The 113,659-nt window shown below is 62.6% G+C and carries 107 protein-coding genes, 1 tRNA gene, 1 other RNA gene and 2 pseudogenes (1 of these 111 cut by a window edge); 65 read left to right on the forward strand and 46 right to left on the reverse strand.

Translation table 11 applies throughout. The features are described 5' to 3' along the window. Positions 1–159 precede the first annotated feature (159 nt). Positions 160–576 (reverse strand): isoprenylcysteine carboxylmethyltransferase family protein, encoded by a 417-nt coding sequence (locus tag GVL04_RS13630; protein WP_235036282.1) that lies wholly within the window; start codon positions 574–576, stop codon positions 160–162. Positions 577–1,100: 524 nt separating this feature from the next. On the opposite strand from GVL04_RS13630, the gene GVL04_RS13635 reads away from it, so the two are divergent. From GVL04_RS13635 to GVL04_RS13655, 5 genes are all read left to right on the forward strand, one after another. Continuing rightward, positions 1,101–2,498, forward strand: a complete 1,398-nt coding sequence (locus tag GVL04_RS13635; RefSeq protein ID WP_159705424.1) for an MFS transporter — start codon at positions 1,101–1,103, stop codon at positions 2,496–2,498. Positions 2,499–2,614: 116 nt separating this feature from the next. Continuing rightward, positions 2,615–3,277 (forward strand): response regulator transcription factor, encoded by a 663-nt coding sequence (locus GVL04_RS13640; protein WP_159705427.1) that lies wholly within the window; start codon positions 2,615–2,617, stop codon positions 3,275–3,277. Next, positions 3,274–4,689 carry a HAMP domain-containing sensor histidine kinase gene (locus GVL04_RS13645; protein WP_159705430.1) on the forward strand — a complete coding sequence of 472 codons (1,416 nt, stop codon included), beginning with the start codon at positions 3,274–3,276 and terminating at the stop codon, positions 4,687–4,689. Before GVL04_RS13640 ends, GVL04_RS13645 begins: the two co-directional genes overlap by 4 nt. Next, positions 4,682–5,671: a TAXI family TRAP transporter solute-binding subunit gene (locus tag GVL04_RS13650; protein ID WP_159705433.1), complete on the forward strand. Its 990-nt coding sequence runs from the start codon at positions 4,682–4,684 to the stop codon at positions 5,669–5,671. Before GVL04_RS13645 ends, GVL04_RS13650 begins: the two co-directional genes overlap by 8 nt. 42 nt (positions 5,672–5,713) lie before the next feature. Beyond that, on the forward strand, positions 5,714–6,559 hold the full coding sequence (locus GVL04_RS13655) for a hydroxymethylpyrimidine/phosphomethylpyrimidine kinase (protein WP_159705436.1): 846 nt from the start codon (positions 5,714–5,716) through the stop codon (positions 6,557–6,559). A gap of 69 nt (positions 6,560–6,628) precedes the next feature. Here GVL04_RS13655 and GVL04_RS13660 read toward each other — a convergent pair whose 3' ends face one another. After that, positions 6,629–7,558 (reverse strand): cytochrome b/b6 domain-containing protein, encoded by a 930-nt coding sequence (locus GVL04_RS13660; RefSeq protein WP_159705439.1) that lies wholly within the window; start codon positions 7,556–7,558, stop codon positions 6,629–6,631. Positions 7,559–7,859: 301 nt separating this feature from the next. Here GVL04_RS13660 and GVL04_RS13665 point away from each other — a divergent pair, with 301 nt between their 5' ends. Then, on the forward strand, positions 7,860–8,474 hold the full coding sequence (locus GVL04_RS13665) for a TetR/AcrR family transcriptional regulator (RefSeq protein ID WP_159705442.1): 615 nt from the start codon (positions 7,860–7,862) through the stop codon (positions 8,472–8,474). On the opposite strand, the gene GVL04_RS13670 is transcribed toward GVL04_RS13665, so the two are convergent. Next, positions 8,471–9,772 (reverse strand): serpin family protein, encoded by a 1,302-nt coding sequence (locus GVL04_RS13670; RefSeq protein WP_159705445.1) that lies wholly within the window; start codon positions 9,770–9,772, stop codon positions 8,471–8,473. The genes GVL04_RS13665 and GVL04_RS13670 overlap by 4 nt on opposite strands. 172 nt (positions 9,773–9,944) lie before the next feature. Then, on the reverse strand, positions 9,945–11,459 hold the full coding sequence (locus GVL04_RS13675; protein WP_159705448.1) for an XRE family transcriptional regulator: 1,515 nt from the start codon (positions 11,457–11,459) through the stop codon (positions 9,945–9,947). A 144-nt stretch (positions 11,460–11,603) separates the two neighbouring features. On the opposite strand from GVL04_RS13675, the gene aceA reads away from it, so the two are divergent. Both aceA and aceB read left to right on the forward strand, forming a co-directional pair. Beyond that, complete coding sequence (aceA, locus tag GVL04_RS13680; protein ID WP_159705451.1) at positions 11,604–12,920, forward strand: isocitrate lyase; 1,317 nt, start codon at positions 11,604–11,606, stop codon at positions 12,918–12,920. Between the two features lie 92 nt (positions 12,921–13,012). Next, positions 13,013–14,665, forward strand: a complete 1,653-nt coding sequence (aceB, locus tag GVL04_RS13685; RefSeq protein ID WP_159705454.1) for a malate synthase A — start codon at positions 13,013–13,015, stop codon at positions 14,663–14,665. A gap of 228 nt (positions 14,666–14,893) precedes the next feature. Here the strand turns inward: aceB and GVL04_RS13690 are convergent, their stop codons facing one another. Both GVL04_RS13690 and GVL04_RS13695 read right to left on the reverse strand, forming a co-directional pair. Continuing rightward, on the reverse strand, positions 14,894–16,087 hold the full coding sequence (locus tag GVL04_RS13690; protein ID WP_159705457.1) for a CynX/NimT family MFS transporter: 1,194 nt from the start codon (positions 16,085–16,087) through the stop codon (positions 14,894–14,896). Positions 16,088–16,172: 85 nt separating this feature from the next. Further along, positions 16,173–17,390, reverse strand: a complete 1,218-nt coding sequence (locus tag GVL04_RS13695) for an ROK family transcriptional regulator (RefSeq protein WP_159705460.1) — start codon at positions 17,388–17,390, stop codon at positions 16,173–16,175. A gap of 144 nt (positions 17,391–17,534) precedes the next feature. On the opposite strand from GVL04_RS13695, the gene GVL04_RS13700 reads away from it, so the two are divergent. From GVL04_RS13700 to GVL04_RS13755, 12 genes are all read left to right on the forward strand, one after another. After that, a complete protein-coding gene (locus GVL04_RS13700; RefSeq protein WP_159705463.1) occupies positions 17,535–18,623 on the forward strand; it encodes a Gfo/Idh/MocA family protein in 1,089 nt (362 codons plus the stop codon). Further along, positions 18,620–19,435, forward strand: coding sequence for a hypothetical protein (locus tag GVL04_RS13705; RefSeq protein ID WP_159705466.1), 816 nt, complete (start codon positions 18,620–18,622; stop codon positions 19,433–19,435). Before GVL04_RS13700 ends, GVL04_RS13705 begins: the two co-directional genes overlap by 4 nt. Before the next feature lie 118 nt (positions 19,436–19,553). Further along, the gene (locus GVL04_RS13710) at positions 19,554–20,882 is read left to right on the forward strand and encodes an ABC transporter substrate-binding protein (protein WP_159705469.1); all 1,329 of its coding nucleotides are present in this window, start codon (positions 19,554–19,556) and stop codon (positions 20,880–20,882) included. 13 nt (positions 20,883–20,895) lie between these two features. Next, positions 20,896–21,855 carry a carbohydrate ABC transporter permease gene (locus GVL04_RS13715; RefSeq protein ID WP_159705472.1) on the forward strand — a complete coding sequence of 320 codons (960 nt, stop codon included), beginning with the start codon at positions 20,896–20,898 and terminating at the stop codon, positions 21,853–21,855. Continuing rightward, positions 21,855–22,748: a carbohydrate ABC transporter permease gene (locus GVL04_RS13720; protein WP_159705475.1), complete on the forward strand. Its 894-nt coding sequence runs from the start codon at positions 21,855–21,857 to the stop codon at positions 22,746–22,748. The genes GVL04_RS13715 and GVL04_RS13720 overlap by 1 nt, the downstream gene beginning before the upstream one ends. Before the next feature lie 58 nt (positions 22,749–22,806). Next, on the forward strand, positions 22,807–23,553 hold the full coding sequence (locus GVL04_RS13725) for a sugar phosphate isomerase/epimerase (RefSeq protein WP_159705478.1): 747 nt from the start codon (positions 22,807–22,809) through the stop codon (positions 23,551–23,553). Next, a complete protein-coding gene (locus tag GVL04_RS13730) occupies positions 23,550–24,671 on the forward strand; it encodes a Gfo/Idh/MocA family protein (RefSeq protein WP_159705481.1) in 1,122 nt (373 codons plus the stop codon). Before GVL04_RS13725 ends, GVL04_RS13730 begins: the two co-directional genes overlap by 4 nt. A gap of 21 nt (positions 24,672–24,692) precedes the next feature. After that, positions 24,693–25,883 carry a Gfo/Idh/MocA family protein gene (locus tag GVL04_RS13735; protein ID WP_159705484.1) on the forward strand — a complete coding sequence of 397 codons (1,191 nt, stop codon included), beginning with the start codon at positions 24,693–24,695 and terminating at the stop codon, positions 25,881–25,883. 1 nt (position 25,884) lies between these two features. Then, the gene (locus tag GVL04_RS13740) at positions 25,885–26,886 is read left to right on the forward strand and encodes a sugar phosphate isomerase/epimerase (protein WP_159705487.1); all 1,002 of its coding nucleotides are present in this window, start codon (positions 25,885–25,887) and stop codon (positions 26,884–26,886) included. Between the two features lie 12 nt (positions 26,887–26,898). Continuing rightward, entirely contained in the window at positions 26,899–27,822 is a 924-nt protein-coding gene (locus GVL04_RS13745) for a biopolymer transporter Tol (RefSeq protein WP_159705490.1), read from the forward strand. 4 nt (positions 27,823–27,826) lie between these two features. Continuing rightward, positions 27,827–28,846 (forward strand): Gfo/Idh/MocA family protein, encoded by a 1,020-nt coding sequence (locus GVL04_RS13750; protein WP_159705493.1) that lies wholly within the window; start codon positions 27,827–27,829, stop codon positions 28,844–28,846. Continuing rightward, a complete protein-coding gene (locus GVL04_RS13755) occupies positions 28,843–29,319 on the forward strand; it encodes a heme-degrading domain-containing protein (RefSeq protein ID WP_159705496.1) in 477 nt (158 codons plus the stop codon). Before GVL04_RS13750 ends, GVL04_RS13755 begins: the two co-directional genes overlap by 4 nt. 55 nt (positions 29,320–29,374) lie before the next feature. Here GVL04_RS13755 and GVL04_RS13760 read toward each other — a convergent pair whose 3' ends face one another. The 4 genes from GVL04_RS13760 to GVL04_RS13775 all read right to left on the reverse strand — a co-directional run bounded on the left by GVL04_RS13760 (position 29,375) and on the right by GVL04_RS13775 (position 33,487). After that, positions 29,375–30,751 (reverse strand): type II toxin-antitoxin system HipA family toxin, encoded by a 1,377-nt coding sequence (locus tag GVL04_RS13760; protein WP_159705499.1) that lies wholly within the window; start codon positions 30,749–30,751, stop codon positions 29,375–29,377. Then, a complete protein-coding gene (locus GVL04_RS13765) occupies positions 30,751–31,035 on the reverse strand; it encodes a helix-turn-helix domain-containing protein (protein ID WP_159705502.1) in 285 nt (94 codons plus the stop codon). The genes GVL04_RS13760 and GVL04_RS13765 overlap by 1 nt, the downstream gene beginning before the upstream one ends. Before the next feature lie 173 nt (positions 31,036–31,208). Continuing rightward, positions 31,209–31,877, reverse strand: coding sequence for a response regulator (locus GVL04_RS13770; protein WP_159705505.1), 669 nt, complete (start codon positions 31,875–31,877; stop codon positions 31,209–31,211). Positions 31,878–31,879: 2 nt separating this feature from the next. Further along, positions 31,880–33,487: a sensor histidine kinase gene (locus GVL04_RS13775; protein WP_159705732.1), complete on the reverse strand. Its 1,608-nt coding sequence runs from the start codon at positions 33,485–33,487 to the stop codon at positions 31,880–31,882. A 264-nt stretch (positions 33,488–33,751) separates the two neighbouring features. On the opposite strand from GVL04_RS13775, the gene GVL04_RS13780 reads away from it, so the two are divergent. The 5 genes from GVL04_RS13780 to GVL04_RS13800 all read left to right on the forward strand — a co-directional run bounded on the left by GVL04_RS13780 (position 33,752) and on the right by GVL04_RS13800 (position 37,917). After that, entirely contained in the window at positions 33,752–34,759 is a 1,008-nt protein-coding gene (locus GVL04_RS13780) for a tripartite tricarboxylate transporter substrate binding protein (RefSeq protein WP_159705508.1), read from the forward strand. Next, positions 34,756–35,259 carry a tripartite tricarboxylate transporter TctB family protein gene (locus tag GVL04_RS13785; RefSeq protein WP_159705511.1) on the forward strand — a complete coding sequence of 168 codons (504 nt, stop codon included), beginning with the start codon at positions 34,756–34,758 and terminating at the stop codon, positions 35,257–35,259. The genes GVL04_RS13780 and GVL04_RS13785 overlap by 4 nt, the downstream gene beginning before the upstream one ends. Beyond that, entirely contained in the window at positions 35,259–36,797 is a 1,539-nt protein-coding gene (locus tag GVL04_RS13790; protein ID WP_159705514.1) for a tripartite tricarboxylate transporter permease, read from the forward strand. Before GVL04_RS13785 ends, GVL04_RS13790 begins: the two co-directional genes overlap by 1 nt. Before the next feature lie 40 nt (positions 36,798–36,837). Beyond that, positions 36,838–37,230, forward strand: coding sequence for a universal stress protein (locus GVL04_RS13795; protein ID WP_159705517.1), 393 nt, complete (start codon positions 36,838–36,840; stop codon positions 37,228–37,230). 156 nt (positions 37,231–37,386) lie between these two features. Then, positions 37,387–37,917 carry a GNAT family N-acetyltransferase gene (locus GVL04_RS13800; RefSeq protein WP_159705520.1) on the forward strand — a complete coding sequence of 177 codons (531 nt, stop codon included), beginning with the start codon at positions 37,387–37,389 and terminating at the stop codon, positions 37,915–37,917. Between the two features lie 21 nt (positions 37,918–37,938). On the opposite strand, the gene GVL04_RS13805 is transcribed toward GVL04_RS13800, so the two are convergent. Genes GVL04_RS13805 through GVL04_RS13830 form a run of 6 tightly spaced genes read right to left on the reverse strand, consistent with a single transcriptional unit; the run spans position 37,939 to position 44,430 of the window. Beyond that, positions 37,939–38,673, reverse strand: coding sequence for an SDR family NAD(P)-dependent oxidoreductase (locus GVL04_RS13805; protein ID WP_159705523.1), 735 nt, complete (start codon positions 38,671–38,673; stop codon positions 37,939–37,941). Beyond that, on the reverse strand, positions 38,670–39,530 hold the full coding sequence (locus GVL04_RS13810; RefSeq protein WP_159705526.1) for a sugar phosphate isomerase/epimerase: 861 nt from the start codon (positions 39,528–39,530) through the stop codon (positions 38,670–38,672). The genes GVL04_RS13805 and GVL04_RS13810 overlap by 4 nt, the downstream gene beginning before the upstream one ends. Then, positions 39,527–40,645: a Gfo/Idh/MocA family protein gene (locus tag GVL04_RS13815; RefSeq protein ID WP_159705529.1), complete on the reverse strand. Its 1,119-nt coding sequence runs from the start codon at positions 40,643–40,645 to the stop codon at positions 39,527–39,529. Before GVL04_RS13815 ends, GVL04_RS13810 begins: the two co-directional genes overlap by 4 nt. Continuing rightward, positions 40,642–42,009, reverse strand: a complete 1,368-nt coding sequence (locus tag GVL04_RS13820; RefSeq protein WP_235036283.1) for an MFS transporter — start codon at positions 42,007–42,009, stop codon at positions 40,642–40,644. The genes GVL04_RS13815 and GVL04_RS13820 overlap by 4 nt, the downstream gene beginning before the upstream one ends. A gap of 52 nt (positions 42,010–42,061) precedes the next feature. Then, a complete protein-coding gene (locus GVL04_RS13825; RefSeq protein WP_159705535.1) occupies positions 42,062–43,063 on the reverse strand; it encodes a zinc-binding dehydrogenase in 1,002 nt (333 codons plus the stop codon). After that, positions 43,060–44,430, reverse strand: coding sequence for an FAD-binding protein (locus tag GVL04_RS13830; protein WP_159705538.1), 1,371 nt, complete (start codon positions 44,428–44,430; stop codon positions 43,060–43,062). Before GVL04_RS13830 ends, GVL04_RS13825 begins: the two co-directional genes overlap by 4 nt. A gap of 194 nt (positions 44,431–44,624) precedes the next feature. On the opposite strand from GVL04_RS13830, the gene GVL04_RS13835 reads away from it, so the two are divergent. Beyond that, positions 44,625–45,665, forward strand: a complete 1,041-nt coding sequence (locus tag GVL04_RS13835) for a LacI family DNA-binding transcriptional regulator (protein WP_159705541.1) — start codon at positions 44,625–44,627, stop codon at positions 45,663–45,665. Positions 45,666–45,671: 6 nt separating this feature from the next. On the opposite strand, the gene GVL04_RS13840 is transcribed toward GVL04_RS13835, so the two are convergent. Next, entirely contained in the window at positions 45,672–47,807 is a 2,136-nt protein-coding gene (locus GVL04_RS13840) for a glycogen debranching N-terminal domain-containing protein (protein ID WP_159705543.1), read from the reverse strand. A 40-nt stretch (positions 47,808–47,847) separates the two neighbouring features. Beyond that, complete coding sequence (locus tag GVL04_RS13845) at positions 47,848–48,930, reverse strand: glycosyltransferase family 4 protein (protein ID WP_159705545.1); 1,083 nt, start codon at positions 48,928–48,930, stop codon at positions 47,848–47,850. A gap of 148 nt (positions 48,931–49,078) precedes the next feature. Here GVL04_RS13845 and GVL04_RS13850 point away from each other — a divergent pair, with 148 nt between their 5' ends. Continuing rightward, positions 49,079–49,777, forward strand: coding sequence for a DsbA family protein (locus GVL04_RS13850; protein ID WP_159705547.1), 699 nt, complete (start codon positions 49,079–49,081; stop codon positions 49,775–49,777). 97 nt (positions 49,778–49,874) lie between these two features. Here the strand turns inward: GVL04_RS13850 and GVL04_RS13855 are convergent, their stop codons facing one another. The 5 genes from GVL04_RS13855 to GVL04_RS13875 all read right to left on the reverse strand — a co-directional run bounded on the left by GVL04_RS13855 (position 49,875) and on the right by GVL04_RS13875 (position 55,885). Next, a complete protein-coding gene (locus GVL04_RS13855) occupies positions 49,875–51,413 on the reverse strand; it encodes an alpha-N-arabinofuranosidase (RefSeq protein WP_159705549.1) in 1,539 nt (512 codons plus the stop codon). 66 nt (positions 51,414–51,479) lie between these two features. Further along, positions 51,480–52,382 (reverse strand): carbohydrate ABC transporter permease, encoded by a 903-nt coding sequence (locus tag GVL04_RS13860; RefSeq protein ID WP_159705551.1) that lies wholly within the window; start codon positions 52,380–52,382, stop codon positions 51,480–51,482. Positions 52,383–52,384: 2 nt separating this feature from the next. Beyond that, positions 52,385–53,305, reverse strand: a complete 921-nt coding sequence (locus GVL04_RS13865) for a carbohydrate ABC transporter permease (protein ID WP_159705553.1) — start codon at positions 53,303–53,305, stop codon at positions 52,385–52,387. 35 nt (positions 53,306–53,340) lie between these two features. Continuing rightward, complete coding sequence (locus tag GVL04_RS13870; RefSeq protein ID WP_159705555.1) at positions 53,341–54,675, reverse strand: extracellular solute-binding protein; 1,335 nt, start codon at positions 54,673–54,675, stop codon at positions 53,341–53,343. A 208-nt stretch (positions 54,676–54,883) separates the two neighbouring features. Then, positions 54,884–55,885 (reverse strand): LacI family DNA-binding transcriptional regulator, encoded by a 1,002-nt coding sequence (locus GVL04_RS13875; protein ID WP_159705557.1) that lies wholly within the window; start codon positions 55,883–55,885, stop codon positions 54,884–54,886. A 107-nt stretch (positions 55,886–55,992) separates the two neighbouring features. Here GVL04_RS13875 and GVL04_RS13880 point away from each other — a divergent pair, with 107 nt between their 5' ends. Then, a complete protein-coding gene (locus GVL04_RS13880; RefSeq protein ID WP_159705559.1) occupies positions 55,993–56,712 on the forward strand; it encodes a TetR/AcrR family transcriptional regulator in 720 nt (239 codons plus the stop codon). A gap of 2 nt (positions 56,713–56,714) precedes the next feature. On the opposite strand, the gene GVL04_RS13885 is transcribed toward GVL04_RS13880, so the two are convergent. Both GVL04_RS13885 and GVL04_RS13890 read right to left on the reverse strand, forming a co-directional pair. Continuing rightward, entirely contained in the window at positions 56,715–57,404 is a 690-nt protein-coding gene (locus GVL04_RS13885) for a LytR C-terminal domain-containing protein (protein ID WP_235036284.1), read from the reverse strand. Between the two features lie 34 nt (positions 57,405–57,438). Continuing rightward, positions 57,439–57,738 carry a type II toxin-antitoxin system VapB family antitoxin gene (locus GVL04_RS13890; RefSeq protein ID WP_159705561.1) on the reverse strand — a complete coding sequence of 100 codons (300 nt, stop codon included), beginning with the start codon at positions 57,736–57,738 and terminating at the stop codon, positions 57,439–57,441. Positions 57,739–57,883: 145 nt separating this feature from the next. Here GVL04_RS13890 and GVL04_RS13895 point away from each other — a divergent pair, with 145 nt between their 5' ends. Together GVL04_RS13895 and GVL04_RS13900 are read left to right on the forward strand one after the other, a co-directional pair. Further along, positions 57,884–58,804, forward strand: coding sequence for a hypothetical protein (locus GVL04_RS13895; RefSeq protein WP_159705563.1), 921 nt, complete (start codon positions 57,884–57,886; stop codon positions 58,802–58,804). Between the two features lie 58 nt (positions 58,805–58,862). After that, a complete protein-coding gene (locus GVL04_RS13900; RefSeq protein WP_235036295.1) occupies positions 58,863–60,428 on the forward strand; it encodes a stealth family protein in 1,566 nt (521 codons plus the stop codon). On the opposite strand, the gene GVL04_RS13905 is transcribed toward GVL04_RS13900, so the two are convergent. From GVL04_RS13905 to GVL04_RS13920, 4 genes and pseudogenes are all read right to left on the reverse strand, one after another. Next, positions 60,406–61,389 (reverse strand): phosphodiesterase, encoded by a 984-nt coding sequence (locus GVL04_RS13905; RefSeq protein ID WP_159705567.1) that lies wholly within the window; start codon positions 61,387–61,389, stop codon positions 60,406–60,408. The two genes, GVL04_RS13900 and GVL04_RS13905, sit on opposite strands and share 23 nt — an antisense overlap. A gap of 141 nt (positions 61,390–61,530) precedes the next feature. Further along, positions 61,531–62,013, reverse strand: coding sequence for a glutathione peroxidase (locus GVL04_RS13910; RefSeq protein ID WP_159705569.1), 483 nt, complete (start codon positions 62,011–62,013; stop codon positions 61,531–61,533). Positions 62,014–62,132: 119 nt separating this feature from the next. Next, entirely contained in the window at positions 62,133–63,689 is a 1,557-nt protein-coding gene (locus GVL04_RS13915; protein ID WP_159705571.1) for a M23 family metallopeptidase, read from the reverse strand. Positions 63,690–64,091: 402 nt separating this feature from the next. Further along, positions 64,092–64,666, reverse strand: a pseudogene (locus tag GVL04_RS13920) (recombinase family protein). Positions 64,667–64,941: 275 nt separating this feature from the next. On the opposite strand from GVL04_RS13920, the pseudogene GVL04_RS13925 reads away from it, so the two are divergent. Together GVL04_RS13925 and GVL04_RS13930 are read left to right on the forward strand one after the other, a co-directional pair. Continuing rightward, a pseudogene (locus tag GVL04_RS13925) lies at positions 64,942–65,504 on the forward strand (suppressor of fused domain protein). 19 nt (positions 65,505–65,523) lie between these two features. Continuing rightward, the gene (locus GVL04_RS13930) at positions 65,524–65,931 is read left to right on the forward strand and encodes a hypothetical protein (RefSeq protein ID WP_159705576.1); all 408 of its coding nucleotides are present in this window, start codon (positions 65,524–65,526) and stop codon (positions 65,929–65,931) included. Positions 65,932–66,117: 186 nt separating this feature from the next. Here GVL04_RS13930 and GVL04_RS13935 read toward each other — a convergent pair whose 3' ends face one another. Continuing rightward, positions 66,118–66,477 (reverse strand): hypothetical protein, encoded by a 360-nt coding sequence (locus GVL04_RS13935; RefSeq protein ID WP_159705579.1) that lies wholly within the window; start codon positions 66,475–66,477, stop codon positions 66,118–66,120. Positions 66,478–66,628: 151 nt separating this feature from the next. On the opposite strand from GVL04_RS13935, the gene GVL04_RS13940 reads away from it, so the two are divergent. From GVL04_RS13940 to GVL04_RS13950, 3 genes are all read left to right on the forward strand, one after another. Then, positions 66,629–67,102 (forward strand): DUF6228 family protein, encoded by a 474-nt coding sequence (locus GVL04_RS13940; RefSeq protein WP_159705582.1) that lies wholly within the window; start codon positions 66,629–66,631, stop codon positions 67,100–67,102. Positions 67,103–67,154: 52 nt separating this feature from the next. Next, positions 67,155–67,613: a T6SS immunity protein Tdi1 domain-containing protein gene (locus GVL04_RS13945; RefSeq protein ID WP_155854564.1), complete on the forward strand. Its 459-nt coding sequence runs from the start codon at positions 67,155–67,157 to the stop codon at positions 67,611–67,613. 155 nt (positions 67,614–67,768) lie between these two features. Beyond that, positions 67,769–68,125, forward strand: a complete 357-nt coding sequence (locus GVL04_RS13950) for a hypothetical protein (protein WP_159705585.1) — start codon at positions 67,769–67,771, stop codon at positions 68,123–68,125. 61 nt (positions 68,126–68,186) lie between these two features. On the opposite strand, the gene GVL04_RS13955 is transcribed toward GVL04_RS13950, so the two are convergent. After that, the gene (locus GVL04_RS13955) at positions 68,187–68,642 is read right to left on the reverse strand and encodes a hypothetical protein (RefSeq protein WP_159705588.1); all 456 of its coding nucleotides are present in this window, start codon (positions 68,640–68,642) and stop codon (positions 68,187–68,189) included. A gap of 259 nt (positions 68,643–68,901) precedes the next feature. On the opposite strand from GVL04_RS13955, the gene GVL04_RS13960 reads away from it, so the two are divergent. Beyond that, entirely contained in the window at positions 68,902–69,354 is a 453-nt protein-coding gene (locus GVL04_RS13960) for a hypothetical protein (protein ID WP_159705591.1), read from the forward strand. A 113-nt stretch (positions 69,355–69,467) separates the two neighbouring features. Beyond that, positions 69,468–69,737, forward strand: a complete 270-nt coding sequence (locus GVL04_RS13965; protein ID WP_159705594.1) for a DNA gyrase subunit A — start codon at positions 69,468–69,470, stop codon at positions 69,735–69,737. A 134-nt stretch (positions 69,738–69,871) separates the two neighbouring features. Here the strand turns inward: GVL04_RS13965 and GVL04_RS24955 are convergent, their stop codons facing one another. Beyond that, on the reverse strand, positions 69,872–70,483 hold the full coding sequence (locus GVL04_RS24955; protein WP_369122338.1) for a suppressor of fused domain protein: 612 nt from the start codon (positions 70,481–70,483) through the stop codon (positions 69,872–69,874). A gap of 270 nt (positions 70,484–70,753) precedes the next feature. On the opposite strand from GVL04_RS24955, the gene GVL04_RS13975 reads away from it, so the two are divergent. After that, positions 70,754–71,293, forward strand: a complete 540-nt coding sequence (locus tag GVL04_RS13975; RefSeq protein WP_159705600.1) for a GtrA family protein — start codon at positions 70,754–70,756, stop codon at positions 71,291–71,293. A gap of 656 nt (positions 71,294–71,949) precedes the next feature. Here GVL04_RS13975 and GVL04_RS13980 read toward each other — a convergent pair. Continuing rightward, on the reverse strand, positions 71,950–72,297 hold the full coding sequence (locus GVL04_RS13980) for a hypothetical protein (RefSeq protein ID WP_159705603.1): 348 nt from the start codon (positions 72,295–72,297) through the stop codon (positions 71,950–71,952). A gap of 237 nt (positions 72,298–72,534) precedes the next feature. Here GVL04_RS13980 and GVL04_RS13985 point away from each other — a divergent pair, with 237 nt between their 5' ends. The 3 genes from GVL04_RS13985 (at position 72,535) to GVL04_RS13995 (ending at position 74,333) form a co-directional block, all read left to right on the forward strand. Continuing rightward, complete coding sequence (locus tag GVL04_RS13985; RefSeq protein WP_159705605.1) at positions 72,535–72,957, forward strand: hypothetical protein; 423 nt, start codon at positions 72,535–72,537, stop codon at positions 72,955–72,957. Positions 72,958–72,983: 26 nt separating this feature from the next. Further along, complete coding sequence (locus GVL04_RS13990) at positions 72,984–73,700, forward strand: ASCH domain-containing protein (protein ID WP_159705607.1); 717 nt, start codon at positions 72,984–72,986, stop codon at positions 73,698–73,700. A 204-nt stretch (positions 73,701–73,904) separates the two neighbouring features. Beyond that, positions 73,905–74,333, forward strand: a complete 429-nt coding sequence (locus GVL04_RS13995) for an ankyrin repeat domain-containing protein (protein WP_235036285.1) — start codon at positions 73,905–73,907, stop codon at positions 74,331–74,333. Positions 74,334–74,462: 129 nt separating this feature from the next. Here the strand turns inward: GVL04_RS13995 and GVL04_RS14000 are convergent, their stop codons facing one another. Next, positions 74,463–74,864: a hypothetical protein gene (locus GVL04_RS14000; RefSeq protein ID WP_235036286.1), complete on the reverse strand. Its 402-nt coding sequence runs from the start codon at positions 74,862–74,864 to the stop codon at positions 74,463–74,465. 39 nt (positions 74,865–74,903) lie between these two features. On the opposite strand from GVL04_RS14000, the gene GVL04_RS24685 reads away from it, so the two are divergent. The 3 genes from GVL04_RS24685 (at position 74,904) to GVL04_RS14015 (ending at position 76,777) form a co-directional block, all read left to right on the forward strand. Then, entirely contained in the window at positions 74,904–75,401 is a 498-nt protein-coding gene (locus GVL04_RS24685; protein ID WP_235036287.1) for a hypothetical protein, read from the forward strand. Positions 75,402–75,585: 184 nt separating this feature from the next. Beyond that, positions 75,586–76,125 carry a hypothetical protein gene (locus GVL04_RS14010; protein ID WP_159705611.1) on the forward strand — a complete coding sequence of 180 codons (540 nt, stop codon included), beginning with the start codon at positions 75,586–75,588 and terminating at the stop codon, positions 76,123–76,125. Positions 76,126–76,288: 163 nt separating this feature from the next. Beyond that, positions 76,289–76,777, forward strand: coding sequence for a hypothetical protein (locus GVL04_RS14015; protein WP_159705613.1), 489 nt, complete (start codon positions 76,289–76,291; stop codon positions 76,775–76,777). 151 nt (positions 76,778–76,928) lie between these two features. On the opposite strand, the gene GVL04_RS14020 is transcribed toward GVL04_RS14015, so the two are convergent. Both GVL04_RS14020 and GVL04_RS14025 read right to left on the reverse strand, forming a co-directional pair. Beyond that, positions 76,929–77,156, reverse strand: a complete 228-nt coding sequence (locus GVL04_RS14020) for a hypothetical protein (protein WP_159705615.1) — start codon at positions 77,154–77,156, stop codon at positions 76,929–76,931. 751 nt (positions 77,157–77,907) lie between these two features. Further along, a complete protein-coding gene (locus GVL04_RS14025; RefSeq protein WP_159705617.1) occupies positions 77,908–78,141 on the reverse strand; it encodes a hypothetical protein in 234 nt (77 codons plus the stop codon). Between the two features lie 232 nt (positions 78,142–78,373). Here GVL04_RS14025 and GVL04_RS14030 point away from each other — a divergent pair, with 232 nt between their 5' ends. Together GVL04_RS14030 and GVL04_RS14040 are read left to right on the forward strand one after the other, a co-directional pair. Next, positions 78,374–78,877 carry a hypothetical protein gene (locus GVL04_RS14030; RefSeq protein ID WP_159705619.1) on the forward strand — a complete coding sequence of 168 codons (504 nt, stop codon included), beginning with the start codon at positions 78,374–78,376 and terminating at the stop codon, positions 78,875–78,877. Positions 78,878–79,439: 562 nt separating this feature from the next. After that, a complete protein-coding gene (locus GVL04_RS14040; protein ID WP_159705623.1) occupies positions 79,440–79,949 on the forward strand; it encodes a hypothetical protein in 510 nt (169 codons plus the stop codon). Between the two features lie 779 nt (positions 79,950–80,728). Here GVL04_RS14040 and GVL04_RS14045 read toward each other — a convergent pair. Next, positions 80,729–81,382, reverse strand: coding sequence for a hypothetical protein (locus tag GVL04_RS14045; protein ID WP_159705625.1), 654 nt, complete (start codon positions 81,380–81,382; stop codon positions 80,729–80,731). A gap of 134 nt (positions 81,383–81,516) precedes the next feature. Here GVL04_RS14045 and GVL04_RS14050 point away from each other — a divergent pair, with 134 nt between their 5' ends. Both GVL04_RS14050 and GVL04_RS14055 read left to right on the forward strand, forming a co-directional pair. Beyond that, the gene (locus GVL04_RS14050; protein ID WP_159705627.1) at positions 81,517–81,915 is read left to right on the forward strand and encodes a hypothetical protein; all 399 of its coding nucleotides are present in this window, start codon (positions 81,517–81,519) and stop codon (positions 81,913–81,915) included. A 474-nt stretch (positions 81,916–82,389) separates the two neighbouring features. Beyond that, positions 82,390–85,650 (forward strand): carboxypeptidase regulatory-like domain-containing protein, encoded by a 3,261-nt coding sequence (locus GVL04_RS14055; RefSeq protein WP_159705629.1) that lies wholly within the window; start codon positions 82,390–82,392, stop codon positions 85,648–85,650. An 82-nt stretch (positions 85,651–85,732) separates the two neighbouring features. On the opposite strand, the gene GVL04_RS14060 is transcribed toward GVL04_RS14055, so the two are convergent. Then, on the reverse strand, positions 85,733–86,110 hold the full coding sequence (locus GVL04_RS14060; protein ID WP_159705631.1) for a MarR family winged helix-turn-helix transcriptional regulator: 378 nt from the start codon (positions 86,108–86,110) through the stop codon (positions 85,733–85,735). Between the two features lie 114 nt (positions 86,111–86,224). Here GVL04_RS14060 and GVL04_RS14065 point away from each other — a divergent pair, with 114 nt between their 5' ends. Continuing rightward, positions 86,225–87,667 carry an MFS transporter gene (locus GVL04_RS14065; protein WP_159705633.1) on the forward strand — a complete coding sequence of 481 codons (1,443 nt, stop codon included), beginning with the start codon at positions 86,225–86,227 and terminating at the stop codon, positions 87,665–87,667. A gap of 90 nt (positions 87,668–87,757) precedes the next feature. Continuing rightward, positions 87,758–88,681: an oxygenase MpaB family protein gene (locus GVL04_RS14070; protein WP_159705635.1), complete on the forward strand. Its 924-nt coding sequence runs from the start codon at positions 87,758–87,760 to the stop codon at positions 88,679–88,681. Between the two features lie 114 nt (positions 88,682–88,795). Here the strand turns inward: GVL04_RS14070 and GVL04_RS14075 are convergent, their stop codons facing one another. Next, positions 88,796–92,257 carry a bifunctional proline dehydrogenase/L-glutamate gamma-semialdehyde dehydrogenase gene (locus GVL04_RS14075; RefSeq protein WP_159705637.1) on the reverse strand — a complete coding sequence of 1,154 codons (3,462 nt, stop codon included), beginning with the start codon at positions 92,255–92,257 and terminating at the stop codon, positions 88,796–88,798. A 123-nt stretch (positions 92,258–92,380) separates the two neighbouring features. On the opposite strand from GVL04_RS14075, the gene GVL04_RS14080 reads away from it, so the two are divergent. Further along, positions 92,381–93,310: a LysR family transcriptional regulator gene (locus GVL04_RS14080; protein WP_159705740.1), complete on the forward strand. Its 930-nt coding sequence runs from the start codon at positions 92,381–92,383 to the stop codon at positions 93,308–93,310. 64 nt (positions 93,311–93,374) lie between these two features. On the opposite strand, the gene GVL04_RS14085 is transcribed toward GVL04_RS14080, so the two are convergent. Further along, positions 93,375–93,459 (reverse strand) — tRNA-Ser (locus GVL04_RS14085). 304 nt (positions 93,460–93,763) lie between these two features. On the opposite strand from GVL04_RS14085, the gene GVL04_RS14090 reads away from it, so the two are divergent. The 5 genes from GVL04_RS14090 to GVL04_RS14110 all read left to right on the forward strand — a co-directional run bounded on the left by GVL04_RS14090 (position 93,764) and on the right by GVL04_RS14110 (position 98,965). Then, positions 93,764–94,087 (forward strand): hypothetical protein, encoded by a 324-nt coding sequence (locus GVL04_RS14090; protein WP_159705639.1) that lies wholly within the window; start codon positions 93,764–93,766, stop codon positions 94,085–94,087. 89 nt (positions 94,088–94,176) lie between these two features. Next, positions 94,177–94,273: signal recognition particle sRNA small type (gene ffs, locus GVL04_RS14095), an RNA gene on the forward strand. Positions 94,274–94,307: 34 nt separating this feature from the next. Beyond that, the gene (locus tag GVL04_RS14100; RefSeq protein WP_159705641.1) at positions 94,308–97,691 is read left to right on the forward strand and encodes a DNA polymerase III subunit gamma and tau; all 3,384 of its coding nucleotides are present in this window, start codon (positions 94,308–94,310) and stop codon (positions 97,689–97,691) included. Between the two features lie 33 nt (positions 97,692–97,724). Next, positions 97,725–98,324: a recombination mediator RecR gene (gene recR / locus GVL04_RS14105; protein ID WP_159705643.1), complete on the forward strand. Its 600-nt coding sequence runs from the start codon at positions 97,725–97,727 to the stop codon at positions 98,322–98,324. A 35-nt stretch (positions 98,325–98,359) separates the two neighbouring features. Then, positions 98,360–98,965, forward strand: coding sequence for a dihydrofolate reductase family protein (locus tag GVL04_RS14110; RefSeq protein WP_159705645.1), 606 nt, complete (start codon positions 98,360–98,362; stop codon positions 98,963–98,965). On the opposite strand, the gene GVL04_RS14115 is transcribed toward GVL04_RS14110, so the two are convergent. Then, entirely contained in the window at positions 98,946–100,040 is a 1,095-nt protein-coding gene (locus GVL04_RS14115; protein WP_235036288.1) for a hypothetical protein, read from the reverse strand. The genes GVL04_RS14110 and GVL04_RS14115 overlap by 20 nt on opposite strands. 115 nt (positions 100,041–100,155) lie before the next feature. Between GVL04_RS14115 and GVL04_RS14120 the strand changes: the two genes are divergently transcribed. Together GVL04_RS14120 and GVL04_RS14125 are read left to right on the forward strand one after the other, a co-directional pair. Continuing rightward, positions 100,156–100,683 carry a DUF427 domain-containing protein gene (locus GVL04_RS14120; RefSeq protein WP_200846850.1) on the forward strand — a complete coding sequence of 176 codons (528 nt, stop codon included), beginning with the start codon at positions 100,156–100,158 and terminating at the stop codon, positions 100,681–100,683. Positions 100,684–100,822: 139 nt separating this feature from the next. Then, positions 100,823–102,169 carry an aspartate kinase gene (locus tag GVL04_RS14125; protein WP_159705651.1) on the forward strand — a complete coding sequence of 449 codons (1,347 nt, stop codon included), beginning with the start codon at positions 100,823–100,825 and terminating at the stop codon, positions 102,167–102,169. Positions 102,170–102,268: 99 nt separating this feature from the next. On the opposite strand, the gene GVL04_RS14130 is transcribed toward GVL04_RS14125, so the two are convergent. Beyond that, positions 102,269–102,874, reverse strand: a complete 606-nt coding sequence (locus tag GVL04_RS14130) for a TetR/AcrR family transcriptional regulator (RefSeq protein ID WP_159705653.1) — start codon at positions 102,872–102,874, stop codon at positions 102,269–102,271. Between the two features lie 135 nt (positions 102,875–103,009). On the opposite strand from GVL04_RS14130, the gene GVL04_RS14135 reads away from it, so the two are divergent. From GVL04_RS14135 to GVL04_RS14145, 3 genes are all read left to right on the forward strand, one after another. Further along, entirely contained in the window at positions 103,010–104,284 is a 1,275-nt protein-coding gene (locus tag GVL04_RS14135; RefSeq protein ID WP_235036289.1) for an MFS transporter, read from the forward strand. Beyond that, a complete protein-coding gene (locus tag GVL04_RS14140; RefSeq protein ID WP_159705655.1) occupies positions 104,285–106,780 on the forward strand; it encodes a beta-glucosidase in 2,496 nt (831 codons plus the stop codon). A gap of 155 nt (positions 106,781–106,935) precedes the next feature. Further along, positions 106,936–107,235: a DUF4193 domain-containing protein gene (locus GVL04_RS14145; protein ID WP_011773410.1), complete on the forward strand. Its 300-nt coding sequence runs from the start codon at positions 106,936–106,938 to the stop codon at positions 107,233–107,235. A 109-nt stretch (positions 107,236–107,344) separates the two neighbouring features. Here GVL04_RS14145 and GVL04_RS14150 read toward each other — a convergent pair whose 3' ends face one another. The 3 genes from GVL04_RS14150 to GVL04_RS14160 all read right to left on the reverse strand — a co-directional run bounded on the left by GVL04_RS14150 (position 107,345) and on the right by GVL04_RS14160 (position 108,393). Continuing rightward, positions 107,345–107,704 carry a lipopolysaccharide assembly LapA domain-containing protein gene (locus GVL04_RS14150; protein WP_159705657.1) on the reverse strand — a complete coding sequence of 120 codons (360 nt, stop codon included), beginning with the start codon at positions 107,702–107,704 and terminating at the stop codon, positions 107,345–107,347. A 71-nt stretch (positions 107,705–107,775) separates the two neighbouring features. Further along, positions 107,776–108,012: a hypothetical protein gene (locus tag GVL04_RS14155; protein ID WP_159705659.1), complete on the reverse strand. Its 237-nt coding sequence runs from the start codon at positions 108,010–108,012 to the stop codon at positions 107,776–107,778. 156 nt (positions 108,013–108,168) lie between these two features. After that, positions 108,169–108,393: a hypothetical protein gene (locus GVL04_RS14160; RefSeq protein ID WP_026541816.1), complete on the reverse strand. Its 225-nt coding sequence runs from the start codon at positions 108,391–108,393 to the stop codon at positions 108,169–108,171. Between the two features lie 111 nt (positions 108,394–108,504). Between GVL04_RS14160 and GVL04_RS14165 the strand changes: the two genes are divergently transcribed. From GVL04_RS14165 to GVL04_RS14180, 4 genes are all read left to right on the forward strand, one after another. Further along, complete coding sequence (locus GVL04_RS14165; protein WP_159705661.1) at positions 108,505–108,972, forward strand: MarR family winged helix-turn-helix transcriptional regulator; 468 nt, start codon at positions 108,505–108,507, stop codon at positions 108,970–108,972. A 118-nt stretch (positions 108,973–109,090) separates the two neighbouring features. Then, positions 109,091–109,612 (forward strand): SSI family serine proteinase inhibitor, encoded by a 522-nt coding sequence (locus GVL04_RS14170; RefSeq protein WP_159705663.1) that lies wholly within the window; start codon positions 109,091–109,093, stop codon positions 109,610–109,612. Further along, on the forward strand, positions 109,599–110,537 hold the full coding sequence (locus GVL04_RS14175; protein ID WP_159705665.1) for a 3-methyladenine DNA glycosylase: 939 nt from the start codon (positions 109,599–109,601) through the stop codon (positions 110,535–110,537). Before GVL04_RS14170 ends, GVL04_RS14175 begins: the two co-directional genes overlap by 14 nt. Before the next feature lie 29 nt (positions 110,538–110,566). Beyond that, positions 110,567–110,968 carry a serine protease inhibitor gene (locus GVL04_RS14180; RefSeq protein ID WP_159705667.1) on the forward strand — a complete coding sequence of 134 codons (402 nt, stop codon included), beginning with the start codon at positions 110,567–110,569 and terminating at the stop codon, positions 110,966–110,968. 87 nt (positions 110,969–111,055) lie between these two features. Here the strand turns inward: GVL04_RS14180 and GVL04_RS14185 are convergent, their stop codons facing one another. Continuing rightward, positions 111,056–113,659 carry the 3' portion of a S8 family serine peptidase gene (locus GVL04_RS14185; protein ID WP_235036297.1) on the reverse strand. It continues 477 nt past the right edge of the window, so 2,604 of the gene's 3,081 nt are visible here — the last part of the coding sequence; its start codon lies off the right edge, out of view; its stop codon occupies positions 111,056–111,058.

Here is a 113,659-nt window from a genome sequence, read left to right on the forward strand (position 1 = left end):
CCAACCGCAGAGCAGGCGGCATCCCACCAGCCAAAGCCCACACCCAATACCAAACCCGCGCCCACCAACCCCTGGCCGCCTAACCCAAAACAAACAACGAACCTGTCTCAAGAACTTGACGACCGCACACCTAACCGCACCTTTCGACGGAGCGCTCACTCACATCACGCAATCACGACGGCGGTCCCCTGGGTCGCGTTGTCGGAATCCGATGTAGCGGGGAACCCTTGTCATGTAGTCGGTGTACGGCTGTTGAAACTGCTCCGAGAGTATGACCTCCTCGTGAAGCACAGCCCAATGTTCCGCGAGTATCCCGACCGGCAAGGTGGCAAAGACCCATGTCGTTCCAGCCAATCCGCCGGCACCTAAGTGGATGAGCCACCAGCCGACATACATGGGATGACGGGTGTAGGCATACGGGCCGCTGGTAACCAGGACGTCCGGCCGCTCCAGAGCGAATGGGCCAGCCGAGCGGCCGCGCCTTTCAGCAAGGGCCCACGCATTGAGACCGACGCCGGCAAGCACCACCCCGGTCCCCACCAGTCCGTTCAGTAGCCGCGGACCGGGAAGCCGCACGGGATGCAGCCTTTGAAGCAGGCAGCCCACCGCCAACCCGGTCACTTGTCCGGGAGGCAGCGGAAGATTGCCGAACGCTTCCTTCCAGCTACGCAGTGCCCTCCTGGTCGGTCCCGAAATTGTCGCCATGCCAGCACGGTAACCCCGGAAACCCCAGGGACGTGAGAGAGGGACCGCCAAAACCCGGCAGAAGGTGAGAGAGGGTCCGCCAAAACACAACGGGAGGTGAGAGAGGGTCCGCCAAAACACGTCGGGAGGTGAGAGAGGGTCCGGGGCGAGCGGCCGCCGTCGAGCCCTGACCCGACCTCAGCCGAAACCTAAGGAAGTGTTAGGAAATCCCCCGCGAGCTAGGGCTGTGCCGTGCATCACCCATAGTTTGGAACATGTCCTCTTCACCCCGGAGGGCCTTTCTTAGTCGACGAAGAGCCATGCGCAAGGACGCCATGAGCACCAGCTTCATGGACAGAACGAACTCATGCAAGACACGGCCGCGGCAAAACGCTGCCGTCCAGGAAGGTTCATTGATGAGCACCCAACAAGCTGAAACTCTGAGCGAAGCCGCCCAGACACGCAAGGCCGTGAGCAACATCCTCAAGGGCTCCGCGGGCAACCTCGTGGAGTGGTTCGACCTCTACGTCTATACGGTTTTCGCGGCGTATTTCCAGTCGCACTTCTTCAACTCCTCGGACGATCTTCAGGCCGGCCTTGAAGCGATGGCTGTCTTCTCGACGTCGTTCCTCATGCGCCCGATCGGCAGCTGGTTCTTTGGCCGCTACGCCGACCGCAAGGGCCGAAAGGCCGCGCTGACGCTCAGCGTGACCTTGATGTCGGCCGGTTCGTTCGCCATCGCGATCCTGCCCACGCAGGACGTGATCGGCCTCTGGGCCCTGATCCTGCTGGTGTTCATCCGCGTTGTGCAAGGCTTCTCGGTCGGCGGCGAATACGGCACCAGCGCCACCTACATGTCCGAGGCGGCCACGGCCAAGCGCCGCGGCTTCTTCTCGAGCTTCCAGTACGTAACGCTTGTGGGCGGACAGATGCTTGCACTCCTGGTGCTCGTGATCCTGCAGAACACCATGAGCAAGGAAGACCTGACGGCGTGGGGCTGGCGTATTCCGTTCGCTATTGGTGGCGTGGCTGCGCTGGTTGTTCTCTGGCTCCGCCGTTCCATGGAAGAAACCCTGTCGTCCGATCAGCTCCGCGCAGCCCACGTCAAGGTTGAAGGCGAAGCCCAGCCAGGGACCATGAAGCTGCTGCTGACCAAGCACTGGAAGCCGCTGCTGATCTGCATCGGCATCACCCTCGGCGGCACTGTGGCGTTCTACACGTACACCAACTTCATCCTGAAGTTCATGAACGATACGTCCGGCATCGCCAAGACCGATACCTCCGTCATCAACTTCTGGGCGCTGTTCATCTTCATGCTGCTGCAGCCGGTGTACGGCCTGATCTCCGACAAGATCGGCCGCAAGCCACTGCTGATCTGGTTCGGCGTCACCGGCGTGCTGTTCACGTGGCCGCTGCTCTCTACTCTTTCGGGGACCAAGGACCCGTTCATGGCGTTCATGTTGATGCTGGGCGGTTTGCTGATGGTGGGTGGCTACACCTCCATCAACGCGCTGGTGAAGGCCGAGCTGTTCCCGGCATCCATCCGCGCCCTGGGCGTCGGCCTCGGTTACGCGATTGCCAACTCGCTGTTCGGCGGCACCGTCCCGCTGATTGGCGCAGCGCTGCAGAAGTCCGGCCAGGTGGACATGTTCTTCACCTACGTCACTGCCGCAATCTTCATCTCGCTGCTGGTGTACATCTTCGCGCTGAAGAACAAGAAGGCCACGCACTTGGACGCGGAGCAGGGCAACGCTTTCGCTGCCAAGGGCGCTGCAAAAGACGACGACGACAAGAAGGACCTCGTCGACGCCTGACCTGGTTGCCTAGTGAGGCCCGTTCTGCGCACTTTGGATACTCCGAAGGGCGCAGAGCGGGCCTCACAACGTTAAGCTCTAATAGCGAACCAGCCCCAACCCAAAGGACCCTGACAGTGCACGTGCTCATCGTCGAGGATGACGACGCCATGGCGTCGGCCCTGAGCGCAGCCGTCGCCTCCGCCGGGCACACGCACACCAGGGTGTCCCGCGGCGAGGATGCGTTACTGGCGCACCGGCAGCATGAGGTGATCCTGCTGGATCTTGGCCTTCCGGACCTGGATGGTTTGGATGTCCTGCGGAAACTTCGCCAGGTCACCCAGATCCCCATCCTGATCCTGACGGCCCGCGATGACGAGAGAAGCGTGGTGCTGGGCCTCCGATCCGGGGCCGACGACTATCTGGTCAAGCCCGTGAAACTCGTGGAATTGCTCGCCCGAATCGAAGCAGTCACCCGGCGCACCAACCGCTCCGGCCAGGAAGCCCCGCACAGCATCGTCCTCGGAGAACTGGAAGTGGACCTCGACCGCCGGGTGGCCGCCGTCGGGGAACGGCAACTCGCCCTCACAGCAACCGAGTTCGACCTCCTCAGCCTCCTCGTCAGGAACGCAGGCTCGGTGGTGACCAGGGAGCAGATCCTCGACGCACTCTGGGGCGACGCATTCCTGGCGCACTCCCGATCCTTGGATGTGCACCTCACGGGTCTCAGGTCCAAGCTCCAACTTCCCGGGTTCATCATCAACGTTCGGGGCGTCGGCTACAGAGTTGAGCAACCGTGAAGGTCCGCGTTCTGGGCATCCTGAGCCTGCTGGTGGTGGTCATTGTGGTGACGGTGTCCAGCGTGATCCTCACTTCGGCCAGCCGGGAGCTCACTCAGGAACTCCAGATCAACCGCGTGGCAGGCCTCAACCGCTTCGCGCAACTGGCCAGCGACGCCTCTGAAGACAGCAACACAACCCAACTGCAGCGCGAGATGGACCGCTATTCCGAGCTTTATGGCGAGGGAATCCTGATCCGGCTCCAGCAGGAAACCCTGCGCTCCGGCGGCCTCAGCGAGGATCAACCGGAGGTCAGGGACGCACTCAACCGGGCGAGCCTCAACCTCAGCGACACCACTCTCAACCCCATCCGCGCCTTCGGGACCGGCAACGACTTCATCTCCAGGTCCTTCGGCACAGCCAGCCAGGTACTCGGCGAGGTGGTTGTTGAAGTCAACCTCGACGCAGGCCGGCAGAAGCTGCGCGAACGGTGGCTCGTCGTCGGGCTTGCCGCGGTGGCGCTGGGAGTTCTGCTCCTGGTGGCGGCGTCGCGCATCACGGCCTGGGTTTTGCGCCCGGTCCACCGGCTGAGCAAGGCAGTCCACGAGCTCGAAGCCACGGGTAAAACCAGCCAACTTCCCGACGCCGGCCCGCCTGAACTGCGTGAGCTGAGCCGGTCCTTCACCACCATGGCCGGTACCGTTTCCGAGAGCATGGAGTCCCAGCGCCGGCTCATCGCAGACACTTCACACCAACTACGCAACCCCGTTGGCGCGTTGCGCTTGCGTATCGATTTGCTGCAACTCGCCCTGCGATCGGAGCCTGAGAGGCAGGCAGCAGCCGGCGTCGTGGCGGAACTTGAGCGGGTGGAAGAAATGCTCGACGGCGTGCTGAAGCTGGCTACCGCTGAACATCGCGCCTCTGAAGGGTCCGCCCGGGCGGAGTGGGAATCAGAACACAAACGTTTGGCCGTCATCGACCCCTTTCCGGTCCTGCAGGGTGAAGTGGAGAGGGCGACGCCGGCCGCCCGCCTTGCCGGGTCAGAGTTGACGTTGGTGGCCCCTACGTCTGAAAACCAGATCCTGTGCGACCCCGATGAGCTCGCGCACATGGTGGGTGAACTCCTCACGAACGCCATCAAGTACGCCCCAGGGGCCCGCATCACGGTCGCGACCCTGCAGACGCAAGGCGGTACCGCCGTCGTGATTTCCGACGACGGTCCCGGCCTCCCAGCCGAACAGCGCGTTGCGTCCACCACAAGGTTTTGGCGGGCGCCGCAGCACAGCAAGATCCCCGGCAACGGTTTGGGTATGACCATCGTGGAAAGGCTGGCGGAGGCCAACGGGGCGCGGCTGGTCCTGGAGTCGCGCGAGCCGCACGGCTTGACTGCCCGGATTGAGTTCGCTCGTCCGCGGGACGGTTCGCATGCTTGAGTTTCCGATGATCTCCCGTCGAAGCGCCCTCAAAGCAGCGGCCTTGCTCAGTCTGGGCAGCAGCCTGCTGACGACAACCACCGCCTGCACACCGGAGGAACGGGCTCAGGAACTGACCGTTGCCGGTGGCGAATCCGGCGGCTTCTACCTGGAGTTTGCCACTCTCCTCGCCCACCTGCTGCAGCGGGAGGGGGTCGCCGAAAAGTCTCTCGCACAGACCACCGGCGGAAGCCTCGAGAACATCCAGCGGGTCTTATCCGGCGAGGCGACGCTCGCCGTCGCGCTGGCCGACGCCGCGGCGCAAGCCGCATCCACGGGCAAGGACGGCGGGCAGTTAGTGGCGCTGGGTAAGGTGTACCAAAACTACGTCCACTGCATCGTGCGGGAGGACAGCGGCATCAGCACATTCGCCGACCTCGCCGGGAAGACAGCAGGCGTGGGCGAGGTTGGCTCGGGAACCACCCTCACGGCCGGGCGAATCATTGCTGCGGCGGGGCTGTCGCCGGAAACCGCTGGACCGGAGCGCGCGCTGAAGCAGGTGAACCTCGGGTTGAACCAAGCCTTGGCCTCCCTAAAGGACGGATCGATCGACGTCATGATCCAGTCCGGAGGTGTTCCTACCGCTCCCATAGCTGCCGCGGCACAGGACCTCGACGTGCGGCTTCTGGACCTTTCAGCACTCATCCCCGCAACGCGTTCTCAGTCAGGGTTCTTCTATGACCGGGTTCTCATCCCAGCGAACAGCTACGGGGATGCACCTGCGGTGTGGACCGTCGGGGTGGCCAACCTGCTTCTGTGCCGCAGGGATCTTGCGGATCATATTGTTCGCCGGACCGTGGAACTCCTGGTGGAGCAGGCCCAGGACCTGGTTCCTAAATCGAGCACCGGCGTGCAATTCCTTAGCCCGGAAACGCTGATCAACACAGCCGGCCTCCCCCTTCATCCGGCTGCCGAGGCCGCATACCGGGCGCTGCACAGCTGAGCCGTACTCACCGAATCGGCGGACGGCAGGGCAACTGGCAAAATGGAAACCATGACTTCAGCTGTTGCCCCTGCCATTGCCCTGACCATCGCTGGCTCCGAAGCGACCGGTGGCGCCGGCGCGCAGGCGGACCTCAAGACCTTCCAGGAACTCGGAGTGTTCGGCATCGCGAACCTCACGTGCATCGTTTCCTTCAACCCGCAGGACAACTGGAATCACCGCTTTGTGCCAGTGGACCAGCAGGTCATTGCGGACCAGCTGGAAGCCACGACGGCGGCATACGGTGCCGCTTCCGGCGCACCTTCAGTGCTGGACACCGTGAAGATCGGCATGCTGGGAAGCCCGGCAACCATCAGCACCGTGGAGAAAGTGCTGGCCGATGCTGCCTTCCAGAATGTGGTCCTGGACCCCGTCCTGATCTGCAAGGGCCAAGAGCCGGGCCACGCTCTGGACACGGACCAGGCGTTGAAGGCCCAGATCCTGCCGCTGGCCACCTTCGTCACGCCGAACCACTTCGAAGCCGAGTCGCTCTCCGGGCTCACGATTACCGACGAAGAGTCGCTCAAAGCAGCCGCCATCCGCATCCACGAGATCAGCGGCGCGGCAGTCCTCGCCAAGGGTGGGGTGAGGCTGGAAGGCCCCGACGCCGTAGACGTCTACTACGACGGCGAGACGCTGGAGGTCCTGCGCGCTCCGAAGGTAGGCGAGGTCGCTGTGTCCGGCGCGGGTTGCTCCCTTGCTGCAGCCGTGACCGCCGAACTCGCCAAGGGCGCGACGCCCCTTGAAGCAGCACGGACTGCCAAGGCGTTCGTGACCGCTGGCATCAAGAACCGGGTGTCCTCCGGCGCTCCCTTTGACGCTCTGTGGCAGGGCGGGGCTCTGTCCTAGCCCCTGAGTCACGCGAAAACAGCCGCCCCGGAAACACTTCCAAGGCGGCTGTTTTTCTTTGCGTGAGGGTTAGCGCGAGACCTTGCCCATCAACGAGGCGATCGGGCGCAGGAACAGCGGCCGGGCGAGGAACCAGGCAGCGGCTGTGAAGACGATGGAAGCTGCGAAGATGCCGAAGCCCCACCAGCTGTAATCGTTGTTGGAGGCATACATGTGGTTCAGGTTGTTCAGCGCTCCGGTAGCCAGCACCAAGGTCACGTGGACAATCACGAAGGCAACGAAGTAGATCATCACCGGGAAGTGGATCTTACGGGCCAGTTCGATCGGGTAGAACTTGTTAATCGCGGACTTCTTGGGCCACGCACCGGACATCCGGATACCCGTGATGATGGCCAGCGGCGCAGCGATGAACACCGTGATGAAGTAGGTCAGGAGCTGAAGGCTGTTGTAGTTGTTCCAGCCATTTTCAACGGGCCAATTCAGTGATGCGTACTGCAGTCCTGCCGAGACAGCGTTCGGGAAGACGTCCCAGTTGGTGGGGACGATCCGCAACCATTGGCCGGTGGCGAAGAGCAGCACGATGAAGATAATGCCGTTCAGCACCCAGAGAGCGTCCAGCGTCAGGTGGAACCAGAGGTCCAGGCTGATCTTGGTTGGCGGGTTCTTGGTCTTGATGAATCCCTTGTTGTTCCGGGTCCAGTTGGCGGCCGGTCGGGTGGTGGTCCGCACCTGCCAGCCGGAACGGATGATCAGGACGATGAAGAACATGTTGAGGAAGTGCTGCCAGCCCAGCCAGGCGGGGAAGCCCGTGGGCGTCCCTTCAGGAATGGCTGAGTGCCCGGGGTAGTCCACCAGGAACTGCTGGACCGGCTGAAGGGTCCGGAGCCATTGCGCAACGAGCACCAGGATCAGTGCCACCACCAAAGCTCCTGCGGTGACGACGACGGGTTTGAACCACCTGTTCGACGTGATCCCGGACGACTTGCTTGAAACGGACATCAGGCCGCGTTCCTCTCTGGCTTGTTTGGCTGCGACCAGTTGGCGCTATATAGCGATTCAACCAGTTGCAGCCCGACGGTGAAAACGGCACCCGGGTTTCGGGGCGTCCGACGTCAAAAATCGCAGCATTCGGATACATGCCGCAATGCGTATTTCTAGAACAGACTTCCAGAATTATTTCCTGTGTTTCATTGGTCAGTCAAGGCTTCTTGCTGGCTATGTGGATTCTTTGGAAGGTAGGATTCCAAAAAATAGCCGCCCGACACTCCGGTGTTCGTTCTGCCCGCGAGAGGAGCCCAGCATGGTCCGGAAAACATCCGAAGTAGCCAGCAACGCAGGCTCCTGGCAGTGGACCCGCACTGCAGCCACGCAACGCAATTTGCTGGATGCGGCCACCGAAGTGTTCGTGGACCACGGATTCACCGACGCGAGCATCTCGGACATCGTTGCCCGCGCCGGGTCCAGCGTCGGCAGCCTCTACCACCACTTCGGCGGGAAGACCGAGCTCTTCCTCGCGTTATGGGACGACTATCAAAACGAACACGAACGGCTCGTAGCAGCGGCTGTGGCCAAGGCACGCAAAGCCGGTGAGAACGATCCCCTGGCCCTGTTCAACGTGGGCAGCCGCAGCTACTTCGACTACACCTGGAAACACCGGGATTTGGAACGCGTGTTCATTGAGGGAGACACTCCCCCGGGCTTCGAAGTCCTGCGGCGGGAACGCGGACGCGAGTGGGTCCGGCAGAACACCGTGCTCCTGGGCGCCAGCGACGACACCCTGGGCAGGCTGACCGTCGCGGTGATCACGGACATCATCACCGTGTCCGGGCAGGAGGTTGCTCTGAGTCCATCCAAGCGCGAGGCCGATGAGGTTGTGGACGCCGCCGCGGTGTTGGTGCAGCGCCTGGTCAGCTAACGCGGGTCCGCCACCCACCCTGTGAACAGCGGCATCCCGGTTTCCACGTGCACGATCTCATAGTGGAACGGGTGGTCGAGGTTGATCTTGCGTTCCGGGATCAGGGCGCTTGAGGCCTCCGCGTTGATTTGGGTCACGGCAGAGGCGATGGTCCCCTTCTCGGCGACGGTGATGTTGGCTGCCTGGGCCGCTTGCGTCAGCTTCATGCCCTGCTGGATCGCGTCGAAATCCTTGTCCGTCGCAAGCATCTCCTTGAGCCCGAGGGCTTCGAACACCTCCCTCAGCTCGAACGTGGTTTTGTGGTCCCACTTGGGCAGACTGATCTGCACCATGCCGGGCTCTGCCGCGGAAAGCTGCTTCGCCACATCCCCAAGCACCTCCGCAGAAACCGTAGCCGAGCCGGACGAACCCGACGCACCGCCGTCGGGCAGTACCAGCCGCATCACGAAACCCTCTGCGTATGGCAGGTCCACAGCCTTCCATCCGGGAGCTTCGGCGTAGGCCATGCTGGTGCCTTTGTGCATGGTTGGCACGGTGATCACTTCACCGCCGGCCTTGGTGAAGGGGCGCTCGGCTGTGTCGTTGGCGTCGAACGGGGTCTGCCAGGCGGCGGCGAAATACAGCGTGTTGAGCAGGCTGAAGGTGTTGTCGGGATCGTATTGTGCGGGCGCTTTCTTGATCCGCCCACCGGTGTTCTTGCTGACCCATTGGTCGATGGCCGGTTTGGTGGCAGCCTCGTCAGCGAAGTTCACGGGATATACCCCAGTGCCGAAATGTTTGGCGAGCGTGGCCAGGTAGCCCTCGCCCGTGGGCACGCCTTTATCCACGAACAGCCCGTTGGCAGCGTGCATCACCGGTGTGCGCGGCGGGTTGTCCTCGTCCACCGAACCGGGGTCGCCGTCGAACTTTTCAAGGGAGGCCAGGAGCGCGTTCATCGCTTCGTCGCGCCCCTCGGCGGGCAGGCCGAGGACCGCATCCATCTCCGCCGCCGTAGCCCCGCTAGCTCCCGCCCGAAGCATGCTCAGCGCGATCAGTAAACTTGCCGGAGATGACACCACGTTGCCGTTCGTCGCGTCGCCGCCGTCAGCCAACAGCGCGGCACTGAGCTTCCGCGCGGAGACGTTGAAGGCTTCAAGCTGCGCCGAATAGTCCGCTGTTTGGACCGAAACGCGAGTCACGCCGTCGGCGGTTAAGAGCCCGACGTCGGCTGGTTGGGGCGCGCAGGCACTGATAGTCGCGGAGCCGGTCACCAATGCGGCAGCCGCGAGTAGCGTTGTCGCTTTGCGGACTCGGTTCATGGCGGATCCCCCTGCTTGGCGTTGTCCTCACATGGTGCCCCTTTTGACGTGGAAACTCACGGGAGGTGAGAGAGGGATCGCCAAATGTTGCCGGAAGGTGATAGAGCGTGACGCTTAAGCATGCGGAAGGTGATAGAGCGTCACGCTTAAGCATGCGGAAGGTGATAGAGCGTCAGCGTTGGGAGTGGGCCGCCAGGAAGCTGTACACCTCGGTCTCGTCGACGCCGGGGAAGGCGCCGGGAGGCATCGCGGCCAGCAGGTGCGAGTGAGCCCTGGCGGAAGGCCACGCGTTGCCGGCCCACTCGTTCGCGAGAGAAGCCGGTGGCCGCTTGCAGCAATTCGGGTCCGGGCAGTTGGACGTGGCACGCGCCGTCGTCTCCCGGCCCCGGAACCACTTGACGTGCTGGTACGGCACACCAATACTCAGCGAAAATTCACCGGCCGCCGAGCGTTCCGTCCGGGCCGTGCACCAGTACGTGCCCGAGGGCGTGTCGGTGTACTGGCTGTAGGCGCTGAACTTGTCGGGCACGTCGAACACAGCCCGCGAAGTCCACGCCTTGCACGACGGCTGCCCCTCGATGGCCCCGGTGTGATCCTGCGGGAAGGTCACGCCGTCGTTCTCGTAGGCCTTGTAGATGATGCCGGACTGGTGCGTCTTCTGGAAGTGCGTGGTGATGCCCAGGTGCTTGGTGGCGAGGTTGGTGAAGCGGTGCGCAGCCGTTTCGTAGGACACGGCGAAAGCATCCCGGATGTCCTCCACCGCGATTTCCTTGGCAGCCTTGGCCCTTTGCAGGAACTCCACCGTGGCCTGCTCCGGCAGCAACAAAGCCGCGGCGAAGTAGTTGGTGGCCACGCGTTGCGCCAGGAAATCCCCGTAATTCCGCGGAGTTTCATGCCCCAGGACGTAATGGCCCAACGCCTGGAGGAGAACCGAGCGGGGATCGTGATCCTGCCGTTGGTTCTGGGTCAGATAAATTCTGCGGTTCTTCAAGTCGGTCACTGACCGCGTGGAGTGCGGCAAATCACCCACATGATGCAGGCTGAAGCCGAGGTTCTCAGCGATGTCCGCAATGACGTGCTGGCTGAGCGGGCCGGCGGTGTAGCCGACCCCCTTGAGGACCTTCTGCGCCTCGGCTTCATACTCGGGGAAATAGTTGCCGCGCTCGCGCATCATGGCACGCAACTCGCCGTTCGCGCGGCGGGCTTCTTCCGGCGTCGCGACCTGCTCATTGAGTTTGCGTTCGAGCTCCTGAAGCAGCCCCACCTGCGACTCCAGCACATCCAGCGGAAGCCGTGAGCTGATGCGGATTTTCGGCAGGTTGAGGGACTCGTAGAGCGGTCCGCGCTGGTACCGTTCCAACTCGATCTCCAAGGCCGCACGACGACTCGGCGGCTCAGCCCCCAGCAGCTGATCGATGCTGACGTTCAGTGATGCAGCCAGCTGCTGCAGCAGCCCCAGTTTGGGTTCGCGCTTGCCGTTTTCGATCAGGCTCAGCTGGCTCGGCGCGGTCCCGACGGCGGCACTCAAGTCATCCAGCGTCAGCCCGGCCTGCTTGCGCAGATGCCGCACGCGGCGGCCAAGGCTAATGACGTCCAGTTCAGGGGACGCAGGGGACAACGGCGGCGATGCGACTTCGCGATTCCAGCTCACAGGCGACATTTCTTGAGAATACGCGAAGAAGTGCATTTCTTTCCATAGTTTTCCTCTAGTAACCCTCTTGGAAGTGCAGAAAAGTAGGACTTACGAAAAAGAAATACAGACCCCGGGTTTGCCGGCCGATGCAGCAAAGGCGCAGCGGAGGCCGGCCCGGGCACCACAGAGGAGATCAAGATGACCGCTTCATTTGAACCAGCAGAGCAGAGTGCAGAGCAGCAGGCCGCAGCGCTGGAACTTGAATGGTCCGCCAACCCGCGGTGGGAAGGCGTCACCCGTGATTACTCGGCCACCGACGTCGTCCGCCTCCGCGGTCGCGTCTCCGAAGAGCACACCCTGGCCCGTCGCGGTTCGGAGAAGCTCTGGAAGCAGCTCACCGAGGAAGCTCCCACCGGCGGCTACACCAACGCATTGGGCGCACTGACCGGCAACCAGGCAGTACAGCAGGTAAAGGCCGGCCTCCGCGCCATCTACCTCTCCGGTTGGCAGGTGGCCGCTGACGCCAACCTGTCGGGCCAGACCTACCCGGACCAGTCCCTGTACCCGGCCAACTCGGTCCCCCAGGTGGTCCGCCGCATCAACAACGCCCTGCTCCGCGCAGACCAGATCGAGTATGCCGAGGGCGTCAAGACCGTTGAAGACTGGCTGGTCCCGATCGTCGCCGACGCCGAAGCAGGTTTCGGTGGCCCGCTCAACGCCTACGAGCTCATGAAGTCCATGATCACCGCTGGCGCCTCGGGCGTTCACTGGGAAGACCAGCTCGCTTCCGAAAAGAAGTGCGGCCACCTGGGCGGCAAGGTCCTCATTCCCACCCAGCAGCACATCCGGACCCTGAACGCAGCCCGCCTGGCAGCCGACGTCGCCGACACCCCGACGGTCGTCATCGCCCGCACCGACGCCGAAGCAGCAACCCTTATCACCTCCGACGTTGACGAGCGGGACCAGGAATTCACCACCGGCGAGCGCACTGCTGAGGGCTTCTACAAGGTCCGCAACGGCATCGAACCCTGCATCGCCCGTGCCAAGGCCTACGCACCGTACTCCGACCTCATCTGGATGGAGACCGGCACCCCGGACCTGGAACTGGCCCGCAAGTTCGCTGAATCGGTCAAGGCCGAGTTCCCGGACCAGATGCTCTCCTACAACTGCTCCCCGTCCTTCAACTGGCGCAAGCACCTGGACGACACCACCATCGCCAAGTTCCAGCGCGAACTCGGTGCCATGGGCTTCACGTTCCAGTTCATCACCCTGGCCGGCTTCCACGCCCTGAACTACTCGATGTTCGACCTCGCCCACGGTTACGCCCGGGAAGGAATGAGCGCCTACGTCGAGCTCCAGGAAAAGGAATTCGCCTCCGAATCCCGCGGCTACACCGCCACCAAGCACCAGCGCGAAGTCGGCACCGGCTACTTCGACGACATCGCAACCGCGCTCAACCCGAACGCATCCACTTTGGCCCTGGTGGGATCCACCGAAGAAGGCCAGTTCCACTAAATTTTCTCCCAACTAGATAGCAGTAGATGCCGTTATGGAGGTCCAGAACGGCATCTACTGCGACTCAGTTGGGACCCTGAAAGGACACTCCCATGAACAGCTTCACTGACAACTTCACTATCAATGGCATTACTTTGACCGCGCAGCCCATGTGCCGGCAGAACGAGGTCTTGACGCCGGATGCTCTTGAGTTCATTGGCAAGTTGCACCGGGCTACGGCTGATCGTCGTCAGGAGCTGATGCAGGCGCGGCATGCACGTCGCAACCAGATTTCCGGTGGCCAGGATCCGCGGTTCCTGCCGCAGACCGAGGGCATCCGGAACGATCCGTCCTGGCGGGTAGCTCCCCCGGCACCGGGTCTGGAAGATCGTCGCGTTGAGATCACGGGGCCGGTGGATAAGAAGATGACCATCAACGCCCTGAACTCGGGGGCGAAGGTGTGGCTGGCTGACATGGAGGATTCGTCCACTCCGACGTGGCGCAATGTCATCCAGGGCCAGCTGAACCTGACTGATGCTTTGGAGCGTCGGATTGATTTCACCTCGCCTGAGGGCAAGGAGTACAAGCTCAAGGCTGCCGAGGACCTGCCCACTGTTGTGGTTCGTCCCCGTGGTTGGCATCTGCCGGAGAAACACATGCTCATTGACGGCAAGCCGATCGCCGGCGGCATTGTGGACTTCGGACTGTTCTTCTTCCACAACGCCCGCCGCCTGCTGGCCCAAGGCAAGGGACCGTACTTCTACCTTCCCAAGATCGAGAACCACCTCGAAGCCCGGTTGTGGAACGACATCTTCGTCCTGGCACAGGACCTGCTGGGCATCCCGCAGGGCACCATCCGGGCCACGGTGCTGATCGAGACCATCACCGCCGCTTTCGAGATGGAGGAGATCCTGTACGAACTCCGCGACCATGCGAGCGGTTTGAACGCCGGCCGGTGGGACTACATCTTCTCCCTGATCAAGAACTTCCGTACCCGCGGACCGCGTTTCGTGCTCCCGGACCGCGGCCAAGTGACCATGACCCAGCCGTTCATGCGCGCTTACACCGAGCAACTGGTCAGGGCATGCCACCGTCGCGGGGCCATGGCGATCGGTGGGATGGCTGCCGCTGTTCCCAACCGCAAGGACGAGGCAGCAAACACCGCCTCGTTCGAGAAGGTCCGTGCCGACAAGACCCGTGAAGCCAACGACGGTTTCGACGGCTCCTGGGTAGCCCACCCGGACCTGGTGCCGGTGTGCCGGGAAGTTTTTGACTCAGTTCTCGGAGACCGCCCGAACCAGCTGGACCGCTCCCGTGAGGACGTCACTCCCGATGACCGGGCCCTGATCGACATCGCCAGCACCGAGGGCACCATCACCGAGGGCGGGGTTCGCCTGAACATCGAGGTCGGCATCCGCTACATCGAGTCCTGGCTGAGGGGCAACGGGGCTGTGGCCATCCACAACCTCATGGAAGACGCCGCCACCGCGGAGATCTCCCGGTCCCAGCTCTGGCAGTGGATCCACTCCCACGCGATCGTCGAGAACGGCGACATTATCACCCGCGAATGGGTGGAGGATCTGCTGGACGAGGAATTCGCCCGCCTGGAACGCTTCGACGGAGACCGCTTCGCCGACGCCCGTGCCATCTTCGAAGAAGTCGCCTTGGCTGAGGAATTCCCCACGTTCCTGACCATCCCTGCGTATGCCCGTTTCCTCACCGAGGCCCGTGAAGAGGCCACGGAAGAGGAACTCGTCGCCGCCTAGCCTTTGCTGGCCAGCGACAAACCAAGCCCCGACGCTGGGCTGCCTGCACTTTTCGCAACAAGTAACCCCGATGGTCGGGGAGGCAGCCCAGCAGCGGAATATCCACCCAAGTAGGTCGCAGTTAAGCGCGTATTGCCGGCTCAAAACGCGCTTAACTGCGACTCAGTTGGGTAGCACGACGGCGGCACCCACCCCGCGGGGCCAGCTCACCGACCGGCTCAAGCGGACCTAGCGCTGCCGGGCCACCCAGCGCACGGACAACGTGGTGCAGACGCAGAACGCGAGTACGGAGCCGAGGATCACGAGCAGCGGGACAGTCCAGCCATCGGTCACACTGTGCACGTACCCGACAACTGTCGGAGCCAAAGCAGCGAAGCAGTAGCCGACACCCTGCACCACGGCGGACATCTTCCCGGCGGCCGCCTGGGAGTGCGCGAACTTGATGATGGCAATGAAGATCACCGTGATACCACCGCCCTGGGCAACACCGCCCAGCGAGGACCACAGCCACCACAACGACGGCGCCAACAACAGGCCCACGGGAACCGTCAGCCACAGCGCGCTCAAGGTGACCGCCACCGTCGTCGTACTCGTGAAACGGGCCAGCAGCGGCACGCCCAAGCCGCCCACGATCGCGAAGATCTGGAACAGTGATGACCCTGCGCCGGCGTCGGCGGTGCCCATGGCGAGCTCGTCGGACAGGAAGCTGGGAAGCCAGGCGGTGACGCCGTAGTAGGAGAAGGCTTGCCCCGCGAAGCCCAGGGTCAGGCCCACGGTCAACCAACGAACACCCGCAACGCGACCGGCATCGGAAGCAACAGGCACAGGAACGGCAGCCGGCACAAAGGCCCGCCGGGCACCAACGGTAGGAACCCAAAACAGGATGGCTGCCAAGGCCAAGAGAGCGCTCGCCGCTAGGGCCAGCCGCCACCCCACCAGCTCAGCCAAGGGCGCCGTTGCCACGGACGTGAGGAACGAGCCGATGTTGAGCGCGGCCGTATAGACACCCATGGCCGTGGCTTGGCGGCGTGGGGCGAAGTCTCGCCGGATAATGAGCGGCACTGCGATATTGCCGATGGTGATGGCAACGCCAATGATGACCGTGCCCACCATCATCGAAACGCCGCCGCCACTGGAGCGGATCATCACGCCGGCCAGCACGCCGAGCAGCGTGAGCATCACGGCGAACTCGGCCCCCAGCCGTCGTCCCGCCAGCGAAGCCAACGGTGAAGCCAAGGAGAAGCAGAGCACCGGAATGCCCGTCAGCAGCCCGAGTTCAACCGGCGAGAAACCGAGATCGTGCTGCAGGGAATCCACCACGGGAGCCACGGCCACGAAGGGTCCGCGCATGTTCAGGGCAATGAGGCCGATGCACGCGAGGATCAGCCAACCGCGGGGAACTTTGGCGAGGAATTGGCTCATGGTGTGCAGCAAAGGGTGGTGGGAAGCGTTTTCATCACTTTCATTGCTATCACGCCGCCACCCGGCATACGGCACCGAACAAGGCTTATCCCGTTGCTTGGAGCGTGGCCTCAATCACTGCCGGCGACAGGACGTGCTGGGTGACCATCTGGCTGGCACCCAGGATGGCTGCGCGATCACCGGCCATGGAGATGCCGATGCGCAGGTGCGTGGTTGCCAGGGGCAGTGAGCGTCGGTAAACCACTTCACGGATGCCGGCCACGAGGTGTTCGCCGGCCTCCCCCACGCTGCCGCCGATGATGATCATGGACGGGTTGAGCAGGTTCACCACGGTCGCCAGCACGTCGCCGACGTCGCGGCCCGCCTGGCGCAGCGCCTGGATTGCCTGGAGGTTGCCCTCACCGACCAGCCGCAGGACGTCGGCACCAGTGGACGCTTCAAGACCCTGGGCCTGCAGTTGACGCGCGACGGCGGGACCTGAGGCGAGCGCTTCAAGGCACCCGTGGTTGCCGCATCGGCAGAGGACGTCGTCGCCGCGCGGGACGCGCACGTGGCCGAGGTCGCCGGCGGTGCCGTTGGCGCCACGCTGCAGCTCGCCGCTGCTGATGATGCCGGCGCCGATGCCGGTGGCCACTTTGATGAACAGGAAGTTGTCGTGGTCCGGCCAGTACGCGGTGCGTTCGCCGAGGGCCATGATGTTGACGTCGTTGTCCACCAGGACGGGAACCGGCAGCGAGCGCTGGACGTACGTGACGACGTCGAATCCGTCCCACCCGGGCATGATCGGCGGCTTCACGGGCCGGCCGGTGTCGTGCTCCACGGGCCCTGGCAACCCGATGCCCATGCCGGCGAGGTCGCCGAGTTCACGGCCCGCCTCTGCAAGGAGTTCGCGGCCCGCAGCAACGACGCGACCCAGGACTACTTCGGGCCCATCGGCCACTTCCTGCGCCAAGCGTCGCTCGGCGAGGATGCTGCCGCCAAGGTCGGTGACGGCAACAATCACGTGGGTCGCTCCGACGTCGACGGCCAGGACGACGCGTGCGGCGGGGTTGAAAGCAAAGCGCGACGGCGGCCTGCCGCCGCTGGAGCTCGCCTCACCGGCGGGTCCCACGAGTCCTGAACTGATGAGGGCGTCAATACGGGAAGCGACGGTGGATCGGGCCAGCCCGGTGGTGACTGCGAGCTCGGCGCGGGTGCGGGCTTGGCCGTCGCGAAGCAGTTGGAAGAGATCGCCAGCACGCGAAAGGTTGCCAGCCTCCTGAACGGAGGCATTTCCGGCGTCGTTAGCGGTGGCTGTTGTCATGCCTTTAGTGAAGCACGATTGCTTATGCGTGTCATGCAACAGAAGTTTGTCGGCAATATTTCAACTTTTGCTTGACGCTCGGCAAAAGTCCCCCTAGGTTGTGATGAGCAGCACACCAGTCCGCTTACGAAGAGGTAACTGAACTTGTCCAGCCACATAGACGCCGTCCCTACCTTGGGAGTTGGCATTCTCGGCGCCGGCCCGGTCACCCAGGCCATCCACTTGCCGTCACTCGCCCGCCTGGGCGACATCCTCACCGTCCGCCACATCATGGATGTGGACCCCAGCGTGGCCGAGTCCGTTGCCGCCCGCGTTGGTGCCACGCACAGCACCAGCATCGATGCCCTCCTGGGCGACGCCTCCGTAGACATCGTGGCCATCTGCAGCCCGCACCAGTTCCACGCCGCGCAGGTCATCGCCGCCTGCCGCGCCGGCAAGAAAGCCGTCCTCTGCGAAAAGCCGTTCGCCATGAACGCCGAAGAAGCAGCGCAGATCTCAGCCGTCAGCGAAGAAACAGGCGTGCCGATCATCGTGGGCGCCATGCACACCTTCGATCCCGGGTGGCTCGCCGCAAGCGAAAACTGGGGAGAGCTACCCGAGAACGTCCACACGATCCGCTCCTCGATCGTCCTTCCGCCCAACGCCCGGTTTGAAGACTTCGCCACCGAGATCATCACCCGTCCCGCCGGCGGCGCCCCGGACTATTCGGACCCCGAAGTCATCAAGGGCGCACTCCGCGGCGGCATCATGGGCCTGGCCATCCACGACCTCCCCCTGATCCGCAGGTTCACTCCAGACTTCAAGGACATCGAAGTCTTGGAAGCACGCCACGTCCGCCCATTCGGCTACGTCATCTCGCTCCGCACGCCCACGCGGACCATCGAACTCCGCGCCGCCATGAACAACACGTGGAAGCCGGAATGGAGCTTTGAAGCCATCTCCGACGACGCCGCCCTCCGCATCGACTTCACGCCGTCCTACGTCCAGGCGGGTTCAGCCGTGGCCACGTTCACCCGCGGCAACGAAACCACCGTTCATGGCCCCTTCGAGCACAACGGCTACGAAGGTGAGTGGCGTGAGCTGGCTGCCTTGGCCACAGGAGCGAAACAGCCGCCCTCCGCGCAAACCCTGATTGACGACCTGACCTTCGCTCTGGACATCGCCGACGCCACGGTAGCCAACCTCGAGATCCAGCAAGCCCACCAAGCCGTTGCCGAAGGAGCCCACGCATGAGCGCCTCCATGGAGACCACGCACTACACCGTCCGGGCCACCCCGGAGGCGCAGGATGCAGGCGCAGTGGCACTGGCAGTCGCGTCCCTTCCCGAATCCTTCGGCCCGGCCGTCGGAAACAACCAACCCCACGTCCAGGTCATCGCGGGACAGCCCGGCTGGACCACCCACGCCGTAGAGGCCATCAGCGCTGGGGCCCGTGGCCTGGTGGTGGTGAACCCCGCAGCGGAAAACACGGAGTTGCTCCAGGCAGCCGCCCAACAAAGGGGCACAGTCGTGGTCCTTGACCAGCGCTGGGCCTCCAACCCCGCCATCCCGGCAGCCGAGGACGCAGTCCGTTCCATGGCGGGCCGCGCCGCCGTGCTCGACTCCGTGGCCACCGCGCCGGTGGGAACCGACTCCAGCGAGTTGCTCGCAGACCATCTTGCCGCCGTCGTACGCGTCACTGGACCGTTGACGGGCCTCAGGGTCCTGACCCGCGGACCGCACGGTTACACGACGACGGCGGTACTCGCCAACGGCGCCCCGGTTGCGTTGCAGGGCGTCCTGTCCAACGCCCGTCCGGCAGGCGTCTACGTCACCTTGCTGACCGACGACGGCGGCGTCAGCGTCAAGCTGCCGGAACCGCTGGCTGCGTGGCCGGCGAACGTCAGGGTCACTGGCCCGCAAGGCGAACTGTTGCTCCCCACGATCTACGAATCCGCTCACCGCGCTACCTGGCGCCGGCTCAAGGAACACCTCGACGCCGGCACCAGCCCGTCCGACCTACACAGCTTTGCTGCGTTGTCGGAAACCATCACAGCACTCACCTAACCGAGCTCCACAACAACAGCACTATCCAGCCATTCAGTATCCGTTTGCCCTCCTCAAAGTTGAGCTGGACCGGAACATCAACGCAGAGATCGCGTTGCCGGTCCCGAAAGGAATCACTATGAATGTTCAGTCCGCAGCTACCCGTTCCTTCTCCCGCCGCAATTTCCTTGGCCTGACGGCAGCAGCAGCCTCGGTGCCGCTCTTGGCCGCCTGTGGCGGTGGCTCAGCTAGCCAGGGCGGAGGGGGCGGCGCCGGTGGAACCATAAAGTTCTGGGATATGCCTTGGGCAACGCCGGCCTACAACGACTCCGCCAAGAAGATCGCTGAAGGCTTCTCGGGTGCGAACAACGCCAAGGCCAACTACCAGATCATCCAGTGGAACAACTTCTACCAGACGTTCTCCTCGGCCATCGCGTCCAAGACCGGACCGGCAGTGTCCACCGGCGGTGGCTTCCAGGCCTTCCAGTTCGAGCAGCAGGGCCAGATCGCCTACGCGGACAAGGTCATCGAAAAGATGAAGTCCAACGGGCAGTTCGACGATTTCCTGCCGGGCGTGCTGGACCCGTTCAAGTCCGACAAGGGTTACGTAGCCGTCCCGTGGCAGCTGGACATGCGCGTGTTCTGGTACCGCAAGTCCCTGTTCGAGAAGGCGAACGTAGCCCTGCCCACCGACTGGCCGTCCCTGCTGGAAGCCGGCAAGGCCTTGAAGAAGGTTGGTGCGTTCGGATTCGCCACCGGCGCAGGTTCGGGCAACAACTACGGCAATCACTCCATGATCATGATGATGGTCAACAACGGCGGCGGCGTCTGGAGCAAGGACGGCGAGCTGGACCTCCTCAACGACCGCAACGTCGAAGCCATGGAATTTGTCCTGGAACTCGTTTCCAACGGCATCGTGGACCCCGCGGCCGTCAGCTACACCACGGACAACATGTCAGCACAGTGGAAGGACGGCAAGGCTGGCTTCGGCCTGTTCCAGGTCAACGTTCCGCAGCGCGTGGGTGACACGTCCGGTGACCTGCTCGTGGCCGACCCCATCACGGGGCCGCACGGCGACAAGGCCACCATCGTGTTCCCGAACAACATCATGATGTACAAGAACACGCCCTCACAGGAAGCCTCCGAAGAGTTCCTGGTCTACTACCTGGGCCAGCTCAAGGAACTGTGGAAGCAGAAGCTCATGTCCGCCCTCCCCGTGTTCAAGTCCATCACCGAAATCCCCGAGTTCGCCGATGACCCCAACAACGTCAAGATCGTCAAGGACTGGCAGCCCATCGCCAAGACCTTCGCTTCCCAAGGCAGCACCCTCAACGCCAACCTCGCGGCCCTCGACGGCGGCCAGGCACTGAACCAGTTCAGCCAGTCGATCCTGACCGGCCAGGCAACCGACGCCAAGACCGCGCTGCAGACCTTCCAGTCCGGCCTCGAATCGGTCCTGAAGAAGTAGAACGGTACCTGCCATGTCATCAACTACCGCACCATCAGGCCTGTCCCGGGCCCGTCGGGGGCTCGCCCCCGGCGGCTCGGGGGCCTCCCCGGGGCGCAAGAGCAAACTCAGCGCCCAAACCACCAGGACCTTCTTCTGGCTCCTGCTCCCTTCGGTGGTCCTCCTTGTCCTGATCCACGGCTACCCGCTGATCCACGCCGCAGTCCAAGCCACCCATGACGGCGACCTGCTCCAGACCGGCAACTTCGTAGGCGGCGAGAACTTCGCCAATGTCCTGTCCTCACCCGCATTCTGGAAAGCCGCCCAGTTCACGCTCTGGTTCACCATCGTTGGCGTCTTCGGCTCCTGGCTGGTCGGCCTGGGCCTGGCCCTGCTGCTCCGGACCAAGATCCCCGCCGGCAACACTTTCAAGGTCCTCCTGCTCCTGCCCTGGGTAGTGCCGATCGTGGTCTCCTCCACCGCCTGGAACTGGCTCGTGGCAACCCCGGACAGCCTGATCCCCTCGATCTTCCGGGGCCTCGGCCTGGGAACCCCGCTGTTCCTGGCAGACCCCACCCTGGCCTCCATCACCGTCATGGTCTTCAAGGTCTGGGTGTCCTTCCCCTTCATGATGATGATGATCTCCGCGGCCCTGGCCTCCGTTGACACCACCGTCTACGAAGCCGCCAGCATGGACGGCGCCTCCAAGTGGCAGCAATTCACCCAGATCACCTTGCCGCTGATCGCCCGCTCCACCTACATCTCGTGGATCCTCATGACGATCTTCTGCGTCAATGACTTCCCCACCATCTACCTGCTCACTGGCGGCGGTCCCGTCAGTGCCACCACCTCCCTGGTGGTGCTGGCCTACCGCACGGTCTTCCAGGACTTCGCCACCGGCCCCGGCGTCGCCATCGCCTTCCTCATGACCATGACCCTGGTAGTCATCTCCGTCATCCTGTACCGCCAGATCCGAAAGTCGAGCGTCGAATAATGAGCGCAGTACTTCACGCCCACCCCGAATCCGGCCCGGCCCTCGGCATCGCAGACACGGGCAAGACCCGCCGCGTCCTCTCCGAAGCCGGCATGCGCGGACGCTGGTGGCGGTTCGTCCTGATCCTGGCCATCACCGTGATCGTCCTGGTCCCCATCATGGTCACCGTGGTCCTGGCCTTCACCCCCGGCGTCAACAGCACCGCCACCGGGTTCACCTTCGAGAACCTCGCCAACGTCTTCAACGGAACCCTCGCCGCGACCTGGCTGCAGAACAGCCTGGTCACCACCCTCTCCACCGTGGTGGTCTCCGTCGCCGTCGCCGCACCCGCCGGCTACGTCCTCTCCCGAGGCCGCTCCAAAGCAGTCTCCGGCTACTCCCTGCTCCTGTTCGTCATGCAGTCCCTGCCCATCATCACCTCCGTAGTGCCGCTCTTCATCCTGTTCGCAGGCATGGGGCTGGTGGATAACCTGCTGGGCATCACCATCATCTACGTCGGCTCCACCATGACAGTGGCCACCTGGATGATGGCCGCCTACTTCGATTCCATCCCCATCAGCCTCGAAGAAGCTTCCTGGATCGATGGCTGCTCCGTGTTCGGATCCTTCACCAAAGTGGTCCTCCGGAACTCGCTGCCAGGCATCCTCTCCACCGCGATCTTCGCCTTCCTCCTGGCCTGGAACGACTACCTCGTAGCCATCGTGTTCCTCCGCTCCAACGAGATCTTCACCCTCCCCATGGGCGTCCAATCCTTCTTCCAACAAAACGCCACCGACTGGACATCCGTGATGGCCCTCGCCGTCGTCATGATGCTCCCGCCCATCATCGTCTTCGCCACCCTGAACAAATACTTCAGCGTCGGCGGAATCGGTGGCTCCCTTGCAGGGCGCTAACTAGACTGGCGCCAAGTCCCTGATTTCCCGGAAAAACCCACTCCCGAAAAGGAACCCAATGTCGTATTCACTCCAGCTGTACACCCTCCGCAATGCCATCCAGGAGGACCTGCCTGGAACCATCAAGAAGGTCGCCGAGATCGGATTCACCCAGGTTGAGCCGTACAACTTTGTGGCCACCGCCAAGGAGCTCGGTGCGGCGTTGAAGGAAAACGGCCTCACAGCCCCTTCCGGCCATGCCCCGCTGCTGAGCCAGGACCAGGACGAGATCTTCGCCGCTGCCAAGGAACTGGGCATCACCACGGTGATCGACCCTTTCCTCCCGGCCGAGCACTGGCAGGACGCCGAAACCATCCAGGGCACGGCAGCCAAGCTCAACGCCGCAGCGAAAAAGGGTGCTGAGTACGGCATCCGCGTGGGTTACCACAACCACGCCTGGGAGCTCGAGTCCACCATTGAAGGCAAAACCGCTTTGGAGTACTTCGAGGGCCTGCTGGATCCGGAACTCGTCCTTGAAGTGGACACCTACTGGGTTGCCGTTGGCGGCCAGGATCCCGTGGAACTGCTGGCGCGTCTGGGTGACCGGGTGAAGCTCATCCACATCAAGGACGGCCCGGGCAACACCGACACCAAGGCCCAGCAGCCCGCGGGCCAAGGCACCATCCCCGTCCTGGACGTCATCGCAGCAGCAAAGTCCCTTGAGGTTGGCGTCGTTGAATTCGACGACTACTCCGGTGACATCTTCCAGGGCATCACGGAAAGCCTCGCGTACCTCAACGCCGCAGCAGAAGGAGCCAAGGCATGAGCTTCGCACCATCTGCCCGCAAAGGCCCCGTCGGCGTCGCCGTTATCGGCGCGGGCAACATCAGCAAGCAATACCTGGATAACCTCACGGTCTTCCCTGACCTGAAGGTCCTGGTGATCGCGGACCTCTTCGTCGAGGCCGCCGAGGCACGGGCCAAGGAATACGGGGTCGCCGAATTCGGCACGCCTGAGCTGGCACTGAACCATCCCGACGTCGAAATCATCGTCAACCTGACCATCCCGGCAGCGCACGTGGAGGTTGCCACGGCGGCAGTTCACACGGGCAAGCACGTCTGGACCGAGAAGCCCTTCTCACTGGACCGCGAGTCCGGGCTCGGCTTGCTCAAGGCCGCTGACGCCGCCGGCATCCGCCTTGGCACCGCCCCTGACACGTTCCTGGGCGCCGGCCTTCAGACAGCCCGCCGCATCATCGAACGCGGCGACATCGGCACCCCGCTGACCGGAATGACCACGTTCCAGACCCCCGGGCCGGAATCCTGGCACCCGAACCCGGCGTTCCTGTTCCAGCACGGCGCCGGCCCGCTGTTCGACATGGGCCCGTACTACCTGACCGCCCTGATCCAGACGTTCGGATCGGTCCGCAAGGTGGCCGCCGTCGGCTCCTCGGCGAAGGCGACCCGCGTCATCGGTTCCGGCCCCAAGGCCGGCGAGGAATTCGCCGTCGAGGTCCCCACGCATGTGTCCGCTATGGCGCAGTTTGAGGGCGGCCAGTCCAGCCACAGCGTGTTCTCCTTTGAGTCGCCGCGCCTGCGGATGGGCTTCGTCGAAATCACGGGCTCGGAGGCTACGCTTTCCCTGCCGGATCCGAACTATTTCGACGGCGACCTGAAGCTGTGGCGTCCAGGCGCGGAAGAACCGGAGATCATCCCTGCCACCGGGCCAGCCAACGGCCGCGGCCTGGGTGTACTGGACATGGCGCGGGCGCTCCGGGCCGGAACTCCGCACCGCGCCACGGGCGATCTCGCCTACCACGTGCTGGACAGCATGGTCTCGATTGCGGAGTCCGTGGAGTCGGGTTCGTTCGTGGACGTCACCAGCAACGCACCTGTCTCGGCAGCCCTCCCCGAGGACTGGGCACCGGAAACAGCAACGCTCTAAGAATCAGCGAGGAACAAGAACATGACCACCCCCGCCCACCCATCCGACCACCCTTCCCAGGCGCATCGACCACTCGGCGTGGCCGCCATCGGCTACGCCTTCATGGGTAAGGCCCACTCGAATGCGTGGCGGAACGTGGCCAGCTTCTTCGACGTCCCGGCCTTCGAGCAGAAAGTGCTCGTTGGCCGGGACGCCACCCAGGTGGCCGATGCGGCAGCCAAGTACGGCTGGGCCGAGTCCGCCACCGACTGGCGTTCCGTGATTGAGCGGGACGACATCCACATCGTCGATATCTGCGCGCCGGGCTGGATGCACGCCGAAATCGCCATCGCCGCACTGGCCGCAGGCAAACATGTCCTGGTGGAGAAGCCGCTGGCCAACACGCTGGGTGAGGCCGAACTGATGGTGGCCGCAGCCGCCTCCGCGCGGGCCAACGGCGTCCAGTCCATGATCGGTTTCAACTACCGTCGCGTCCCGGCCCTGGCGCTGGCCCGCGAACTCATTGCCGAAGGACGGCTCGGCACCATCCGCCACGTCCGTGCCGCGTACTTGCAGGACTGGTTGTCCGATGCCGAGTCCCCCATGACCTGGCGCCTCCGCAAGGAAACGGCAGGCTCCGGCGCCCTGGGCGATATCGCCTCGCACGCCATCGACCAAGTCCTCTTCCTCTTGGGCGATGCCGTCACCGAGGTCTCCGGCCGCCTGCACACCTTCGTGGACCGCCGCCCTGGCGCTAATGGTCCCGAGGATGTCACGGTCGACGACGCCGCTTGGGCCACGCTGACCCTCGCCTCCGGGGCAATCGCCTCAGTTGAGGTTTCGCGTGTAGCGACGGGCCAGAAGAACTCCCTCAAACTCGAAATTTACGGCGACAAGGGCACCATCCTTTTTGATCTTGAAGCCCTCAACGAACTCGGCTTCCTGGACGCCACCGTGCCCGTCCGGGAGCAGGGCTTCCGGCGAATCCTGGTCAACGAGCCCGAACACCCCTACCTCGAGGCGTGGTGGCCGCAGGGTCACATCATCGGCTGGGAACACACCTTCACCCACCAGATCCGGGACTTCCTCACCGCCATCGCGGCCGGTGAGGCTCCGTCGCCGTCGTTCGAGGAAGGCCTGAACGTCCAGCACATCCTCGCAGCGGTTGAAGAGTCCGCCGCCGCCAAAAGCTCACTGATCCAACTTTCCAGCACCGCTACTGAAGGAGCCTGACATGCCCCGCCCGTACACCCTGTTCACCGGCCAGTGGGCCGACCTCCCCTTCGAGGAAGTCGCGCGCCTAGCCTCGGGCTGGGGCTACGACGGCCTGGAAATCGCCGTCTCCGGAGACCACCTGGACGCCTGGCGCTGGGACGAACCCGGCTACGTCGAATCCAAACTCGCCATCCTGGAAAAGTACAACCTCAAAGTCTGGGCCATCTCCAACCACCTCAAGGGCCAGGCCGTCTGCGATGACCCCATCGACTTCCGCCACGAAGCCATCGTCGGCTCCAAGGTGTGGGGCGACGGGGAACCCGAAGGCGTCCGCCAACGCGCCGCCGAAGAAATGAAACACACCGCACGCCTCGCCCGCGCCCTGGGTGTGGACACCGTGGTCGGGTTCACCGGCTCCTCGATCTGGCAATACGTCGCCATGTTCCCGCCCGTCCCCGAGAAGGTCATCGACGCCGGCTACCAGGACTTCGCCGACCGCTGGAACCCCATCTTGGACGTCTTCGACGAAAACGGGGTCCGTTTCGCCCACGAAGTCCACCCCTCCGAGATCGCCTACGACTACTGGACCACCGTCCGGACCCTCGAAGCGATCGGCCACCGTGAGGCGTTCGGCCTGAACTGGGACCCCTCACACTTCATGTGGCAGGGTATCGACCCGGTCTCCTTCATCTGGGACTTCAAGGACCGGATCTACCACGTGGACTGCAAGGACACCAAGCTCCGCCCCACCGGCCGGAACACCGTCATGGGCTCCCACCTGCCCTGGGGCGACCCCCGACGCGGCTGGGACTTCGTCTCCGCCGGACGCGGCGACGTGCCCTGGGAATCCTCCTTCCGCGCCCTCACCGCCATCGGTTACGACGGACCCATCTCCGTGGAATGGGAAGACGCCGGAATGGACCGACTCCACGGCGCCCCCGAAGCCCTCGCCGCGCTGAAGAAGTTCGACTTCCCCGCCTCACAGACGTCCTTCGACGCCGCGTTCAGCAGCAAAGACTAGGAAAGGACCGGCGTGATCCGCACCCTTCAACCCGGGCAGCGCTGCGAGGTGTGGATCGCGTCGGTCACCGGCCAGGCCGAGCTGCTCTACAGCACCGATCGCGTGCTGTTCGAGGCGCCCAACTGGACCTTGTCTTCGAAGGGATCGGGCGACGGCGGCGCGCTCGTCCTCAACGGGGACGGAAAGTTGTGGATGCTGGACGTGACCGGTGGTCACGGCGGCGAACCCGTGGAGGTCCCGCTCAGTGGCGTCCCGGACCTCAACAACGACCATGTCCTGGACCCCGATGGCAAGGGCATCTTCGTCTCCGCGAACGATGGCCACATCTACCGTGCCGCGCTTTCCGGTGGCCCGGCCACCATGATCACCGAGGACGACGGCTCCTTCCACTTCCTCCACGGAGTCAGCCCCGACGGTGCCGAGTTGGCGTTCGTGGGCATCGCTGCGGGCGACTTTTCGCAGCCGGGCAAGCTCATGACCATAGCGTCCGACGGCGGTGCTGCCGCCCGCGTTGATGTCGGGCCTGGCCACTGCGACGGCCCGGAATACTCGCCGGATGGGACGTGGCTTTACCTCAACACAGAGTCGTTCAGCTCGGTACCCGGCCACGCCCAACTGGCCCGGATCCAGATCGACGGCAGCGGATTCGAGCAGCTCCTCGAATCAGAAACGGTCGACTGGTTCCCGCATCCATCCCCCGATGGCCGCTACGCCACGTACATCCAGTTCCCCAGCGGAACCGAAGGCCACCCCGCCGACTTGCCGGTCGCCGTCGTACTTGTTTCGACCGAGGACTGGACCACTCCCCTCCACACATGGCCACTCTTCGGCGGCCAAGGTACCCTCAACGTCAACAGCTGGTCGCCGGACTCCGGGCGCTTCGCGTTTGTGGCGTACCCGCGCGGTGACTCGTTTCACGATTCAGCAAAGGACTAAGCACGTGACGCTAAGCAATGGCACCTCTGACGGCACCATCCGCTGGGGAATCCTCGGCACCGGCTTCATCGCCGGGCTGCAGACGAAGGACCTGAACGAGAACGGCTTCACGGTGCAGGCCGTGGGTTCCCGGTCACTGGACTCAAGCAAGGCGTTCGCCGAGCAGTACGGCGTGGCCACCGCGCACGGCAACTATGAGGATCTGGTGGCTGACCCGTTGATTGACGTGGTGTACATCGCTACGCCGCACCCTTTCCATCACGCCAATGCGTTGCTGGCGTTGAACGCCGGCAAGCACGTGCTGGTGGAGAAATCGTTCACCATGAACGCCCGCGAAGCACAGGACATCGTTGACTTGGCCGAATCCAAGGGGCTCGTGGCCCTGGAAGCCATGTGGACCCGGTTCCTCCCGCACATGATCCGCATTCGCGACATCATCGCTGCCGGCACTATCGGGGAGGTCCGCAAGGTGGTCGCCAGCCACAACCAGAGCCTCCCCCAAGACCCTGCACACCGGCTCAACGATCCCGCGCTCGGCGGCGGAGCGCTGCTGGACCTGGGCATCTACCCGATCTCCTTCGCGTTCGACATCCTGGGCACCCCGGCCGCAATCCGGGCCAGCGCCTCCATGTCGGCCACCGGCGTGGACCGTCAGACCGCGGCCATCTTCGAATACGCCAACGGCGCCCAGGGCATCGTGGACTGCGAGCTCGACGCCGCCAGCGCCAACCGTGCCATGGTGATCGGGACCGAAGGGTGGATCGATATCGAACACACCTGGTACAACCCGGTTCCTTTCACGGTCCACGCCGTGGATGGCAGCGTTGTTGAGCGATACGACCAGCCCGTCACCAGCCGGGGAATGCAGTTCCAGGCCGCTGAGCTGGAGCGTCTCATCCGTGCTGGTGAGACTGCAGGGACCATCCTGCCCCCGGCCGAGACCGTGGCCATCATGGCCGCCATGGACGAGATCCGGAAGCAGATCGGACTGAGCTATTCCGCTGACCGGGTTGGTGCGGCATGACTGACTCGCCCCGCATTGTTGAGCTGAAGCAGCACGAGGAGGAGCTGGTCTTCGCGAGCTTTGACCACCACGATGCTTGGCGCCTGGGCTCCTTGATCGCCAACCACGCCATCTCATCCGGGTTTGGAGTGGCGATCGATATCCGCCGGCATAACATCGTGCTCTTCCGCTGCGTGCTGCCCGGAGCCACCGCGGACCAGGAGGAGTGGATCCGCCGAAAGTCCGCGTCCGTGCTGCAGTTCGAGCACAGCACCGCGTTGCTGTCCGAGGAGTTCTCCGCCCGAGGACACAGCCCTATCGGCGGCGGATGGCTCGCGCATGAGGACTACACCTTGGCTGGAGGTTCGTTCCCGATCCGTGTGCGCGGCGCAGGCGTGATCGGTGCGATCACGGTGTCCGGGCTGACGTCGGATGAGGACCACCAGTTGGTGGTTGACGGCATCCGGAGTTACTTGAAGACGGTGGGGGCCTAGGGGGGGCAAGGCGAGAGTAACCTGTGGATCGGCGACTTACGCCAGGGGTAGGGCGTCAGCTCCGTCGGCGAAAATGCCCCCGGACAAGTTTTCCCGCTCGCGTGTGTTCGGGCACCCATACGTCACCGTGCGATTTCGGGGGTGCCGGGGTGGTTGATCCGCCCATGTCTATCACAGCCGGGGCGGGAGCCAAGGACGCCACCCGCTTGGCATTCTCACCTTCGAAAGCCTTGGTCATGTAGGCAAGGGACTCAGGTTCAGCTCCCAGGCTGAGGGCCTCTTCCCGCCAGCGGGATATCGCGGAGGCGACCTGCTGCAGCCGACGAATGGCCGCATCCCGGGTCAGCCGAAAAGCATCGGCGAACTCCAAGAGATCCCGGACGTCCCTATCGAAGAGACCGCCATGTGGGGTGAGTGGCGTATCTGATGTACCTGCTGGCACCGGGTTCACGTCGAACGACGGCGACAAGCGCCAGCCTCTGTTGGTTCGCAGGAGCCCGTGGTTTCTCATGTGGTCATCGGTGTTGTTGACCATAGCGATGAGAGCGGCACGGCTGAACATCTCGTTGGCATCCTGAACAGGTTCTGCAGAGATATGCGCCACTTCAGAGGCGATTTTCACGTAATCAGGGTGTGAGTACGTGTCGAGTTGGAGGGCCGTGCGCACACTCATGTACGGGATGCGCCGGTCACCGTCGCGGTCAAACCGCCGGGTGAGGAAGATATGGGAAAATTCTGAAAGAGGCATGAGCCGCGACTCGGCGACCCTGATGCCTGCCCGTTGCTGCAGCCTGATGGCGACCATTTCCCACAGTTGCACGTTGCCGACGTCCGATGTCTTCGGGAATTTTGCCAGCAGCATGGAACCGTCGTCGTCCCGAACCCAGGCTTTGGGCTGAGCACCACCCGGAGAGGAACCGGCACCCATGAGCAAGGAGTTCTCCTCCTTGACCTCGCCGGTTTCAGCGAAGAGTCTGGCCTCCTCCGAGAGCGCCCTAAGGTCGCGGATTCCTGCACCCCGGCCCCACGACGACAGGAATTGGCCGTTCTCCCGGAAGCGAAGTGCGCCCTGCCTGGTCTCATCGTTGACCAGCAATAGGTAGCCCGCTTCACCTGTGGGCGGAATGCGGCCGGCACCCTTGGCGAGGGCCTGTTGTCGCAGTTCTTCGAATAACAGCTTCTTGCCCCAGTCATCCGGGGAGGCGTCTTGGAAGGACCCGAACAGCTCGCGGCCCTGGGTGGGACGCTGGGGGCCGCGTCGCAGGGGTAGCTCCGGGGAAACCTCGAATGCTTCTGCAGCGGACATCCAACTGTCGGCGTAGGTGAACGTGACGTGCTCGCGAGGGGAAAGCCCATCCGTTTCAATGTCCATCACGCCGGCCAAGGCCTCGTTGATGAGCACCTCCACGCGCCTGATGCTTCGGGCAGCCACTAGTTCCTCCTGGGGGCGCGCTGCCTGCTCAGCAGGTGCGCCCGCGCCCTGCCAAGATCGGTATTCAGGGGATCCAAAGCGCTAATAAGGTCTTCAGCAACACCGAGCACAGACGCCACGGTCATGAGGTGTTCGACTTTTCCACCCTCGCCTGTTTCAAGGCGCATGAGCGTGGGTCGTGAAATATCAGCGCGTTCGGCGACAAGTTCCTGCGACAAGCCGAGGATGATTCGTCGGCTTCGCAGGTTCTCCCCCAGACGGCGCATGGCATCTCTACTGTTCATGTACCTATCTTGTGGCACTAAGTCAGCTAATGCAATAAAACAGCTACCTTACGAGGGCTGAGGCGGTATCCCCCGATCGCAAAAGGTTACCTCCCGCCGTCGTTGTCGGTACCGGCGCCCCTTCCGGGCAGTAGCCGCACGCCGACCCCGAAAGGACTGGCGCTTGGTCCAAATTACCGCCCCTTCAGCACGTATCGCCTTTCAGGACGTCCGACGCCGTACTTGAGTCGGACGTCCAGCGCCCCCTCGTCGTGGAGGTACTCAAGATAACGGCGGGCGCTAACCCGGGAGGTTCCGAGTTGCTCCGCGACCTCCGCCGCAGATACGTCTCCCGCAGCGGATTTGAGTGCAGCTTCTACCAATTCCAGTGTTTCCACGCTGCAGCCCTTGGGCAAGGTCCGCTCGGAAACGCCCAACCCGAAGACGCGGTTCACATCCGATTGCTCGGCCTCTACCTTGGCCGCATCGAGGCCTTGGTACGCGCTGAGGTAGTGCTCCAGCCGCTCCTGCAGGTCAGCTTGCGAGAACGGCTTGATCAGGTAGTGCACAATCCCACCGCGTAGAGCCTTGCGCACGGTTTCCACTTCGCGGGCGGCGCTGATGACCAGCACATCCAGGTCTGGTGCGACGTCGCGGAGTTGGTGCATGAGGTCCAGCCCGTTGATGTCCGGGAGGTGGATGTCCAGCAACACGAGGTCTGGTTTCAGCCGCGCGGTTTCAACCACGGCCTGGGCACCGGTGTGCGCCACACCCACCACTTCAAAGCCAGGGGTCCTCTGGATGAACCCCGCGTGGACTTTGGCCACCATGAAGTCGTCGTCCACAATCAGAACCTTGATCACGGCTACGCTGCCCCTTTGTCTGAATCTGATTTGTCTGAATCTGAATCCCGCTTGCTGAACCGCGCTGTGAACACTGCCCCGTTGTCATTGGACACCATCAGGTCTCCTCCGGACCGCCGACAGATCACCCGGGACAACGCCAACCCGAATCCCCGTGCATCGCCCGGCCCGGGGTCCTTCGTGGAGAAACCCTGCCGGAAGATATCTTCCGAGGAGCCGGAGGGCACACCCGGTCCATTGTCCCGGACGGTGACGGTGACGCCGTCATGCGAGTTGAGCACCAATACGCGGACCGAGGCCCCGGCGCGGCCAGTGACGGCGTCGAACGCGTTATCCACCAGGTTTCCCACCACGGTGGTGAGGTCGCGCGACAGTTCTTCGTTGACGCGCGGCAGCGCGGACTGCGGATCCAACTGCAGTTCCACGCCCCGTTCGGTTGCCAGGCTGGCTTTGGCGATCAGGAGGGCCGCGAGCGCGGGGTCCTCGATGCGGCTGGTGACGTCGTCATTGAGCCGGGTGCGGTCCACGGTGGCTCCATTGACGAACTGGACCACGGAATCGTATTCGCCGATCTGGATGAGGCCGGAAATGACGTGGAGTTGGTTCGCGAATTCGTGGGCTTGGGCCCGCAGGGTGTCGGTGACGGTGCGGGTGGCACCGAGTTCGCTCTCCAGGGACGACAACTCGGTCCGGTCCCTCAAGGTTGTCACTGATCCAATGTCACGGCCGTGGGAGCGGAGGGCCACGCGGTTCATGACCACCAGCCGCTCCCCCACGAGCACCAGCTGGTCGGGGTCGGCCTGATCGCGGGTGAGGACGATCTTCAATGCTGGGTCCACGTGAAGGGATCGCAGCTTCTTCCCCACGCAATCCGCGGGCAGCCCAAGGAGTTGGCGGGCGCTCTGGTTGGCCACCGTGATCCGCTCATGGGGATCCAAGGCGACCACGCCTTCCTTCAGGCCCTGCAGCATCGCCTCCCGGTTTTCCACCAGACCCGTGATCTCCCGTGGTTCCATGCCCAGGGTTTGCCGTTTGACGCGTCTGGACAGGAGGAATGAGCCCGCGACACCCAGAACGCTGGCAACACCAAGATAGGTCAGCAGGTTGGGCACGGCGTCACCGAGGCGCTCGATGGTGGAGGGGTAGTTGCGACTGATCGAGGCTACACCGATCATAATTCCGGAGTCGTCCAGAACAGGGACGTGGGCAGAGAGCACGGCGCCTCCGCTGCCGGGCAAAACCCCGGTCCACGCCCTGCCTTCCATGACGCGGCTTTCACCGAGAGGCAGCGGCTGACCCACCAGGCTGGGATCGGACGAGGCCACCACCGTACCGTCCAGTTTGGCGAGCGCCACGTGGGATGATCCCGAAACGGTACGGACAGATTCAGCCACGGCGGGGAGGGCTGCACCGCCACGGGGCTCCGCGGTGGGCAGCAACGCGCGCACCGTGGGGTTGTTGCCCAGCGCCTCGGCCGCAGAAAGCGCCCGGCGGCCTTCTGTCCGTTCGAACACCGCGGCCGATTGCGCGAGTGAGATCGCGACCACGGCCACAAGAACAGCCAAAACAATAAGTAACTGCAGCAAAAGGTACTGCCCGGCAAGGGACATTCCTCTTCGTCGAGACAGTCGAGTCACTGCGTGGATTCCTTTGGGTGGGGCCGGAAGCGGGCGGGCTACCAAGGCCCGCTGCGTGGCGTATCGGAACTATACCGCAGACCAGCGAAGGGGCTCCGAGGTCCGTGAACGCAATGAACTTAAAGATCACTGCGAACACAAGAGTGATCCCCGTCACGTGCGCACCTAGCATCAAGTGAACGGGGCACAATGCTGATCGCCCTACACCGAATTTTCGATGATGAGAAGAGGAACACCATGCGCCAGTTCCGCGCATTGCGAGTCGCCGCCGTCGCTGCCGGCATTGCCCTGATGGCCACCGGCTGCGGTGCCACAGGCAAGAACTCCACCGGTTCTGAGAGCACCGGAGCCGCAGGCCCACTGACCGGTTTCCAGATCATGGTTCCGAACACTCCGGGCGGTGGCTACGACACCACAGCAAGGGCAGCCGCGAAGGTCCTTGATGACGAGAAGATCTCCACCAATACCGAGGTGTTCAACCTGGCAGGCGCTGGTGGCACTGTGGGCCTGGCCCGCATCGTCAACGAAAAAGGTAACGGCGACCTCACCATGCTCATGGGCCTCGGCGTTGTGGGAGCCAGCTATACCAACAAGTCGGAGTCGAAGCTGACCGAGACCACCCCGTTGGCAAAGCTGATCGAGGAACCCGGGGCCATCATGGTTGGCAAGGACTCCCCGTACAAAACGATCGATGACCTGGTGAAGGCCTGGAAGGCCAACCCGGGTTCCATCGCCGTCGGCGGCGGATCCTCGCCCGGCGGCCCTGACCACCTCCTGCCGATGCAGTTGGCAGGCGCTGTTGGCATCGACGCCACCAAGGTCAACTTTGTCTCCTACGACGGCGGTGGCGACCTTTTGCCCGCCATCCTCGGTAACAAGCTTGGCTTCGCTGCTTCCGGCGCAGGCGAGTACCTGCAGCAGATCAAGTCCGGCGAAATCCGCGTGCTGGCTACCAGCGGCGAGAACCGTTTGGAGGGCGTGGATACCCCCACGCTGAAGGAATCCAACATTGACCTGGTCTTCACCAACTGGCGCGGCATCGTGGCCCCTCCGGGCATCAGCGAGGATGACAAGAAGTCCTTGATCACCGCCCTGGAGAAGATGCACGCATCCGCCGGTTGGAAGGAAGCGCTGAAGACCCACAGCTGGTCTGACGCGTTCGTTACCGGCGACGAATTCCAGACCTTCCTGACCGACCAGGACAAGCGCGTAGCGGATGTCCTCACCAAGCTCGGGTTGGCGTGAGCTCCATAACCACAGGCCTGAAAGGTCGCGCCGAGCTGGGGGTAGCCCTCCTGCTCGGCGTGGTCGGCGTCCTGGTCTTCCTGGACGCGAACGGCCTGGTGACCCCGTACTCCCAGTCGGACCCGGTGGGTCCGAAGACTGTTCCGTTCATTGTTTCCGGGTTGCTGATCGTCTGCGCCATACTCCTTGCCATCAACGTCATGCGTGGCGGCACAGGTGAGGCCGAAGGCGGCGAGGACGTCGACCTCGCCCATCCCGCGGACTGGAAGACCGTCCTGCCCTTGGCCGGAGCATTCATTCTCAACATCCTGCTCATCGACTGGGCCGGCTGGGTCATTTCCGGGACCGTCCTTTTCTGGGGCAGCGTCCTGGCCCTGGGCAGCCGCCGCTACATTCGTGACGGCCTGATCTCCATCGCCCTCTCCCTGCTGACCTTCTACGGCTTCTACCTCGGCCTGGGCATCGCACTGCCGGCCGGACTCCTGGAAGGAATCCTCTAATGGACGTCTGGTCCTCCCTGATGGACGGTTTCGCCACCGCCCTGACCCCCATGAACCTCTTATTCGCCGTGATCGGCGTACTGTTGGGTACCGCCGTCGGCGTCCTTCCCGGGCTTGGCCCAGCCATGACCGTGGCGTTGCTGCTTCCGGTCACGGCCGCGTTGGAACCCACCAGTGCCTTCATCATGTTCGCCGGCATCTACTACGGCGGCATGTTCGGCGGTTCCACCACGTCCATCCTGCTGAACACACCGGGTGAATCGTCCTCAGTGGTGACGGCCATCGAGGGTAACAAGATGGCCAAAGCGGGCAGGGCCGCGCAGGCCCTTGCTACCGCCGCCATCGGCTCGTTCATCGCCGGTACCATCGGCACTGCCCTGCTGGCAGTGTTCGCACCCATCGTGGTGCAGTTCGCCGTGAGCTTGGGCGCTCCGAGCTACTTCGCCATCATGGTCCTTGCCCTGCTGGCCGTCACCGCAGTCCTTGGCTCCTCAAGGCTCCGCGGTTTCGCCTCGCTGGCCCTCGGCCTGGCCATTGGTCTGGTGGGCATCGACTCCGTCACCGGCCAGCGACGTCTCACCTTCGGCCAGCCCCTGCTGGTGGACGGCTTGGACATCGTGGTGGTTGCTGTTGCGATCTTCGCCGTGGGTGAAGCCCTCTGGGTTGCCGCCCACCTGCGCCGTACTCCACTGCACGTCATTCCCGTGGGCCGTCCGTGGATGGGCAAGAAGGACTGGGCACGCTCCTGGAAACCCTGGCTGCGCGGTACGGCCTTTGGCTTCCCGTTCGGTGCACTTCCGGCAGGTGGCGCCGAGATCCCCACGTTCCTCTCCTATGTCACCGAGAAACGGCTCAGCAAGCATCCGGAGGAATTCGGCAAGGGCGCCATCGAAGGCGTCGCCGGACCAGAGGCCGCCAATAACGCGGCCGCCGCCGGAACCCTGACTCCGATGCTCGCCCTCGGCCTGCCCACCAACGCAACAGCCGCCGTCATGCTCGCGGCCTTCACGTCCTACGGCATCCAGCCGGGCCCGCAGCTGTTCTCCAGCCAAGGCCCCCTGGTCTGGGCATTGATCGCCAGCCTCTTCATTGGCAACTTCCTGCTCCTGCTCATCAACCTGCCCCTGGCACCGGTCTGGGCCAAGCTGCTGCAACTCCCCCGCCCGTACCTCTACGCAGGCATCCTGTTTTTCGCCACGCTGGGCGCCTACTCCGTCAACCTGCAGGCCTTCGACCTGGTCATCCTGCTGGTACTCGGCGCCCTGGGATTCATGATGCGGCGCTTCGGACTGCCGGTCCTGCCGCTGATCCTCGGTGTCATCCTGGGTCCGCGCATCGAAGGCCAGCTCCGCAAGACACTGCAGCTGAGCGCCGGCGACCCCGCAGGCCTCTTCAGCGAACCCATCGCGATCGTGGTCTACATCATCGTGGCGATCATCCTGGTATGGCCGTTTGCCTACAAGCTCATCCGGCGCAACCGTCCTGCGAAGAGCCCCCTGCTCCCGGCCAATTCGGGCGCTGCCGACTACAGCGACTGAAGAATCCCCCTCAGCATTTCAACAGACACAAGGAGAAACCATGACCATCGTGGTGGGATACGTCCCCACACCAGAAGGCGAAGCGGCGTTGACGCAGGCCATTGCCGAGGCCAAAAAGAGCAACGACACCCTCCTGGTCATCAACTCGTCCAAGGGCGACGCCTTGGTGGACAACCGTTACGCCCAGGAGCCGGACATCCAAAGCATCGAGGACCGCCTTGCCGAGCACGGTATCCAGCACATCATCAAGCAGCCGGTCCGCGGACATGATGCGGCTGCCGAAGTCCTGGACGCAGCTGATGAGAACGATGCTGCCCTGATCGTCATCGGCCTTCGCCGCCGTAGCCCCGTAGGCAAGCTCATCATGGGCAGCGTCTCCCAGCGCATCCTGTTGGAGGCGGATTGCCCGGTCCTCGCTGTCAAAGCGGACTAACTACAGAAATCACGACGGCGGCTGGTCACCTTGGCGACCAGCCGTCGTCGTACGTTTATGAGTCAGCCTTCCAGCAGTTGGTCGAAGGTTTTGTCCAGCTGCCCTTAAGATTCGTTCTTAGGGGCATTAGCCGTATCCACACTCAGAGGGGACCACGTGACTGAAACCATCCGCACCGCAACAACGCACGACGCCGCGAAGCTGGCAGAGCTTGCTGCCGTCACCTTTCCGCTGGCGTGCCCGCCGGGTTCCTCGCCGGCTGACATCCAGGCGCACCTTGAAAAGACGCTGGGTGAAGCCAACTTTGTGGACTACCTCGCCGACGCGAACATGACCATCCTGGTGCTCGACGACGACCGGCAGCTCCTCGGGTACACCATGCTGATTGCCAAGCCGGCAAGCGACCCCGACGTCGCGTCCGTACTCTCCGCCCTTCCCTCCACTGAGCTGAGCAAGTGCTATGTCCACCCCGACCACCACGGCAAGGGTGCCGCTTCACAACTCATCAAGGCCTCACTGGCGGATGCTGCCGACAAGGGCGCCGCAGGGGTGTGGCTTGGCGTGAACAGCGAGAATGCGAAGGCCATCCGCTTTTACGAGAAGAGCGGGTTCCAGCGGGTCGGCACCAAGTCGTTCACGCTGGGCACCACCGTGGAGCACGACTTCGTCATGGAGCATGAACTCTAGCCGAACCCGGGAACCGGCCTCCTAGTAAACGGCCCGGCCGCCGGAAAGATCGAACACAAAGCCGGTGGTGTACGAGGCCCCGGGTGAAGCGATGAACTCCACCAGGGCTGCTGCCTCCTCAGCTGTCCCCAGGCGACGCATGGGTATTTTCTGCAGGTCTTCGGCTGTCGGCGCCTTTCCGTTGAGCAACGGCGTATCGATCTTGCCAGGTGCGATGGCGTTGATCGTTATGCCCGCGGCGGCGTACTCCTTGGCCAGCGCTTTCACCAAGCCAATGATGCCGGCTTTGCTCGCTGAATAACCTGTCATCCCCTGAACACCTTCCTTGCCTGCTGTGGAGGAGAAGTGGATGAGCCGCCCGAAGCCGTTCTCCGCCATAACCGGAAGCACGGCCTTGGAGAGCGCAAACGCCCCGGTGAGGTTGACCCGCAAAAGCAGATCGAACTCTTCGACGGACTCTTCAGAGGACGGCTGAATCTTGCCAAGGATGCCTGCCGTGTTAACAACCACATCCAGGCCACCCAAGCGGGCCACCACTTCCGCAACCACGGCCTGTACCGACTGATTGTCCGTAATATCCATGTCCAGTTGACTATAGGTACTACCCGAAACAGGCCACCGCGACGATGGAAGGTCCGCGCCGATGACGCGGTGACCGTTGCTGCCAAGCCTCCGCGCAGTTGCCTCCCCTATGCCGGAAGCCGCTCCCACGATGAGGCATCGAAGCCCTGTACCCGTCAAGTTCAGGGTTTTCATACTGTTTGGCGTTCCCTTGCGTTGACGGGTTCTGCGACGTGGCGGCTAAAGCTGTCCACGGTGCGATCCACGATGGTTTGCAGCGGCAACCGCCAGATGTCTTCGTTGAAGATTTCCACCTCGATGGGCCCCGCATAGCCTGCACGGCGGACGGATGAGGTGAGGGCACCAAGGTCGAGGGATCCGTCTCCAGGAAACAGCCTTCCGTTCATGTTTTCCGGAACGGGCAAGGGAAGCGTGAAATCGCTGACCTGATAGCCGGCGATCCTGTTGCCTGCGGCGAGAACGTCGTCGTCGAAATTCGGATCCCAGAACGTTGCGTAGGCGTCGATGAGGACTCCCACACTTTCAACCGGAAAATCCTCGACTACACGGAGCGCCTGGGAAATCGTCGTGACGACGCTCCTGCTCTGAACGAACAACGGATGCAGGGGTTCAAGTGCCAAGCGCACTCCCGCTGCACGTGCGTGTGGCTCAAGTTCCTCCAGCAGGCCGCGAAGCCTGTTTTCGGCGCTGCGGATACTTGGATCGTGCAGCGGCAACCCTCCGGCAATGAGCGTCAGCATTGGACTGCCCACCTCGGATGAGAGCTCAAGTGCCCGTTTGACGCCATCCATGGCCGCCCGTAATTCGGCTCCCTCTTTGTCGGCGAGGAAACCCACACGGCAGACCGAACTGACGGAAAGGCCGGTGTCGCTGAGCAACCGGCGGGTCCGGGCCAGGCCGATCTCTTCCACCGGCTCAATCCAGAGGCCGATGTGTCGGATGCCCGCTCGCATGGCCGCCTCTGCTGTTTCAATCAGGGGGTAGGGGCGCGTCGTGGCTTGGTTCAGGCTGAGCTCTACATTGTTTCTCATCGTGAAGCCACCACTTGGTTCAAATGGGGGAAGGCCTGCGCTTCCGTGGATCCCTTGCCGATCCGAACCGGCAGTCCCGTCCGGGCAGACTCGTAGACCGCTGCGACGATCTGCAGTGATTTCATCGCTTCCCGCCCGCTCACGCAGGGTGCGCGGCCACTCCTCACGGCATCGACGAAGTCAGCCACCTGGAGTTTGTGCAAAGGGAGGAGCTTGGCATTCACTTCTGCCACGGGAATGTCCCCCGTGAGTCCGTCCTGGAACACGTCGATGGCTCGTTCTTCACCCCGGACAGCCCACAAGTCGTTGATGGCGTCGGAGCCTTCCGGGTATTCAGAGACGTTGACGGTGGCACCGCTGCTTCCGGTCACCACGATCCGGCTTCCCAGATTGGGCGATGCCGCCACTGTGGCGCTAAGGGTCGCTATCGCACCCGAGGCGAAGGTAATAAGTGCCGCCGCCGTGTCTTCTACTTCGATGGACTCCCCATGGACGAACGTGCCGGCCTTAGCGCTGACCTCCACTGGATCTCCCATGAACCATTGCAACAGGTCTATGTAGTGGATGGCCTGGGTCATCAGCACTCCACCGCCGTCGGCCGCCCATGTACCGCGCCACGCGGCAGCGTTGTAGTAATCGGTCCCGCGATGCAGGAGTACTTGGCAGTGGCCGAGCATCGGCTGCCCGAGCCGGCCGTCGTCGATGGCAGCGCGCAAAGCCAGGGCCCCAGGCCAGAACCTACGCTGGAATACGACGCCGAAAGTAACGTCGTGGCGCTCAGCGGCAGCCACCATTCGTTGGGCTGACGCTACGTCCGTCGCCACCGGCTTTTCACACAGAATGTGAACGCCTGCGGCTGCTGCTTCAGTCACTACTGCCTCGTGGGTGGGGTGCGGCGTGCAGACGCTGAGTGCATCGATCCCCAACTCAATGAGTTCACGAACGGACTGGACCGCTCCGGCAATGCCACGTTCTGCAGCGAAATCCTGGGCGCGGCCAAGATCCACATCGCAGACGCCCACGACGTGGACATTGGAGATTGCGGAGTAGGACTGGAAGTGGTTGTCGGCGATGTTGCCGCAGCCCACAATTCCTACGCGGAAAGGTTGGTTCATGACTGTTCTCCTGAACGGATGGGGGTGGGCTGGGCCTGGTTTGAGATGGGAGATCCGAGTTGATCCAACGGGATTTTGGACGTTTCTTTTGCCGTGAGGGCGCCGGCTACAGCGAGAAGGGAGATGACGGCGGAGATCACTGCCACTGGCAGCCAGTCAGTCGGGTTTCCGGCCGTCAGCGCGGTGTAGATCGTGGGGGCGAAGCCCGCAGCGATCAATCCGATCTGCAGGCCCAGGGCCATTCCCGTCTGGCGGACCTTCAGGTTGAACATCTCCGCGAAGAATGACGGATACGTGGCATTGATGGCCGCGTAAGCGAAGGAGACCGAGAGGAACCCCGTGAGGAACAGCAGGGGGACGTTGCCCGACTGAATCGCGGCGAAGTAGGCGAAGATCATCACGGCACAGCCCAGATTTCCGGCGATGAAGACCGGCTTGCGGCCTACTCGATCGGAAAGGGCAGCGAGCAAGGGCTGCGTCACCAGTGCGCAGATGTGGCTGACGATGAGGACCCACAACATGGTGCTCCGCGGGATGTCGTACACGCTGGTGGCGAAGGAGAGGGCGAAGACTTTGATCACGGTATCGATGGCGAAGGCGAGTGAGCAGAACGTCACGCGGATAATGGCACCCCAGTGGGACCGGAACACCTCCACAACCGGCACTTTGACCAGCGCGTGCTCAGCCTGGGCTTCCACGAATGCCTCTGGTTCGGTGAGTTTTGCCCGGATCACGAATCCGGCAATGGTGACGAAGGCACTCAGGAAGAACGGGATCCGCCAGCCCCAGCTGAGGAGTTGGGCTTCAGGCAGAGCCGAAATGGGTACGAAGACAAGTGTTGCCAGAACGAAACCGGCCACGATGCCGTTAGGAGCCCAACTCGTGAAGAAGCCGCGGCGGCCTTCAGGAGAAACTTCAATGGTCAATACTGTGGCGGCAGCGGTCTCGCCCCCCACGGAAATTCCCTGGAGAATCCGCAACGTGATCAGCAGGGTGGGCGCCCACACGCCAATCTGCGCGTAGCCGGGCAGGCAGCCGACCAGGAAGGTGGACGTTCCCATGAGGATCAGGATGAAGACCAGCACCTTCTTCCGGCCGATCCGGTCGCCAAAGTGTCCCAAGAGCACTGCACCCAGGGGGCGGGCAACGTAAGAGACCGCGAAGGTGGCCAGCGCAGCCAACGTCGCCACGCCTCCAGCCTCCGGGAAGAAGATCTTCCCGAAAACGAGGGCTGCTGCCAGAGCGTAGATGTAGTTGTCGTAGTACTCCAGCGTTCCGCCGGCCATGCTGGCGACAGCTGCCCGCCGAGGGCTGTTCTTGGCATGCGGTGGAAGCACCGCGGTGTCTTGCAGGGAGGTTTTCACTGACTTCTCCTTCATTGCAGATTCAGTCGTCTTTGGTAATTGCCCTGTTGGGCTAGGGGATGATGAGGGTTTTGCCGCGGCCAAGACGGCCTTGGGCGAAGTCTTCGATTGCCTGGGGGGCATTGCGGAGACCTTGAATGAGGTCATGCGGAAGGGCGTTGAGCCCGTGAAGTGCCACGAGCGCTGCAGCTGTGTGGAGATTGGCAGTGGTGTAGCAGAACGTTCCGGTGATGGTGAGCTCGCGGCGTACCAGGTCACCGGCGGCAGGCAGCGTTCCGCCGGTGGCAAGGCCTGCCACGCAAATCGTGGAGCCCGGCACCATCAGGTCCATCACGGCACTGATGGTGGCGGCACTGCCGACAGTGTCGATCGCAACGTTCCAGCGCTGTCCGGGAACGTCACCGGGAGCCAAGGCGCTCACGCCGAAGGCCTCGATGGCTTCCCTGCGCTGGGGGTCAGGCTCCACCACCGTGATGCTCGCGGCGCCCAGGCTGCGGGCCTGAAGGGCGCAGGCCATTCCGATCGCGCCTCCACCGATGATGCCAAGGTGACTGCCAAACCTTACTTCGGCCCGTGCACATGCGTGGACTCCCACAGCGATCGGTTCGACAAGCGCCAGCGCACGGGAATCCGGTTCCCCGGGAACAAGGATTGTTTGAGCGGCATCCACCGCCACAAAGCTCTGCAGCCCGCCGTCGACGTCCCGTCCCATAAGTTTGCGCTCGCTGCAAAGGCCACGGGAGCCCGCACGGCAGTCCTGGCACTTTCCGCACGTCAGGTTGGGGTCTACAGCTGTCTTTTGTCCAACGGACCTGAACTCCACGTTGGCCCCGACGTCCACGATCGTGCCGCCGAATTCGTGCCCCAGAACAGAGCCTTTCCGGAGACCGTCGTGGTCGCCCCGCCAGATGCTGAGGTCAGTGCCGCAGACTCCAACACTTTCGACACGAATCACCACCTGATCCGGACCCGGCGCCGGCCACGCGCTGTCTTCGAAGTCGAGTTGTCCGGGTCCTGCCCACGCTACCCTGCAGCCCACTGTCGAGGTGATCATGAGACTGCAACCAGTTTGTCCGAGGCACGGACAGTGCGCATGGCCGCATCTGCTGCGCGCCGGCCGAAGACGAAACCAAACACGATGCCTCCCACATAACGGAGGTCCTGGGCCCCACCCGCGTCTGCTCCGGCGGCGAACAGCCCGGTGACAGGACGATTGTCGCGGTCCAGAACCTGGCTGTCACCGTTCACCCTCAGTCCGCCGAACGGGATGGTGATGCAGGGCTGGAATTCCACGGCGCGGAACGGGCCCTTCTTGAGCGGGCTTGGACGCTTGGGAAGCGGTGCGTCCAGGCTGACTGATTCGCCATTGGATGCACGCTGGTAGTTCTCCAAGGTCTCCACGAGGCCCGCACGGTCAACACCCCAGCCGGCCACCACTTCCACCAGTTCCTCAAGAGTGGCAGTTTCGGCGGTGCGCGCTCCCAACTGGGAGGCCTCAGCATGCCGGTCGAGGGCCATGCCGCTGGGATACGGTACGGCAAGCGCCCGCGTCTGCTGAACTTCGTCATCCCATATCAGAACACCACGGCGTCCCGGTTCACGGACAACTGCCTGGTTGGAGACCTCATCGCCCAGAGACTCGTCGGTGAACCGCCGTCCCAGCCGGTTTACCATGACGCCGTAGGCGGAGAAGTACAAGGTCAGCCGCAAGAACACTTCCGGAGATACAGGCAAGGGGCTGGGCAACGTGTGCCCATAGAAACCTGAAAGGTGACGGCTGGCGGCACCTCCGGCGGCAGCTCCCAAGCGGAATCCGTCGCCCACCGAGTGGGGATTGCTTCGGACAGCAATATCATCGGCGCCATTGCCAATGAACTTCTGTTTCAGCTCAGGATCGCCCTGGAATCCGCCTGTGGCCAGGAGAACTGCCCCACTGAGGACGGCGATACGTTCCCCACCAAACTCAAACGAGGCACCGGCCACAGCACCGTCCTCAATGATGAGTTCAATATCGTTCACGCCCGTCAGGAGCCCGCCACCGGTGGCTTCAACTTTTGCCGACCATTTGGAAATCAGCTCTTTGATGTCGATCTTGCGGGCACGGCCCCATTCCAGATGGTCCAGCCATTCATCGCTGACAGTTACACCGGCTTCACGGACATCCTGCACCGCTTGGTCGTAGCCTTCAACCACCAACGGTCCAAGGACAGGATCCCCGTCCGGTTGGATGCTCCGAAGGACGTCAAGATTTGGGGCGGTCCAAAGAATCCCCGCCGACAGTGCGGCAGAACCACCAGGTGCCCCGCCCTTCTCCAGGAGCAGCACCCGTCCCCCGAGGTCCACCGCACGGTTGGCGGCCGCCAATCCAGCCGCGCCCGCACCAACCACGATCAGGTCGAAGGGTTTTGTAAGGTCGGTCATTGCATCTCTCCTTTGAGTTTAATGGATAACGTTTGCCACTGTATCCATAAAGGCATACATCGCAGTGGCAAAGGTTTACCATTACGCTAAGGGTGTACTGACGCACCTGTCAAGCACTTCGTGCCGCGACCAGGGAACCATCCCGGTGGCAGTTAGGCTTGGACGGTTGAATCCACCGAAGGAGTCTGGGAAACATGGCCACATTGCGGGAAGTAGCCGAGCTTGCCGCCGTCTCCGTGGCTACAGCCTCGCGCGTGCTCAATGGCTCAGCCCATCCGGTGTCCCGGGACATTCGCGAGAGTGTCCAATCCGCCGCCCAGACGCTGGGCTACACACCAAGCGCCGCCGCCCAGGCCTTGAAGCAGCAGCGCAGCAAGATCATCGGCGTCATTGCCAGCGACATCCTGGATCCCTACTTCGCCGAGTTGACCCGGGGCATCGAAATAGAAGCTGCCAAGGCTGGATTCGTCACCATCCTGGCCAATGCGAACAGGGACCCTGAACAAGAACGAACCAAGTTCCGCGTTCTCCGGGAGCATCAGGCCTCCGGGATTGTGTTCTGCGGCAGCGACATCGAGGGTTCCCCTGGAACGGCTGAACTGGCGCGGGAGGTCAATCTTGCTGTCAGGGCTGGAACCAGGGTGGTGGCGCTGGCTCCACGCGGATTCGATTCCACCAAAATCGTCATCGACAACCATGCCGCGTCCTACGAATTGACCCGCTATATGCTCTCACTGGGCCATCGGAGGATTGCATTTGTCGGCGGTATGCCGGGGCTGACAGCCGTGGAACAGCGCGTCATCGGATATCGCCGTGCGATGTTCGAAGCCCAAGCCCTTCCCATGGTGTTGGGGAACGCCGGCATGCGCCAGGAATCCGGGCGGGAGGCAGTGGCGCACCTCATCGCCGCGGGAGAACTGCCCGAAGCGATCGTATGCGCCAATGACGAGATCGCCGTGGGTGTTTTGGCCGGCCTGTGGACCTCCGGCTACCGCATTCCGGATGATGTTTCGGTGGCCGGCATCGGAGGTACCAGAGGCGGGGCGGTCTTCGGCCTCACCACCGTCACCCTTCCGCTTGTGGAACTCGGCGGGCTGGCCGCCGCCTACATCGCCGATGCCGGCCGATCGCCCAAAATCCCGGAAGCCCCGCAATTTGAGCTGCGGCCCGGCACCACAACCGCTGCGAAAGACACCAGCGGATCCAGCAGGAGCTACGGGCGCAGCACCCTCTAGGGCACGCTAGCCGAACAAGTCCCCCGTCAGCGGAGGCCGGGGATCGGAGCGCAGTTCCAGCCCGGCCGGCAGCCCGGTCACGGTCCCGGAAGAACCGGAGGCCTGCACCGTGATCCGCGAGCGCCCCAGCAACACGTTGTCGGCCTTGAACGTGCCAAAGGAGTCAGGCAGGATCGGTGCCAGATGCAGCACGTTCCGTGTGAAGTCGGGATCGAACCGCAGCAGGATACGGGCGAGTTGGACGGGGGCCGCAGCTGCCCACGCTTGAGGGGAACACGCCGTCGGATACGGAACCGGCTCCGAAAAGTCTGAACGGTCAAAGCCGCAGAACAACTCTGGGAGCTGGCCGCCGAAGTGCTCGGCGGCGTCGAACAATCCGCTGGCAACCCGACTGGCCTCCTTGACGAAGCCGTACCGCATGAGTCCTGTGGCGGCGAGCGCGGTATCGTGCGGCCATACCGAGCCGTTGTGGTAGCTGACGGGGTTGTATGCGCCCATGTCGGAACCCAAAGTCCGGATGCCCCATCCCGTGAACATCTCGGGCGACATCAGCCGTTCCGCAACCAGCGGCGCCTTGTCCTCGTCCACGATGCCCACCCACAGGCAGTGGCCCATGTTGGACGTGCACGAGTCCACGGGCTTCTTGTCCTTGTCCAGCGCGAGCGCGAAATACCCTTGGTCCGGGAGCCAGAAGGCGTCGTTGAAGGCGGCTTTCAGCGTTGCGGCACGGTCCGCGCAACGGCGTTCGACGGCGGTGTCACCCGCCGCCCGCGCCAGCAGTGACCTGCCCACATAGGCCGCATAGGCGTAGGCCTGGACCTCGCACAGCGCGATGGGGGTCTCCGCCATCCTGCCGTCGGCGAAGTTGATGCCGTCCCAGGAGTCCTTCCAGCCCTGGTTCACCAGTCCGTGCTGGTTGGGCCGTTGGTATTCAATGAAGCCGTCGCCGTCGCGGTCCCCGTAGTTTTCCATCCATTCGATGGCACGGTCGGCGTGCGGGAGCAGGGAATCGATGATGTCCGCACCCAGTCCCCATCTGCTGAGCTCGCCGAGCGTGGAGACGAACAGGGGTGTTGCGTCCGCGGTTCCGTAGTAGGCGGTCCCGCCCAGCGCGAGCCCTGCCGTGACACCGAGCCGCACCTCGTGGGGCATACGTCCGGGTTCTTCCTCGGAGTCAATGTCCACTTTGGTCCCTTGCAGTGCCGCCAATGTTTGCAGGGTTCCAGCCGCAAGGTTGGGATCCACCATCAGCGACATGTAGGAGGCCAGGAGCGAGTCGCGCCCGAACAGGGCCATGAACCACGGAGCACCGGCGGCCACCGCGGCACGTCCAGGATGCGCGGGGTCGAAAATCCTCAGCGAGCCCAGATCGCGCTGGCTGCGTTCCAGGACCTCCTCGACGTTGGTATCACTCACCGCGATCCGGGGTACGTGTTCTTCCCAGGCTGCGTGACGGCGGACGCCGGGGGTGTGGTGGAGCGGGGTGGTCTCGGTGAAGGGATCATTGGGTCCCTCTCCGTTGACCAGTGGGAGGGCGATGATGCTGGTGGTCCATTGGCTGCGGGCGGGGATGGTGACGTGAAACTGTAGTCCTTCATCGGAGACCTTGGCACCGGAAGCCCGGAAGGCCACTCCCCTGCGTTGACCGTTGGAGTGGAGGGACTCGATGAGCAGTTCCTTCTTATGTGCCTTCCTCACGGGAATTCCCGCTTTATTGGCGCGTCCGCCTTTGACGTCGAACAGGTCGGCGAGGTCGGCGTCGATCAGCAGGTCAATCCCGCAGGGCGCGTCTTGTCCCGAGTAATTCCTGATCGTGATGTCGTCCCGCAGCCCGGCACCCACGTGCCGTTGATGCTGGACTACCAAAGGACTGTCGAACCTCCCATCAGCCGAGCACGCCCGGCCCACGTACTCTGCCTGGAAAGCGGTGGGATTCCGCGCCACCAACGGCTCCCTCAGCGCCCCGTTGACCCGCAGGATCCAGCGCGAGACGATCCTCGTGTCCTGGTAGTAGGCACCTTGGGATCCCCCGCCGTGGATGTCACCTGAGTGCGAGGAGATACAAAAGGATGAACCCTCGACGACGGTGACGGCACCCAGCTCTGACGCCCCGGCTTCGGTGTCTTCGTTCCAAGCGGTCATGGCAAACGAAACCTTCTTCCGCACAGGTCCTGGTTGTCGATCATCGGTTGATGGGGGCTTGCCTCTGATTGTCTTGCAAGTTGTGCTCGACCGGTAGGCCCTTGTCCTTGAATTGCCCGATCAGCCGGGCGTACACATCCAGGTGGTCCGCAGCCATGCGTTCTGAGCTGAAGGACTCTTCCACTGATCGCCGGCAGGCGTCGCGGCTTAGAGACGGGACCTGCTCAAGGCAGGCCGCCAACTCACGGGTAGACCCCACGAAACCGGTGATCCCGTGCCTCACGATCTCCGGAGCGGCCCCCATCGCAGTTGCCAGGACAGGGGTTCCCGTGGCGAGTGCCTCGATCATCACCAGCCCAAAGGGTTCGTGCCATTGGATGGGATTCAGGAGTGCAATGGCATCACCCATCAACTCGTATTTGTCGGGATCCGAAAGCTCGCCCAGGAACTCCTCACCCGAGCCCAACGCTGGTTGCACCACCTCACGGAAGTAGCTTTGCTCATCCGGCGCGTGCATCTTTGCCGCAATCCGCAGGGGGACGCCTGCTTCGCGGGCAACGGCCACAGCTTCCATGAGTCCCTTGTCCGGACACATGCGCCCAACAAAGCACGCATATCCCCCGGCCCCTTGCCCGACGCTCACTGCGGAGAGGTCAATCCCATGGTGGATGACGGCCGCAACCGGCAAAGCAGAAACCCGGCTGCACTGATCGTGGGAGATGGCGATGATGGCCGAGTCTTGCGCCATGTCCCGGTACAGGGTTGCCGCCCGTGGTGAGAGCTGCCCATGGATGGTGGTCACAACGGGCACGTCCACAGGACGGTGGGAGTAAAGGGGGCCGGCCAACGTGTGATCGTGAATGATGTCCACGTTCTGGAGCCCTGCGTACGCCTTGATGACATGGGCCAGCTCGCTCAGTGTGAGGCCTACTTCCTCGGGCTCGCTCGGCCCGAAGCCCGCAACCTGGGGAACAGGGCAGGTGCTGTCGGATGCCGTTGCCAGCAGGACTTCATGTCCGGCATCCACCAATGCCCGCGCCAAGGCGTCCACAACACGTTCTGTTCCGCCGTACTTTTCGGGCGGCACGGTAAACCAAGGGCCAACAATGAGTCCGATGCGCATGCTGGAGCCTCCGCGCAAAACCCCCCAGTCCAAGGGCTGGCTTCATAACCCTTCTCAAGGGTATTGGGCTTCCCTTGGCACGGCAACGGGTGAGCAAAATAACAGCCGTCCAAGGAATGCCCTGCCGGCCCACAGGGTTGCCAACAGCATGAAGATTGAGATCTGGTCAGACGTCGCGTGCCCGTGGTGCTACATCGGCAAGCGCCGCTTCGAGACCGCCCTGGCACAGTTCCCGCACCGCGATTCCGTTGATATCGAGTGGAAGAGCTATCAGCTGGATCCCTCCATCCCCGAGCACTACGACGGTACGGAGCTGGACTACCTGAGCAACCGCAAGGGCATGGCACCGGCGCAGGTCAAGCAGATGTTCGCCCACGTCACCGAGACTGCCAAGGGTGAAGGCCTGGACTACCGCTTCGACAAGGTGGTGGTGGCCAACAGCTTCACCGCCCACCGCCTCATCCACCTTGCTGCTTCCCACGGAAGCCAGGACCAAGCCAAAGAGCAGCTGCTCAGCGACCACTTTGAGCATGGCAAGGACATCGGCAACCAGGAGTACCTCACGGAACTCGGCGCTTCCCTCGGGCTGCCCGCCAACGAAGTAGCAGAACTCTTCACCTCGGACAAATACACGGATGAGGTGAACCAGGACATCAACGAGGCCCGCGCCATTGGCGTCACCGGTGTCCCGTTCTTTGTCATCGACCGCAAGTACGGCATCTCCGGCGCCCAACCCGCGGACCTCTTCAGCCAAGCCCTGAACCAGGCCTGGCAGGAAGCCAACCCGTTGATTCCGGTGGGCGCATCCGACGCCGAGGCCTGCGGCCCTGACGGCTGCGCAATCTAGCCAGCCAACCGCCGTCGTACTTAACCCAAGTAGGTCGCAGATCAAGCCGTTCTGAGCGCTCAAAACGGCCTGATCTGCGACTCAGTTGGGTACGAGGCTAGGCCTTCACCACGTCAAGCTCGACGACGGCCCAAGACAAGGCGGGCAGCGTCAGGCGCAGCTCCGAGCCAGTCGCCTTAACACCCTCCAGCGGAGTGAGGCCCACACGGCCCGTCTGCTCCTGGGTGTTGATGGTGAAGCGGTCGCCGCCCTCGGGAATCTCCAGGACTTCGGCGCGGAGCACCTGGCGGGCATCGAAGCCGCGCAGGGCAACCTCGACGTCGGCGGCTTCTTCCAGCCCACGGTTGGCGAAGAACAGGGCCACCCGCCCCGTCTCCTCATTCCACGTAGCGCTGACGTCCACCAGGTCCGTGTCGCCAAACCGCGCATTCGAGTATTTGTCCGAGTCCACCGAGAGCCGCAGGATCTGGCCCTTGGCGAGCTCTGCCATGCGTGCGAACGGGTGGAAAATGGTCTGCTTCCACGCCGGCCCGTTCTCTTCCGAGAGGATCGGTGCGATCACGTTGACCAGCTGGGCCTGGTTGGCGATCTTCACGCGATCGCCGTGGCGGAGCAGCGAATTGAGCAGGGTACCGACCACCACGGCGTCGGTGACGTTGTACTTGTCCTCGATCACGCGCGGGTGCTCGCGCCAGCCGGCCTTGATCACGTTGTGCGGCTGGTCCTCGGTGTCCAGGCCTCGCTGGTACCAAACGTTCCACTCGTCGAAGGACAGGTTGATGTGCTTCTTGTGCTTGCCCTTGGCGCGCACGGCATCCGCGGTGGCGATCACTGACTCGATGAAGTAGTCGGTGTCGACGGCGGAGGCCAGGAAGCTGCCCACGTCACCTTCGTGTTCCTGGTAGTAGGCGTGGAGGGATACGTAATCCACCTCGTCATAGGTGTGTGTGAGGACAGTCTGCTCCCAGGCACCGAACGTCGGCATCCCGGAGTTGGAGCTGCCGCAGGCCACCAACTCAAGCGAGGGATCCACGAAGCGCATGGCCTTGGCGGCTTCCTGCGCCAGGCGGCCGTACTCGTCAGCGGTCTTATGGCCGATCTGCCACGGCCCGTCCATCTCGTTGCCCAGGCACCACAGTTTGATGTTGAACGGGTCCTTGTGCCCGTTCTTGGCGCGGAGGTCGGACCAGTAGCTGCCGCCGGGATGGTTGGCGTACTCCACGATCTCGCGGGCCGCCTCCACTCCCCTGGTGCCCAGGTTGATGGCTTCCATGATTTCCGTGCCGGCCTGCTTGGACCAGTCCACGAACTCGTGCAGGCCGAAGGCGTTGGTCTCCACCGTGTGCCAGGCACCGTCCAGCCGGCGGGGCCGGTTTTCGCGCGGGCCAATGCCGTCTTCCCAGTTGTAGCCCGAGACGAAGTTGCCTCCGGGATAGCGGATGACGGTGGCGCCGAGTTCCTTGACGAGCTTCAAGACGTCCTGGCGGAAGCCATTTTCGTCGGCCTCCGGGTGCCCGGGTTCGTAAATGCCGGTGTAGACGCAGCGGCCCATGTGCTCCACGAAGGAGCCGAAGAGCCGGCGGGGTACCTCGCCTATGGTGAAGTCGCGGTCGAGGGTGATGCGTGCGCGGGACATGTATCTCCTTGGTTGTGATCTGAAACTGTTGTGTTCTGAAACTTTGGTTGGCTATAAACGTGCCGGTCAGGTGCCGGCGAGTCCCGTCGTCGCAACGCCCTTGATGATTTGGCGCTGGAAGAAGAGGAAGACGACGATCAGCGGCAGCGCTGCAAGCAGGGCGGACGCCATGTTCTGCGCGTACTGGATGCCGTACGCGCTCTTGATGGTTTGCAGGCCCACGGGAAGGGTCAGCAGGTTCCCGTCGTTGGTGGCGATGAAAGGCCACAGGAAGTTGTTCCACGCACCGATGAACACGAAGATCGCGACGGCGGCCAGGATGGGCCGGGACAACGGCAGGATGATTTGGGTGAAGATCCGTAAGCGGCTGGCGCCGTCCATCACGGCCGCTTCTTCGAGTTCACGTGGGATCTGGTCGAAGAACTTCTTCAGCACGAACACCATGGCCGGGTGGATGACCTGCGGCAGGATGATGGCCCACGAGGTATCGATCAGGTTCAGTGCCAGCATTTGGTAGAAGAGCGGGATGATCAGCACGGGCGGGGGGATGATGATGGACGCGATGATCACGGTCATCAGCACCTTCTTCCCCCTGAAATCGATCCGCGACAGCGCGTAGGCCACCAGTGCCGAGATGACGAGCGTGATGGCCGTGATAGCAGCCGAGGTGTAGAGCGAGTTCCAGGTCCAGAGCGGGATGTTGCCGTCCTGGAACACCTTGACGAACGCTTCGGAGGTGAAGCCCGACGGCGGCAGCCAGGTGACGTCCGGAGCTGCGGCATCCGTCTCGGTCTTGAAAGCGGTGGCCGTAGCCCACGCGAACGGAATCAGCCACAGCACCGCAATGAAGGCAGCGACGACAATCGCCGCGATCCTGCCAACCGTCAGCTTCTTGCGGGGTTGGCGGAACTTGGGGTTGTTGGCTGTGGTGGTGCTTGGCGCGGGACGGGTGAGGGTAGGGGTTGCCATGGTTATGCACTCCTGCGGCGGGTGATGACGAACTGCATGACCGAGATGACCACGATCAGTCCGAAGAAGATGTAGGAGATGGCTGCCGAGTAGCCCAGCCTGTAGCCGGTGAAGCCGGTTTCGAAGATGTACTGCACCACGGGCCGGGTGGATCCACCGGGTCCGCCGGCGGTCATCTGGTACACCTGATCGAAGATCTTCAGGGATGCCAGGATCTGGAGCAGCACGATCATCACCGTGGTGGGCGTCAGCTGCGGCAAGGTAATGGAGAAGAACTGGCGCCACGCTCCGGCACCGTCCAAGGATGCTGCCTCGTAATGCTGGGCAGGGATGTTCTGCATCGCCGCCAGGTAGAGCAGGAAGTTGAAGCCCACAGTCCACCACAATGTGGCGATCACAATGGCCCACATGGCGACATTCGGATCGTTCAGCCAGGCAACCCTGGGGAGACCAATTCCGGTCAGGAACTCGTTGATCAGGCCAAGCTGCGGGTTGTACATCCAGGTGAAGAACAGCGAGACCACCGTGGACGCCAAGAGGTAGGGCGCGAAGTAGGAGAGGCGCCACAGCCACTGGGCAGGGAGCCCGACGTTGAGCAGGGCCGCCATGACCAGCGCCACCAGGACCAGCGGGACGGTGCTGATCACCGTGAAGTACAGGGTATTGCCGAGGGAGCGCCACATGTCGCCGTCGGCCAGGGCTTCGGCGTAGTTTGCGAAGCCGATCAGGCTGTCGTTGGCGCCGGTGAGGGACTTTCCCGTCAGGCTCATGTAGAAGCCGTAGAGGATGGGCCAGACGAGGAAAACGAGGAAGAACACCAGGAACGGGGTGGCAAATGCCCATCCGCTCACGTTGCTGCGGGATCGGCTCCCGGGTTTGCGCAGGGTCTCCGGCCTCGGCCGGGACAGCGTAGAGGTACTCATGAAAGGACTCCTTTGTCGCTCGGTGCGTGGGCCGGCTAGACCGGGTTGGGACGGGAGAGGAGGGTGTTGGTGCGTTGTTCGAAGGCATCCCATCCTGCCGATGCCTTGTCCCTTCCCAGGAGGACGTTCTGCACGTTCTCGGCGAAGTAGGTCTGCCAGTCCGAGCCGGAGCCGCTGAACCAGGCTTCGGGATCGTAGGCAATGATGTCCGCTGCGTTGGCGTAGTGAATCTGCGGGGTGAGTTCCCGGTACGCCTGCGACTGGACCACAGGCTGATAACCGGGAATGTGTCCGGCCTCCGCCCAGGACAGGGATCCCTTGAGGACGTCGGTGACGAACTTGTAGACGTCCCTGCGCTTGTCCTCGTTCACGTTCAGTTGCCGCGGGAGGACGAACGAGTGTGAGTCGGCGTAGGAGGCGGGTGTCCCGTACAGGGTGGGAATCGTGGCGGCGTCTACGGGGATGCCGGCTTTCTTCATGGTGGGCAGTTCCCAGACGCCGCTGAACAACATTCCCGAACCGCCGCGGGCGAACTCTGCGATGCCGGTGCTGATGTCACCGGCCTGGGCTGCGATGGTGTCGTCAAACAGTGAGGCCATGAATTCCAGCGATTCGATGGCTGCATCCCGGTCCACTTTCATGGGCTGGCCAGGCGTCAGGACCATGTCCGCGCCGTGCTGCTTGTAGAGGGTGTAGAACAAGCGCCACATCTGCGAGCCACTGCCCAAGTAACCGAAGGACAGGCCGTGGGCTTTGGTCACCTTCTGCATCTCCAGTGCCATGGCCTTGAACTCCTCCGGCGAGCTCACTTCCTGGAGTTGGCCGTTGCTGCCCAGTACGCCCGCTTTGCCTGCCACGTCCGTGTTGTAGAACATCACGAACGGGTGTGAGTCCAAGGCGATGGAGAAGACCTTTCCGTTGTGCTGGCTCTTCTCCCAGATCCTGGGGGCGAAGTCGGAAGCCGTCACCCCGTTTTCTGCGAGCAGGTCCAGGTCCCACGGATCGATGAGTCCGCCCGGCGCATAGCCGGGAACACGGCTGGCGTGCATGATGGCCACCTCGGGTGGGCGCCCTCCTGCCGATGCCATGGCCAGCTTGGTGTAGTACGGAGGACCCCACGCCAGCACTGTGGGGTGCACCTTGAAACCGGGGTTGGCTTGATTGGCAGCGTTGATCATGGCCTGCATCTTGATGCCATCACCTCCCGAAAGGAGGTGCCAGAATCCAATGTCCTGGACCGCGGCGGCTTGGGCCGCGCCTCCGCAGCCCGTGAGGCCGGTGGCCAGAAGCCCTCCGCCAAGAAGGGCCGAACCTGTCAATAACTGTCTCCGGGACAACTGTTTCCCGGTCAAAGATTCAAACTGCTTCACCCGTCACTCCTTTGGATGGGTCCGCTGAAAGGTCACTGCTGTGCTGCGTTGATGTACTGCGGTGCTACTGCACAAATCCGGCTCCGGCGCGTCCCCGCACTCGGGTAAAAGGTGGCCCGGGGGTGACGCAGGTCTCACATTACATCGATGTAATGTGTAGGGCAAGAGAAAATTGTTAGCGCGCACAATTTGGTGGGCCGCTCTCGGTTCAGCTTCGGCTGCTGTCCCGTTCCACGATCCTGTACTTGATTTCAACGAGGCGCTGGCCATGGCCCCGGTCCCCCATCCGCTCCGTGAGGAGTCGCAGGGCTTCGCTGGCTATAGCGCGCTTATCGAACGAAACGGTGGTCAGGGAAGGTACCGCGAACCGCCCGTCGATAATGTCATCGAAGCCGGCTACCGCAATGTCATCCGGAACACGAATGCCCCTCTTCCAGAGGGTGTTCAAGGCACCAAGCGCCATGGAGTCCGTGAAACAGAACAGCGCCTCGGGCAGCGGGTGCACGTCCAAGTACTCCATCAACGCTTCAGCGGCCGAAGCGGGCGTCCAACTGTCACACGAGATCATCAACGACTCATCCTTGGCGATTCCCAGCACCTGGAGCGCGGCCTCATACCCACCGGCCCGCTGGATCGCAGTGGCGGACTGCCTTCCACGGTTGACACCCAGAACAGCGATCCGGCGGCGTCCAGGCTTGGCCAAAGCGAGGGTCATGTCCCGCGCAGCCGCGAAGCTGTCCACAAAGACGCGGTCGGCCAGTTGCTGCGTGACTTCACCCAGGAGGACCACCGGTGGCAGCGCGACTCCCACCTGCACGGCACTCTCCTTGAGCACCACGGGATTGAGAATCAGCCCGTCGATGAGGTTGGCCCGCGCACGGGTCATCAACTCCTGCTCGCGATGCGGGTCAGAGCCGGTTTCCTCAATCTGGACGCTCCAGCCTTGCTCGTGGGCAACCTCCACTATGCTCTGGGCAATCTCCGCAGAGAACGGCGTGGCCAGATCCGGCAACGCCAGTCCAATGACCCCCGACCGGCCGTTCCGCAGTCCGCGCGCCGAGAGGTTGGGAACGTAGTCGAGTTCCTCCATGGCCTGCTCAACCCTGAGCCGGGTTGGAGCACTCACCGGAACGATTCCGTTCATGACGTTCGAGACCGTTTTGGGTGAGACTCCCGCCCGGCGCGCTACGTCCTTGACCGTTGCGCGCAAGACGCCCCCTAGCTGCTTGTGAAGTGGTTGCTGACGATGTTACCGCCCGCCTCGCCCAGCCTTGCGACGCGCACCCGTTTGCTGACAGATCACTGTAAAGTGTCTATATGCCAAGGATCACGGCCGCCACGAACGCTGCCCAACGCGCCGAGACCCAACGTCGGATTCTGACCGCCTTTGGAGAGCTCCTCTTCACCCATGGCCTTCCCGGCCTCACCATGACGGACGTAGCCCGCCACGCAGGCGTCGGCCGCACCGCCGTCTACAACTACTACGCGGACATGGAACAGCTACTCATCGCGTACGCCTTGGATGAGACGGAACGCTTCATCGTGGACCTCCGCGATTCGCTGGCCGCGCTCGAGAATCCGGTGGACCGGCTTGCCCTGTACGTCCGCGCGCAGGTGGAAGACCTGAGCCGGCGCCATCTTCCACCCGGACCGGCCATGGCTGCGGTCTTGTCCCCCGGATCCTTCGCGAAGCTCGCTGACCACGTGGGCGATCTCAACGTGCTGCTGCAGGACATCCTCCAGGATGGGGTGCAGCAGGGCTACCTCCCGGACATCGACGTCGCCCAGTTGGCCCGCCTCATTCACGGAACGCTCTCGGCCAGCGCCGCACGACGCAACCGGACGCCCGACGGCGAGACTCCCCCGCCTGCCCGGGCCTCCGACGTCGAGGCCCGCACAGCCCTTGAAGCACACACAGCGCAGACGGTGCACTTCATACAGTTGGGTGCCGGGGCCCGCTTCGACGAGGTGGGACGGCCTGTCCGACTGGATGCCCCTGCCCACGAAACACCCGCCCACGACGCCCTGGCCGGCTAGCGCTACTGGCCCGCGGGAAGCGTGGGAATGACCGGCCACTTGGAGTTGTCGGCAATCCGCAGGTCTTCACGTGGACAGAGCAGCTTCCCCGGAGTCTGGTCCACCAGTTGCGGTTCCACCAGGCCTTCGTAGCCCGAGGTGAGGATGACGTCCACGGATTCGTCCTCGCGGTTGTCCTGGAAGTAGTCCGTGCCGGCAAGATTGCGCTGGATGTTGAACGCGGCTGCTTGTCCCTTGACTCCGGAAACCACTACGCCCACACCTGAATAAGCGGTATCGCTGTTGTCCACGGAAGCCACTTTGATGCCACGGGCAGTGAACTGTTCCGCAACGGTACCTGCCAGTCCCCCGCGGGTCGTGGCGTTGAAGACGTTGAGATTCACCGTTTCGTTCGGGACGTAGTCGAACGTGGTGGTGGGACACAGACTGGTGGGAGCTTTACTGGCGATCGCGGTTGGGACCTTGATGACGCCATTCATGATCGCCCAGGCACCCACGGCGCCGGCAGCGATCACGCCCACCAGCAGGATCAGGACGATTCCGTGAAACAGCCTGCGCCCGAAGCGGCTCTTCCGGGCCCGGGCATCCTCGGCAAATGTCGCCCGAAGCTCCGGTCCGGTAACCACATGGTGGCCGTGGAGCAGCGTCACATCCTTGGGACGCTGACGTTTTTTTGCTGGGGACGTGTCCATATCCTGACCTGTTGGATCTGTCGGACCCGTCGGCCTAGCCATCGATCACCAATACGCGTGCGTGGATCGCGGTCCTCTGGTGGAGCGCCGTGCGGACGGCCCGGTGGAGCCCATCCTCGAGGTACATGACGCCCTGATACTGGACGACGTGCGGGAACAGGTCACCGAAGAAGGTTGAGTCCTCAGCCAACAACGCCTCCAAGTCCAGGGTCCGTTTGGTGGTAACCAGTTCGTCGAGGCGGACAGGCCGCGGGGGCAGGGAAGCCCAGTCACGCGGCGCGGAGTATCCATGCTCAGGGTACGGGCGTCCCTCGCCCACAGCTTTGAAGATCACCCTGCAAGCCTAGGGAAGATGCCGCGCTAACGGAACTTGTGACCCGCGGCACAGGCAGGTTGTAGCCAAAAGGTGACTATCCTTCGTGGGGCGTCACAGACGTCATAGCTGTGATGCGGACCGCGGGGACTGACAGAATAGGGGCATGACTCAACCGCTCCAAGGTACTGACCGGACCGCTGCCCACGCCAGGCCCGCTTTGGCGTTGCTGCTGGACGTCGATGGCCCCATCGCCAGCCCTGTGACGCGCGACGTCAAGCCGGACATTATTGCGGACATGGTTGCCCTGGCTTCGGCCGGCATCCCCGTCATTTTCAACACGGGCCGATCGGATGCGTTCATCAGCGAGCAGGTCATGGCCCCCATGATCGCCGCCGGAATGCCGGCAAACACCGTCATTCACGCCATCTGCGAAAAGGGCGCCGTGTGGTTCAGCTACACAGCCGAGGGCCCCGGCCCCATCCACGTGGACCACGAACTCGCGGTGCCCAAGGCGTATGGGGACGACATCCGCAGGCTCGTTGCCGAGGACTACTCCGCGCATATGTTCTTCGATGAGACCAAGCGCGCCATGGTTTCCGTGGAGCAGCATCTGGAAGTAGCCAGCGGAGACTACCTCGCGGAGCAGAAACTCTTCGACGCCGACGCCTTGGACATCATGGGACGCCACGGCCTCAACGCTGCGATCCTGGACCACCACGCCCCGGAGTCCGATGACACTGCGGACTACCGTCTGGACCCCACCATCATCTCCACAGACATCGAGTCCGTACGCCTCGGCAAGGACCTCGGAGCCAGCCGGGCTGTTGAACTGCTGGCAGCCCAGGGCATCACCCCTCTTTCCTGGCGGACCGTGGGTGATTCCCGCACGGACTACGCCATGGCAGACTGGCTTCACCACAACGACCACGACGTGAAGCACGTGGACGTCCGGCCCGCAGACGGCGTACCGGTGAAGCCCTACACCATCCTGACGGCCGCCGACCTCGAATTGGCGGACGACGTTATCCACGACGACGCCGGAGGAGCCTTCCTCCGCAGCTGGCGCGAGGCCCTCTCAATTTAGTTCCACGCACACCGACGATCCCGGAGAAACAGCCATTACACAAGCACAGGTCGATCCGATCTACCACGGCAGCCCGTCCATCGAAGAGGACACGATTGCTGAGGCGGTCTCGCCTGCCGTCGTTGCGCATCTTAGGCACAGGTCCGACGTCGTCCGTCACCGCGGGCGGTACGCCCTGGTCAACGGCGACCTGACCCCGCAACAGGCCATGGTTTCCGATCTCCTTGCTGTCCGGGCCGCTTTGGACGCCGCAGGTATCGATTTCATCCTGGTGCGCGGCAACGACGAGAGGCCGGTTGTCGCCGTCGATTGGGAGTCACGCAAGGAGGTCCGCGAGGCGCTGGTTTCAGCATTCCGGAACGAGCCCTTCTACTCCATGACCGTGGATGCCAAGAAAAAGACCTCTGTGCTGGTGGCCGACGGTGAGCTGTCCGCCAATAGGAAAGCCCGCATCTTCCGTCTGTACCGCCCGCGCGTCGAGATTGGCGGGGGGCTCTGGTACGGCCCGGCACTGGGCGTGCAGCTTGAGCTGTGGAGGTTCGAAGGCGACCACTTGGAACTCCCCGTGGAGAACTCCCTGACCCGCCGCACCATGCTGCGGCAGGACGCCGTGCGCGGCACGGTCCAGCGGCATGGCCTGACGTGGCCCACCATCGAGAACATGTTCGCGGACCACGCCAGCGACATCGACTTCGATGTCGACATGGTTTTCTCGTGGGTGGATGGCAGCGACCCCGAGTACATCGCCAGGAGGCGGGCCCAGCAGGCGGAGGCCGTCCTGGGCGAGGGCGATGACCATGAGGCCCGCTTCCGCCAGATCAATGAACTCAAGTACGCCCTGCGGTCGGTCCACATGTTCGCGCCCTGGGTCCGGCGGATCTTCATCGCCACCGACTCCCCCGCCCCGGAATGGCTGGCAGACCACCCCTCGGTGACCATCGTGCGCAGCGAGGAGTTCTTCGCCGATCCCTCCGTCCTGCCCACCCACAACTCGCAGGCCGTGGAATGCCAGCTCCACCACATCGAGGGGCTTTCAGAGCACTTCCTCTACTCCAATGACGACATGTTCTTTGGCCGCCCCGTAGGCCCGGACATGTTCTTCACGCCCGGCGGCATCACCAAGTTCATCGAGGCAGACACCCGGATCGGGCTGGGCGACAACGACGCCGAGCGCAGCGGCTTCGAGAACGCAGCCCGCGTCAACCGCAAGCTGCTCTGGGAACGCTTTGGCAGGATCACCACCCGTCACCTCGAGCACACGGCTGCTCCCTTGCGGCGCAGTGTTGTGGCCCGGATGGAGAAGGAATTCCCGGCGGAGTTCGCCAAGACCGCGGGCAGCCGTTTCCGCGCCGCGGACAACATCTCGGTGACCAACTCGTTCTACCACTACTACGCGCTGCTCACGGGCCGCGCCGTGACGCAGACCAACGCCAAGGTCCGGTATGTGGATTCCACCATGTGGGCCGGGCTGCACTACCTGCCCAAGCTCCTGGCCAAGCGCCACATGGACTTCTTCTGCCTGAATGACGGCAGTTTCCCGGAGGTTGAGGCCAACGAACGCGCCGACCTGGTGACGGACTTCCTGGAGAAGTACTTCCCGGTCAAGGCGCCTTGGGAGAAGTAAAACCGCCGGGAGAAACAAGCGGGATGGAAGAAGTGTGCGTGCCCGGCGAAGTGTGGGCACCCACCCGCGATTCGTGGGGTATGCGGATACCTGCTTCAGCCAGCCGACGCTGAACCTCGGCTGCGTCCACGGGCTCGCCCACGGTGACTCCGCCGGACATCGGCACCACCGAATGCACGATCGTGTGCTCGTAGACGTGGATCATGTTGTACGACTGCGCGCCGTCGCGGCCCCGCTGCCCGCCCGCGCGCACGCCCAGGTCCTGGGTGTAACACGTGGCCGAGGCGACAGAGACCGGAATTCCGGCGAAGCCCGCCGTCGTGGAGTAATGCAGGTGGCCACCCAGGATGGTGCGGACGTCCGTATTACGGACGACGGCGGCCAGTGCGGCTTGGCCGCGCAGCTCCACCAACACCGCGAGGTCCTGGACGCACGGGACGGGCGGGTGGTGCAGGGCGAGGATGGTGCCGTCGGGGGCCGGGGTTGCCAGCTCCTCAGCCAGCCACTCCAGCTGGGATTCTGACAGCTCGCCATAGTGGTAGCCCGGAACGGTGGTGTCCAGGGTGATGATGCGGAGTCCGTTGACAAAGTAGCTGCGGTCTACCGGATCCTGGGGCTTGCTGGACTCGGAAGCATCCGCGAATGCGGTGCGGAAATTGGCGCGGTTATCGTGGTTGCCCATGGCCCAAATGGCCTTGGCCCCCAGCGAGTCGCAGACCGGCTCGATCATGTCGCGGAGACGCTTGTACGCTTCGAGTTCGCCTTTGTCCGCGAGGTCTCCGGTGAAGATGATGGCCTCGGGCTTGATCCGGGAGGCGATGATCTGGTCGCAGATCTCCTGGAGCCTGGTTGCACTGTCTACGGAGCCATAGAGCGTGCCCGGACCACCCACCAGGTGAAGATCACTTAAGTGCAAAAGCACATGACCTGGTTTGGGGTACTCTGCCTCGATGAGCTCCATAGCTTGCCTTAGCGTTTGGTGGGAGACGGCGTCTCCCGTATCAATCCAGTAGGGCCAATCCAACCAGACAACTAGCCAACAACTGGCTAACATCCGGCGGAATGTTGGAAAATTACTTTCCTCCCTTCAGAATCGGTGGCTTTATGCCAACGCCTTTTCCACTGCTTCTACCAAGTCTTCGGAGTCAGGCTCCACCGCGGATGGGAACCGTGCCACGAGCTCACCACCGCGGTTGATGACGAACTTTTCGAAGTTCCACTTCACCTTGACCGGCTGCCCGTCCTCGTCCTGGGTCAGCTCCGCGAACAGGGGATGCTGCTGCTTGCCCAGGACGTTTGCCTTGCTGGTCAGCGGGAAAGTCACGCCGAAGTTCCGCTCGCAGAATTCGGCGATTTCCTGGTCAGCGCCAGGCTCCTGCCCACCGAACTGGTTGCAGGGCACGCCGAGGATCTCCAGGCCTTGCCCGCGGTATTTGCCGTAGAGCTCCTCAAGGCCCGCGTACTGGCGCGTGTAGCCACATTCGGAAGCGACGTTCACCACCAGTACTGCTTTCCCCTCGAACCGGCCGAAGTCTGCTTCGGAGCCATCGTTGAAGGTGAGGGGAATGCTGTACAGGCTGGTCATGGGATTCGCTTCCTGACGACGTCGGCTGGCGGGGTTACCGCCATCGAGCTTACGGGAGCTGGCTTGGGGCGCGAAACGCAGGGGTGCCTGCGTTTCGCGTTCCTTCAGCGTGTGGACGTCTAAGGCGTTGGGATGATGAGCGTTGACAGCGGCACAATCACGCCGTCAGGTCGCTGAACCAGATCCGGTCCAACCAGGATGTATCCAGGCGGAAGAATCACGGCCGGGAGCGACGACGGGAGCACCGCGGCCGGCGTTGGTGCCGGGACAGGAGCCACCGGAACCACCGGGGCCGGGGCGACAGCCTGGGTTACCGCGGGCGCGGGGGCTGGAGCCGCCGGAACTACGACCGGTGCCGGGGCCACTACAGCTGGCGCTGGTGCCGGCGCGGCAGGGGCTGGCGCGGCGGGTGCAGGAGCTGCCGGTGCCGGTTCTGCAGGAGGCACGACGGCGGCCGGCGCCGGAGCTGCAGGCGTGGTCACCTTCGGGACCACCGTAGTCGTGGCCGGCGGCGTCGTCGCTGCAGGGACCGTGGTGGTTGGCGACGGGGTAGGCGTCGGCGTTGCCGTGCCTGTCGGCGTCGTAGTCTGTGTTGGCGTCGGAGTCGGCGTGGCCGTCTTGGTTGGCGTGGGTGTGACCGTCGGCGTCGGCGTCGCAGTCTGTGTTGGCGTCGGCGTGGCCGTCACGGACGGCGAGGGCGTCGGCGTCGTAGGTGTCTGTGTAGCCGGCGGCGTGGTGACCGGCGGAACCACCACAGGCGGAGCCACGGGTTCTTCGTGCTCGCCACCAATGACGGCGCGGTTGGTGCCGTCGGCTACGGGGACGGCCCACTGCGGGGCTGCCGAGGTGCCCGAACCGACACCCGGCTGGTAATTGACCATGGCGATGCTCTGCAACGGATCAATCTGCCGCATAGGCAGGTACGTCCAGCCGTTGGGGTTGGTGTGCAGGCCGTTCACGATCGTCTCGAAGTGGAGGTGGCAGCCGGTGGACCAGCCAGTGGTGCCAACCTCAGCGATGACTTCGCCTACTCGAACGGATTGGCCCTTCGTGACTCCGATGGCCTGCAAGTGGTTGTAGGTGGTGACAAGGCCGTTGCCGTGCTCGATTTCCACCCTGTTGCCACCGCCCCAGATGTGCCAGCCAACGGCCCGGACCACGCCGGCGTCTGCAGCGTAAACGCGTGTTCCGCAGGCGGCCGCGTAGTCCTGGCCCCAGTGGAATTCGCCGGCGAGACCCGTCAGCGGGCTGTAGCGGTATCCGTAGGGCGAACTCGGGTTGAGGACCTCAAGGGGTGCGTACAGGGCGCCGGCAGGAGGGCGGGACAGACCCGCGGAAGCCACCGTGAGGCCTGTGGATCCGTCTTTGCTGACGGTCCTGACCATAGCGCGGTCGAAGTAAACCATGGGGGTGCCAGCGGTTTGTTCCGGCGGGTCCGGGAGGGGGTCTATCACCAGCGTTTCAGCTTCTGGTGGCACCAACGTGCCCAAAGATGTTGGTCCTACGACGCCCTGCGCCAAGGAACCAGTGACCGAACCGGTGGTGATGGCGTTCAGTGGCTGGAAGCCAAACGCGAAGAAGGCCAGAATGGCGAGGCCTCCCGCGATAAAGACGCGACGGAAACCTTCGGTGCGGATCAGGGTTACTACCCGGTCTGAATCATGATGCTTGCCCACAAAACACTCCCCAAAGCCAGCGGCACCAAACCCCAGCCTGGCGTGCAAGCACCATTGTTGCGGGAATTACATCAGAAATAAAGTCTTCCCCGGTCCCTGCCGCGGAAAGGTTCCATCAGTTTTTGCTCAAGACGTCTTGAGCTTTGTTGCGGGCGCTTCTAGCAGAGGGTTGACGATGGGGGAGTTGCCGCAGAGGAGGGGTGCACAGAGGTATCCGCGGATGCAGGTCGATCCAGGTCAAGCCGGTGAAGAGATGCACGAAAACGTTCGTTTCCTGCAGGAGTGGATGCGCCGGTGGCCCGTGCAAGCCTGTCAGCCCCTAGTTGTGACTTTCGGCGATAAATGGCGGTCTTTTTGCGGCGCTATTTGGCGTGTTCCCAGCAGTAGGCTCCGCGTCGGTCTTCACATGGTGCGCCTTTGGAGCTCGCGGTACACCGTGGTCCGGGATACTCGGAACAGCTCCGCCAATTCAGCTTGGGTGTGCTCCCCGGCGTCGTGCAGCGTCAGAAGATGCTTCCGCTGCGCCTTGGACAACTTTGGTTGTTTGCCTTTCAGCCGCCTTTGGCTTTTGCGACCGCCATGCCCTCGCGGGTACGCATCCGGATCAGATCCGCCTCAAACTCGGCTACCATTCCCAGGACGTTGAACAGCAGCCTGCCTACCGGATCAGTCGGATCATGGGTGCTGCCGCCGAGACTCAGCACAACGCCCTTAGCCGTCAGTTCATCGGCAATGTCCCTGGCATCAGATAGGGAGCGCGCCAGCCGGTCGAGCTTGGTTACCACGAGGGTATCGCCGGCCCGGCAGGCTGCCATCGCTTCACGGAGCCCAGGGCGCATCCGATTCGCTCCCGTGAGTCCGTGGTCAACGAAGATCAGCTTTTCCTCAACGCCTAGGGCAACTAGGGCATTTCGCTGCGCGGTGAGGTCTTGGTCGTTCGTCGATACCCGGGCATGACCGATCTTCATTCCAGTCATAAGGAACATGGTTGCAGTAATCCCCCCGTCACCGTGCAATTCATCGTGCGGGTCTTACGTGCATGGCCTTGACCAGCAAGCGCGCGGAACGTGACGGCGGGATTCCCGGGCACGGTGATCGATCGGCTTACGGGCACCAGTCCGAGCGTGCCCCACCTCGAACGACATGTGCGAAGGACAGGCCCAACACCCATAATGGTGGTTCGAAGTCGTTCCCGGCGGCATCTGCAATTCGGTGTAGTGATAACAGTGGTCGCATGGATAGGTAGCGCAAAATGTCAGGGCTGATTGAGCATCTAGAGCACTTCTTGGGGAGTATTAGAGGCGGCGGTCCAGCGGGTCAGTCCGTGGATGGAGTGACAGTTGCGGTGGTCGAATACGAGCCTGTGTTTCCTGGAGGTCCGATCCACTACTCGACGCTCGGGTTGAGCAAAACCCATGGCCGTGTGGGCGGCAACGCCAATGACATCGCCTACGAACTGCTTATGTCCTGTGCGGTAACAGGCGCTTCATCGGTGATGGGTTCAATTTTGGCTCAGCTGACACGGGAAACCCTAGAGTCCACAACCCCTCTAGCTTTTGGAGATGTGGTTGGCCCACGAGGGTTGATGTTCGAGAATTCGCAGATGGAGGCCGTCTATGTGCGACCCCCCGAGCATCTGCCGGAATCCTTCTCCCGTGTCGTCATCGAGGTGGCCCAGTCGAGTTTCTATGGCTGGCACCCATCACTCGAGCCGAGGCCGGATTTATCGGTGATCACGGATCCGGGGATTTCGAACAGTTGGTGAAGCGCGAGGGTCCTCGCTTTGCCGACGTGTACCGGCGATCCCTAGTTTAGAGCCCGCGTTAGGAACAAAATGACGGACGAAGAAGTACCAGCCTTGTCTATCGGTGTCGTCAGCGGCGACTCAGACTCAAGAAACCGAGCTTGGGGCGACTCTGCAATGGCAATTGCCAGGCGTGTCATGGAAGTTCGGGCTGGCAAGGAAAGTCCGCTGAAGCTCAATGTTATTTACCATATCGATGGTCGACTCGCGCCTAATGAATTTGAGGGTGTACGAACGGGCCGATTTTCAAAGAAGTTGATGCTTTTAGCCGTTCAAGTTGCTGTGCGGGATACGGAAGCAGAGGAACCCGAGAGGACGGCCACTCTCCTCGCGGGTTTAGCGCAGGCGGTAGAGCAGGCGGAGGTGTGGGCCAGGCGAAAGAGAATGGCAGACTCCTTGCCTGAGCTTCGAGACATTGCTTCGAACCTCTGTTCGTGAGCAGTGCTATTGGAGTCGGAGTTTGTGATTCGTTTCCACCGTCCGGTTAGGGATCGGTTAACGAGCCCTCGACTAGGTTGCTGTTGACGGCATGGGGCGTGTGATTTACCGAAGTAGGGGCCGCTGATCGGCATACCGGGGCGGAAGATTCAGGTTGGCGCGGCGCAGCTGCGCCGTGAGTGTGATCTACGGGGAGAACTGTTCGTACTGCGCTTTCATCTTTGGTCCCAGGAGAAGAACAACGTCAGCTCCTGGCTCGGACAGCAAAGGGAGATGCTCGATGAAGGAAACCGCAATGGCGTTGTCAACGTCGTCCTTCGCATCTGACATACCTGCAAAGTGAACCTCTAGCCAGGACAGAAGTTGGAGAATCTGAAGGGGTTGAGAGTCTTGTTCCGTGACTACCCATCGGCAAATGTCAGCGATCAGCAAATGAGGCAGGAGATCCCCGTCGTTGTCTTTGAGGTGCTCGTCATAGTTCGGACGGAGATGAGGATGATCGGCAATCAGATCGCGCATAAACTGCCGGGAATCTCGATTGCTCATACTCGTACATCACATCCCTCGTTTCCCGCACTGCCTGCTGGTCTCTGACGCTCATGATAGGCCTTCCAAGGCCAAGACAAGCTGGGCCGACCATCAGAGGCGCTGCCGTCCCGTTGCAGGATCCCTCACCGATACGCGCATCGCGAACGCCATGACAACCCTGCCCGCCTCACGTGATTGGCTGCAAAGACGAGTTACCCAACTGGTGCAGAATGAGGTCATGAATGAAGTGTTCATCGGTCATCAGGGCGCGTTCCACTTCCGTGTTGTACAAAGTGAGCGCAATTCGGACGGGACGTCCGACTACCTCATAGTCACGGTGGACCTTGGAGGACTTCGAGCCAGTAAACGGGTTTACGACTACGACAAATGGTCGCCCCTTCTTTCCTATTTCGAGGAACTCGAACGTAACTGGCGGGGCTGGGACGGCGACAAGAGCTTCAAGTCTCTGGAGGGAGACTTTGGACTCTCCGCAAAACACGATGGTCACGTCCGTGTCTTCTTCGAGCTAGAGGACTTCGACCGGCCGAATGCCTGGGCGGCCAAGGGGGAGATCATTTTGGATCCAGGCGAAGAGCTGACAGCTGCCGTGGAAGAGCTGCGGGCCTTACTGTCGGCACGGTGAGGGACCGCTAACCGGACGGGCGTTTGCAGCGCACTCACAGTACTGTCAGAGCATGGAACCAATCCGTCGCTTTCCTAATGACGCTTATGCGGGTGCTCTCGAGTCCTGGACGTTTCTAGAGCTGGCGGGCAAACAACCGCTGTTCACATCGCCCTTTGGCGATGTGTTCTTACAAAGCACTGATGGATTCTGGTTTCTTGACGTGGTTGGCGGCGAGCTAAGCCACCGATGGTCCACGGAGAAGGAATTCTCCGAGTCCCTAAACTCCCGCGCCGGTCAGGATGAGTACCTCATGCTTGGACTGGCCTCAGCCGCCGATGAAGCAGGCCTGAAGCCCGGGGAACTCGAGATTTACGATTTCAAAATCCCTCCGGTTCTCGGCGGTGCAACCGAACTAAGCAACGTTGCATTGAGCGACTTCGTCGTGGCGCTCAACCTGGCCGGTCAAATTCATGGCCGAGTGCGGGACCTTCCATCCGGCACTCCAATTAGCGGTGTCTCACTGGCGTAGACGCTAAGTATGTCCCCGGCCCGCGATGTACGGGCGAAGGCAGCAGCTGGAGCTAGGGGCAAACCGCTGGGCGGAGTCGGAGCCCTACGCGTACACAAACCGCTTGAGGATCGGCTTACAGACGCTTTCGAGGGAGCCGGCCGTATGATCCAGCTATGACGGTTCCGGACCTTTCTGCAAGCCAGCGCATCCTTTTGTGGCAGGCAGTCGAGGATTACGGAGGATTATGGGAATCCCCTTGGGAACTCCGGGCACTCTACCCTTCTGCCAGTGAGGAATCTTTGGCCTTGGAGGCAACGAAGGTCGTCTCTGAACTCCTCACCATGGGACTTGTTCAGCTCTACTACTGCCAGGAGCCTTACGGCGAGATGAAGCTGATTCCTGATGCCAAGGCCTTCGAGTTGCTCGGCACCGGCGATGTCTGGAAAGTGCCTGCGGCTGGGGCCATTTCGGTGCGGTTTTCGGCAACAGACGAGGCCGCCGCTGTTTTCTTCAATAGAGACAGCTCTTGAACCGCAGGTCGATTCGACGAGCTTGCGCCCGCTAAGGGATCCTCTACCGGACAGCTGCTTCTCAAGCCTGGTCGAGCGTAATGTCCAGTGAGTTGGGTCGCTGGCTTGTGCCAAGCGCCCATTTCCATCCGGGAAGGAGGACCGCGTTCCTAAAGAAGTCTTCGGGTGAAGTGTCGAAGGACCACAGGCTGCCGCTACCAAGTGCCGTGGTATCGGGTGTTGGATCCCAGTAAAGGGTGCAAGACAGCTGCCATGTCGAACCGTCGTCGTCGGCCTCAATGAACTGACGCGAGAGGTCCACGCTGAATTCCTGTGTTCCACGCAACCCGTAGGTTCCGAACTGGGCCAGAACGCCGTCGCCGTCCTCGTCGATGGGAGCGCAGTCGCTGGCTGGGATGGCCGCGAACGACTGGAAGGCCTTCACCACCGCTCCAGGGTTTAAGGTGTCGCTGCGTTCGCCTGCCTCTATTTCCGCGAGCATCTGCTCTAATCGGTCCTTGGCTTCTCGGATAAGCATGCCCTGATTATCCACGAGGAAACCGTCACGGCCAGAGACTGCGCCAAACGATGCCCCAACCGAATAAAGCAACTCATCGTCAAAGCTATGGTTGAGTCCCAGCCGAACCGGTGCCCGTTGGCGGGTGGCTCTTCGGACTCTTCAAGTGTCCGGTCAAGGATCCCTGAACGAACGCCTTTCATTCATGCATTAGCGTGCCGGGGTGTCCGATCTCCAGGTGCTCGGTAGTCTCGTTCTGTGATCTATTTTCGGGGGAATTATGGCGGAGAGTAGGTCCCCTGTCAGCTGGTGGCGCGCCGCAACCTTTGCCCGACGTCTTCTCTGGCTCGGCGTTATAGCCGGGACTGCAGTGGTCGTTGTAGCTCGCATCTACTACACCCTCACCACATGGAATGTCGCCTTCCTACAAGCCGGGGCGGTGTATCTCGTGTTCTTCGAGATTCCTCTGGGAATCGTAGCTGGACTAGCTATCGCAGGTCTTGTCCTGCTAGGCATCCATATAGTCCCTCGGCACGCACCGCTCATTGCCCGTGCAATTTTCACGGGGATCATTGCCTGGGGCTCCTCAAGCGTCTTCGTTGCCCTCTATACAAATAACCTGACGATGAGTTGGAACCCTTGGGTCGTCGGATCTATCTCGGGAATCGTCGTAGGTCTGGCATTTTCGGTTGTCGGGCACCTGCCAGCCAAGGCCAAAACTCCTGAAAAATAGGCACCCCGTCAACTTAAGACGTGTTTTTGACCCGATCGCAAGGGTGCCCGTTCAGGGATCCCCGAACGGGATGGAGTTGTTTCGCAGACTGCCGGTGGTGCAAGAATCGCCGTATGGATCAGGATGAGCGGCACAGGGAAGAATTGATGGTCCTCGAGGCTCTGGTGCAGGCGATGGATCGGCGCGACGAGGTCTTCGAGGTGATTGAGGATTCAGAGGTCGTGGACGAAGCAATCCGTCGCGTGGGTCAACTGTTGGGCGTGGGAACGATGGGCAGCCGGGCAGTCCTAGATTTGCAGGCCAGACGATTCACCCGAGGCCAGCGTCAGGCCAGCGCTTTTCGTGCAGCTGAACTCAGGTCGATGTTGCCCGATGGGCGCTGAGGTGGCCGCGCGCGATCAGGTTATGGTTGATCGTCCTGGCATCGCTCCCCAGCTTTCAGCGCCATGTAGTGCGTCATGAACTCCACCGGCGAGCGACGCCCGTAAGCCGATCCTTCACTGCGACAGTCTTAACCTTAGAACGTCGGGGCGTCAGGTCCACGCTCAGAATCCCAGAAAGGCACGAGTCGCTCTTCCCAATGGGCCGTCAGGGCATCCATCCCGTGACGGCGCTTGTATTGCAGTTCAGATTCATGCAGTGGCATAGCTTGGAGGAAGTGGACGTGCGACCCATCCGATAGTCGGACAGTCGGAATTATCGCTTCCTGTTCACGGATCAGGAACGCCATCATTTCTGTTCCAGGCCAGAGTGGACCGTCCGAGGGGACGGTGTGTCCGTCCGCTATGGTGACTCCGTTCCGATGTCCGTAAAGCCCTAGTGCGGCGAATGGACTGGCCACTGCGTCTTGTCCCGGACGCAGGCCTAACAGGAACTCCGCACGATGATCTACCGTGCCCGGGCTGTGGGTAGGAGCGCCGCCGGCGGCGCCTACGGTTACATATACGTCGACTCCCTCCCCTGTAGTTGCGGCATCCCATTTCCACACCTGGATGGAAAGCCCTTCAACTTCGAACCTGATTCGCCCTGCTGGGTCACCCCAGCGAGAGAGCAGATACGCTCCGACTGATTCGTGCATTAAGTGTTGACCTCCATACGGCCACCATATGCCGCTTGGCTTAGGATTCATGCCCTCTGTGCGACTTCACCGCGCGTTACCCACCGTTGACCTGGATTCACTGTACGCACACTAAAAGGCGCATATATAGGCTCCTGCTGCCTTACGGCGCTATGCCCGGTAAAGGACCGGCAAACGGACATCTTTGAACAGGGGTCCATGCGCTAGCACTAGGAAGGGTTCCAGGCCGCTGGCACTTCGGGCTTAGGGTTGATACTCGGTCACTGCTTTCTAGCGATGGATCGATGGATTGAAAGTTGGGGGAATCCCATGGGGGGAATCGTGCGCACGCTGACACACCGCATCATTGGACTGATCGACCTTCTCTGGCGGGAAGTAGCCAAGTTTGGCCTTGTCGGTGGCTTGGGCTGGATCATTGACAACGCACTCTATGCGGTCCTTTGGCATGGGCCAATGTCGGATAGCACCATCAAGGCCCGGATAGTTTCTACTGGTGTGGCTACCCTGTTTTCGTGGTTTGCCAATCGCTATTGGACATTTCGCCATAGACGCTCTGAGAGGGTCTGGAAAGAGTTCGGACTGTTCCTCGTCATGAACGGGATCGGGCTAGGGATCGTTCTCGCCTGCCAAGTGGTTTCCCGTTATGTCATGGGTTTTCAATCGTTTACCGCTGACTTCGTGGCGGGAGGAGTCATTGGCTTGATCCTCGGAACGATATTCAGGTTCCTTGCCTACAGATTCTTTGTATTCAACGAGGAGCTTGATGACGATCCAGAGTTTGCCAATGACCATGATGCGCCCGAGGCCGCAATAACCGTTCCACCCGTCGACACACCAACGGCCGACGTGCGAGTCCGCTAGCCGATCCCCTACCGGACGCTCAGAAGTTTCTTGCTGGCCCTTTCGGTAGATCTGACGATTCAGAATGGACGGTATTATTCTCGAGTAGCCGCCGATCATTCTGTTTCCTTGGCTGTGTGTCAGCTTTGGGTAAGGTTCGCTTTAGCACCTGATCAGCCGATCAGACCTTCGTAGATTATGGAACATAGGGATGGAAACTCCTTCGAAAGTTGGATTGATCGAGGGACCTACCGCGTTCATTTTGTGGCGATGGCGCTACCGCTTCACGACGATATCGCTAGCAATCTGCTTGACCACTCTGATCATGAACAACTCCGGCATGCCGCAATCGTGGTTCACCAACACAATGGTCGCCTGCCTGGGGCTGAGCCTCATCCCAGTCATCGTGCTTATCAACTGGTGCGCCCAACAAGAGCGCGCAGAGATGCGGGCTGGCTATACGACCCTTAGGACGAGACGAAACGAGCTAATGCAGCGGGATCCATACTTGGGCAAGGTCATTCGCCTTGCGAGGGAAACACCGTTGGAGCGCCAAGATTTCCTAGGAATAGTTGCCGAGGCCAAAAGTTCGGCGGAGAACCGCTGAAGCAACCCGCAGGTACCACTTAAGGATCCTCCAACGAACGCTCTGGTGTTCTGCTCTAAGGGCCTGAGCGTTAGGTCAGCCACAGCCTGAGGGCAACGGCCACCTCATCGGCGGGACCACAAATCTCGGGCGTGGACAGCTGGAAGAGTGCATCCGCCAAGAAATCGCGATCCCGCGGATTCAGTGCAATATCTTCGCGGCCCTGCAGCTCCTCCGCCCATGCGCAAAGATCATCCGCACTGATCTTCCCAGCCGAAAATTCTTCAAGGGCATGGCCGATATCCTGAGCGAAAGCAGTGGCTAGCTCCTCCTGGGAGGACCATTCAAACGTCAACAATCGAGCTGACAACTCGGCTAAAGGACGACGCAACTGTATGAGGTCATAGAGCGCTTCGCGTCTTTGATCCTGCGACACCATAGAAGTTCCTCCTTAAGTCCACCAATCGCGGAAACTCATCTCTACTGGCTGAAGTCTGTCACGCTACCCAGCACCCGGTAAGGGATCCTTTACCGGACACGTCGGAACGGCCAGAGCTCCGGAAGAACCAAGGGGTGTGCTTTCCGGCCCGGCGTGTCGATATACACTCACGCCATGAGTCCTTGGTTCAAAAGGTCAGCAGTAACGTCGCCCCTGACCGAAGCCCCCGTGTATTTCGTGTCAGCATCCACCGCGATCAGGGCCACACCCGAGCTGATCTGGGACCTCATCAAACCAGCGGAGAAAGGCCCACTCCTTTCACCGGACGTTGTTTGTGGTTTTCGTGCTCCTGACGTGGAAGGTCTCGGTGAGATTCAGGTATTCATCTCGGTGCATGCTGGCGTCGAAAACGTGTCCGCCGTGGAAGTGATGGAGGAGATTCCATGCGAGCTGGCAATCACCCGCTACATGGGGGACGAAGATCCGGCAGCGCGATTCCAGTACGTTGTGCATACCGCGGATGACGGCACGTCAGTTTTCGAAATCGGGAAGTACTTCACACTGCCGCCCGACGAATCCGAAAATCTAGACAGGTATGAGAGGAACTACGAACTCTTGTGCCAGCAGTACGTCGATCGGGTGAAGACTCTCCTCGAGTAGCCTGTTGTCCGCTGGCGGATCCTTCAATGGGTCAACAACGCGCCCTGTTACCGTGGTCAATTGTGGAACCACTTAGAGCTGAGCGCCGTGTCATTGATGCTGCGGAGGCCTTGGCGCAAAGCCTCGGAGACAACGACAACCACACTGTTGCGGCAGCGGCAATGGATGTTGACGGACGCATTCACCAAGCAGTGAACGTCTACCACTTCACCGGTGGTCCGTGCGCCGAACTAGTTGCCTTGGGAGTTGCGGCCGCTGCGGGAGCAAAGCAGCTTTTGACTATCGCCGCTGCTGGTGACCGAGGACGGGGTTTGATTCCTCCATGCGGCCGATGCCGGCAGGTTCTCCTCGATCATCATCCGGATATTCTTGTCGCGGTCCCTGCGGAGAAGGGCCCTGTCGTTCGGCCTGTCCGGAAGCTCCTGCCCGATACTTACTTCTACCCAGAGGCTCTGGGGCGCCGTATCTTCCGCTTCAACAAGCGGTATCACGAGGCCGTCATATCAGGGGAGAAGACCACGACCATTCGCTGGGATGAACCAGTAGAGGCGGGGCCGGTGACGTTCGTTTTCGAGGACCATCCCGAATTCGCGCATGTTGAGGGAGCGATCATCTCTGTCACACAGACAAGATTGCAGGATCTCGATGCTGACCACGCGCGCGGACTGAAGGCCCACTACCCATTGATGCCCGAAGACGCTGAGCTGTCGCGCGTCTCATTCCGCGTTCAGGGTGTCCGGTAAAGGATCCTTCACCGGACGTGGCGATGGCGGCCAACTTGCCATGTCCTAGGCCTCGTCGGCTAGCACTTTCATCCGCAGTCACAGCGAGATCACTTGCCAGAAGGCCTCAACCAGGGCGCGATGACGGTGTCTTCAGGAGAAGAGTTGCTTCAGGTGATCCGCTCTCTGTGACAAGGTGTTCCGATAGGCGGATAGCGTTCGTCGTTGGACGCAATCAATACGAAAGGCCGAGGCAAACAAGTGGATCGAGCAGGACGCGCTCCCCTCCATCACGCAGCCTTCGAGAATGACTCTTCAGCCATTGAAGCCCTCATCGCTCTTGGCTCCTCACCGGATGTGCAAGACAAACAAGGCTTCACCCCGCTTCATTTTGCAGCACAGGAGTACGGGATTGCCGCTGCATCCGCGCTACTCGACGCAGGTGCAGCGGTTGAACTGGAGAACTCTTATGGAAACACGCCGCTTTGGACAGCCGTTTTCAATTCAAGAGGTCGCGGGGAGCTAATTAATCTCCTGCGAGCACATGGCGCTGATCCGTTCCACGTCAACAAGCATGGCCAGACCCCTGTCGGACTGGCAAGGCTTATTGCCAATTACGAGGTCAGCAGGTTCTTTGTGGACCAGCCGGATTAGCTTGCTGTTTCTCAGCTCGAGCAAGCGTGCGATTGCCAGGCTTTTGACCGCGCTTGGACATGTCCCTGTCCGGTCAGGGATCCCTTACCGGCACCAGCGAGGACGGATCTGGTTGTTGGCGAAGTTGATTCAAAGATGGATCACGTCAGCAGGGTCAAGTTCCATCGACAAAAGATCGAATTCGATTTGGTCCAAAAAATCCCTGCACCCACGCTCAACGTCCGCCCAATCGAGTGGATTGCTGACTACACCAGGACTAAACACTGACTCCATCAGCCATCCCGAGGACGTTCGTCTCAGCGAAACCGCCCCCACTTCTTCTAAGGACATCGAGTCGAACACGAAGTCACCTCGAGAATTGGCGCTGAGCCAGACGAACAGGCTGCGAGCGAGTTCGACAACGGGAAAGGCTAGCTCCCGATAGAGCTGCACTGACCCCTCCGAGACGGTGAAATCGGCATCAAGACCAACCAAGTAGTCAGCTTGGCTGGTTCCTCCGATGTTGTCAGTGTCTAATTTTGTGTAAGTCATTCTCATTGTTGCCACTTCGTCACCATCCTGAAACTCCGCGTGCAAAATTATGCCCGGGATTCTCTCGCACGTTTGATGGCCGGAGCCTCTGGCACACTTAAACTCTCCACCGTCTGCGGCGCTCCCATCGTGTCGGAAGCGCTGGAAGTACGCGTCAAAGGACACGAACACATGTTGTCACACCCGCGCAAGGAAGAAGCCGGCCAGCGTCCGGTAAAGGATCCCTTTGGGGCACAGGAAATAGGGCACACTGCTCTCATGGCAACTCATTACTACCGGAGGTCGTGGAACGAGTCCCGAGGAGACCAGTATTCCTCTTGGGGTCCCGCCACTTATTACTTCGAAATCGGTGATGACGGCCGGCCGAGTCGCCAGATCGAGGTTTACGATTCTGGCCCGACTCTTCGTTACAACCCTGGACATGAAGAGGACGAATTTGGTCTTCTGGCCCAGGAGCCGCTGGCTCCGCTAGACGAGTGGCACCCATGGGCTATTACCGAGGAAGAGTTCGAACAGGCGTGGCATGACCTGCCGTAGTTCACTAAGTGTGTCCGCTAAGGGATCCTCAACCGGACGCACCACTCTAGGTAGAATGGCCGGCGGCACCGGCTGGCGCGAAGCGCGGACCTGATCGCGTCGTCATCAAGGGGCAAGACCTCGCAAACCCAAACGCTATTTATTATTGGGACCATATCAATCCGCCGTCCAGATCAGGCAGACCATGAAGATCGATGAAATCAGCAACCAGTTCGCCGTCCATCTAGGAGTCGCCGCCTTCATGTTGGACCAGCTCGTAACTGATGCACGGGCACACCAAATGATTGTTTTCGAGCTCAACCTTGAGGGGCTCCCGGATGTCACAGCCCTTACGCAGTACCTTGAAGCCGAATTCAAGTATCCCTATAAGACTGCTGGGCTGAACGCTGCCATGGACCTGATTTCCGACCTTGAATGGTTTGAGAACGCGCACGGTTTCGTGGTCACTGCCCATGGTGCTAGTGAAATTTCTCCTGTTGCCGCAGATTTTGTAAGAATTTTCCCAATCGTTTTGGATCGCTGGCGCGCGCACGGCATTCCTTTCATCGTTGCCATTGAGGAAGATGGCGATCATCTGTTGGCAGCCTTACAGGAAGCTAACGATTTCCTGAAAGGGGCGGGTCAACTTCCTCAAGCACTGCCGGGAGTAGGGCCGGTCGCCATAGTCGTGCACCCAACGGAGGGCGAGCGTGAAGAATCGAAACTTTGGGCCGCTTCAGGCTGAGTAAGGTGCAGTGTCCGGGCAGGCGAATGGGGAAGGCCAATTCTGTTCGGTAGGGGATCCATTACCGGACATTGCACGTGGACTCCCATGCGCGCCGGCACCCGCTGTGGCGGCCTGAATTTCTTGTCCTGGGCGTCATCCAAGAACAAAGTAGGCTGGCGGAGTGCAAATCAAAAGCGGGGAGCTCTGGGAACTTCTGCACCAGCTGGATGACCCCGTGCACTTGGAGGCGCCGCAGGGGTTCGAGTCGGAGGCTGCGCGCCGACAGTTCGACGGCCTCGTCGTCCGGCTTAACGCCGCCTTTGGGACTGTTTGCGGCGCAGATCGAGGCGTCCAGGACGCTACCCATCACGCCCAGGTCATCGTTCCTGCCGATGCAACGGCCACCGGACGGAATCTCGTCGTCCGAGTCTCGAACTTCGGCAGTCTCGCCGTGCTGGCGCTCGAGAACCCAGGAGCTTACGACCAACAGGAGTTTGACGCGCTCGTTCACGAAAGTGACGTCGCACGCATCTCTGAGTCCTTGGACGAGGGAAACTACATTCTCATTCCAGAAGAGCCATTGTGGAAGCCCTACGACGGTTGTGTCCCCGCGAGGGTGTTCCTGCCAAGCAAGCCGAGTTGGTGGCTCAGGTATTTCGACTACCTATAGGCGCCTACGCTGACGCTGGCGACAGTTCTATGCCCCTCCAACACTCCCGGGCCATGTTCACGGTTCTTTGTCCGTGGCAGCGCGCGCCCGTAAGCGGATCCTCAACCGGACACTGCGCCATGACCGCTCATCCTCGGCTGGCGTGAACTGTTCAGAGTTGAGATGCCGGCAGCGCTATGCCCATGGCCGTGAGACCCACGCCCATGAGCATGTACACGAATCCCATGCCCTTTATCGTGGGTACGTCGGCGAACGTAAAGCCTTCTGGCCTGATATCGTGGCTCTCTTTATAGATCTTCGACCATGTGCTGGCGGTGCCATTGAGGTCCCTGAAGACGTGCAGCCCAAACAGGAAAACGAAGACGCCAGACACACTCATGCCGAGGGCAAACCAGTTCACCCGGGTTATCACCAGAAGAAGGAAAGTTCCCAGGAAAAAACCGATGAAGCACCTCTGGAAGGTCCTGGCTGGTTGAGGCAGCTCGGTGAATAGCCGTTTGATCGCCCGTAGAGTCTTGATGATTTACCTTTCTCGGCTTGGTGGCTCTGTCGGATCTGGATTAGCTCTGAGAGTTCGAGTCGTGCACCGGTGGCCTGACTCTATCTTGAGACGTTATGGCCTCGCGTCCCGACTGACCGCATCTCCAGGTGTCTCAAGTGGTTCAGGACGGAATCTCCGGACCGTTGGCCGCTCTCTGCTACGGCCTGGTGAACTTCGGAAATGGCTTCATCCGCCAGTCCTGGGGCCTGAAGCGGTCGGGTAAAGTTCCCCACATCGGGATAGGGCGCTAGCAGAAACTTGCGCGGATGAGAAGGAATGAAATGACAAAGCGGTACAGGCCTCCTGGCAGAGGAGGCGGCAGTATGTTCGTGCTCTATCTTGTGCCCCCTTTTGCGATTGCATTTCTTATCATGTGGAGTCTGGAAAACCTGTTCCACCTGTACTAGAGAATGCCTTTCCAAAGCAATAGCGCCCAAGTGGATGACAGCGCCTCCTGATCGCCAAATGGGGTCTCGTGCCGTCCTGTGCGATGCCGGACGCCCGGTGAGGGTTCGGTCATTGGACGCAGAGGCGTCCATACAGGCATCGTTTACCGTGCGCCCATTACAGTCGCCTGAGATCAAACCTTTTAGGCCAGACTTTTCAGTGTTGAAAGAACCAGAGGACGAACGTCTGATGCCTCGGAGTACGGCACACCGCTTCCAGGCGAATACAGCGAAAGAACGTACAGCAACTCTTCCGGCCGGTCGTCGCCGAGATACTCCTCGATAAGAACTCGTTCCAACGCCTGGGCAGCACGCATGGACTCGTCGCCGCACAGGAACCGATCGGCTGCTTGCTGGAGTCTCTCTGAAACGCTCATGATGCCGTTACCGTAGCAAGACTTCTGGTCATCTGGCGTTTCCCGCAAAGGGATCCCTTACGGGCGCCCCCGCCGTGGCCTGAATACACTGGGCGAACTGACTTCATGATCCTTCGATGAGGTTCCGGGACGTAAGGCGGCCGTAACCACACCCCAAAGAACTCGAGAATCAGGGAATGGGCATCTTCATGACACCTCCAACAAACCACCTCGAAATACAGGGTTTAACTCGGTGACGATCCCTGCACGTGCGACGATGACCGTGTTCTGGAACCTCGAAGACGGACAGGAGGAAAAGCGAGGATTTGTCGTCTTTGGGCTCGTCGATCCCGAGCGCTGGCTTGGAAACTCCTTCCCGCTCGAGATGTGGCCTGCCGGAACTGAAGTGGCAGAGACTCGCCTTCACGGAGAGTCTTGGGAAGTGAAGCTATGGGACGTAAAAATCTCCGAGTTTCCGCATAAGCCAGAGTGGACTGAAGCCGTTCACTCGACCCTGCAGACGGTCATCGACGCTGGCTGCAGAGTGGCTTGGATAAGCAGCGAGGGGTATCCATTCGTCGACCCTCCGTACCTATTTCTGGCTGAGGACATGTCGGGAAGTGTTTTCGCCGCCCTAACTTCAGCCGGCGAATTTTTCTGTCCGCTGGACCCAGACCAGCCGATCCGCGCACTCTCAGATGATCACTTGGCCCTTTTGCGTAAACATGCGCGCGGACTAGCAGATGCCGCCTCATGACGCGCGCCCGCAAGCCGATCCCTCACCGGGCATCGCTCACTCGTCCTTCTCAGCCTCCGCATGACTCTTAAGTGAGGGGTTCGGCCCGCCCGTCTGCTCCTGCACGTCGCTTCGGGCTTGACCGTCCTGAACGAAAGTAATCCTAATTTGGCTCCCCCGCTCAAGGACCGACCCGGCGGACGGATCTTGGGAGGTCACCCAGAACAGCCCTGGCCACGTCCGCGACCGGAGCCCCGGCCCGTCAGGGTCCCCGGCGGCGAGACCAAACCCAATGTTCGCCGCCATCTCTTGGGCAATGTGTACAGGCTGCCCAACCAGATCGGGAACAGTCAGCTTCTGACGTTCATCCATCTCCGCAACTCCTTTGAGCCTGACCAGCTAGAACGGTGAAACCAACCTTCTTCCATCACCAAAATACCGCCGGTGGGTCAGCCGGGCCTGGCCAACCCGATTTCTTGGTTCCAAAAGCGCGCTTTAGTTAAGCCAGTTGGGTGCCCTTTGGAGGACCGTCTTACGGGCGTCGCATCAGGCACAGCCTCTGCGTTCCTGAGAAGATCGGGGCATGGACTCGATCTTCGTGAATGGAACCGTCGGCGTCGGAAAATCAACTCTCGCGGTTGCGCTTAGTGCGACTGAAACGGTAAGTCATGCAGTCATCGATCTGGACGCGATTCGAAGGTTAAGCCCCGCGCCAAGTTCAGACCGGTTCAACCACGAGCTCGAGCTGCTCAATCTTCAAAGCCTCACGGACAACTATCGGGTTGCAGGCGCAAGGCGGTTCATCATCGCGGGGGTCATTGAGACAAAAGCCGAAATAGCTCGCTACGTTGACGCACTGAGTTCTGAGGGAATGTTTTTTTGCCGCCTCGTGGCTCGTTCAGACGTGCTGGAGTCACGTCTGCGCTTCCGCCATCGCAGCGATTCTGAAGGACTTCTCTGGCATTTGAATCGAGTCGAGGAACTTTCAAACATTCTGGAAGCCGCAGACCTAGACGACCTCGTGTTAGATTCGTCCGACATTCCAGCAAGTGAGCTGGCGAAGGCCGTTCGCCGAGCTGCAGGCTGGGACTAATAGCGCCAGCGCCAGCACTGCGGAGTGTCCGGTAGAGGATCCTTCACCGGGCACCGCGCCTTAGGGGGCTCCGTGCGCTAAGGAGTCAGCGCAAGCTGCCGTACTGCAATCGCGTAGTCGTTACGAATCGATGATCTCGACCAAGTTGGTCCCGGATACTTCGAAGCGGTATTCCGCTGAGTCGACGTCTCTGACAATTACGTTGTGGCCATCAAAGGATGCTTCCTCAACTACTTCTCTGAAGTGAGCCTGATCTGTTTCCCCGTCAGGCCCAATCAGCCGGATGGAGGTTTCGCACACCAGTAACCAACTTGGGCCAGCAACGAATACGACGATGAGGTCTTCCTTATCAAAGGGGATAACTTTTGGGTCTGTGTCCTTGCGTGAAGGCAGAACGATTATGCTTCTTGCCGCCCATACGTAGGCGATCTCGCCGCTGATGCCGACAGATACATCCCGCCAGCCCGGTCCCAACTACGGGACTCGCTCAAAGTGATGGTCAGTTCCGTCCGCCGAATATCAGATGTCGGTGTCTGGAAGATTGAGAACACCCTGCCGTTCGCCACGAATCTGGAGATCATTGGTTTCATTTTCGCTCCGTTCTTTAGCCGATCGCTTTGCGGGCAACCCCTGGCCCCGTCGCATGCCGCGAATGCTGCCTTCAACAAGAAGGGAACAGGCGTTATCACCCACGACTCAGCACAGACATCGGCCGGCCCTCGCAGATGCTGTGCGCGGGGCCGGCCGATGCCTCGTTACCTTGAGGTGACTATCCTCCTCTAAGGGACCATTTTCACCGTGCCTCCGATGGTGAGCACGGCTGAACCAGCTCGCCCGGCGATGAGGACTCGGAATGAGAGCTGGTCGCCATAGGTGACCGTTTCATAGTTTCTAACATTGCTCATAGTGCCGTGGAAATAATAGTTCGCAGGAACTGTGTGGGGCGCATTCTTCCCTTGACGGACCCCGGCTTTGTACCAGACCAGGCCTGATTCACTGACATTGCTGGTTATTTTGCCCCGAAGCAAGGATGAGATCTGGTAACTCCAATTGGCGTTATTGTACGGGCAGTTGTTCCGGATCTGGAAAGCGCCGTTAGTATCCGAGAATCGATAGTTGCCGATTTTGCAGCTAATATTCTGGTTGAGTGCGGGACCGTGCACCAGCGGAGGTGCAACGTTGCTTCGGGGCTGTATCAAGGGCTTGTCAGCCAGTGAAGACTGGACATCGCGGGCGGATTCCTTGGATAAAGGTTCATCGAACACGATCTCTAGTGTTGAATCGGCAGCTGGAGTGGAGTCATTTACGACGAGGACTTGCGAGCCCTGCGTGCTGTCGGCTTGGGCGCTGGGCGCAACTCCTAGAAGCAACAAGCCCAACGCTGTAAAAACGCCTATGATTGCTTGCCTGAATTTGGTGCCGAGATGGCGCATAGTTCCCCCATGGATTGATTCTTGATTACAGGTGTGCCGTTACGTCGACTTAGCGGCCCCAGTCAGAGGTAATCTAGCAAATGAAGAGGCCTTAGCGCGGAAGCGGGCACAAGGTGGTAGTGAGAGAGGCTTTCATGGGAGCAGAGATTGTAGAGATAATCCGTCACGTGTTGCGGGATGTGAGCTCCGGCGGGCTTGAGGAACCGCGCATTGAAGAAAGCGACTGGGCCGACGACCCGCAGGTACTCTCGGCGATGATTTACAGTATCCGAGATTCCACCGGGCAGGGCGTGTCGGTCAAGGGCGACCTACCACGGGCCGAGCAGCTTGTATCAGTGGCGGACCAGGTCCAGGAATGGGTTATCGAAGAAAATGGCCCCACCAACAGTAATTGGCCTCAGTGCCCTTGGCACCCCAACAATCACCCCTTGGCCGCCCAACTGGTCGACGACCAAGGCGTTTGGGCCTGCCCCGTACTAAACACCCCTGCAGCCCTAATAGGTGAGCTCAGCCAAAAAGGACTGGACGGATAGGCCTGTCTTTGCGCTGGCCTTCTCACTAGCTGCTTTTCCGCTCACCGCCTTGAGAGGGTCTCGCTGTCGAGTTCTTCACTCATCGACACCGCCCGTAAGCCGGTCCCCCACCGGCCGTATCGAACGTGTATCGAAGTCCCCGCCGTTCCAGGGCTACTGGATTCCCGTAAGACCCGCCCGCAAAAATGCCCGGTGAAGGTGCCCTAAACGCTACACATATAACCGTCCCACGTCCTTGGGAACGGAACATCGTCGGCGGAGCACTTTCCCATCCGAACGGGTCAGTGGAGATAGAGCGCGTACTGGTCGCCTGTCAGCGGCAGTGGGCTGCCGCCGTCGTGGGTTTCTTACCCTTGGTGGACGGGGTGGCGGACCGGGCAGAACTCCCCATGGCACTGATGCGGGCCGACGCCTACGATGGCAGGGGACCGCTCGGTCCCTTCAGTCACTTTTTTGGGGAAAAGGACCTTACCCATGCCGTTGCCGCGACCTGCCGCCGACCATCCGTTTCAAAGTTCACGGCAGGGGGTGTGGGCTATCCTGGCGACCGTCGTCCTGATAGCCGCAGGTCTCTTCGCAGGGGCTGCACCCGCCTCGGCCGCAACCTACACCTTCAAGGGAGTGGTCAAGGGAAAACTGACGGCCACGGCAACGGCCACCGTGCTGGGCGACGTGTGGGTGGGTGCGTACACCAATGACGACCGGGCCGACTTTGTTGCCGGTGCTTGGTCCGCTCCCGATGGCTCCTACAGTTTCACCGTGCCGGCTGCCGGCAGCTACAAAATGTGGACCACCTGCAGCAGCGGACCCTGCTCCGCCACCTACGCCGGCGAGTGGAACGTGAACCAGTCCGGCTCCTACGGTTCGACGCCGGTTGCGGTCACCGATGCTGCCCCCACCACCACTTACAACCCGCAGTTGGAAGCCTTCGGCAGCATGAGCGGCCGGGTCACGAATAAGGCAGGCCAGCCGCTGACAGCTGTGTCCGTCTCAGCCTCGCCCAGCGGCGGCGGACAAGTAAGCAGCACGAAGCCCGATGCCAACGGTTACTTCACCCTCACCAAGATCCCGCCCAACCAGGCGTACATCAGCGTCCGGGACGAATCGGGCCAGCGCCTCTATCTGGAGCAGTACTGGACCGGCACCGGCACCGTAGACACCTACACGGCGGCTACCGTACCGTCCGGCGTCGCCTGGACCAACGTGAACTTCGTCCTCAAGGATGAAACCATCATGGAAGCAACGGTGACAGACACCGCTGGCGCGCCGATCGCCGACGTCGGCTACATCCCGTGGGTCTACAACGACGCAACGGGAGCCTGGGACGGCCCCCAAATGGGCCCCCTCACCTCTGATGCGCAAGGCAAGATTTACTGGCGCATGGCGGTGGGCAAGAAGTACAAGCTTTGCGTCTCGGACACTTTCTACGATGGCACGCCCCGCGAAAAACGCTACAAGTCCGAGTGCTATGACAACACTCCCACCAAGGACACGGCCACTGTCCTGACGGCAACCGCTGCCGGTCAACGCGTGAAGCTGACCATGCAGTTGGACGTAGCGGGTCTCTCATTGGCGCCCGGCAAGCCCTTCGTTTACGGCTCAGCCCAGGCAGGGCAAACACTCACCGTTGACCCCGGCGTGTGGGGCCCCGCTCCGGTAGCGCTGGCCTACCAGTGGCAGCGCTCCACTGACGGTACCGAACTGCAGGACATCGCAGGTGCTACCGCGCCTACCTATGTGCCCACCGCTGCCGACGCCGGGTATGACATCTGGGCAAAAGTATCGGGCACCAAGACCGGGTATGCCCCGCACTACGACACGGTGCACGCCGGCAAATCGGGCGCCGACGCTGTTACAGCCTCCAAGCCCTTCACCATTCTGGGTACACCCAGCGCCGGGAATACCCTGACAGTGGACCACGGCACGTTGAACCCCGCCCCTGATTTCGGCCCCTATTACGACTGGTTCGTCAACGGCGTCCAGGACTACAGGTCGAACGCGCGAACTTTTGTCCTGCAGGCCTCAGACGCCGGCAAGAAAGTCACGGCCCGGCTCAGCGTCCACGACTGGCCGCTCCAGCCGTACTACGGCCAGGCCTCTGTCACTGTTGCTGCAGGTACTTTGACTGCTCCGGTCCCCACAGTTTCGGGGACGGCGAAGGTTGGTTCAGCGTTGACGGCTGTTCCAGGGACATGGGGTCCGGCTCCGGTGACGCTGGCGTATCAGTGGTTCCGCAGCGGTGTCGCGGTGACAGGTGCTACGTCAGCCTCCTACACCTTGGCTGCAGCTGACCTCGGCAAGACCATGACAGTCCGGGTAACCGGGTCCAAGACCGGATTTACGACGACGGCGAAGACCTCCGCCGCAACTGCCGCCGTGGCGGCGGGCACGCTGACCGCGCCCACTCCCACCATCTCGGGAACCAAAACAGTAGGCAGCACACTCACCGCAACCCCCGGCGCGTGGGGTCCGGCTCCTGTGACGGTGACCTACCAGTGGTTCCGCAGCGGTGTTGCGGTGACGGGTGCTACGTCAGCTACCTACACATTGGCTGCAGCTGACCTCGGCAAGACCATGACAGTCCAGGTGACCGGAACGAAAGCCGGGTTTACGACGGCGGCGAAGACCTCCGCCGCGACTGCTGCCGTGGCAGTGGGAACGTTGACCGCTCCGGTGCCCACGGTGTCCGGAACGGCGAAGGTTGGTTCAGCGTTGACGGCTGTTCCAGGGACATGGGGCCCTGCCCCTGTGGCGCTTGCCTATCAGTGGTTCCGCAGCGGTGTTGCGGTGACAGGTGCTACGTCAGTTTCCTACACCTTGGCTGCAGCTGACCTCGGCAAGACCATGACAGTCCAGGTGACCGGAACGAAAGCCGGGTTTACGACGGCGGCGAAGACCTCCGCCGCGACTGCTGCCGTGGCAGTGGGAACGTTGACCGCTCCGGTGCCCACGGTGTCCGGAACGGCGAAGGTTGGTTCAGCGTTGACGGCTGTTCCAGGGACATGGGGCCCTGCCCCTGTGGCGCTTGCCTATCAGTGGTTCCGCAGCGGTGTTGCGGTGACAGGTGCTACGTCAGTTTCCTACACCTTGGCTGCAGCTGACCTCGGCAAGACCATGACAGTCCAGGTGACCGGAACGAAAGCCGGGTTTACGACGGCGGCGAAGACCTCCGCCGCGACTGCTGCCGTGGCAGTGGGAACGTTGACCGCTCCGGTGCCCACAGTGTCCGGAACAGCGAAGGTTGGTTCAGCGTTAACGGCTGTTCCAGGGACATGGGGCCCGGCCCCGGTGACACTGGCCTACCAGTGGTTCCGCAGCGGTGTCGCGGTGACGGGTGCTACGTCAGTTTCCTACACCTTGGCCGCGGCTGACCTCGGCAAGACCATGACGGTCCGGGTAACCGGGTCCAAGACCGGATTTACGACGGCGGCGAAGACCTCCGCCGCGACTGCTGCCGTGGCGGCGGGCACGCTGACCGCGCCCACTCCCACCATCTCGGGAACCAAAACAGTAGGCAGCACACTCACCGCAACCCCCGGCGCGTGGGGTCCGGCTCCTGTGACGGTGACCTACCAGTGGTTCCGTGGAAGCATTGCCATTTCAGGCGCCACTGCCCAGACCTACAAACTGGTCGCCGCGGACAAGGGAAGCGCCATCAAAGTACGCGTGACAGGCACCAAAACTGCGTACACCACACTGGCCCGCTACTCTGCTGCCACCGCACTGATCGGCTGATCCGCGAACGCGGGAGGACCCGCGAACGCCTCGCGGCCGCGATGCGAAGGACCGACCTGGAGTTAGTGGGTAGCCTGCACCTCTATCCGAGGTTTTCCTTCAGCAACGCACGGTGCTCGACGGCGGCAGTCGAGTGGAGGGCGCGGCCGGCCTCGGTCAGCTCCAGGAACAACGAGCGGCGGTCATCCACGCAGGTTTGGCGGGAGACCAGGCCCGCCTTCTCCAGCCGGTCAACAACCTTGGAAACTGCACTTTGCGTCATGGGGGTGCGCTCCCCCAACGCCTTCATCCGGCACGCAGACTCTTCGCTTTCGGCCACGAGATCCAGGATTTCGAACTCGTTCAGGCCGATGTCGAACTTGGCTTCCAGGGCGCGGTCGATAGCTCCCGCTGTACGGAAGTAGGAGTTTTGGATGCTGCGCCACTGCTCAACCAGCTGACGGTCATGCGTCGTTGCCATGCCCTGATTCTAGTTCATTACGCCATTTGAATCCACGTCATAAGATTCTTCGTCATTCGATGACACATCATCGTAGTCCTTGTCATTGAATGACGCGTCATATAGATTGATCGCATGACATCACCCACCACCCTCAAAACTTCCACCGAGCCACCCTTGGTGTCCGCCGTCCGCTGGACGCGGGCACAGTGGCTGCTGCTGATGGTTGTGTGCACCGTCCTGGCCCTTGATGGGCTGGACGTCTCCATGGTTGGCGTCGCATTGCCCTCCATCGGACAGGAACTCAACCTCGGAACCGATTCCCTGCAGTGGATCGTTTCCGCTTACGTCCTTGGTTACGGGAGCCTGCTGCTCCTCGGTGGCCGACTCGCGGACCTGTTGGGCCGCCGTCGAATCTTCCTCATTGCGCTGACAGTGTTCGCCGCTGCGTCGCTCCTGGGCGGTCTGGTGGACGATCCAGCCATCCTGATCGCCACCCGATTCATCAAGGGACTCGCGGCCGCTTTCACCGCACCCACCGGCTTCTCCATCATCACCACCAACTTCGCGGAGGGACGCGAGCGCAACAAGGCGCTGTCCATCTTCACCACGTTCGGCGCCAGCGGCTTCTCACTGGGCCTGGTGGTGGGCGGACTCATGACCAGCCTCAGCTGGCGCTGGACGTTCCTGGTCTCGGTGCCCATCGCGGTGGTAGTTGTCCTCCTGGGCATGAAGTTCATTCCCAAGGACAAGCCCTCCGTGGAAGACAGCGGGCACGATATCTGGGGCGCTGTGACCCTCGCGCTGGGCATGCTCGGCCTCGTGTACACCCTGGTTTCAGCACCTGAGCAAGGCTGGGGATCTGTGGCAACAATCGCCGGATTCGCAGTTTCTGTCGCCGTGCTGGCAGCCTTCGCGGTGATCGAAAACAAGGTCAAGCACCCGCTGATCCGCTTCAGCATCCTCAAGGAAGGTTGGGTGGCCCGGGCAAACCTCAGCGCAGTGGGGTTGTTCGGCTCCTACCTGAGCTTCCAGTTCATCGTCACCATGTTTCTGCAGTCCGTGCTCGGTTGGACGCCGCTCGGGATGGCCTTGGCCCTACTGCCGGCGGGCCTGTTGGTTGCCACCAGCGCGCCCTTCGCGGACAGGCTCATCGAAAAGTTCGGTGCCACGCAGCTGATCTTGACGGGCCTCACGGCCCTCGGCCTGGGCTACGTCCTGTTCCTTCGCGTGGGCACCACACCCAACTACGCGCTGGACATCCTGCCCTCGGTGGTCCTCCTGGGCGTCGGTTTCGCGCTGGCCTTCCCGTCCATCAACGTCCAGGCCACGGCCGGAATCAAGGACTCCGAACAGGGCCTCGCCGCCGGCCTGATCCAAACGAGCACCCAGGTGGGAGCGGCGTTGGTCTTGGCAGTCACCACGGCCCTGGTCAGCGGCCACGGTCAAGCCGCCGGGACCGTCAGCGCCCAAGCCATGCTGGAACAGTACCGTCCGGGACTGATCCTGAGTGCCGCCGTCGCCATCGCCGCCTTGCTGGTGGCCGCAGCGCCGTCTCGACGCCGGGTCCGCGCCTAGCCTGATCTGCCCGTCCGGCCCCCATGACGATGCCATGGGGGCCGGACCCGTACCCGGCTCCCCTGTACACCTCCGCCAAATGGAGGTCGAATGGGATGCATGAGGAACTACCTCACCGAGTACAGGCACGAACTGCAGCGCACGTTCACGGGAACGTCGGGAACGCCGCCTGAGTGGGTGCCGCGCCTCGCAGAAGGGAACGACGCCGGATATCACCTTCCGGGGTCGGCTGTCTGGTCGGTGCATGGTCACGTGGCCACCATCGTGGCCGGGATCCGGGTCCTGTTGATGCAGGCCCTCCATCCCGGTGCGTTGGCTGGGGTGTACGAGCATTCGGGGTTCCAGAAAGACCCCCTGGGCAGACTCGCCAACACCGTGCGATGGATCTTCACGGTGACGTACGGCTCCACCGAGGCCGCCGAAGCCGCGACGTCACGTGTCCGGAAGATCCACGAACGCGTCCGCGGGACTTACCTTGACGGACACGGCGTGGTGCGCGACTACGCCGCCAACGATCCCGAACTCCTCCGCTGGGTCCATGTCACCTATGCGGACTCCTTCATCACCGCCAACAGGATCTGGGGCCGGCCGATCCCTGGCGGGCCCGACGCCTACGTGCGGGAGTGGGCGGCCGCCGGCAGGCTCATGGGCGTCACCGATCCCCCGCTCACTGAAGCCCAGGTCCGCGACGAACTGGAGCAGTGGTACGCCTCCGGGATCCTGCGGGCCGATGAGCGTCTGGCCGAGACGGTGTCGTTCATTCGCTATCCGCCGCTGAGCCCGCTGCTCCAGCCTGGTTACCGCATCCTGTTCGCGGCCGCCGTCGCAAGCCTTGAACCCAAGTATCGCGACCTGCTGGGCCTCCGTCCCGCCCGGCTTGGTCCCGTGCCCTTGCCAGTCATTTCGGCGGCACGGGGCGTGCTGGGGATGGTTCGTTTTGCCTTGGGCTCCCGTGGTCCGAGCGAGCAAGCGGCCCGGCGAAGGTTGCAAAGGCTGGGCTACGCGGAGGCTTAAGGCCGAAAGCCAACCCCTCGACGCAAGTGAGTCTCGCCGAGGGGTTGGCTTTCAACCTTTTGGAGCGTGCTTTCTGCCGAGAGCTCACCCCTCGGCGCACGCCGTGGATGCGTCCTAGATCAGGTGATCCGACAAGTGGTTCGGGGTGCCGAAGCGGTGGGCCGTGATGGACACGGCCTGCTCGCGGAGGAACGGCAGCATCTCGATCCGGCCGGCCTGGGTCACGTCGCCGTGGTAAACAGCGACGTCCGGACGGCCACCCATGGCTGCGCTCAGCGCGGCGAAGTCGCCACCGATCAGGCGGATCCGGCCGGCGTCGAAGCTGGCCGCACGGGCCAGCCACGCGGCGTCGTCCTCGATCCGGACGCTGACGCCCAGGTTCGCGAACACGGTGACCACAGCGTCGGGAAGTACGACGGCGGAGCTCACCTTGAGCGTCGAGCCCGCCACTGCACCGGCTGCTACAACGCGGAGCAACTCAGCGAGCCCTGCGCCCTCGGAAAGACGGACCGTGACGGGGAGGGAGCGGTATCGGAAGACGTTGCGCTCTGCGGACAGGGCGGAGACGTCCTTGCTGGTGCCGAATTCGGATTCCCAAGCAGCGGCGTCGCTGAAGAGTGACTGCTGGAGGGTCTGGAGCTCGTCGCCCGAAACACCGGCCGACGTGGCGGCGGCGAGAAGCTGCGCGGCCGCACCCTGAAGCACGGTGCCACGCTTGGCCTTGGCTTCGGCGGGGAGCCAGCTGCCCAGGCCGATCAAGTAGTTCGGCCCACCGGCCTTGGTTCCGGCACCGACTGCCGACTTCTTCCAGCCACCGAACGGCTGGCGCTGAACGATCGCGCCGGTGATGCCACGGTTGACGTAGAGGTTGCCGGCCTGGATGGTGTCCAGCCAGACGCCCATTTCAGCGGAGTCCAGGGAGTGCAGGCCGGCGGTGAGGCCGTACTCGATCTCGTTCTGGATGGCGATGGCTTCCTCGAGGGTCTCAGCAGTCATGACACCCAGGACCGGGCCGAAGAACTCGGTCAGGTGGAAGTAGGAGCCACGCTTGACGCCCGAGCGGATGCCCGGGGACCACAAGCGGCCGGTCTCGTCGAGGCGCTCGGGCTTGACGGCCCAGCTTTCGCCGTCGTCCAGAGTGGTAAGGGCGTTGAGGAGCTTGCCGTTGGCGGCCTCGATGATCGGCCCCATCTGCGTGGTGGCATCCTCGGGGTAACCGACGGTCAGGGAACGGGCGGCGTCGATCAGCTGGTTGTGGAAGCGGGCGCTCTTGGCAACCGAACCGACCAGGATCACCAGTGAAGCAGCCGAGCACTTCTGGCCTGCGTGACCGAAGGCCGAGTACACGACGTCCTTCGCAGCGAGGTCCAGGTCAGCACTCGGGGTGACGATGATGGCGTTCTTGCCGGAGGTCTCCGCGAGCAGCGGAAGGTCCTGGCGGAAGGAACGGAACAGCTCAGCCGTTTCGTAGCCACCGGTAAGGATGACGCGGTCAACGCTGGGGTGCGAGACAAGCTGGGTGCCCAGCTCACGCTCTTCGAGCTGGACGAGTGCCAGCACTTCGCGCGGCACACCGGCTTCCCACAGCGCATCCACCATGACCGAACCGGAGCGGCGGGCCTGCTTTGCAGGCTTGATCACGACGGCGGAGCCTGAGGCGAGCGCTGCGAGCGTCGAGCCTGCGGGGATCGCCACCGGGAAGTTCCACGGCGGGGTCACCACGGTGAGGTTCGCTGGGACGAAGGTGGCGCCGTCGACCGTTTCCAGGTCCTTGGCGCGCTCGGCGTAGTAGTGCGCGAAGTCGATCGCTTCGCTGACCTCGGGGTCGCCTTGGTCGATGGTCTTGCCGGTTTCGGAAGCCATGACCTCCAGGAGCTCGGCACGGCGGGCTTCGAGTGCTTCGCCGGCGCGGTGCAGGATGGCTGCGCGCTCTGCGGCAGGGCGGGCGCCCCAGGCCTTGCCGTGGTCCACGGCGGTGGCGATGATGCGGTCCAGTTGGGCGGCGTCGGAGACCTTGGTGGACTCGACGATCTTGTCGCCTGCCGTGGAACCGGGGATGCGGCTGAGGATGTCCCGGCCCCATGCACGGTTGGCGGGGAGGGCCGGGTCCGTGTCCGGGGTGTTGCTGAAGACTTCCAGCGGTGCGGGCTCGGCCGGGAGGCGGCGATCCTGCTTGCGGTTGGGGCCCGGGACCTCGGCCGTCATGCCGGCCAAGGAATCCAGGAAGCGCTTCTGCTCGCGCTTGAACAGGGCTTCATTCTCGCTCAGTTCGAAGACTGCGGACATGAAGTTTTCCTGGCTGGCGCCTTCTTCGAGGCGGCGGATCAGGTACGCGATGGCGACATCGAACTCGCCCGGGTGGACCACGGGTGTGTAGAGCAGGAGGCTTCCGACGTCCTTGCGGACCGCGGTGGCCTGGCCGGTTGCCATGCCCAGGAGCATTTCGAACTCGATGCCCTTGGTGACGCCACGCTGATTCGCGAGCAACCAGGCGAAAGCGACGTCGAACAGGTTGTGCCCTGCAACGCCAATGCGGACTGCGTCAACGTGCTCCGGGGTCAGGGCGTAGTTGATGACGTTCTTGTAGCTGGTGTCCGAGTCCTGCTTGGTGCCCCAGGTAGCCAGCGGCCAGTCATGCAGGGAAGCTTCAACCTGCTCCATGGGAAGGTTGGCTCCCTTGACCACGCGGACCTTGATGGGCGCGCCGCCCTGGGCGCGGCGGGCAGTGGCCCATTCCTGCAGTTCCTGCATGGCACCGAGCGCGTCCGGGAGGTAAGCCTGGAGGACGATGCCGGCCTCGAGGTTCTTGAACTCGGGCATGTCCAGGATGCGCTTGAACACCGCGATGGTCATGCTGAGGTCCTTGTATTCCTCCATGTCCAGGTTGATGAACTTGGGCTTGGGGAAGGACGCTGCGAGGCGGTAGAGCGGGGTGAGCTTCTCCACTACGTGGTCGACGGCTTCGTCGAAGGCCCACGGGGAGTGCGGTGCAACAGTGGAGGACTCCTTGATGGAGACGTAGTCCACGTCGTCGCGGGCAAGGAGCTTCAGGGTGCCTTCCAGGCGGCGCTGGGCTTCGTGCTCGCCCAGGACGGCTTCGCCGAGGAGGTTCACGTTGAGGTGCACACCGTCCTGGCGGATCTTGGCGATGGCCGGGCCGAGCTTGGCGTCCGTGGCATCCACGATCAAGTGGCCCACCATTTCGCGGAGCACACGGCGGGCGATCGGGATGACAACCTGCGGGACGATCGGAGCCATGACGCCACCTACGCGGACTGCGCTGCGCATGTACCACGGGAGGAACTTGGGCACCTTCGGAGCCAGTTCGGCGAGTTTACGACCGGCGACCGACAAGTCCTCGGGGCGGATGACGCCGTCGACGAATCCGACCGTGAAGTCCAAGCCGTTCGGGTCCTTCAGGACGCCGGCAAGGCGCTGGGCGGACAGGTCGACCGGGATCTTGCTGGCTTCGGTCAGCCAGTGGCGGACCAAGGCAATGGCCTCTTGTGCCAAAGCGTCCAATTGTCCGGAATCCTGGGTGCTCGGGGCGGTGGCATCCGGGATGGTGCTGGTCATGGGGGCTCCTTCTGAGACGGAGAAGTTTGTTTGTTTCCATCAGTATGGATCTACAATCACGTTAGGAAAAGCGATCTTTTCTGACGAATATTGATTACCCATCCCGATGTTTTGGAGGCCGCCGTGCTGGACGTCCGCAGGCTGCGTTTGCTGCACGAACTAAAGATCCGCGGAACCCTCGCGGAGGTGGCCGACGCGATGCAGTACAGCCCGTCTTCAGTGTCCCAGCAGTTGACCTTGCTGGAGAAGGAAGCGGGCGTCGAATTGCTGCGAAAAGCAGGGCGCCGCGTGCAACTGACGCCCCAGGCTGAGATTCTCGTGGCACACACTGCGGCGCTGCTGGAGACCCTGGAGCGGGCGGAGACCGAACTCGCGGCATCGCTCTCCATGGTCACAGGGACGGTGCGCTTGGCCGTCTTCCAATCCGCCGCGTTGGCGCTCCTTCCGGACTTCCTCAGCATCATGCGGCAGGAGTACCCGGAGGTGCGCGTGGAAATGACCCAGCGCGAACCCGAAACAGCCCTCTATGAAACGTGGGCGCGGGACTTCGACCTGGTGGTGGCCGAGCAATACCCGGGCCACGCGGCCCCGCACCACAGCGGCCTGGACCGTGTCATCCTCACCAGCGACGCCATCCGTCTGGCCACTCCCCCGGTGGGACTCGGCGGCGAGACCGTGGCCACCCTCGCAGACACCGCTTCGATGCCGTGGGTCATGGAACCCCGGGGGGCCGCTTCGAGGCACTGGGCCGAGCAGGCCTGCCGCTCGGCCGGCTTCGAACCCGACGTGCGCTATGAAACAGCGGACCTCCAGGCCCAGATCCGGCTCATCGAATCCGGAAACGCCGTGGCGCTTATGCCGGATCTCGTCTGGACGGGCCGCACGCGGACGGTTCAGCTGCTGGATCTTCCGGGCCTGCCGAAACGAACCGTCTTCACCTCCACCAGGACCGCCGGTCGAATCCACCCCGCCACGGCGGCGTGCCGCGAAGTCCTGGAACGGGTGGCGGCAGCGCAGCAACTGGACGCGGAGCAACAGGCCGACGCAGAGTAGCCCGGCTCCACGCGACGGTGTCCGGGAACGCAAAAGGCCCCAGTCCGAAGACTGGGGCCAACCGCGGAGAATGGGGGATTTGAACCCCCGAGGGCGTTAACCCAACACGCGTTCCAGGCGTGCGCCATAGGCCGCTAGGCGAATTCTCCTTGCTTCCGATTCGAAAGCAGATACTACTGTACCTGAGAATTTCTGCATCGTGTAATCGGCCTGAATTGGTGCCCCTGCGCTGCCTCACCGGAACTCCCGTTAACGGAAAAATGGACGCCCCCAACGCGCCCATTCTTGCGGTATCACCGTTGAGCTACCGGGTCCGGCCCCTCGCCCCCAGGCCCCGTAGCTCACAATCTTGAGATTGCCCCAATCGGTGTACATACCCATAGTCCGCTGCGGCACCGGCTTTTGCAATGGTTGAGACCGCTTTGCGCCCCAAGTTACTGACAAGATGTCTCCATGACGCAGCTTCACGCTTTGGTGGTTTACGTACCGGAGACTCACATTGAAGAGGTTCTCTTAGCGATCGGCGACGCCGGCGCGGGACGAATCGGCGACTACTCACATTGCTTCTACACCACCCCTGGCATAGGCCGGTTCACTCCCCTGCCCGGCGCCCAGCCATTCGTGGGAGAGGTAGGGATTGAGGAGCAGGTGCCCGAAACCAGGGTTGAGTGCGTGGTTGAGGAAGACATGCTCGACGCCGTTGTGTTGGCTTTGCGGGCAGCCCACCCTTACGAGGAACCGGCTTTCATGACGTGGCCTGTGAACGGCTGGCGCTGATTCGCGCAGCCCAGCCGCCCGCCGTCGAGCGTTTTCCACACCCCCTTCGAGCCGATTCGAACCCCGAAGTAAGTTCGGGTAAGCTTGTCGACGGCCCCTCATGTGGCGTCATCCTGTTGAACTCCCCCAGGACCGGAAGGTAGCAAGGGTAGATGGGCTCTGGCGGGTGCATGAGGGGTCACTTACTTTAAATGTCAGTCCCTATAGGTAGGTTTCCCCTGTGACTGTTACAACTGCCCTGTACCGCAGGTATCGCCCGGACTCTTTCGCGGACGTTATCGGGCAGGAACACGTCACAGAGCCGCTGATGACGGCCCTCCGGAAGAACCGCGTGAACCACGCCTACCTCTTCTCCGGCCCCCGCGGCTGTGGCAAAACCACCTCTGCGCGCATCCTCGCCCGCTGCCTGAACTGCGCCGAGGGCCCTACTGACACCCCTTGCGGCAAGTGCCCCAGCTGCATCGAGCTCGCCCGCGGCGGCTCTGGCTCGCTCGATGTCATCGAGATCGACGCCGCCAGCCACGGTGGCGTGGACGACGCCCGCGATCTCCGCGAACGTGCAACCTTCGCCCCGGTCCGTGACCGCTACAAGATTTTCATCATTGACGAAGCCCACATGGTTACGTCGGCAGGCTTCAATGCGCTCCTGAAGATCGTCGAAGAGCCACCGGAACACATCAAGTTCATCTTTGCCACCACCGAGCCGGACAAGGTCATCGGTACCATCCGCTCGCGCACGCACCACTACCCCTTCCGGCTGGTGCCGCCCGAGCCGCTCATGCAGTACCTTGAGCTCCTTTGCCGGCAGGAGAACGTTCCCGTTGCCCCCGGCGTGCTTTCGCTGGTGATCCGCGCGGGTGGCGGCTCCGTCCGCGACACCCTCTCCGTGCTTGATCAGCTCATGGCGGGCGCCGGACCCAACGGGCTGGATTACGAGCTTGCCGTCGCCCTGCTTGGCTACACGCACGCCTCGCTCCTGGACGACATCGTGGATGCAGTCGCCGCGTCGGACTCCGCCACGGTTTTCCGCGCCGTGGACCGCGTCATCCAAACCGGTCACGATCCCCGTCGTTTCGTCGAGGATCTCCTGGAACGCTTCCGCGACCTCATCATCGTCCAGGCAATGCCGGAGAGCGCCCAAGCCATCCTTCGCGGGATGCCCGCGGACCAGATCGCCCGCATGCGCAACCAGGCAACCAACCTGGGCGCTGCCGAGCTCTCCCGCGCAGCGGACGTCACCAACACCGCGCTCACGGAGATGACCGGTGCCACCTCGCCGCGGCTGCACCTTGAACTGCTGTGCGCGCGCATCCTCCTGCCAAGCGCTGAACAGACCGAGCGGGGCATTGCGGCCCGCATCGACCGCGTGGAACGTCGCCTGAATTACACGGGCGACGGCGTTGCGCCGGCTGTTGCTGCTGGCCAGCCTGCTGCTGCGCCCGCTGCACAGTCGACGCCGGTCCCCGCCTCCGCGCCCGTGGCACCGGCTGCCGTTGAGCCGACCCCGGCCGCTCCGGCCCCCGCTGCGGCGACGGCAGTTCCCGAACCGGCCGCAGACGCTGGTTCGCGCGACGCCATCACAGCACCACGGGTGTCCACCAACGACTGGCCTGTTGAGGACCGCCAGGCTTCCGGTCGCGCACCGCAGGCCGCTGTATCCGCGGCGGCACCGGCACCGGCGGATCGCGTCCAGGCGCCAACCTCGCAACCCGAGCCTGTTCAAGCGCCGACGCTAGCAGCACCACCGGTTCAAACCCCACCGCAGGAAGCCCCACCGCGGGCAGCCCCAGTGCAAGCTGCATCCCAGGCCCCGGCTCCGCAGCCCGCTCCCACAGCAGGACCTGCTGCTTCGGGGGGATCTGCTGCTTCTGGAAGCAGTGGCGATGTTGAGGCCTTGCGCCGCGCATGGCCGGATGTCCTGCAGACGTTGACCAAGATCAAGCGCAGCACGTGGGCGCTCGTGGAACCGAATGCCCAAGTGGCCCAGTTCGACGGCCAGCTGCTGACCCTCGCATTCACCACGGGCGGCCTTGCGGGCGCTTTCGGGCGTGCGGATCATTCCGAGAACCTTCGCCAAGCCATCCACAAGACCCTCGGCATCGAGTGCCAGATCGTGGCAGTCGCTGGCGGCAACAGCTCAGCGAGCTCTGAGCCAAACCCAAAAGCGCCTACTAGCCGGGAAACTCCGGCTGTTTCATCGTCAGCGGGCGCCCCGGCGTCGGCTGACAGGGAATCACCAGCGGGAACAGCAGCGGGCGCCCCGGCGTCGGCGGCGGCTTCATCCTCGGCGGCTTCGTCCTCAGCAGAGTCGCGACCAGCCGAGTCGCGACCAGCCGAGTCGCGGCCAGCAGAGTCGCGGCCAGCCCCGGTTTCAGCTGTCGACTCTGCTTGGGGTCTTGCCCCAGCCGGCCCTGCGGCTGCGGGGACAACATCAGCGACCACTCCATTGCAGGCGGAATCCACTCCGCCGGAAATGCCCGCGCCCGCGGCAGCAACAGCTCCACCGGAAGCACCAACCACTCCTTCAGCAACAGCCACGGCGTCGGTAACTGCACCGACCACTCCGGCAGCACCCACTCCTTCGCAGTCGGCCCCAGCGCCGGCCGCGGGCACCCCTGCGCCAGCTGGAGCCTCGGCACCCTTGAGCAGCGAGTCCACCGGCGACTACTCGTACCCTGACGACGATTGGGGTCCACCGCTTGACGAAGACGCCCCTCCGCTGGATGAAGAGCCTCCGGCAGACTGGGAGCCCCCATCCGGGTATGGCCAACAAAGCCCGGCCCCGGCTGCTGCAGCTGCCAGCCAGCCGTCCGCGGTCAACCAAGGATCACCGCTCAACCAAGGATCACCGCTCAGCCAAGGATCACCGCTCAACCAGGCACCGGCGGCATCCTCTACGGATTCAACGGCCACCCCTTCGGCCGCAGCGGGCAGCGCCGCGGGCGCGGCATCATCCGCCGACCCCTGGTCCAGGGCTGTTGAGCAGGCGCCGGGCACGTGGGTGGTGGGCACGGAATCCAATGTGGGCAAGCAGCCCGCCACGGCACCGGAAGTAGTCGAACAGGCAACGGAGGCTCCGGATTACGAGCCGGCTGCAGCCCAGGTTCCGGAGACCACCAACGGAACGTACGGCCACCCAACCAATGCCGAGCAGAACCCAAGCTCCAGCTGGGACGTCGCACCGGCGTCGAGCTTGCCCGCAACCCAATCCATGCCCGCCCACGCAAGCAGCAGCATCCCGGCAAGCAGCAACGCCCCGGCGGCCGGCAACGCTCCGGCGGTGTGGCCGTCCTTGGCGACGCAACCCGAGGAAGCGCATGGTTCGGTTGCGACGCTCGAGGAGGACGCGCCGTCGGGCAATCCCAACGGACGGCAGAGCCTGTACCAGCGGCTGACGAACAGTCCCGAAGCCCAAGCCGGACGTGTCCAAGCACCCGTGCGGACCCAGGCAGCGCCAGCCACCGTGACTGAGGACATCCCCAGCCCGGAGGACGAAACCATCGAGGAATCGAGGGTCTTTGGACGGGCTGCGGTGGAGCGTATTCTGGGCGGAAAGCTGATCGAAGAGCGTGCCTTGGACGGTTCTCCTCTGCAACCCCGCTGACTCCAGCATTGATTTCAAACAAACGAGGACATTGTGTACGAAGGTGCAGTTCAAGAGCTGATTGATGAGCTCGGCCGGCTTCCCGGTGTGGGCCCCAAATCGGCGCAGCGCCTGGCATTCCACATCCTTGAGGCCGATCCCGAGGATATGAAGCGCCTCGTCACGGCCATCACCACTGTCAAGGAACGCGTGAAGTTCTGCAGTGTCTGCTTCAACGTGACCGAGCAGGAAACGTGCAATATCTGCCGCGACGCGCGCCGTGATCCGTCGGTCATCTGCGTCGTGGAAGAGTCCAAGGACGTTCTGGCCGTTGAGCGTACGCGGTCCTTCCGCGGGCGGTATCACGTGCTGGGCGGTGCCATCAATCCCATTGCCGGCATCGGCCCCGAGCAGTTGCGTATCCGGGAACTCCTCACGCGCCTGAACGACGGCGCCATCCAGGAAATCATCATCGCTACGGACCCGAACCTTGAGGGCGAGGCCACGGCCACATACTTGGCGCGCATGCTCAAGTCGATCGGGATCACCGTGACGCGGCTGGCCTCGGGCCTCCCCGTCGGTGGCGACCTTGAGTACGCCGACGAGGTCACTCTTGGGCGCGCGTTCGAGGGCAGGCGCAACGCGCTGTTGTAGTCTCGCAATCACAACAACACCGTGATGGGGGTCCCGTGCGAGAACTTGTGTATTACGTTGCCGTCAGCCTGGATGGTTACATCGCCGGTCCCGGAGGCGAGTTCGACGCGTTTCCGGTTGAGGGCGACCACATGGCCGCACAAAATGAACGTTTCTCTGACGCCATACCTACAGCGATTGCCGACGCCATGGGCATCGAGCGCAGCGGGACGATGTTCGACACCGTGTTGATGGGTTGGAACACCTACGCGGTGGGCCTGCCTTTTGGCATGACCAGCCCGTACCAGCATCTGCGGCAGGTGGTCTTTTCCCGGACACGGTCCGAGGCTGACATCCCGGGAGGGCACCCGAACCTTGCGCTGACCTCCGAAGATCCGGTGGACGTTGTACGGCGTTTGAAATCCGAGCCAGGAAAATCGATCTGGCTTTGTGGTGGCGGCCAGCTGGCCACACTGCTCTCCGGCGAGATCGACAGGCTCGTGCTCAAACGATGCCCGTTGCTCTTTGGCGATGGCATACCGCTCTTTGCGCCCGGCGCCTACCGGCCCAGCGCCTTCAAGGAGGTCTCCACTACGGCATTCGCGTCGGGCGTCGTGATCTCTGAGTACGCGCGCCAAGAGGCTAGCGAGAACCTGAACTAGCTTTCAGCCTTCGCGCCATCAGCAAACGACCCGGAACAAGCACCACCGCGGCCAGCAGCCCCTGCAGTGCCAAGCCCGTCAGAGCCACAGGCACCGATGGGACTTGCCCGTCGGTCGATTCCCCACCCAGGCATGGGATTTCGCGGGAAGGCCCGTCGACAGCCCACTGAAGTCCGGACAACACCCATCCGATCTCGTTGTCTGTGGCCACGAAACCGGCACCGACGCTGCCCAACAGCAATGCCGGATTGGATGCCGCCAACCAGGCGATGCGATCCGTGTGCGCCACCTCCACCGGGCGGAGATCGCCAACGCACTGGTAGGAGATGACCCTGCCTGAGTCATCCCGCTCCACATTCACAGGCACGGAAGCTTGATCCATGGCGGTGGTCGCAGGAAGCAGCATGAGGGTGACCGCAACGTTTCCAAAGCAAAGGAACGCCACCAGCACCATAGCCAACGCCATGCCCGGCCCTACTTTGGCGAACCAAGCCCGCGAACCAGCACCGATCAGCCCGAACAGGGCTGCTTCCAGGACAATCACGACGACGGCGGCACCGGCCAGCGCGATCGGCCCTCCGACGCTGGAGCCCACCACGAGCAAAGCAACGCACGCCGGCACGGCCAGGGCCACACCCCTCATGGCTCCTGCCAGCAGCAACTCCAGAACGCTTCCGCCCGCATGGCTGAATCCCCAGCCGGTTCCCAGTATGGCGGCCGTCAGAGCCAGGAACGCGGCCATGATCAACAAGACGGCGCCCGGCACCGTACTTTGGAACCACCCGTTGGCATCTCCCCAACTGACGAAGGCGGCGGCCATGCCCCATGAAAGAGCTACCCCTGCCACGCAGGCAACCCAGAACCACCAGGAAGTGAGGGATTTGCGGGCACTCCGCCATGCCGCACCGGCGGCGGTTGTGAAGATCGAGCGGGGATGCTTATGCGAATCGTGCCCAGTCCGCGGAGCATCGGCCACCCGACGCTGATCATCGATCATCCCGCCACCGATGACCTCATATTCGGGCTCATTCCATCCCGGACCCGAACTGCCCGGATGGTCAGGAACGCCGGCCATCGCCTCTCGCAATCCTCATGAGTTGGATGGTACGCCGGGCATGCCCGGGAGCAATACGTGCCAGCCGCTTCAACGTTCACTGTCAGGTCCCAGGCGGAGGTGGCAGCATGGGTGCATGGTCCATGTTCCCGGCTTTTTTGAGTCCTCTCGTCGCCCCAAGCCCATCAAGCCCAAGGCCGGCCAGGAATCTGTGTGGGATTACCCACGGCCGCCGAGGGTCGAGCCACGCTCGGAACGGATCGTGGTTCGGCTTGGCGGTCAGGTGATTGCGGACTCCACCGATTCAGTCAGGGTTTTGGAAACCAGCCATCCGCCGGTCTACTACCTGCCGTTGGATGCCTTTCCCTCCGGTGTTCTCATTCCCAGGGAAGGCACCAGCTTCTGCGAGTTCAAGGGAGAGGCAGGCTATTTCGACGTCGTTGCCGGCGGAAGTGTGGTTTCCCGTGGCGGGTGGACCTACCCGCGGCCAACAAGGGGTTTCGAATCGCTCAGGAGCCGGGTGGCCCTCTATCCGGAGCACATGGATTCCTGTGAGGTGAACGGCGAGCAGGTGACGTTCCAGGACGGCAGCTTCTACGGCGGCTGGATCACCCAGCAGATCGTGGGCCCGTTCAAGGGCGGTCCCGGCACTTCCGGGTGGTAATTAACGCAGGTGGCCGCCATTCGGTCACAATTCCTGCACGGACAGTACGCGGCGATAAACTGGGCAAATAAGCTACGCTGGCGTGCCCCAATTGGTGTGTGCCGCGTTCGAACCCTATTGATGCAGTGAGGGTGCGCGCATGACTATGCCCACTACCGAAGTGAAGATCGAAGAGCTCTCCAACGAGGCTGCAATTACCAAGCAGCTGATCGTTCAAAAGTTCGGCGGTTCCTCGGTTGCCGATGCTGATGGCATCAAACGGGTCGCACAGCGCGTCGTGGATGCGCAGAAGGCCGGCAACGAGGTTGTGGTTGTTGTTTCCGCGATGGGCGACACCACCGATGAACTCCTGGACCTTGCGGGTCAGGTCACTGACTCCGCTCCAGCCCGCGAAATGGACATGCTGTTGTCCGCCGGCGAACGAATTTCCATGGCCCTGCTTGCCATGGCCATTAACAAGTTCGGCGCCTCTGCACAGTCCTTCACCGGTTCCCAGGCAGGCATGATTACGGACGGCATCCACGGCAAAGCCCGGATTATCGACGTCGACCCCCACCGCATCCGCACCGCGCTGGACAAGGGGCACATCGCGATCGTGGCCGGTTTCCAGGGCATGAGCCGCATCACGAACGAAATCACCACCCTTGGCCGCGGCGGCTCGGACACTACGGCCGTCGCCCTCGCCGCAGCTCTGGAAGCAGACGTCTGCGAGATCTACACGGACGTGGACGGCATTTACACTGCAGACCCCCGCGTAGTGACGTCAGCCCAGAAGATCGACCGTATCTCCAGCGAAGAAATGCTGGAACTGGCCGCTTCCGGAGCCAAGATCCTGCACCTGCGTTGCGTGGAGTACGCCCGCCGCTTCGGTGTGCCGCTGCACGTCCGTTCGTCATTCAGCCAGCACGAAGGTACCTGGGTCATCCCCGGCGCCGACGAAAAGTTCAACATTCAAGAGGGAGTTGCCTTGGAGCAGCCAATCATCTCCGGCGTTGCGCACGACCGGTCCGAAGCCAAGGTCACCGTTGTCGGCGTCCCGGATATCCCCGGCAAGGCTGCCGCGATCTTCCAGGTGATCGCCGACGCCCACTCGAACATCGACATGATCGTCCAGAACGTCTCCACACACGGCACCGGCCGCACGGACATCTCGTTCACCCTTCCCATCGTCGAAGGTGCCGACGCCTTGGCAGCACTGCGTGCCGCTGAGGGCCAGATCGGCTTCGAGAGCATCGAATACAACGAGCATGTCGGCAAGCTTTCCCTGATCGGCGCGGGCATGCGTTCGCACCCGGGCGTTTCGGCCACGTTCTTCAAGGCCCTCTCCGACGCCGGGATCAACATCGACATGATCTCCACCTCGGAAATCCGCATCTCCGTGGTGACCAGCGCTGACAAGCTGGATGACGCCGTCCGCGCCATCCACAACGCGTTTGAGCTCGACGGCGACGCTGAGGCAACCGTCTACGGCGGCACCGGCCGCTAGCGTCACCACGCGGCGGCGAGCAGCGCCGTCGAGGTTTAACCAACGGGAGGACCGGAGCGCGCTCCGGTCCTCCCGTCTTTAAACTTGGGCCAACCAGCCCTACCCGCTGGCAGCGGCGCGTCCGGACGGTGCCAGCAGGACATCGATAAGCTGCCGGAGGCCGTCCGCCATGTCAACGGATTTGTCGTAGAGCCACTGCAGTTGCAAGCCGTCGAAGGCAGCAACGGTCAGCCGGGCCAGCATCACAGCGTCGACGTCTGTCCGGACTTCCCCGGACCCCTGACGCCGTTCGATGTCAGCGGCGATATCCCGGACCACCGTCTCGTAGCGCTCTTTGAAGTAGCTGTGGGAGTCGTGCCCAGGATCATTTGCGGTTGCCGACGCCACTGCGTAAAGCGTGGTCAGTCCAGGCTCGCGCTCGTTCCTTTCCGCGATGGGCGGCATCAGGTTCAGCCCCACATCCTCCTGGCCACTCACTGCGATGGAGCGCCGGTCCCGTTCGGCGAGGACTGCGGTCAGGAGTTCCTGCTTGCCCTTGAAGTAGTGGAACAAGGTGGCTTCCTTGACACCCACGAGTTCGGCCACGCGCTTGAGCGCAGTTCCCTCAAACCCCTCGGTGGCAAAGACGTCCGTTGCTGTCTGGATGATCTGTTCGCGGCGTTCCGCACCCTTGGCGTACTGGCCCCGGGCCCTGGACGTTGACATTCGTTCAGTCTATTTCACAGCTCAAAAATCGAGTATCACTCGACTTTTTTCCTAAAAACCTAGTCACACTAGATTTTTGAGGCTAAAGTCATTGCAGCGGCCCAACGGTGGGTCACCCGTTCATCAGGAGGCAATGTGGCCCTCAAACTCAGTCAGCAAAATGCAGGCGCGGCACCCGTCGGCCCGGAAGCCGTAAAACGCCAAACCGCGTCCCGCGCCTACGTCATCGGCATGCCCATCGCGAGCGCAGGCCTGTGGATGGCACTTCTGGCCCCCGCCCTTGTGGTGTTGGCCATCAAGGTTTCGGAGATCACCACCCCGGATACGCGCGCCGGAGCACTCAGCCTTGTGGCAGGAGTCGGCGCAGCCGTCGCCTTGCTCGCCAACCCATTCTTCGGACGCCTCAGCGACCGCACGACGTCCCGGTTCGGCATGCGGAAACCTTGGATCGTTGGCGGATCACTGATGGGCCTGGCAGCGCTCTTCCTGCTGGGTTCGGCCACGGAAGTCGGAACCGTCCTCGTAGCCTGGGTTGTAGCACAGCTGGGCTTCAACGCGGCCCTCGCGGCCCTGGTGGCAACCCTCCCGGACCAGGCAGCTCCTTCGGAGCGCGGGCGCCTCTCAGGCCTCATCGGCATGACACTTCCCATTGGACTTGTGTCCGCGGCCTTCTTCGCCCAGATGTTCGATAACGCCTTGCAGATGGCCGTGGTCCCCGGGATCGTGGGCACGGCAGTTGCCATCGCCTTTGCCTTCACGTTCAAGGACCGCGTGCTCACCGAGAAGCCCGCACCGTTGAACTTCAAGGAAATCCTTGGCTCGTTCTATTTCAACCCGCGCCTCTCCCCTGGGTTGGGTTGGGCCTGGCTGACCAAGTTCATGGTGTATGTCGGATACTGCGCCGGACTGCTCTACCTTCCATACTTCTTTACGGACCACCTCCACGTGGCCGAAACGCAGGTCACCAGCCTGGTGTTCCAGGCAACGCTGGTGAGCTCGGCCGGAACCGTCATCACCAGCCTTGCCGGCGGCTGGATCAGTGACCGCATCGGCAAGCGCAAGAGCATGGTGATCATGTCCGCGCTGATCATGATGGCGGGCCTGGTGGTCATCGCCACCAGCACAGGCACCGGCCAGGTCCTGATTGGCCAAGGCATCCTCGGGCTGGGCCTCGGCATCTTCAGCGCCGTAGACGTCGCCCTCATCACTGACCTGCTGCCCAGGAACCAGTCGGAGAATGCCAAGACCTTTGGTGTCTTCAACATTGCACAGGCCCTCCCCCAATCCTTGGTTCCTGCCATCGCCTTCCCGGTAATCGCTTTTGGCGGCTACCCCGCATTGTTCCTCGGTGGTGCGGCAGTCGGCATCATCGGAGCCCTCCTCGTCACCCGTATCAAAGGAGTCAAGTAAATGAACCCCACACTCTCGGCAGCCGTCACGGCGCCACAGACCGGAACACAGGATGCGGAGGCGAAGATCAACGAACTCGCCCGCAGCCTCACCTTGGAGCAGCAGGTTCAACTCCTGACTGGCGCGGATGTATGGTCCACCCACGCCATCCCGGAGATCGGATTGTCCCGCGTGGTCATGTCGGACGGGCCCGCAGGCGTCCGCGGCGAAGACTTTGATGAGCGGCACGACTCAGTCTCCTTGCCGTCGTCGTCCGCTTTGTCCGCGACGTGGAGCGTCGAAACCGCGCGCCGATACGGCCAGGTCCTGGGCCAGGAGGCCCGCCGTAAAGGCGTCCACGCGGTCCTTGGCCCCACCATCAACCTGCACCGTTCGCCTCTGGGCGGCCGCCACTTCGAGTGCATGAGCGAGGACCCCCGCCTCACCGCCACCATGGCCGCCGAGTACGTTGCCGGCGTCCAGTCAATGGGGGTCGGCGCAACGCCCAAGCACTATCTGGCCAACGAGGCCGAGACCGAGCGTTTCACTGCCGACTCCGTGGTGGACGAACGCCCGCTGCGCGAGCTCTACCTGGCCGCGTTCGAGGACGCCATCACCGAGGCCCGCGCCTGGTTGGTCATGAGCTCCTACAATTCCATCAACGGCACCACCGCCAGCGAGAACACACTCCTGGAAACCCCGCTGTCCACCGAATGGGGCTTCGACGGCGTCGTAGTCTCCGACTGGACGGGCGTGCGCTCCATCGACGCTGCCAACGCCCACCAGGACCTCGAAATGCCCGGTCCTGTAGGCCACTGGGGCCCCAAGCTGCTGGCGGCAGTCAACGATGGCCGCGTCAGCCGGGACGCCATCTTGGAAAAGGTCACCCGCATCCTGCGCCTGGCCGCCCGCGTGGGCTCGCTCGAAGGCTTCACACCCGCTGTCACCCAGCTCCCTACGGAACTGAACGGGGCCGCCGTCGCGCGTGAGGTTGCCATCCGCGGCGCCGTGCTGGTCCGCAACAAGGGCCTCCTCCCCCTGGACACCCAGGCACTTGGCAGCGTGGCTGTGATCGGCCACAACGCTGACGAGGCCCGCACGCAGGGCGGCGGCAGCGCCACCGTCATGCCGAAGTACACGGTCTCGCCGTTGGAGGGGCTGCGGAAGGCACTGCCCGACGACGTCAAGGTCACCTATGCGCGCGGCGCCAAGGTTGCCGAGGGCATCCAGGCGTTCCCTCGGACGTCGTTGCACAACCCGGTCTCCAACGTCCCCGGAATCCGCGTGACCTTCCTGGCCGAAGACGGCACGGAGATCTCCGGCGAAGACCGACTGGCCTCGCACCTGATCTGGTTCGGAGTAGGAATCCCCGACGGCGCCGCCTCCATCCGCATGGAAGCGGACTGGACAGCCGAAACAGCAGGCGTCCACCACCTGGGCGTGGGGACCGTGGGCCGGATCCGCTTTGCCCTGGACGGTACCGAAGTCTTCAACAGCGAGCTTGAGGACGATACGGACGTCCTCGGAGCCGCGCTGTTCGATCCGCCCAAGACCGTCCATGCTTTCGAAACCAGTGCCGGCCAGGCAGTCCGTATCGAGGCCCAGTACCAGTTGCCCAAGCAGCAGGTCATCCCGTTCACGGCCATTCTGCTGGGTGAAGAAACGGTGGTCGCGGATCCCCAGGCGGAAATCGACGCCGCCGTGGAAGCAGCCCGGAACTCCGACGTCGCCGTGGTGGTGGTGGGTACCAACGCGGCCATTGAATCCGAAGGTTTCGACCGCAAGGACCTGGACCTGCCCGGCTACCAGAACCAACTGGTGGAGGCCGTGTCTGCGGCGAACCCGCGCACCGTTGTGGTGGTCAACTCGGGTTCCCCGGTCCTGATGCCGTGGCTGGACAAGGTGGACGCGGTCCTGCTGGGCTGGTTCGGCGGCCAGGAGTTCGGCAGCGCCATCGCCGACATCCTGCTGGGCATCGAAGAACCGGGTGGCCGCCTTCCCACCACCTGGCCGGCAGCACTGGAAGATGTTCCGGTGCTGGACACCACGCCCGTTGACGGCAAGGTGGTCTACTCCGAAGGAATCCACATCGGATACCGCGCTTGGCTCAAGCAGGAAACTGAAGGTGGCGCAGCCCCTGCCCTGCCGTTCGGCTTCGGTCTTGGCTACACCACCTTCGCCCTGGGCCAGGCGCACGCTCCGCAACTGGTCACGGCCGGGAACGATGTCGTGGTGCACGTTCCTGTCAAGAACACCGGCACCCGCACAGGACGCGAGGTGGTCCAGGTGTATCTGGAACGCTCAGATTCCACCATAGATAGGCCCGTCCGCTGGCTCGCCGGCTACGCGGGCACGCACCTCGCCCCGGCCGGCACGGAGAGCGTGGAGATCCGCATCCCGGCCAAGGCATTTGCACATTACGACGGCGGCTGGCAGTTTGAGCAGGGCACGTTCCGTCTGCTGGTGGGTCGCCACGCGGCCGATGAATTCCAATCATTGGACATCGAACTCCGGTAATACGGGCGCGAAATCACCGTGTGTGGCAGCTTTTTTGGGCCGCCACACACGTGGTTTTCGCCACAAGCGGCAGAACTGGGGTATGGTATGGAATTTTCGTGGCATGCTGTACGTTGCATACCCGGTAACCCCCTAACACGAAGAGGCATTAAAAAGTGGCAGCCGATTACGACGAACTCCGTACCGATGTAAAAGAGAACCAGGAGCAATCCCTCCAGGCTCTCCAATCCGCCAGCGCCCCCACGGCCAAGAGCGTCGTGCTGGAACTGGACGAAACCGATGGCCTTGATGCCAACGGCCCCGGCGGCGAAATCGTCGCTGAAGAACTGGTCATCCAGGTCATTCCGCAGGCTAACGACGAGTTCACTTGTCATTCCTGCTTCCTGGTCCGCCACCGCTCGCAGATCGCACGCGAAAAAGATGGCGTCGCCTACTGCACTGACTGCGAAGGCTAAGACGACCCACCACCCCGGCGGGCTAAACATCGTCAGGGAGTGCCGCCGTCGGGATTTAATTGCGGAAGGACCGGAGCAAACGCTCCGGTCCTTCCGCAGCTAACAGCTTCTAGGGCGCCGCTCCCGGGCCACCCACGCCCTTCCTGCGGCGATGGTTGGCCATTCTGAGCTGAAGGATCCTGGCACCGCCTGCGAGGGCCACCAGCACGCCGCCACCTACAGCTGCGATGAAGAGCGTGGTGCCGAGCGCCAGCGTGCCTTGGAGTCCGAAGAAGCGGACCGTGATCATGTCCTGGTTCTGGACAAAGAACACGATCAGCATCACCAGGACCACCAAACCAACTGCCACCGCCACCCACAGGGCGGCGGTGCGGGTCGGCCTGGACGTGGGCGCCACCGAAGGCGGGACAGTCCGATCCTGACGGGGAGCCCCGCTGGGAACCCCTGCAACATCATCCTGAAAACTCATCGACGACCCCCTCTTGTCACGGCATCAGCATGCTTTTTACATAATAAGCATGCTGATGAGTTGCGCGATAGTCAGTGACGTACCGAGTAGTCAGTTGAGGTCGGTCCGGGATCATTGTTCCGGACGGCATAGTGATGGCCTTCGGAATCGGTCTCGACGTCGAAATTCTTTAGATCCGCCTCGGAAGCCGTCTCAAAATCGTCATGCTTGTGCAGCACAGGGGTATCGGTGTCACCGTGGGTTGCCGGTCCGAAGACGGACTGCAGCCGTTCAGTGACATGCTGGAATCCCTCCAACTTGCGTCCCATGTTCTTCCACCTCCTTTCTACGGGAGAGAAAGAGCGGCAGGGCCAGTGCATGCCGTTCAGTGAGCCAATTTTACGCCCAAAATCCAACGCCGAGCTGGCATTTGATGACAATGTTCCACTCAACCATTGTCATTAAATGCCACCTGGCGAGGGGTGTTACCGCAGCGACTTGTCATCCGGGTTGCGGGGCACCACGTACGTACTGCCATCGGGACGGCGGAGGGTTTCCCACTGCTGCGTCTCGGCCTGGCGCTGGGCGAGGAGCTTCCGGTTGGCTTCGGTCATTTCATGGTCGAGGGAACTGCTGTGCGCGGGGCCGAAAACAACCCTGAACTTCCCTGTGGCGCGCATGAACTTCCGGGTGAGAGATTCCTTGGCCACGCGGATCGACTCCTCTTTTTTAGACGGTTCAATGAGTCCATAGTACGCTAATCATTAGTACACTAACTAATTGATCGGCGCGAGCTGATCCAACAAGCACAGGAGGCAGCCATGACGGCCATCGACGAGTCCGCCCAGGAGACCGACGACCTCCTCCTGGAGCGCCAACTTTGCTTTGCCCTGACCGTCGCATCCCGCAGTGTGGTGGGCATCTACAAGCCCGTACTGGAACGCCTCGGCCTGACTCATCCCCAGTACTTGGTCATGCTTGCCCTCTGGGAACGGAGCCCCCGGACGCTGAAGGACATCAGCGACAGCCTCCTCCATGATCCAGCCACCCTCTCCCCGCTGCTGAAGCGCCTCGAAGAAGCCGAGCTCATCACCCGCGAACGCGTGCCCGGCAACGAACGCGCCCTGGCCATCAAGCTGACAGAGAAGGGCGCTGCCCTCCGCGCACAGGCGACGGCTGTTCCAGGTGAAATCCGCCAACGCCTGCAGCTCAGCCGCGAAGAAGTAGCCGAGCTCCACCAAGCCATGACTGGCCTGATCGCGGCAACCCAGCGCAGCACCTCAACCTGATACCAAACCGGCAGCCAGTTTCCCTAGCCAAGCGCACAGCCTCAGTGGTGTGCTGGAAGCGGACACAGAGACGGGTACCTGAAGTGCCACGTAAAATGGACGCAAACTAGGAGATTCCATGCGCATGCGATTTGTTCGGCCCCTGTTGGCAGTCCTGGCCGTCGCCGGCCTCGCCGCATGTTCAGGCACCCCATCGCCAGGTTCCACGGGCAGCGCAACGCAGGCACCGTCGTCGTCGGCCCCTTCGAGCAGCAGCCCGAGCAGCAGCGCAACCCCCAGCGCGTCAGCAGCCGCAGGCGCAGGCGACGCCGAACTCTCCATCACGCTGATTGAAAAGCCGGAAGCCGCACCCCAGACCTTCACGCTCGTTTGCACGGCCGGCGCGCCGGCCGCCGAAAGCAACCACCCGTCGGCCGCTGAAGCGTGCACGTCCATCAAAAACAGCCCCTCCATCCTCAGCTCTGCCCCCACCAAGACAGACCAGGCCTGCACCATGCAATACGGTGGCCCGGCAACTGCCAAGGTGACCGGAGCCGTGGACGGCAAGGAAGTCACGGCGGCGTTCAGCCGGACGGACGGCTGCCAGATCGCGCTATGGGACGCCGCCAAGAGCGTCCTCGGATCAGATGGCGGCCTCTAGGCTGCAGCACCTCCCCCAAGAGCAATGGCTCGGGCTGGAGGCAGCCCATCACGCACGCGTCGAGCGCTACTCAGACCCGTACCTGGCCCGACGCTCCGCCGGTAAGAAGCACCCTGTTGAGGACTTCCTCTTCACCTACTACACGCAAAAGCCGGGCCAGCTGCTTCGCTGGCACCCCGGCGATGGAACGGTCCTCAGCGGTCCGCGCGCCCTTGAGCGTGCCGCGTGGAAGTTCTACAGAACGCTCGACGACGGCGAACTCGCCTCACTCGGTCTGCCCGCGGGCACGCCGGCGGTCACCTTTGATCGCAGCAGCTTTGTAGCCGACCGCGCCGAAGCCATCCGCTTCGCGGGCATCATCCTCGCAGGCACGGCCAAGCGTCCGGCCCAGTTCGGGTGCTTCGGCCTGCACGAGTGGGCCATGGTGTACCGGCAGGAGAAGTTCGAGCTGCGGCACGAATACCTGAAGCTGAGGCTCGGCGGTGAAGGCACGGACACGGTGGTGGAAGAGAACCGCATCCGCTGCTCCCACTTCGATGCGTTCCGTTTCTACACTCCGGACGCCACGCCTTTGAATGAGCTCACTCCCACCCGCGAAAACCAACGGACCATGGAGCAACCGGGGTGCCTGCACGCCAACATGGACCTCTACAAGTGGGCTTACAAGCTGGCCCCGGCCCTGCCCAGCGAGCTGGTGATGGATTGTTTCGAACTCTCGTGGCGGATCCGTGCCATGGATATGCAGGCTTCCCCGTACGATCTCGAAGAATGGGGCTACCCACCCATCAGGATCGAGACACCGCAGGGCAAGGCCGAGTACGTTGAATACCAGCGGGCTTTCGCGGCCGAATCCCAGGAGCTGCGGACCCGCGTGCTCCAGGCAGTAGATCCGCTCCTCCATGAGCTGACTGGATTGGCCGCCTGAGCACCCGCCGCCACCAGCGAAAGGTAACCATGGTTTCCCCCACGAGCGAGTCACCCAACAGCGAGTACGACGTCGATCTCACAGTCACGCTGACAGAGGCACCTGGCGCTGAGAGCCACGAGTTCCACCTCCGATCCACCGCCGGTCTCTTGTCACCGGACCCCGAGTCGCTCGATTCGAACCTGCCTGACGCGCCTGCGGCGCTGGCCGCCGTCGAGCAATTCGGCGCGGAAATCTTCTTTCCGGAGCCCCGACCGGACCGGATCTGCACGCAGCAGTACGGCGGTCCCCAGGTAGCCGTGGTCACGGGCTGGTTCCGTGGGCGCAAGGTCCACAGCCGTTTCAGCAGGACCGACGGCTGCGAGATTGCACGCTGGAAAACCCTGGCGTCGCTGCTGGGAAACACCGGAGGCTCAACCGGCGCGATCTAAAACCACTTAAAGCAACGCGGGGTCACTTACGGCCCGTAATGGGGTGCCCAATGGGCCGTAAGTGACCCCGCGTTGTTGATGCGGGACTTAGCCGGCGTTGTTGCTCTGTGTCGGCTCGTCGGCGCGGATCTTGCCGCGGTGCTTCTTGTCCTTCTTGTCCTTCTTCGGGTCCTCCTCGTCCGGAACCACTACGGTGCCGCCCGGGTTGACCAGGACCGTGACGAAGCTCGGCTCGCTGGTACCTGCGAAGGTCAGGCGGCCAATGTAGGAGCCGGGCTCGAGGTTCTTCCAGTTCAGCGAAATCTGGCCCGTCTTGCCGTTGGCGAGGCGGATCGGATTCGGCGTCACGGTGGCGTTGCCCTGGTTGGCACCAAGGACTGCGGCATCAACAGTGGCCTTGGTGGCCTGGTTGTTCGGGCTCGCGTAGAGGTTGGCGAAGACGTAGTAGTCGCCGGCTTCCGGGTTGGGGACGGACAGGGTTTCGCTGGCAGACGCCGTAGCGGCCGGCAACTGCTGACCGGAGGGCGTGAGCACCAGCATGTCGAAGTCCGCGGCCTCGTTGGAGGAAATGACCGAGAACTTGGCAAGGGCACTTCCCTGGCCAACAGTCACCTTCTTCACGTAGTTGGAAGCATTGGTCTCCCCCGCGAACGGGCCGGGAACAAGCTCAACAGCCGAGGAATCAGCCTTGGACAGGCCATCAACTGTGACGCCCACCGGCAGGTTGGTGCCGGAGGTGATGTTGATGGTGGCCGAGCCGTTGCGGCCCGTTCCGGTAAACGCCAGGGCCTTGTCCGCGATGACGGACTGCGGCCTGACGGCGATCGGCGAGGTGACGGTCTTGTTGGCACCCTGCCAGCTCAGCGAACCCATGGCGAACTTGCCCAGGGCTGCGTTGTTGTTTTCGAACTGGACCTTGAACGTCTTCTTCTCACCGGCTGCCCCGAAGTTCAGGACGGACGGAGTGACCTTGACGTTGACGCCCGGGACGTTGACCGAGGCACGGTAGAGGCCCGGGGTCAGCGCCGTCACCGTACGGGTGACCTCGATCTTGCCTGCGAGGTTGCCGAGAGCGAAGGAAGGAACGTTCATGTCGCGCGGTGCCGTGGTGCCGAGGCCTTCCATGCCCAGGTCCATGCCCGTGCCCTGGATGAACTTAAGGTAGTCCTCGGTGGTGGCGTCGTACACGAGGCCGGGCGAGAGGACCTTGGCCGGATCAACCTGTCCGGCACCTGTTGCGAAGACGTCCTTGTTGATGGCGCCGTTGGCCAGCTTGACCGGACCGGCGGTGGTCATCATGGCGGACTTCACGGTGGCCGGGGACCACTTCGGGTTCTTGCCCAGGATCAGCGCGCCGAAACCGGCAACGTGCGGGGAAGCCATGGACGTTCCGGACAGGAAGCCGAAGTTGTCCCCGCCGGTACCGATCGGAGAAACACCGGCGAGGATGGCGACGCCGGGGGCGGACACATCAGGCTTCAGCAGGTCCGAGTCCGTGGCAAGCAGCGGACCGCGCGAGGAGAACCCGGCGATCTGCGGCTGAGCCTCGGCCGGCAGGCCTGTGGTGTCCCGGTTCAGCAGGGAGACGGTGATGGCGGGGTTGGCCGTGACCTTGTCCTTGATGGCCTGGGTAGCAGGCGGGTTCACGTGGACCGTGGGGATCACGTGCTTGTCGGTATCCAGCGATGAATCCGTCAGGTTCACCAGGATCATGCCCACGCCACCGCCGCGCAGTACTTCGGCGCTCTTTGCGGTGCGATCAACCACGCCGCGGTCACAGACAACAACCTTGCCTGTTACCTTGGCCGGGTCCAGGGACCCCGGTGCACACAGCGCCGCGTTGCCTTCACCGCTTGCAGCGTTGGTGGACAGCACGACGCCGGCCCCACTCACCTCGCGGTTCATGATGCTCGCTCCGCGGAACTTGCTGCCATCGGAGAACTCAACAGTGCCCTGGAGTTCCTGCGAGAAGGAGGTCGCGGCAACCGTGGTCAGCCAGGGTGCTCCATGGTTCACGGTGCTGGCGGTCGGTCCGGAGTTACCGGCCGAGGTGGCCACGAAGATACCTGCCGAGGCCGCCGACAGGAACGCCAGCGAAACGGGATCCGTGGTGGACGTCGTGGAACCGGAGATGGAGTAGTTCAGGACATCCACACCATCCAGGATGGCCTGCTCGATCGCGTCCACCGAAGCGGAGCCGTAGCAACCACCCGTGGCGGGGTCGGTGTCTTCCCAGCACACCTTGTAGACGGAGAGCTTTGCTGCGGGTGCGATGCCGCTGGTGGTTCCGAAGCTGCGGCCATCCACCACTGCGTCCACGTTGGCGTTGCCCGCCGCGGTGGACGCGGTGTGGGTGCCGTGGCTGTCCACGTCCACGGGAGAGATGACCTCTTCCGGAGCGCGGTTTTCCGGAGGGACGGTCTCAAGGAAGGCGTCCGCGAAGTAATGGGTGCTGAGGACCTTGGAGTTGCAGGCGCTGCCATCGTAGTCCGCGCCGGTATCGGTGCCGGCCTGGCATTCGCCGACGAAGGTGTCGCCGTCGGCCTTGAGCATGGCGATCTTGCCGTCGGCGGTGCGGTAGGGAACGCCGACCTGCGGGTTGCCTACCAGCGGCCCAACGGGTTCACCTGCGAAGAACGGATTGGAGGGGGTGTAACCGGTGTCGATCACGCCAACAACGGTGCCCTTGCC

Origin of the sequence: Arthrobacter sp. 18067 (genome assembly GCF_902706295.1) — a bacterium.
GTDB lineage: Bacteria > Actinomycetota > Actinomycetes > Actinomycetales > Micrococcaceae > Arthrobacter.

Excerpts from the sequence above, each read along its gene's own strand:
- GVL04_RS13635 (WP_159705424.1), top strand. The coding sequence starts at position 1,101 with ATGAGCACCCAACAAGCTGAAACTCTGAGCGAAGCCGCCCAGACACGC.
- GVL04_RS13650 (WP_159705433.1), top strand. The coding sequence starts at position 4,682 with ATGCTTGAGTTTCCGATGATCTCCCGTCGAAGCGCCCTCAAAGCAGCG.
- GVL04_RS13655 (WP_159705436.1), top strand. The coding sequence starts at position 5,714 with ATGGAAACCATGACTTCAGCTGTTGCCCCTGCCATTGCCCTGACCATC.
- GVL04_RS13660 (WP_159705439.1), bottom strand. The coding sequence starts at position 7,558 with ATGTCCGTTTCAAGCAAGTCGTCCGGGATCACGTCGAACAGGTGGTTC.
- GVL04_RS13665 (WP_159705442.1), top strand. The coding sequence starts at position 7,860 with ATGGTCCGGAAAACATCCGAAGTAGCCAGCAACGCAGGCTCCTGGCAG.
- GVL04_RS13670 (WP_159705445.1), bottom strand. The coding sequence starts at position 9,772 with ATGAACCGAGTCCGCAAAGCGACAACGCTACTCGCGGCTGCCGCATTG.
- GVL04_RS13675 (WP_159705448.1), bottom strand. The coding sequence starts at position 11,459 with ATGCACTTCTTCGCGTATTCTCAAGAAATGTCGCCTGTGAGCTGGAAT.
- aceA (WP_159705451.1), top strand. The coding sequence starts at position 11,604 with ATGACCGCTTCATTTGAACCAGCAGAGCAGAGTGCAGAGCAGCAGGCC.
- aceB (WP_159705454.1), top strand. The coding sequence starts at position 13,013 with ATGAACAGCTTCACTGACAACTTCACTATCAATGGCATTACTTTGACC.
- GVL04_RS13690 (WP_159705457.1), bottom strand. The coding sequence starts at position 16,087 with ATGAGCCAATTCCTCGCCAAAGTTCCCCGCGGTTGGCTGATCCTCGCG.
- GVL04_RS13695 (WP_159705460.1), bottom strand. The coding sequence starts at position 17,390 with ATGACAACAGCCACCGCTAACGACGCCGGAAATGCCTCCGTTCAGGAG.
- GVL04_RS13705 (WP_159705466.1), top strand. The coding sequence starts at position 18,620 with ATGAGCGCCTCCATGGAGACCACGCACTACACCGTCCGGGCCACCCCG.
- GVL04_RS13710 (WP_159705469.1), top strand. The coding sequence starts at position 19,554 with ATGAATGTTCAGTCCGCAGCTACCCGTTCCTTCTCCCGCCGCAATTTC.
- GVL04_RS13715 (WP_159705472.1), top strand. The coding sequence starts at position 20,896 with ATGTCATCAACTACCGCACCATCAGGCCTGTCCCGGGCCCGTCGGGGG.
- GVL04_RS13720 (WP_159705475.1), top strand. The coding sequence starts at position 21,855 with ATGAGCGCAGTACTTCACGCCCACCCCGAATCCGGCCCGGCCCTCGGC.
- GVL04_RS13725 (WP_159705478.1), top strand. The coding sequence starts at position 22,807 with ATGTCGTATTCACTCCAGCTGTACACCCTCCGCAATGCCATCCAGGAG.
- GVL04_RS13730 (WP_159705481.1), top strand. The coding sequence starts at position 23,550 with ATGAGCTTCGCACCATCTGCCCGCAAAGGCCCCGTCGGCGTCGCCGTT.
- GVL04_RS13735 (WP_159705484.1), top strand. The coding sequence starts at position 24,693 with ATGACCACCCCCGCCCACCCATCCGACCACCCTTCCCAGGCGCATCGA.
- GVL04_RS13740 (WP_159705487.1), top strand. The coding sequence starts at position 25,885 with ATGCCCCGCCCGTACACCCTGTTCACCGGCCAGTGGGCCGACCTCCCC.
- GVL04_RS13755 (WP_159705496.1), top strand. The coding sequence starts at position 28,843 with ATGACTGACTCGCCCCGCATTGTTGAGCTGAAGCAGCACGAGGAGGAG.
- GVL04_RS13765 (WP_159705502.1), bottom strand. The coding sequence starts at position 31,035 with ATGAACAGTAGAGATGCCATGCGCCGTCTGGGGGAGAACCTGCGAAGC.
- GVL04_RS13775 (WP_159705732.1), bottom strand. The coding sequence starts at position 33,487 with ATGTCCCTTGCCGGGCAGTACCTTTTGCTGCAGTTACTTATTGTTTTG.
- GVL04_RS13780 (WP_159705508.1), top strand. The coding sequence starts at position 33,752 with ATGCGCCAGTTCCGCGCATTGCGAGTCGCCGCCGTCGCTGCCGGCATT.
- GVL04_RS13790 (WP_159705514.1), top strand. The coding sequence starts at position 35,259 with ATGGACGTCTGGTCCTCCCTGATGGACGGTTTCGCCACCGCCCTGACC.
- GVL04_RS13795 (WP_159705517.1), top strand. The coding sequence starts at position 36,838 with ATGACCATCGTGGTGGGATACGTCCCCACACCAGAAGGCGAAGCGGCG.
- GVL04_RS13805 (WP_159705523.1), bottom strand. The coding sequence starts at position 38,673 with ATGAAAACCCTGAACTTGACGGGTACAGGGCTTCGATGCCTCATCGTG.
- GVL04_RS13810 (WP_159705526.1), bottom strand. The coding sequence starts at position 39,530 with ATGAGAAACAATGTAGAGCTCAGCCTGAACCAAGCCACGACGCGCCCC.
- GVL04_RS13815 (WP_159705529.1), bottom strand. The coding sequence starts at position 40,645 with ATGAACCAACCTTTCCGCGTAGGAATTGTGGGCTGCGGCAACATCGCC.
- GVL04_RS13825 (WP_159705535.1), bottom strand. The coding sequence starts at position 43,063 with ATGATCACCTCGACAGTGGGCTGCAGGGTAGCGTGGGCAGGACCCGGA.
- GVL04_RS13830 (WP_159705538.1), bottom strand. The coding sequence starts at position 44,430 with ATGACCGACCTTACAAAACCCTTCGACCTGATCGTGGTTGGTGCGGGC.
- GVL04_RS13835 (WP_159705541.1), top strand. The coding sequence starts at position 44,625 with ATGGCCACATTGCGGGAAGTAGCCGAGCTTGCCGCCGTCTCCGTGGCT.
- GVL04_RS13840 (WP_159705543.1), bottom strand. The coding sequence starts at position 47,807 with ATGACCGCTTGGAACGAAGACACCGAAGCCGGGGCGTCAGAGCTGGGT.
- GVL04_RS13845 (WP_159705545.1), bottom strand. The coding sequence starts at position 48,930 with ATGCGCATCGGACTCATTGTTGGCCCTTGGTTTACCGTGCCGCCCGAA.
- GVL04_RS13850 (WP_159705547.1), top strand. The coding sequence starts at position 49,079 with ATGAAGATTGAGATCTGGTCAGACGTCGCGTGCCCGTGGTGCTACATC.
- GVL04_RS13855 (WP_159705549.1), bottom strand. The coding sequence starts at position 51,413 with ATGTCCCGCGCACGCATCACCCTCGACCGCGACTTCACCATAGGCGAG.
- GVL04_RS13860 (WP_159705551.1), bottom strand. The coding sequence starts at position 52,382 with ATGGCAACCCCTACCCTCACCCGTCCCGCGCCAAGCACCACCACAGCC.
- GVL04_RS13865 (WP_159705553.1), bottom strand. The coding sequence starts at position 53,305 with ATGAGTACCTCTACGCTGTCCCGGCCGAGGCCGGAGACCCTGCGCAAA.
- GVL04_RS13880 (WP_159705559.1), top strand. The coding sequence starts at position 55,993 with ATGCCAAGGATCACGGCCGCCACGAACGCTGCCCAACGCGCCGAGACC.
- GVL04_RS13885 (WP_235036284.1), bottom strand. The coding sequence starts at position 57,404 with ATGGACACGTCCCCAGCAAAAAAACGTCAGCGTCCCAAGGATGTGACG.
- GVL04_RS13895 (WP_159705563.1), top strand. The coding sequence starts at position 57,884 with ATGACTCAACCGCTCCAAGGTACTGACCGGACCGCTGCCCACGCCAGG.
- GVL04_RS13905 (WP_159705567.1), bottom strand. The coding sequence starts at position 61,389 with ATGGAGCTCATCGAGGCAGAGTACCCCAAACCAGGTCATGTGCTTTTG.
- GVL04_RS13910 (WP_159705569.1), bottom strand. The coding sequence starts at position 62,013 with ATGACCAGCCTGTACAGCATTCCCCTCACCTTCAACGATGGCTCCGAA.
- GVL04_RS13930 (WP_159705576.1), top strand. The coding sequence starts at position 65,524 with ATGACGGACGAAGAAGTACCAGCCTTGTCTATCGGTGTCGTCAGCGGC.
- GVL04_RS13935 (WP_159705579.1), bottom strand. The coding sequence starts at position 66,477 with ATGAGCAATCGAGATTCCCGGCAGTTTATGCGCGATCTGATTGCCGAT.
- GVL04_RS13940 (WP_159705582.1), top strand. The coding sequence starts at position 66,629 with ATGACAACCCTGCCCGCCTCACGTGATTGGCTGCAAAGACGAGTTACC.
- GVL04_RS13945 (WP_155854564.1), top strand. The coding sequence starts at position 67,155 with ATGGAACCAATCCGTCGCTTTCCTAATGACGCTTATGCGGGTGCTCTC.
- GVL04_RS13950 (WP_159705585.1), top strand. The coding sequence starts at position 67,769 with ATGACGGTTCCGGACCTTTCTGCAAGCCAGCGCATCCTTTTGTGGCAG.
- GVL04_RS13955 (WP_159705588.1), bottom strand. The coding sequence starts at position 68,642 with ATGCTTATCCGAGAAGCCAAGGACCGATTAGAGCAGATGCTCGCGGAA.
- GVL04_RS13960 (WP_159705591.1), top strand. The coding sequence starts at position 68,902 with ATGGCGGAGAGTAGGTCCCCTGTCAGCTGGTGGCGCGCCGCAACCTTT.
- GVL04_RS13965 (WP_159705594.1), top strand. The coding sequence starts at position 69,468 with ATGGATCAGGATGAGCGGCACAGGGAAGAATTGATGGTCCTCGAGGCT.
- GVL04_RS24955 (WP_369122338.1), bottom strand. The coding sequence starts at position 70,483 with ATGAATCCTAAGCCAAGCGGCATATGGTGGCCGTATGGAGGTCAACAC.
- GVL04_RS13980 (WP_159705603.1), bottom strand. The coding sequence starts at position 72,297 with ATGGTGTCGCAGGATCAAAGACGCGAAGCGCTCTATGACCTCATACAG.
- GVL04_RS13990 (WP_159705607.1), top strand. The coding sequence starts at position 72,984 with ATGGGTCAACAACGCGCCCTGTTACCGTGGTCAATTGTGGAACCACTT.
- GVL04_RS14000 (WP_235036286.1), bottom strand. The coding sequence starts at position 74,864 with ATGACTTACACAAAATTAGACACTGACAACATCGGAGGAACCAGCCAA.
- GVL04_RS14010 (WP_159705611.1), top strand. The coding sequence starts at position 75,586 with ATGAAGATCGATGAAATCAGCAACCAGTTCGCCGTCCATCTAGGAGTC.
- GVL04_RS14020 (WP_159705615.1), bottom strand. The coding sequence starts at position 77,156 with ATGAGTGTGTCTGGCGTCTTCGTTTTCCTGTTTGGGCTGCACGTCTTC.
- GVL04_RS14025 (WP_159705617.1), bottom strand. The coding sequence starts at position 78,141 with ATGAGCGTTTCAGAGAGACTCCAGCAAGCAGCCGATCGGTTCCTGTGC.
- GVL04_RS14040 (WP_159705623.1), top strand. The coding sequence starts at position 79,440 with ATGGACTCGATCTTCGTGAATGGAACCGTCGGCGTCGGAAAATCAACT.
- GVL04_RS14045 (WP_159705625.1), bottom strand. The coding sequence starts at position 81,382 with ATGCGCCATCTCGGCACCAAATTCAGGCAAGCAATCATAGGCGTTTTT.
- GVL04_RS14050 (WP_159705627.1), top strand. The coding sequence starts at position 81,517 with ATGGGAGCAGAGATTGTAGAGATAATCCGTCACGTGTTGCGGGATGTG.
- GVL04_RS14055 (WP_159705629.1), top strand. The coding sequence starts at position 82,390 with ATGCCGTTGCCGCGACCTGCCGCCGACCATCCGTTTCAAAGTTCACGG.
- GVL04_RS14060 (WP_159705631.1), bottom strand. The coding sequence starts at position 86,110 with ATGGCAACGACGCATGACCGTCAGCTGGTTGAGCAGTGGCGCAGCATC.
- GVL04_RS14065 (WP_159705633.1), top strand. The coding sequence starts at position 86,225 with ATGACATCACCCACCACCCTCAAAACTTCCACCGAGCCACCCTTGGTG.
- GVL04_RS14070 (WP_159705635.1), top strand. The coding sequence starts at position 87,758 with ATGGGATGCATGAGGAACTACCTCACCGAGTACAGGCACGAACTGCAG.
- GVL04_RS14075 (WP_159705637.1), bottom strand. The coding sequence starts at position 92,257 with ATGACCAGCACCATCCCGGATGCCACCGCCCCGAGCACCCAGGATTCC.
- GVL04_RS14090 (WP_159705639.1), top strand. The coding sequence starts at position 93,764 with ATGACGCAGCTTCACGCTTTGGTGGTTTACGTACCGGAGACTCACATT.
- GVL04_RS14115 (WP_235036288.1), bottom strand. The coding sequence starts at position 100,040 with ATGGCCGGCGTTCCTGACCATCCGGGCAGTTCGGGTCCGGGATGGAAT.
- GVL04_RS14120 (WP_200846850.1), top strand. The coding sequence starts at position 100,156 with ATGGTCCATGTTCCCGGCTTTTTTGAGTCCTCTCGTCGCCCCAAGCCC.
- GVL04_RS14125 (WP_159705651.1), top strand. The coding sequence starts at position 100,823 with ATGACTATGCCCACTACCGAAGTGAAGATCGAAGAGCTCTCCAACGAG.
- GVL04_RS14130 (WP_159705653.1), bottom strand. The coding sequence starts at position 102,874 with ATGTCAACGTCCAGGGCCCGGGGCCAGTACGCCAAGGGTGCGGAACGC.
- GVL04_RS14140 (WP_159705655.1), top strand. The coding sequence starts at position 104,285 with ATGAACCCCACACTCTCGGCAGCCGTCACGGCGCCACAGACCGGAACA.
- GVL04_RS14150 (WP_159705657.1), bottom strand. The coding sequence starts at position 107,704 with ATGAGTTTTCAGGATGATGTTGCAGGGGTTCCCAGCGGGGCTCCCCGT.
- GVL04_RS14155 (WP_159705659.1), bottom strand. The coding sequence starts at position 108,012 with ATGGGACGCAAGTTGGAGGGATTCCAGCATGTCACTGAACGGCTGCAG.
- GVL04_RS14165 (WP_159705661.1), top strand. The coding sequence starts at position 108,505 with ATGACGGCCATCGACGAGTCCGCCCAGGAGACCGACGACCTCCTCCTG.
- GVL04_RS14170 (WP_159705663.1), top strand. The coding sequence starts at position 109,091 with ATGCGCATGCGATTTGTTCGGCCCCTGTTGGCAGTCCTGGCCGTCGCC.
- GVL04_RS14175 (WP_159705665.1), top strand. The coding sequence starts at position 109,599 with ATGGCGGCCTCTAGGCTGCAGCACCTCCCCCAAGAGCAATGGCTCGGG.
- GVL04_RS14180 (WP_159705667.1), top strand. The coding sequence starts at position 110,567 with ATGGTTTCCCCCACGAGCGAGTCACCCAACAGCGAGTACGACGTCGAT.